The organism is Erythrobacter fulvus, from assembly GCF_028595285.1.
GTDB lineage: Bacteria > Pseudomonadota > Alphaproteobacteria > Sphingomonadales > Sphingomonadaceae > Erythrobacter > Erythrobacter fulvus.
Genome location: NZ_JAQQXQ010000012.1, coordinates 1 through 85,424, shown reverse-complemented (window position 1 = coordinate 85,424; position 85,424 = coordinate 1). Strand labels below are relative to the sequence as shown.

At 63.4% G+C, this 85,424-nt stretch carries 84 protein-coding genes and 1 pseudogene; 40 read left to right on the top strand and 45 right to left on the bottom strand.

Annotated features, from left to right (window positions below; genetic code table 11):
• The first annotated feature begins 387 nt into the window (after nucleotides 1-387).
• Nucleotides 388-1,488: pseudogene (locus tag OIK40_RS13805) on the top strand (integrase core domain-containing protein).
• A gap of 24 nt (nucleotides 1,489-1,512) precedes the next feature.
• On the opposite strand, the gene OIK40_RS13800 reads toward OIK40_RS13805, so the two are convergent.
• Entirely contained in the window at nucleotides 1,513-2,742 is a 1,230-nt protein-coding gene (locus OIK40_RS13800) for a tyrosine-type recombinase/integrase (protein WP_273678932.1), read from the bottom strand.
• 277 nt (nucleotides 2,743-3,019) lie between these two features.
• Here OIK40_RS13800 and OIK40_RS13795 point away from each other — a divergent pair, with 277 nt between their 5' ends.
• Together OIK40_RS13795 and OIK40_RS13790 are read left to right on the top strand one after the other, a co-directional pair.
• Complete coding sequence (locus OIK40_RS13795) at nucleotides 3,020-4,102, top strand: CaiB/BaiF CoA transferase family protein (protein WP_273678931.1); 1,083 nt, start codon at nucleotides 3,020-3,022, stop codon at nucleotides 4,100-4,102.
• Entirely contained in the window at nucleotides 4,102-4,551 is a 450-nt protein-coding gene (locus tag OIK40_RS13790) for a MaoC family dehydratase (protein ID WP_273678930.1), read from the top strand. The genes OIK40_RS13795 and OIK40_RS13790 overlap by 1 nt, the downstream gene beginning before the upstream one ends.
• On the opposite strand, the gene OIK40_RS13785 is transcribed toward OIK40_RS13790, so the two are convergent.
• Genes OIK40_RS13785 through OIK40_RS13770 form a run of 4 tightly spaced genes read right to left on the bottom strand, consistent with a single transcriptional unit; the run spans nucleotide 4,525 to nucleotide 8,891 of the window.
• Nucleotides 4,525-5,970: an efflux transporter outer membrane subunit gene (locus OIK40_RS13785; protein ID WP_273678929.1), complete on the bottom strand. Its 1,446-nt coding sequence runs from the start codon at nucleotides 5,968-5,970 to the stop codon at nucleotides 4,525-4,527. The two genes, OIK40_RS13790 and OIK40_RS13785, sit on opposite strands and share 27 nt — an antisense overlap.
• Nucleotides 5,971-5,973: 3 nt before the next feature.
• Nucleotides 5,974-6,966 (bottom strand): efflux RND transporter periplasmic adaptor subunit, encoded by a 993-nt coding sequence (locus tag OIK40_RS13780; protein ID WP_273678928.1) that lies wholly within the window; start codon nucleotides 6,964-6,966, stop codon nucleotides 5,974-5,976.
• A gap of 42 nt (nucleotides 6,967-7,008) precedes the next feature.
• Nucleotides 7,009-7,740: an ABC transporter ATP-binding protein gene (locus OIK40_RS13775; protein ID WP_273678927.1), complete on the bottom strand. Its 732-nt coding sequence runs from the start codon at nucleotides 7,738-7,740 to the stop codon at nucleotides 7,009-7,011.
• 14 nt (nucleotides 7,741-7,754) lie between these two features.
• Nucleotides 7,755-8,891, bottom strand: a complete 1,137-nt coding sequence (locus OIK40_RS13770; RefSeq protein ID WP_273678926.1) for an ABC transporter permease — start codon at nucleotides 8,889-8,891, stop codon at nucleotides 7,755-7,757.
• Between the two features lie 95 nt (nucleotides 8,892-8,986).
• On the opposite strand from OIK40_RS13770, the gene OIK40_RS13765 reads away from it, so the two are divergent.
• Together OIK40_RS13765 and ftsH are read left to right on the top strand one after the other, a co-directional pair.
• Entirely contained in the window at nucleotides 8,987-9,661 is a 675-nt protein-coding gene (locus tag OIK40_RS13765; RefSeq protein ID WP_273678925.1) for a TetR/AcrR family transcriptional regulator, read from the top strand.
• Between the two features lie 105 nt (nucleotides 9,662-9,766).
• The gene (gene ftsH / locus OIK40_RS13760) at nucleotides 9,767-11,725 is read left to right on the top strand and encodes an ATP-dependent zinc metalloprotease FtsH (RefSeq protein ID WP_273678924.1); all 1,959 of its coding nucleotides are present in this window, start codon (nucleotides 9,767-9,769) and stop codon (nucleotides 11,723-11,725) included.
• Between the two features lie 68 nt (nucleotides 11,726-11,793).
• Here the strand turns inward: ftsH and OIK40_RS13755 are convergent, their stop codons facing one another.
• The 4 genes from OIK40_RS13755 to OIK40_RS13740 form a co-directional block, all read right to left on the bottom strand.
• Nucleotides 11,794-12,855 (bottom strand): DUF3667 domain-containing protein, encoded by a 1,062-nt coding sequence (locus OIK40_RS13755; protein WP_273678923.1) that lies wholly within the window; start codon nucleotides 12,853-12,855, stop codon nucleotides 11,794-11,796.
• 81 nt (nucleotides 12,856-12,936) lie between these two features.
• Nucleotides 12,937-13,668 (bottom strand): ParA family protein, encoded by a 732-nt coding sequence (locus OIK40_RS13750; protein WP_273678922.1) that lies wholly within the window; start codon nucleotides 13,666-13,668, stop codon nucleotides 12,937-12,939.
• Nucleotides 13,669-13,865: 197 nt separating this feature from the next.
• Nucleotides 13,866-14,210, bottom strand: a complete 345-nt coding sequence (gene rpoZ, locus OIK40_RS13745; protein WP_273678921.1) for a DNA-directed RNA polymerase subunit omega — start codon at nucleotides 14,208-14,210, stop codon at nucleotides 13,866-13,868.
• Nucleotides 14,211-14,318: 108 nt separating this feature from the next.
• The gene (locus OIK40_RS13740; protein WP_273678920.1) at nucleotides 14,319-15,476 is read right to left on the bottom strand and encodes a GGDEF domain-containing protein; all 1,158 of its coding nucleotides are present in this window, start codon (nucleotides 15,474-15,476) and stop codon (nucleotides 14,319-14,321) included.
• A 162-nt stretch (nucleotides 15,477-15,638) separates the two neighbouring features.
• Here OIK40_RS13740 and OIK40_RS13735 point away from each other — a divergent pair, with 162 nt between their 5' ends.
• Complete coding sequence (locus tag OIK40_RS13735) at nucleotides 15,639-17,621, top strand: lipoxygenase family protein (protein ID WP_273678919.1); 1,983 nt, start codon at nucleotides 15,639-15,641, stop codon at nucleotides 17,619-17,621.
• A gap of 68 nt (nucleotides 17,622-17,689) precedes the next feature.
• The gene (locus OIK40_RS13730; RefSeq protein WP_273678918.1) at nucleotides 17,690-18,886 is read left to right on the top strand and encodes a phospholipase D-like domain-containing protein; all 1,197 of its coding nucleotides are present in this window, start codon (nucleotides 17,690-17,692) and stop codon (nucleotides 18,884-18,886) included.
• A 12-nt stretch (nucleotides 18,887-18,898) separates the two neighbouring features.
• Here the strand turns inward: OIK40_RS13730 and OIK40_RS13725 are convergent, their stop codons facing one another.
• Both OIK40_RS13725 and OIK40_RS13720 read right to left on the bottom strand, forming a co-directional pair.
• Entirely contained in the window at nucleotides 18,899-21,331 is a 2,433-nt protein-coding gene (locus tag OIK40_RS13725) for a S9 family peptidase (RefSeq protein ID WP_273678917.1), read from the bottom strand.
• A gap of 79 nt (nucleotides 21,332-21,410) precedes the next feature.
• Nucleotides 21,411-22,931, bottom strand: coding sequence for a replicative DNA helicase (locus tag OIK40_RS13720; RefSeq protein ID WP_273678916.1), 1,521 nt, complete (start codon nucleotides 22,929-22,931; stop codon nucleotides 21,411-21,413).
• A gap of 136 nt (nucleotides 22,932-23,067) precedes the next feature.
• Between OIK40_RS13720 and OIK40_RS13715 the strand changes: the two genes are divergently transcribed.
• The 3 genes from OIK40_RS13715 to OIK40_RS13705 are packed head-to-tail and all read left to right on the top strand — an operon-like array spanning nucleotide 23,068 to nucleotide 24,772.
• Nucleotides 23,068-23,601, top strand: coding sequence for a UPF0262 family protein (locus OIK40_RS13715; protein WP_273678915.1), 534 nt, complete (start codon nucleotides 23,068-23,070; stop codon nucleotides 23,599-23,601).
• A 14-nt stretch (nucleotides 23,602-23,615) separates the two neighbouring features.
• Nucleotides 23,616-24,347: a glycoside hydrolase family 25 protein gene (locus tag OIK40_RS13710; RefSeq protein ID WP_273678914.1), complete on the top strand. Its 732-nt coding sequence runs from the start codon at nucleotides 23,616-23,618 to the stop codon at nucleotides 24,345-24,347.
• Nucleotides 24,344-24,772: a cytidine deaminase gene (locus OIK40_RS13705; RefSeq protein ID WP_273678913.1), complete on the top strand. Its 429-nt coding sequence runs from the start codon at nucleotides 24,344-24,346 to the stop codon at nucleotides 24,770-24,772. Before OIK40_RS13710 ends, OIK40_RS13705 begins: the two co-directional genes overlap by 4 nt.
• On the opposite strand, the gene OIK40_RS13700 is transcribed toward OIK40_RS13705, so the two are convergent.
• The 3 genes from OIK40_RS13700 to OIK40_RS13690 all read right to left on the bottom strand — a co-directional run bounded on the left by OIK40_RS13700 (nucleotide 24,769) and on the right by OIK40_RS13690 (nucleotide 27,347).
• Nucleotides 24,769-25,494 carry a DUF4197 domain-containing protein gene (locus OIK40_RS13700; RefSeq protein ID WP_273678912.1) on the bottom strand — a complete coding sequence of 242 codons (726 nt, stop codon included), beginning with the start codon at nucleotides 25,492-25,494 and terminating at the stop codon, nucleotides 24,769-24,771. The genes OIK40_RS13705 and OIK40_RS13700 overlap by 4 nt on opposite strands.
• 81 nt (nucleotides 25,495-25,575) lie before the next feature.
• On the bottom strand, nucleotides 25,576-26,715 hold the full coding sequence (locus OIK40_RS13695) for a M14 family metallopeptidase (RefSeq protein WP_273678911.1): 1,140 nt from the start codon (nucleotides 26,713-26,715) through the stop codon (nucleotides 25,576-25,578).
• Nucleotides 26,715-27,347 (bottom strand): DUF4136 domain-containing protein, encoded by a 633-nt coding sequence (locus OIK40_RS13690; RefSeq protein ID WP_273678910.1) that lies wholly within the window; start codon nucleotides 27,345-27,347, stop codon nucleotides 26,715-26,717. The genes OIK40_RS13695 and OIK40_RS13690 overlap by 1 nt, the downstream gene beginning before the upstream one ends.
• Nucleotides 27,348-27,466: 119 nt before the next feature.
• Between OIK40_RS13690 and galE the strand changes: the two genes are divergently transcribed.
• The 3 genes from galE to OIK40_RS13675 all read left to right on the top strand — a co-directional run bounded on the left by galE (nucleotide 27,467) and on the right by OIK40_RS13675 (nucleotide 29,423).
• A complete protein-coding gene (gene galE, locus OIK40_RS13685; protein WP_273678909.1) occupies nucleotides 27,467-28,507 on the top strand; it encodes a UDP-glucose 4-epimerase GalE in 1,041 nt (346 codons plus the stop codon).
• 87 nt (nucleotides 28,508-28,594) lie between these two features.
• Complete coding sequence (gene ykgO / locus OIK40_RS13680) at nucleotides 28,595-28,720, top strand: type B 50S ribosomal protein L36 (RefSeq protein ID WP_029724010.1); 126 nt, start codon at nucleotides 28,595-28,597, stop codon at nucleotides 28,718-28,720.
• 100 nt (nucleotides 28,721-28,820) lie between these two features.
• Nucleotides 28,821-29,423 (top strand): HAD-IA family hydrolase, encoded by a 603-nt coding sequence (locus OIK40_RS13675; protein ID WP_273678908.1) that lies wholly within the window; start codon nucleotides 28,821-28,823, stop codon nucleotides 29,421-29,423.
• 280 nt (nucleotides 29,424-29,703) lie between these two features.
• On the opposite strand, the gene OIK40_RS13670 is transcribed toward OIK40_RS13675, so the two are convergent.
• A complete protein-coding gene (locus tag OIK40_RS13670; RefSeq protein ID WP_273678907.1) occupies nucleotides 29,704-30,048 on the bottom strand; it encodes a CC_3452 family protein in 345 nt (114 codons plus the stop codon).
• A gap of 207 nt (nucleotides 30,049-30,255) precedes the next feature.
• On the opposite strand from OIK40_RS13670, the gene OIK40_RS13665 reads away from it, so the two are divergent.
• Together OIK40_RS13665 and recQ are read left to right on the top strand one after the other, a co-directional pair.
• Nucleotides 30,256-30,822 (top strand): winged helix-turn-helix transcriptional regulator, encoded by a 567-nt coding sequence (locus OIK40_RS13665; RefSeq protein ID WP_273678906.1) that lies wholly within the window; start codon nucleotides 30,256-30,258, stop codon nucleotides 30,820-30,822.
• 61 nt (nucleotides 30,823-30,883) lie between these two features.
• The gene (gene recQ, locus OIK40_RS13660; protein WP_273678905.1) at nucleotides 30,884-32,674 is read left to right on the top strand and encodes a DNA helicase RecQ; all 1,791 of its coding nucleotides are present in this window, start codon (nucleotides 30,884-30,886) and stop codon (nucleotides 32,672-32,674) included.
• Here recQ and OIK40_RS13655 read toward each other — a convergent pair.
• Nucleotides 32,671-33,378, bottom strand: coding sequence for a hypothetical protein (locus OIK40_RS13655; RefSeq protein WP_273678904.1), 708 nt, complete (start codon nucleotides 33,376-33,378; stop codon nucleotides 32,671-32,673). The two genes, recQ and OIK40_RS13655, sit on opposite strands and share 4 nt — an antisense overlap.
• Nucleotides 33,379-33,549: 171 nt before the next feature.
• A complete protein-coding gene (locus OIK40_RS13650) occupies nucleotides 33,550-35,040 on the bottom strand; it encodes a YifB family Mg chelatase-like AAA ATPase (RefSeq protein WP_273678903.1) in 1,491 nt (496 codons plus the stop codon).
• A 144-nt stretch (nucleotides 35,041-35,184) separates the two neighbouring features.
• Here OIK40_RS13650 and OIK40_RS13645 point away from each other — a divergent pair, with 144 nt between their 5' ends.
• The 6 genes from OIK40_RS13645 (at nucleotide 35,185) to yihA (ending at nucleotide 39,622) form a co-directional block, all read left to right on the top strand.
• Nucleotides 35,185-36,207, top strand: a complete 1,023-nt coding sequence (locus tag OIK40_RS13645; protein ID WP_273678902.1) for a hypothetical protein — start codon at nucleotides 35,185-35,187, stop codon at nucleotides 36,205-36,207.
• Between the two features lie 74 nt (nucleotides 36,208-36,281).
• Nucleotides 36,282-36,416, top strand: a complete 135-nt coding sequence (rpmH, locus tag OIK40_RS13640) for a 50S ribosomal protein L34 (RefSeq protein WP_057884309.1) — start codon at nucleotides 36,282-36,284, stop codon at nucleotides 36,414-36,416.
• Nucleotides 36,417-36,543: 127 nt separating this feature from the next.
• Nucleotides 36,544-36,921, top strand: a complete 378-nt coding sequence (rnpA, locus tag OIK40_RS13635; RefSeq protein WP_273678901.1) for a ribonuclease P protein component — start codon at nucleotides 36,544-36,546, stop codon at nucleotides 36,919-36,921.
• Complete coding sequence (gene yidD, locus OIK40_RS13630) at nucleotides 36,918-37,127, top strand: membrane protein insertion efficiency factor YidD (protein WP_273678900.1); 210 nt, start codon at nucleotides 36,918-36,920, stop codon at nucleotides 37,125-37,127. Before rnpA ends, yidD begins: the two co-directional genes overlap by 4 nt.
• Nucleotides 37,128-37,194: 67 nt before the next feature.
• Entirely contained in the window at nucleotides 37,195-38,937 is a 1,743-nt protein-coding gene (gene yidC / locus OIK40_RS13625; protein WP_273678899.1) for a membrane protein insertase YidC, read from the top strand.
• A 4-nt stretch (nucleotides 38,938-38,941) separates the two neighbouring features.
• Nucleotides 38,942-39,622: a ribosome biogenesis GTP-binding protein YihA/YsxC gene (gene yihA, locus OIK40_RS13620; RefSeq protein ID WP_273678898.1), complete on the top strand. Its 681-nt coding sequence runs from the start codon at nucleotides 38,942-38,944 to the stop codon at nucleotides 39,620-39,622.
• On the opposite strand, the gene OIK40_RS13615 is transcribed toward yihA, so the two are convergent.
• From OIK40_RS13615 to OIK40_RS13585, 7 genes are all read right to left on the bottom strand, one after another.
• Entirely contained in the window at nucleotides 39,619-41,343 is a 1,725-nt protein-coding gene (locus tag OIK40_RS13615; protein ID WP_273678897.1) for an N-acyl-D-amino-acid deacylase family protein, read from the bottom strand. The two genes, yihA and OIK40_RS13615, sit on opposite strands and share 4 nt — an antisense overlap.
• Nucleotides 41,344-41,346: 3 nt before the next feature.
• Entirely contained in the window at nucleotides 41,347-41,748 is a 402-nt protein-coding gene (locus OIK40_RS13610; RefSeq protein ID WP_273678896.1) for an MAPEG family protein, read from the bottom strand.
• Nucleotides 41,749-41,841: 93 nt separating this feature from the next.
• Nucleotides 41,842-43,242: an alpha,alpha-trehalose-phosphate synthase (UDP-forming) gene (locus OIK40_RS13605; protein WP_273678937.1), complete on the bottom strand. Its 1,401-nt coding sequence runs from the start codon at nucleotides 43,240-43,242 to the stop codon at nucleotides 41,842-41,844.
• Nucleotides 43,239-45,032, bottom strand: coding sequence for a glycoside hydrolase family 15 protein (locus OIK40_RS13600; protein WP_273678936.1), 1,794 nt, complete (start codon nucleotides 45,030-45,032; stop codon nucleotides 43,239-43,241). Before OIK40_RS13600 ends, OIK40_RS13605 begins: the two co-directional genes overlap by 4 nt.
• Nucleotides 45,029-45,769 carry a trehalose-phosphatase gene (gene otsB / locus OIK40_RS13595; RefSeq protein ID WP_273678895.1) on the bottom strand — a complete coding sequence of 247 codons (741 nt, stop codon included), beginning with the start codon at nucleotides 45,767-45,769 and terminating at the stop codon, nucleotides 45,029-45,031. Before otsB ends, OIK40_RS13600 begins: the two co-directional genes overlap by 4 nt.
• A gap of 87 nt (nucleotides 45,770-45,856) precedes the next feature.
• Nucleotides 45,857-46,177, bottom strand: a complete 321-nt coding sequence (locus OIK40_RS13590) for a hypothetical protein (protein ID WP_273678894.1) — start codon at nucleotides 46,175-46,177, stop codon at nucleotides 45,857-45,859.
• A gap of 374 nt (nucleotides 46,178-46,551) precedes the next feature.
• Nucleotides 46,552-46,971 (bottom strand): VOC family protein, encoded by a 420-nt coding sequence (locus tag OIK40_RS13585; RefSeq protein WP_273678893.1) that lies wholly within the window; start codon nucleotides 46,969-46,971, stop codon nucleotides 46,552-46,554.
• Between the two features lie 113 nt (nucleotides 46,972-47,084).
• Here OIK40_RS13585 and OIK40_RS13580 point away from each other — a divergent pair, with 113 nt between their 5' ends.
• Entirely contained in the window at nucleotides 47,085-47,747 is a 663-nt protein-coding gene (locus OIK40_RS13580; RefSeq protein WP_273678892.1) for a glutathione S-transferase family protein, read from the top strand.
• Nucleotides 47,744-48,625 (top strand): S1/P1 nuclease, encoded by an 882-nt coding sequence (locus OIK40_RS13575; RefSeq protein ID WP_273678891.1) that lies wholly within the window; start codon nucleotides 47,744-47,746, stop codon nucleotides 48,623-48,625. Before OIK40_RS13580 ends, OIK40_RS13575 begins: the two co-directional genes overlap by 4 nt.
• Here OIK40_RS13575 and OIK40_RS13570 read toward each other — a convergent pair whose 3' ends face one another.
• Nucleotides 48,626-49,237 carry a LysE family translocator gene (locus tag OIK40_RS13570; RefSeq protein WP_273678890.1) on the bottom strand — a complete coding sequence of 204 codons (612 nt, stop codon included), beginning with the start codon at nucleotides 49,235-49,237 and terminating at the stop codon, nucleotides 48,626-48,628.
• The gene (locus OIK40_RS13565) at nucleotides 49,234-49,701 is read right to left on the bottom strand and encodes a cupin domain-containing protein (RefSeq protein ID WP_273678889.1); all 468 of its coding nucleotides are present in this window, start codon (nucleotides 49,699-49,701) and stop codon (nucleotides 49,234-49,236) included. Before OIK40_RS13565 ends, OIK40_RS13570 begins: the two co-directional genes overlap by 4 nt.
• Before the next feature lie 30 nt (nucleotides 49,702-49,731).
• Here OIK40_RS13565 and dapE point away from each other — a divergent pair, with 30 nt between their 5' ends.
• The gene (gene dapE / locus OIK40_RS13560; RefSeq protein WP_273678888.1) at nucleotides 49,732-50,877 is read left to right on the top strand and encodes a succinyl-diaminopimelate desuccinylase; all 1,146 of its coding nucleotides are present in this window, start codon (nucleotides 49,732-49,734) and stop codon (nucleotides 50,875-50,877) included.
• Nucleotides 50,878-50,881: 4 nt separating this feature from the next.
• Nucleotides 50,882-52,138: a dicarboxylate/amino acid:cation symporter gene (locus tag OIK40_RS13555; RefSeq protein WP_273678887.1), complete on the top strand. Its 1,257-nt coding sequence runs from the start codon at nucleotides 50,882-50,884 to the stop codon at nucleotides 52,136-52,138.
• 6 nt (nucleotides 52,139-52,144) lie between these two features.
• On the opposite strand, the gene OIK40_RS13550 is transcribed toward OIK40_RS13555, so the two are convergent.
• From OIK40_RS13550 to dapB, 3 genes are read right to left on the bottom strand one after another with little or no spacing between them, the layout of a single operon-like run.
• Entirely contained in the window at nucleotides 52,145-52,576 is a 432-nt protein-coding gene (locus OIK40_RS13550) for a hypothetical protein (protein ID WP_273678886.1), read from the bottom strand.
• Nucleotides 52,577-52,624: 48 nt separating this feature from the next.
• A complete protein-coding gene (nth, locus tag OIK40_RS13545; protein ID WP_273678885.1) occupies nucleotides 52,625-53,284 on the bottom strand; it encodes an endonuclease III in 660 nt (219 codons plus the stop codon).
• Nucleotides 53,285-53,295: 11 nt separating this feature from the next.
• Complete coding sequence (gene dapB, locus OIK40_RS13540) at nucleotides 53,296-54,030, bottom strand: 4-hydroxy-tetrahydrodipicolinate reductase (RefSeq protein ID WP_273678884.1); 735 nt, start codon at nucleotides 54,028-54,030, stop codon at nucleotides 53,296-53,298.
• Between the two features lie 34 nt (nucleotides 54,031-54,064).
• Between dapB and OIK40_RS13535 the strand changes: the two genes are divergently transcribed.
• Nucleotides 54,065-54,766: an NAD-dependent deacylase gene (locus OIK40_RS13535; protein WP_273678883.1), complete on the top strand. Its 702-nt coding sequence runs from the start codon at nucleotides 54,065-54,067 to the stop codon at nucleotides 54,764-54,766.
• Here OIK40_RS13535 and OIK40_RS13530 read toward each other — a convergent pair.
• From OIK40_RS13530 to mutM, 5 genes are all read right to left on the bottom strand, one after another.
• On the bottom strand, nucleotides 54,755-55,528 hold the full coding sequence (locus OIK40_RS13530) for a HesA/MoeB/ThiF family protein (RefSeq protein WP_273678882.1): 774 nt from the start codon (nucleotides 55,526-55,528) through the stop codon (nucleotides 54,755-54,757). The two genes, OIK40_RS13535 and OIK40_RS13530, sit on opposite strands and share 12 nt — an antisense overlap.
• On the bottom strand, nucleotides 55,525-55,947 hold the full coding sequence (locus OIK40_RS13525) for a DUF983 domain-containing protein (RefSeq protein ID WP_273678881.1): 423 nt from the start codon (nucleotides 55,945-55,947) through the stop codon (nucleotides 55,525-55,527). The genes OIK40_RS13530 and OIK40_RS13525 overlap by 4 nt, the downstream gene beginning before the upstream one ends.
• A 97-nt stretch (nucleotides 55,948-56,044) precedes the next feature.
• Nucleotides 56,045-57,448, bottom strand: coding sequence for a chromosomal replication initiator protein DnaA (gene dnaA, locus OIK40_RS13520; protein ID WP_273678880.1), 1,404 nt, complete (start codon nucleotides 57,446-57,448; stop codon nucleotides 56,045-56,047).
• A gap of 514 nt (nucleotides 57,449-57,962) precedes the next feature.
• Nucleotides 57,963-58,223 (bottom strand): 30S ribosomal protein S20, encoded by a 261-nt coding sequence (gene rpsT / locus OIK40_RS13515; protein WP_273678879.1) that lies wholly within the window; start codon nucleotides 58,221-58,223, stop codon nucleotides 57,963-57,965.
• 150 nt (nucleotides 58,224-58,373) lie between these two features.
• On the bottom strand, nucleotides 58,374-59,189 hold the full coding sequence (mutM, locus tag OIK40_RS13510) for a bifunctional DNA-formamidopyrimidine glycosylase/DNA-(apurinic or apyrimidinic site) lyase (RefSeq protein ID WP_273678878.1): 816 nt from the start codon (nucleotides 59,187-59,189) through the stop codon (nucleotides 58,374-58,376).
• A 57-nt stretch (nucleotides 59,190-59,246) separates the two neighbouring features.
• Between mutM and OIK40_RS13505 the strand changes: the two genes are divergently transcribed.
• The 5 genes from OIK40_RS13505 (at nucleotide 59,247) to dut (ending at nucleotide 64,926) form a co-directional block, all read left to right on the top strand.
• Nucleotides 59,247-60,002, top strand: coding sequence for a class I SAM-dependent methyltransferase (locus OIK40_RS13505; RefSeq protein ID WP_273678877.1), 756 nt, complete (start codon nucleotides 59,247-59,249; stop codon nucleotides 60,000-60,002).
• 4 nt (nucleotides 60,003-60,006) lie between these two features.
• The gene (gene ubiB, locus OIK40_RS13500; protein WP_273678876.1) at nucleotides 60,007-61,563 is read left to right on the top strand and encodes a 2-polyprenylphenol 6-hydroxylase; all 1,557 of its coding nucleotides are present in this window, start codon (nucleotides 60,007-60,009) and stop codon (nucleotides 61,561-61,563) included.
• Nucleotides 61,564-61,577: 14 nt separating this feature from the next.
• Nucleotides 61,578-62,738 (top strand): hypothetical protein, encoded by a 1,161-nt coding sequence (locus OIK40_RS13495; protein WP_273678875.1) that lies wholly within the window; start codon nucleotides 61,578-61,580, stop codon nucleotides 62,736-62,738.
• A gap of 74 nt (nucleotides 62,739-62,812) precedes the next feature.
• The gene (locus OIK40_RS13490; RefSeq protein WP_273678874.1) at nucleotides 62,813-64,477 is read left to right on the top strand and encodes a bifunctional phosphopantothenoylcysteine decarboxylase/phosphopantothenate synthase; all 1,665 of its coding nucleotides are present in this window, start codon (nucleotides 62,813-62,815) and stop codon (nucleotides 64,475-64,477) included.
• A complete protein-coding gene (gene dut, locus OIK40_RS13485) occupies nucleotides 64,474-64,926 on the top strand; it encodes a dUTP diphosphatase (RefSeq protein WP_273678873.1) in 453 nt (150 codons plus the stop codon). The genes OIK40_RS13490 and dut overlap by 4 nt, the downstream gene beginning before the upstream one ends.
• A gap of 107 nt (nucleotides 64,927-65,033) precedes the next feature.
• On the opposite strand, the gene OIK40_RS13480 is transcribed toward dut, so the two are convergent.
• The 4 genes from OIK40_RS13480 to secB form a co-directional block, all read right to left on the bottom strand.
• Nucleotides 65,034-65,702: a DUF4136 domain-containing protein gene (locus OIK40_RS13480; RefSeq protein WP_273678872.1), complete on the bottom strand. Its 669-nt coding sequence runs from the start codon at nucleotides 65,700-65,702 to the stop codon at nucleotides 65,034-65,036.
• A 133-nt stretch (nucleotides 65,703-65,835) separates the two neighbouring features.
• Nucleotides 65,836-66,852, bottom strand: a complete 1,017-nt coding sequence (gene trpS / locus OIK40_RS13475; protein ID WP_273678871.1) for a tryptophan--tRNA ligase — start codon at nucleotides 66,850-66,852, stop codon at nucleotides 65,836-65,838.
• A 21-nt stretch (nucleotides 66,853-66,873) separates the two neighbouring features.
• On the bottom strand, nucleotides 66,874-68,439 hold the full coding sequence (murJ, locus tag OIK40_RS13470) for a murein biosynthesis integral membrane protein MurJ (protein ID WP_273678870.1): 1,566 nt from the start codon (nucleotides 68,437-68,439) through the stop codon (nucleotides 66,874-66,876).
• 25 nt (nucleotides 68,440-68,464) lie between these two features.
• Nucleotides 68,465-69,010, bottom strand: coding sequence for a protein-export chaperone SecB (gene secB, locus OIK40_RS13465; protein ID WP_273678869.1), 546 nt, complete (start codon nucleotides 69,008-69,010; stop codon nucleotides 68,465-68,467).
• 282 nt (nucleotides 69,011-69,292) lie between these two features.
• Between secB and OIK40_RS13460 the strand changes: the two genes are divergently transcribed.
• The 7 genes from OIK40_RS13460 to OIK40_RS13430 all read left to right on the top strand — a co-directional run bounded on the left by OIK40_RS13460 (nucleotide 69,293) and on the right by OIK40_RS13430 (nucleotide 75,479).
• Nucleotides 69,293-69,922 (top strand): Tim44/TimA family putative adaptor protein, encoded by a 630-nt coding sequence (locus OIK40_RS13460; protein ID WP_374211817.1) that lies wholly within the window; start codon nucleotides 69,293-69,295, stop codon nucleotides 69,920-69,922.
• Between the two features lie 46 nt (nucleotides 69,923-69,968).
• Nucleotides 69,969-71,165, top strand: coding sequence for a murein transglycosylase A (mltA, locus tag OIK40_RS13455; protein WP_273678934.1), 1,197 nt, complete (start codon nucleotides 69,969-69,971; stop codon nucleotides 71,163-71,165).
• Nucleotides 71,162-71,731, top strand: a complete 570-nt coding sequence (locus OIK40_RS13450; RefSeq protein ID WP_273678868.1) for a Smr/MutS family protein — start codon at nucleotides 71,162-71,164, stop codon at nucleotides 71,729-71,731. Before mltA ends, OIK40_RS13450 begins: the two co-directional genes overlap by 4 nt.
• A 120-nt stretch (nucleotides 71,732-71,851) precedes the next feature.
• Nucleotides 71,852-72,730, top strand: coding sequence for an SH3 domain-containing protein (locus OIK40_RS13445; RefSeq protein WP_273678867.1), 879 nt, complete (start codon nucleotides 71,852-71,854; stop codon nucleotides 72,728-72,730).
• A gap of 96 nt (nucleotides 72,731-72,826) precedes the next feature.
• On the top strand, nucleotides 72,827-73,522 hold the full coding sequence (locus OIK40_RS13440; protein ID WP_273678866.1) for a response regulator transcription factor: 696 nt from the start codon (nucleotides 72,827-72,829) through the stop codon (nucleotides 73,520-73,522).
• A gap of 47 nt (nucleotides 73,523-73,569) precedes the next feature.
• A complete protein-coding gene (locus OIK40_RS13435; RefSeq protein WP_273678865.1) occupies nucleotides 73,570-74,871 on the top strand; it encodes a sensor histidine kinase in 1,302 nt (433 codons plus the stop codon).
• A 149-nt stretch (nucleotides 74,872-75,020) separates the two neighbouring features.
• Complete coding sequence (locus tag OIK40_RS13430) at nucleotides 75,021-75,479, top strand: hypothetical protein (protein ID WP_273678864.1); 459 nt, start codon at nucleotides 75,021-75,023, stop codon at nucleotides 75,477-75,479.
• Nucleotides 75,480-75,505: 26 nt separating this feature from the next.
• Here the strand turns inward: OIK40_RS13430 and OIK40_RS13425 are convergent, their stop codons facing one another.
• The 4 genes from OIK40_RS13425 to OIK40_RS13410 are packed head-to-tail and all read right to left on the bottom strand — an operon-like array spanning nucleotide 75,506 to nucleotide 78,972.
• Nucleotides 75,506-75,685, bottom strand: a complete 180-nt coding sequence (locus OIK40_RS13425; protein ID WP_273678933.1) for an EAL domain-containing protein — start codon at nucleotides 75,683-75,685, stop codon at nucleotides 75,506-75,508.
• Between the two features lie 12 nt (nucleotides 75,686-75,697).
• Entirely contained in the window at nucleotides 75,698-76,591 is an 894-nt protein-coding gene (locus OIK40_RS13420) for a DUF1295 domain-containing protein (protein WP_273678863.1), read from the bottom strand.
• 29 nt (nucleotides 76,592-76,620) lie between these two features.
• The gene (locus tag OIK40_RS13415) at nucleotides 76,621-77,751 is read right to left on the bottom strand and encodes an acyl-CoA dehydrogenase family protein (protein WP_273678862.1); all 1,131 of its coding nucleotides are present in this window, start codon (nucleotides 77,749-77,751) and stop codon (nucleotides 76,621-76,623) included.
• Nucleotides 77,752-77,778: 27 nt separating this feature from the next.
• On the bottom strand, nucleotides 77,779-78,972 hold the full coding sequence (locus OIK40_RS13410; RefSeq protein WP_273678861.1) for an acyl-CoA dehydrogenase family protein: 1,194 nt from the start codon (nucleotides 78,970-78,972) through the stop codon (nucleotides 77,779-77,781).
• Nucleotides 78,973-79,185: 213 nt separating this feature from the next.
• On the opposite strand from OIK40_RS13410, the gene OIK40_RS13405 reads away from it, so the two are divergent.
• On the top strand, nucleotides 79,186-80,715 hold the full coding sequence (locus OIK40_RS13405) for a spinster family MFS transporter (RefSeq protein ID WP_273678859.1): 1,530 nt from the start codon (nucleotides 79,186-79,188) through the stop codon (nucleotides 80,713-80,715).
• Nucleotides 80,716-81,297: 582 nt separating this feature from the next.
• Entirely contained in the window at nucleotides 81,298-82,557 is a 1,260-nt protein-coding gene (locus OIK40_RS13400; protein ID WP_273678858.1) for a tyrosine-type recombinase/integrase, read from the top strand.
• A 780-nt stretch (nucleotides 82,558-83,337) separates the two neighbouring features.
• Here OIK40_RS13400 and OIK40_RS13395 read toward each other — a convergent pair.
• The 3 genes from OIK40_RS13395 to OIK40_RS13385 form a co-directional block, all read right to left on the bottom strand.
• Nucleotides 83,338-83,775 carry a hypothetical protein gene (locus OIK40_RS13395; RefSeq protein WP_273678857.1) on the bottom strand — a complete coding sequence of 146 codons (438 nt, stop codon included), beginning with the start codon at nucleotides 83,773-83,775 and terminating at the stop codon, nucleotides 83,338-83,340.
• Between the two features lie 229 nt (nucleotides 83,776-84,004).
• A complete protein-coding gene (locus OIK40_RS13390; protein WP_273678856.1) occupies nucleotides 84,005-84,568 on the bottom strand; it encodes a hypothetical protein in 564 nt (187 codons plus the stop codon).
• Nucleotides 84,569-84,606: 38 nt separating this feature from the next.
• Nucleotides 84,607-85,236, bottom strand: coding sequence for a surface-adhesin E family protein (locus OIK40_RS13385; protein ID WP_273678855.1), 630 nt, complete (start codon nucleotides 85,234-85,236; stop codon nucleotides 84,607-84,609).
• Nucleotides 85,237-85,424 lie beyond the last annotated feature (188 nt).

Sequence of the window (85,424 nt, the reverse complement as noted above, 5' to 3'; positions counted from 1 at the left end):
TTCGGCACAACCTTGGTCGCCGGAAGGAAGCGGGTGCCGAGACCGGCAACGGGAAACACGGCTTTACGGATCGGTTTGGGAGACATTCGGCACCCTCGCTGGTTATGATCGGAAAGTCGTGGCCCTGCGCAATCCGTGCCGTGCGCGTCCGGCTAGGTCAATGATTGATCGCCCCCACGCGCCTGCGAGTTGCGCGAAAAACACATTTCGCTAAGGCGGAAAACATGGACAAACTCATCAGGGCGGTCTCGACCGGCCGACAGGTCTTTAAAGTGAATGCGTCGAATCAACACTTTGGAGACTGAACGACCATTACCAAGCGTAGTGACGTGACCCCTGATTTTCCTCCATGAGCGATTAGAGTCTGGTCTGAAGGAAGGGCAGACGATGAAGCGTAAGAGGTTTAATGAGGAGCAGATCATTGGCGTGCCGAAGGAAGCAGAGGCGGGGGCGAAGACCGCTGATCTGGCTCGTCGGCATGGTGTGTCTGAAGCGACGATCTACAACTGGAATGCCAAGTATGGCGGGCTGGAGGTATCCGAAGCCCGACGTTTGCGGGAGCTTGCTAGCGAGAACGCGAAGCTCAAGAGGCTGCTGGCCGATACGATGCTGGACAACGTAGCCTTGAAGGATCTTCTTTCAAAAAAGTGGTGACCCCACCGCTAAGCGGGAAGCTGCCGCTCATCTCCAGGCGTGCCACGCGATGAGCGAGCGGCGGGCGTGCCGTGTCATCGATGCTGATCGCAAGAGCGTGCGCTATTGTTCCATCCGGGACGATGACGCCCCGCTCCGGGAGAAGCTGCGCGATCTGGCCAACCAGCTCCGCCGGTTTGGCTATCGCCGTTTGCATATCCTGCTGCGCCGAGAGGACGTGATGATCAACCGCAAGAAGACCCAGCGGCTCTACAAGGGGGAAGGTCTGGCGGTGAGGCGACGACGCAGCCGCAGACGCGCGGTCGGCACGAGAGTGCCTGCTCCGGTGCTGGCACTTCCGAACCAGCGCTGGAGCCTCGAGTTGGGCGCAAGCGCCCTTCTTCGCTTCGCTACGAATCCGTTCACGACCAGATGGCGTCCGGCAGACGGTTCCGGGTGCTCAACGTGGTCGATGATGTGACCACAGAGTGCCTGGCAGCCGTGCCGGATACCTCGATCTCGGGGCACCGCGTCGTGCACGAGCTGACCCAGCTGATCGCCGAGCGCGGCAAGCCGCTGCAGAATGGCTACGTCGAGAGCTTTAACGGTCGCATGCGCGACGAGCTGCTCAACGAGACCCTGTTCCTCAGCATGGCCCATGCACGGGTCGAGATCGCTGCCTGGGTCGAGGATTACAACCGGGAGAGACCGCACTCGTCCCTTGGCTACATAACGCCGGCGGCCTTCGCCGCCGAACTGGATAAGCAATGGCCTGCTTCGCTACGCCCTACGGGCTCCGCTACGCAGCTCATTGCTTCAACCGCGCCGATGCGCAAAACAACCGCCCGGCTCTAATCCCAGCTGGCGGCAAGCTGGGGGTCACGTCAGATCATAGCGATTTCTTGCTATTGGAAATATCTTGTTTGCCCGCAATTGATCGAGGTAATCGCTCCACCACTGCGCCATTCGAACGCGCTCGTTCCAGTGTTGGCCGCGGCAATGGATGCCGCGGACCACGTTGCTGTCGCCATGCGCAAGCGCCCGTTCAATTGCATCGGGGTTCCAAAGGCCCGATTCGTTGAGGAATGTTGAGGCAGTGGCCCTGAGGCCATGCGCGGTCAGTTCCTCCTTCGAATAGCCCATGCGCCGGAAGGCAGCGTTGAGCGTGTTCTCGCTCACCGGACGGATGCCGCTGCGGGCCGACGGGAAGACATAGCTTTCGGTACCTAGCATGGTGGCAAGCTCGGTGAGATAGCCGACCACCTGCTTCGAGAGCGGCACAGCATGTGGCCGGCGAGCCTTCATCTTGACGGCGGGGATCTTCCAGACCCCATCCTCAAGATCGATCTCGCGCCACTCGGCATGGCGTAGCTCGCCCGGCCGCACGAAGACATGCGGCGCGATCTGGAGAGCATACTTGGTGACCAGGTAGCCCGTGTAGTCATCAATGGCGCGCAAGAGGCCGCCAAGCTCCTTGGGCTCGAGGATAGCGGCATAGTGCTGCGCCCGCGGTGTCACGAGCGCGCCCTTCAGCATGGCGGTGGGATCGGATTTGCAGCGGGTGGTTGCAACGCCGTAGCGAAACACGCGCCCGGCGAACGAGCGGCACTTCTTCGCGGTCTCGTGCTTGCCTGTCGCCTCGAGGCGCTTGAGGGGCGCCAGCACTTCAAACGGCTCGATGTCATGGATCGGGCGATTGCCGATGGAAGGCGTGAGCTGCTCGAGGAAGTAGTTCGCTTTGACGAGGGTTGCCTGGGCAAGCCCGTTCTTGACCATCATCTGCTCGATGTACTCCAGCGCCACCGCCTCGAAGGTCTGGGCCGAGAGGAACTCATCGCGGATCTTTTTCTTGCGCTTCTCGAAGGCGGGGTCGCCACCTTCGGCGACCGAATGCCTTGCGGCATCGGCGGCATTGCGCGCCTGCTTGAGATTGATCACGGGGTAGGGGCCGATCGACAGCTTTTTCTCGGTCTTGCCGACCCGGTAGCGGAATCGCCACAGCTTGCCGCCTGACGGGGTCACCTCGATATAGAGACCGCGCTGGTCGGCTACTTTGTAGGGCTTGTCTTTGCTCTTGAGCGTGCGAAGCTTGGTTTCGGTCAGAGGCATGTGGGCCTTCTCCCAATGTGGTTTTCGCATGAGCCCACATAAGGCCCGCAAAAACGTCTGGAACGCCTGGGAAATGCTGGGACGATCCGAGACCATCCAAGGGCCAATTCCCTTGGATTTCTGCGGCTTTTATACATTTTTAGCGAGAACATAAAAAGAACAATCTACCCTTGTGGGCGGGTGATCGAGTCAGCAGCCTGATGACAAGACCGAGTTGTGTTGGCACTTGCCCTTGACCAGCAGGCGCGCCACAGACGCGCAGAAAAGGGAGAGACGCATGAGCAATGCAAGCGGGCCGCTGTCCGGCCTCAGGGTTCTGGAATTCAGCGGAATCGGGCCGGGGCCGCACGTGGCGATGTTGCTGGCTGATCTCGGCGCCGAAGTGGTCCGCATCGAGCGGCCCGGCACTCAGGTAAGCAATCCGGTGGTCGAACGGGCAAGGCACCGGATGGCGCTCGATCTCAAGAGCGATGAAGGGCGCGCCCTTTGTCGCGAGGCAGCAGCCAGTGCAGACGTGCTCATCGAAGGCTTCCGTCCGGGCGTGATGGAACGGCTGGGGCTGGGGCCGGACGAATTGCTCGCGGCAAACCCGCGTCTTGTTTATGCGCGCATGACCGGCTGGGGTCAGGACGGGCCGCTGGCTCAGGCCGCAGGTCATGATATCAACTATATCGCCATCACGGGTGCGTTGTCGGCGGTCGGCAAGGCGGGAGAGACCGCCACACCGCCGCAGAACCTCGTCGGCGATTTCGGCGGAGGGTCGATGTATTGCGCCTTCGGGATCATGGCCGCGCTGTATGAGCGCGAACGTTCGGGCAAGGGGCAGGTGGTCGATGCCGCGATCGTCGACGGTGCAACCAGCCTGATGAGCTTCTTCTTCGGTGTACGCGGACGGCCCTTCATCACCACCGAGAGGGGTAAGGGGATGCTGGGCGGCGCGGCGCATTTCTACCGCTGCTTCAAGTGCGCCGACGGCAAGGAAATCTCGCTCGGTTCGATCGAGCCGCAGTTCTACGCTGAAATGCTCGCCAAGGCAGGCGCTCCGGAAGAGCTGGCACAGGGCCAGATGAACCCTGCCAACTGGGACGACTATGCCGACAAGCTGGCGGCACTGTTCCTGACCAAGACCCAAGCCGAATGGTGCGATCTGCTCGAAGGCTCGGACGCGTGCTTTGCCCCGGTGCTCGCACTCGACGAGGCGCGCGAACATCCGCACATGAAGGCGCGCGCGGCCTATGTTGAACACGAGGGCGAATGGCACACCGCCCCCGCGCCGCGCTTCAGCCGGACACCGGGCAGCGTCCGGTCGAGTCTGGACGACGGGGCAGATGTGGTCGCCCGCTGGAAGGCCGGCGTGTAATGGCCGGCAAGTTCTTCGACGAGTGGCAGGTGGGCGACCGGATCGAGCACGAAATTCGCCGCACCGTGACCGAGACCGACAACCTTCTGTTCTCGACCATGACGCACAACCCGCAGCCGCTTCATCTCGATGTCGAGGCGGCCAAGGCCAGCGGCTTCGGACAGATCCTTGTCAATTCGACCTTCACCTTCAGCCTGCTGGTCGGGCTGTCGGTAGGGGACACCACGCTGGGCACGCTGGTTGCCAATCTCGGCTTCGACAAGGTGGTGACGCCCAAGCCGGTGTTTATCGGCGATACGCTGCGCGCTTTCTCTGAGGTCAAGGAGCTGCGGGAGAGCAAGTCCCGCCCGGATGCCGGGATCGTGACCTGGGTCCACGAAATGTGGAACCAGCGCGACGAGGTGGTGTGCCGGTGTGAGCGATCAGCGCTGATCCGCCGTCGCGACTGACGGGGCGGCCGTGCCACCGAGCGCCTGCCACAAGACCACCCGCGAACGGGCCGCGCGGCCGGCTGCTGCTGCTGCCCGCTCTCCGCTGGCATCCGCAGCACGGCGGGCTTCGAGTACGTCGGAAAAGCCCGCCAAGCCTGCGCGATAACGCGAATCCGCGAGTTGCGCGGCGCGCTCCAGATCATCCCGCTCCTTGATCGTTGCACGCACTTCGGCATCGCTCGCCGCAACGAGGCCATAGGCGGCTTCGGCATCGCCCAGTGCCTGGAATACTGCGCCGCGATAGGCCGCGAAAGCAGCGCGCTTGTCAGCCGCAGCGGCGTCGATCCCTGCGCCGACACGCCCGAAATCGAGCAATGGGCCCGCGATCCCGGCGGCGAGGTTGCCGACAATCGAATCGTTGAACAGGTCGGCCGGGTCGAAGGCGAGCAGGCCGATAACGCCCGATAGCGTCAGGCGCGGAAAGCGTGCGCGCGCTGCGGCCGCAAGATCGGCATCGCTGGCCGCCAGATTGGCAGCCGCCGCGGCGACGTCGGGTCGATTGGTAAGCAGTTCGGAGGGTAGGGCGGGGGGCGGCGGAGGCAGTGTCATGGTCGGCCCCGGGGTCGCCAGCGCTGCGAAAACCTCGGCTGCGCTTTGTCCGGTCAGTGTCACAAGCCGCCCGACGATCCGTGCGCGTTCACTTTCGAGCGCCACGAGGCGCGATCGCGACGCGCTGGCCTGGGCTTCGGCGCGGACGCGATCGAAGCCCGGGGCAATTCCGGCCTGTTCGCGCGTTCCGGCCAGTTCGGCCAGCCGCAAGGCAGCCGCGGCGTCGCTTTCCAGCGCCGCCGCGCGCGCGGCAAGCACTCGCCAATCGATCACGCTTCCGGCAATCTCCGCTAGCAACGCGATACGCACGCCCCGTGCCTGAGCGCTGGCAGCATCGATCCGGGCCAGTGCCGCGCGCTCCTGCGCCTTCAGGCGCCCGAAAACGTCCGCGTCCCAGCTCGCGGTGATATTCGCTCCGTATGATGTCTGTTCGGCGGGGATAAAGCCCTGCTGCCCGGCTGCCCCGAACTGTGCGGTGTTAATGCGGTTACGGCGCACGTTGGCATCGGCCGCAATGTTGGGCAGGCGTTCGGCTCCGGCGCGGCGCGCTCCCGCCCGTGCGCTTTCGATCCGCGCTGCGGCCTCCGCCAGGCTGGGCGCATTGGCGAGCGCGGCGTCGGCCAGAGCGGCATAGGCCGGATCGTCGGGCGGAAGCAAGGCGGCGAGCCCGGCGCTCGTACCGTTTTCCGGCCGATAGAAATAGCTTTCGGGCAGATCGGGTGTCGGGGTTGCGATCTCGGGGGCAGGTTGCAATGCGCAGGCGGCAAGCGCGAGCGGCAAGAATGCCGCGGCGAGGTGCGCACGCGGGCGGTGGGTGGCGCGGATCATCGCTCAGTCATCCTTGTCCGCGGGCGCGTCGGTAGCCGGGATAAAGGCATCGACCTGCTGCCCGACGCGGAAATTGTCGGTCTTTGGCAGCGCATAGATCAGCTGAAGAACGCGCACGTCCACCCGCTCCGCAGCGCTGTTTGTAAGCGAGCGTTTCGGTACCACCTGCGGCTCGGCGCGGACGAAGGCGGCGTTGACGTGAAGTTCCGCCGCACCGCGTGGACTGACCACAGCCGGCGCGCCGAGCTTGAGCCGCGTGGCCTCGTTCTCATCAATGTCGATGCGCACGTGAAGCGGGTCGGTCTGGCCCATCTGGATAAAAGGCTGGTTCCCGCCCCCGCCCTGAGTGGCAACAAATTCGCCCGGGCGGATGTTCACCGCGAGGATTTCGCCGGCAATCGGTGCGCGCACCGTCAGGCGCTCGATTTCGGTGCGGGATGCTGCTGCGGCAGCCTGGGCCGCGGCAAGGCGTGCCTTGGCAAGACCAAGACGGCTCGTGGCGGCAGCTTCCTCGCCCTCGGCACGGATCACCTCGGATCGGCTCACCGCAGCAGGATCGGTCAGGCTACGATAGAGATCGAGCTGCTGGCGCGCGGTGGCTTGCGCGGTCATCGCCTCGGTAATGGCGGCACGCGCCTCGGCAATTGCGGCATTGGCCTGCACCAGATTGGCCCGCGCCGCGCGGGCATCGACGAGGAACAGCACCTCGCCTGCCGCCACATTGTCGCCCGGCTTCACCCGGACATCGGTCACGAGACCGGACAGCGCCGAGCCGATGTCGATCACCTCGCTTGCCGGCTCGACGATACCCGCGCCGGCAACGCGGGGCGCATCGGCGAGCTCGCCGACCGCTTTGGGTGGCTGTTCTGCGGGTTCGCTGGTGCTGCGGTCAGGCAGGCCGCCGAAAATGTAATAGGCAGCAAGGATCACACCGATCACCGCAATGACCGGCAGGATCTGACGCGAGAAACTCAGATTGCGGAGCGAGAGAGCCATGTTGTCCTCGACTGATGGGAAAGGGGAAAGGAGGCGGCGGCATCAGTGATCATCGGGCATTTCCTTGCCGTCATGGGTGATGCGCCCGTCCTCGAGCACGATGATACGGTCGGCGAGATCGAAGATGCGGTTGTCGTGGGTGACGATAATGCAGGCCCGGTCCGGGGCGACCGCCACTTCGCGCAGCAGGTCCATCACCCTTCTGCCTGATCGTGCGTCGAGCGCGGCGGTGGGTTCGTCGCACACCACCAGACGCGGCTCATGCACGAGCGCGCGGGCGATGGCGACCCGCTGTTGCTGGCCGCCCGAAAGCTGGCGCGGCAATTTGTTGGCCTGATCGCCGATATTGAGCTTGTCGAGCAGCACCATCGCCCGTTCGCGCGCTTCGTGCAGCGGTACGCCTTGCGCGATCAGCGGCACCGCAGCGTTGGCGGCGGCATCGATCGAGGGGATCAGGTTGTACTGCTGGAAAATGAAGCCGATGTTGTTGAGGCGGAAATTGACCAGCTCGGTGTCGGACAGCTTGTAGATGTCGGTGCCGAATACCTTCACCTCTCCCTCGGTGGGCCAGAGGATGCCGCACATGATCGAGATCAGCGTCGTCTTCCCCGATCCGCTTTCTCCCACGACATAGGTCATCTCCCCCGAGCGGATGTCGGTGTCGATGCCGTGGAGCACGCGGATAGTCGATTGGCCTGCTTCGAACTCGCGTATGATGCCGCGCGCGCAGATCGCCGCCTCGGGCGCGCAGCCGCCGATGGCTGTGGTGTCCATGATGTCTGCCTTGCTCACCGGAACACCGCCGCCGGCTCGGTCTTCAGGACGGAACGGATGGCAATCAGTCCAGTGATGGCAAGGATCACGATCACCGCTGCAAGGCTGATCAACGGGATCTGCCAGGGGATGTAGAAGCCTTTGAAGAAGGGGTTGGAACTGAACGCGCGAATAAAGGCGACCGTGCCAATCACACCCAGCGCATAGCCGATCATGCCCACGAGCCCCGCTTGCGAGGCGACCATGCCCATAATCTTGCGGTTGGTTACGCCGATCGCCTTGAGTGCGCCGAACTGCTTGATATTGTCGCGGATGAAGAGACTGAAAGTCAGCCCCACGATCGCCACCCCGACGACGAAACCGAGAAACACGGTGATTCCGAAATTGGTCGGGATGCCGGTATTTTCGATGATGAAGTTGATGCCCGCTTGCGCGAATTCCTCGCGGGTCTCGGCTTTCAATCCGGTCTCCTTTTCGATCCTCGCGGCGACTGCCTCGGGTGTTTCGCCCTTTCTGACACCCACCAGCACGAAACTGAGGCGGTTACGGGTGCCCGGGACGAAGTTGAGCGCATTGGAATAGCGGGTGTAGAGCACCACGGTGCTTGTGAAGCTCGGGATGGCGTCGGAAACACCGCGGATCACAGCGCGCTGGTCGTTAAGTTCGAGCCGTTCGCCAAGCGGGCTGGCCCCGTTCGAGAACAGGCGGGTGACTCCGACGTCATCGATCACCACGGTATCAGGAGCGAACAGCACCGATTTGTCGCCGTTTGCCATGCGCTTCGGCAGTCCGATCAGCGTCGCGTCGTCGACCCCGATCACCCCCACACCTTCAAGGTCGCCGTCCTTGGTCCGGACATTTGCCTGGGCACGCAGATGCGGCACCGCCCACTCGACGCCGGGAACCGATCGCACCTTGTCGAGCGCGGTCGAGGGCATGGCGTAGCTGACGTCGGTGGTGCGGCTGACCGGGTCCATCACCCAGACTTCGGCCTCGGGGGCATTGTAGACACCGCTTGCCCCGCGTTCGACCAGATTGACGAAAATCGTCATCTGCTGGGTGATGAGCAGGGTCGAAAAGGCAATGCCGAACAGCAGCCCGTAGAACTTCTGGGCATCGCCGGTAAGCATCCTGATGGCTATCCAGAGCACGCGGGGGGAAACCTTAGCGAGAGGGCAGGGTTGCGCGGAGAGACGAATCAAAGCATTATTGAACGATTGCGTTTAAATGAACGGAGTCGTTCACTTTGTCAATCGGCGGTTCATCCGCAAAATCAGCATTTTCCGGCCCGCGCCGCGCGGGCCGGCCGCTCGACTCCGCCAAACGCCGCGCGATCATCGACACCGCCGCGCGGCATTTCTTCGAACAGGGCTATGCCGCGACTTCAATCGAACAGGTCGCCGCCGATGCCGGTGTTTCCAAGGTCACGATCTACAACCAGTTCGGCGAAAAGCGCGCGCTGTTCGCCGCGGCAGTCGAATGCGAATGCGAGAAAATGCGCGGCCATTTTTCGCTCGACGCAATGCCGCAGGGCACCATCCGCGACCGTCTCACCGCGATCGGCGAGGCGATTTTCGCCTTCCTGTTCCGCCCGGAGATGATCCAGTTCGAACGCCGTATCGCCGCCGAGACCGAGGCCGAACCGGCGATCGGCGCGGCATTTCTCGAAGCCGGACCATGGCGCATGAAGCATGCCTTTGCGACGTGGTTGCGGCATGCGCATGACGCCGGCGAGCTTGTCGTGGATGATGCCCAGCTTGCAGCCGAGCAGTTTGTTTCGATGTGCAAGGGCATGGGCGATCTCGAGCGGCGGTTCGGTGCGGAAGTCACTCCGGAAAACCGTGCGCGCCGGATCCATGGGGCGGTCGACGTTTTTCTTGCAGCCTATGGCGTGCCCACAAGCGGGGCGGATCATGGATAATCCGCATCACCCTGTTCGAAAAATGGCATCATGCACGCCCATGCGCATTATCTTGCCATTCACCTTGTGCACCCTACATTATCGGGGACGAAAGGAATCCAGCCGATGAGCGAGCAGAACGATCCCCAGCAGCAGCCTGATGGCCCCAATCCGTGGGTGCGGCAGCTGATGATCTGGGGCGGGATTTTCCTGGCCCTGTTGCTGGTCGTCACGTTGTTCAGCAATGCCGGGCAGACCCCGGGCACCGCGATCCGCTATTCCGACTTCCGCGAGGCTGTGGCTCAGGGTGAAGTGCAGGATGTGCAGATGGGCGAAGAGCTCATCACCGGCAAGCTCAAGAACGGAGAGCCGTTCTCGACTGTGCCGGTTCCCAACGACATCGAAATCACCCGCCTGATGGAACAGAACGGGGTGCAGTTTACCGGCAAGCAGCGCGAGCAGCAGAGCGTGATCCTTTTCATTCTGCTGAACTCCTTGCCGTTCCTGCTGATCCTCGGGATTGCCTTCTTTGCGCTGCGCCAGATGCAGAAGGGCGGCGGCGGCGGCGCGATGGGCTTCGGAAAGTCCAAGGCCAAGCTGCTGACCGAACGTTCGGGCCGTGTGACGTTTGACGACGTCGCGGGCATTGATGAAGCGCGCGACGAATTGCAGGAGATCGTCGAGTTCCTGCGCGATCCGCAGCGGTTCTCCAAACTGGGTGGCCAGATCCCCAAGGGCGCGCTGCTGGTCGGCTCGCCCGGCACCGGCAAGACCTTGCTCGCCCGCGCGATTGCGGGTGAGGCCGGCGTGCCGTTCTTCACCATCTCGGGTTCCGACTTTGTCGAAATGTTCGTCGGCGTCGGTGCGAGCCGCGTGCGCGACATGTTCGAACAGGCAAAGAAGAACGCGCCCTGCATCGTGTTCATTGACGAAATCGACGCGGTCGGCCGCTCGCGCGGTCACGGTCTCGGCAATTCGAACGACGAGCGCGAGCAGACGCTGAACCAGCTGCTGGTCGAGATGGACGGCTTTGAGGCGAATGAGGGTATCATCATCATCGCCGCTACAAACCGCCCCGATGTGCTTGACCCGGCGCTGCTGCGTCCGGGCCGTTTCGACCGTCAAGTGGTTGTGCCGGTGCCCGACATCGACGGGCGCGAGAAGATCCTCGGCGTGCACATGAAGAAGGTGCCGCTTGCTCCCGACGTGAACCCGCGCGTGATCGCACGCGGCACTCCAGGCTTCTCGGGCGCGGACCTTGCCAACCTCGTCAACGAAGCTGCGCTGCTTGCCGCGCGCCGCAACAAGCGGCTGGTGGCGATGCAGGAGTTCGAAGACGCCAAGGACAAGGTGATGATGGGCGCCGAACGTCGCTCCATGGTGATGACCGACGACGAGAAGAAGATGACCGCCTATCACGAGGCCGGCCATGCGATCGTCTCGGTCCACGAGGCCGCGTCCGATCCGATCCACAAGGCCACCATCATTCCGCGCGGCCGCGCGCTGGGCATGGTTATGCGCCTGCCGGAGCGTGACAGCTATTCTTACCACCGCGACAAGATGCATGCGAACCTCTCGGTCGCGATGGGCGGGCGCGTTGCGGAAGAGATCATCTTTGGCCACGACAAGGTCAGTTCGGGCGCCTCGTCCGACATCCAGTATGCGACCAATCTGGCCCGCAACATGGTCACCCAGTGGGGCATGTCGGACAAGCTCGGCCCGCTCCAGTACGAAGAGCAGTCGGAAGGCTATCTCGGCATGGGTGCGGCGCAGCGGACCTTCCGTTCGGGCAAGACCAACGAGCTGATCGATACGGAGATCAAAGGGCTGGTCGAGGGCGCCCACCAGCGTGCGACCGACATCCTCAAGACCAACGAGGACCAGCTCCATCTGCTCGCTCAGGCGTTGCTGGAATACGAAACGCTGACGGGTGAGGAAATCAAGACCCTGCTCGAGACAGGCAAGATCGACCGTCCCGATGCCCCGCGCGGTCCGAGTATTCCGGCGCCGGTGCATGGTTCTGCCATTCCCAAGGCGGGCAAGCGCTTCGGCGGCAAGAGTGGCGAGGCCCCTCAGGGCGCCTGATCACCAGCAGACGCATCATAAGCAGGGGCGCCGGGAGCAATTCCGGCGCCCCTTTTGTTTGCCGATTGTCAGAACGCGCCCAGCACGAGCAGCGCCTGGAGGAACAGCAACTGGACGACAAGGATGCACCCAAGCAGTATGAAGAACCGCCAAAGCGCGGAAAAACGGGTAAGACCGTAAGCGTTCTTCAGTTGCTTGTAGAGATGGAGAGGGGCCGCAATGGCGAACAGAGCAAAAGCCCAGCCGCCGCCTCCGGGGACCGTGCCAAGGATCGAAACCGCGATGAACAGCAGCGACATGAAAGCCAGTGAATAGGTGACGAACACCGCGTGGTCATAAGCCTTGAAGCGCCGCTTCCATGCGAACAGCAGCCACACGAAAGGGATCGACAACGGGATCAGCAGCCAGCTGAACTTGTACCCGTTCGACTGTAGCTTGTAGAGCATGAGGCCCGGGTTCTTCTTCCACTTCGCGATGATGCCTTTGTCCAGCGTTTCGATGCCGGTCGCGCTGAATGTGACATCCTCGCCCTCGGTCAGAACCATCGGGTTTCCGTCCAGCACCATCTCCAGCCCCTTGAGCTCGTCGGCGATTTCCGCGCGGCGCGGGTCGGCCTTGGACAGGCGGTCGCGTTCCTGTTCAAGCGTGGTGATCTGTTCGCGGATGTTGTCGCGGAACACCGACTGATCGGCCTTGTCGCCATAGTTGGCCCAGCCCTGGGTAAGATCATCGGAGACTGAAATCCCCACCATCTGGAACACCGCAAACATCGCGAAGACGCTGAACAGGAACAACGCCATCGGGCTGACGAACTTGGCACGTTCGCCCTCGATGAAACGGCGGGTCAGTTGACCCGGTTTGAAGGCGAGCAGGGGCAGGGTGTTCCAGAGCTTGCCGTCGAGATGGAGCACGCCGTGCATGATGTCGTGCGCGATCGCGGCGAGACTGCGGTGAACATGGGCTTTCTGCCCGCATTGCCCGCAATAATGCCCGGTGACGGTAGCACCGCAATTTGCGCATTCGGATGGGGCGTGGGGCGCGCCGGATGCCTCGCCGTGCACCGGCTCGACCGCGCGCGAGAGCAAGCCGCCTTCGATCGCTGCGCCGATCCCTTCGCCGATACCGTTCATGTCTCTGCGCCCTTCAATCCCTGTGGCGCGCGCAACTATGGCGCCAAACCGTGCATGAGACCAGCGGCTTGTCGTGTGCGGTCAGCGCGAAGCAAGCTTGCGTTCGATTGCCGTCCACAACTGGGCAAAGGCGCGCGCTGCGGGCGAGCGGGGTGCAAATGCAGCCACCGGCTTCCTTTCCACCGCACATTGTTCGACCGCGCTTGCCAGAGGAATCGCGGGCCATTTGGGATTGGCCTCGCGCGCTTCGCGGTGAAGAGTCCGGCGCATGTCCACCATCGACAGGACGGGCAGGATCGGCGGATGGCCTTTGCCGCTGCCGCGCACTTCCTCGACCACGACCTCGAAAGCGCGGGAGGATAACGGTGAGGGGGGTAATGGCACGATTACCAGATCGGCTGCGCGCATAACCTGCGCACTGACTTCGTTGAGCACCGGGGGGCAATCGAAGATGATCCGGTCGTAGTGCTTCGCCAGCCCCTCTACCAGCTTGGAAAGACGCTTCTTTTTGCCCAGTCGGTCAAGCTGGCGGCCGAGGGTGCGGATGCTTTCGTCCGCCGGTAGCAGATCAAGATTGGGGTATCCGGTCGCCTGCACCAGTTTGAGCGGGTCTGCCCCGTCGGCAAACACGCTGTCGGCGCTGCGTTTTTTCTTCGGGTCGATGCCGAGCAGGAAGCCCGAACCATTCGAAGGATCGAGATCCCACAACAGCGTTTTGCGCCGCGAGATCGTCGCCGAGCACCATGCCAGGTTGACCGCCAGCGTGGTCTTTCCGACACCGCCCTTGACGCTGTAGACCGCGATCGAAGCCATCTGGTCCGGCTGCCCCTCGTGTTACGTCTTTATTACAGGGGCATGGGATAGCGCCCCCCCGCACAAGTGCAAGCGGCGCGCAAACGGGGTCAAACTGCGGTCAAATCGGGCGAGATCGCACGAAAAAGGGGCGAAATCGGCGCTTATTTGGCCGAAATCCGCCCCTAAAAATGTCTTAAGTCTTTGAATGTAACAGATTAGCCGTCGTAATCGCCGCCAATCGAAGTGGTGCGCGCAGGTGCCGAGGCGGTAATGCGCAGGGCTTCGGCCGACTGGCTCAGCGAGCCGATCTCGTCGGCCTCGTCCTCATCGTCGGGCAGGATCTTCTGCAGGCTGGTCACCAGCGCTTCGTGCAGCTCCTTGGGCTGAACGGTCTGCTCGGCAATCTCGCGCAGCGCGACGACCGGATTCTTGTCACGATCGCGGTCGATGGTCAGTTCGCTGCCGCCAGAGATTTCCCGCGCGCGCTGCGCAGCAAGCAGGACGAGGTCGAAGCGGTTGGGAACCTTGTCGACGCAATCTTCAACGGTAACGCGTGCCATGGGCGGCCTTTTTTACGATTCGCAGGGAAACGGGAAGAATGGGCAGGTAGGGATGCAAGGGGCGCCAGTCAAGATAATGCGCGCCGCGGCAGTCGTAACGACGCGGGCTCAAGCAGATAGCGAGACATAGCCCTTCGCTTCGCCCAATGGCGCGTCCGGCGCCCGCAGTTCGGCTTTGGCGCGATACAATGCGCGGTCTGCGTGGTCGAACAGATCGTCAGGCAGCTTGCCGTCGTCCGGCCACTGCGCAAGCCCGACGCTGGCTCCGACCGTTATCGGCACATCGTCGATCAGGTGCGGGCGAACTAGCGCGATCAGCAGCCTGTCGGCGACCGGCGAGGCATTGAGCGGCGATCCGGGGGGCAGCAATATGGCGAATTCGTCGCCGCCCTGACGCACCACCAGCCCATCATCCCCGACGATTTCGCGCAGCCGCTCGGCGACCGAGCATAGCAGCTTGTCGCCGAACCCGTGACCGTAGCGGTCGTTGACCGGCTTGAACCCGTCAAGATCGAGCAAGGCCAGCCTGAACGGCGATACCTCGGCGGCAGGCCGCACCAGCTCGGCAATCCGTTCGTCAAGCGCGCGGCGGTTGGCAAGGCCGGTCAAGGGATCGGTGTGGGCAAGGTCGCGGGTCTGCTGTTGCAATTGGAGCAGATCGACCAGCATCGCATGACCCTGCATAATGAAGCGCACCAGAATGACGGTGGCGAGCAGCAGACTGGTTGCCGCCGCCATTTCCGCCGGCTTGCCCGACGACAGCATCAGCGAGGAAATCGGCACAACGCCGATCACCAGATTGAGGATCGCGGCAAAGCGGATCGAGGACAGGCAATAGGCCGTGGCCAGCGATCCCATGGCGATGATCATGGCGAAGTTTGCGTGGCTGTCCGGCGGGGAGGCGAACCAGTTTATCACTGCCCAGCTGCTGCACATCACGCCGACCCAGCCGGATACGGTGCTTGTCTTCTTCACGATCAGCCGCGCCCGGCGCAGACTGAGGTGGCGCCTGCGGCTGATCCTGTTTTCGATCAGGCCGAGCACGCACAGGATCGCCAGCAGTGCCGGCATCCCGAAGCGTATCGCCCAATGCAGATCCGCTGCCCCGGCCCATGCCGCAGTCGGCGTGGTGGCCAGCAGCATGATGTACATCATGGGGGACTGCGTCTCGACGCGCTTGGCCCGCAGTATGGTGAAGTCGTCCCGGATGGCGTCCGGAATCGGCGGCATGAAGCGCTGGCGCAAGCTGGTGACGACCCCTCTCATGCCACAGCGGTTAAGGCGAGAATGTAAAATGCTCGTTAACGAAGTTCGCTTGATTAACTTACGAACTAAAATTCGTTCAAACAGCGGGTTATCGGCCGGCTGACGGATATTTAACCGGTGCGCTCTAGGCCCCCGGGTAACCACGGAACGAGGAGCGCCCTTATGAGCTTTCAGTCGTCAATTATCCCCCAGGCCGGATCGCTGGAAGCCCCTGTGCCGCCCGCTGCGCCGACACTGCCGCAGCAGGATACACCTGCACAAAAAGCCGCCCGCGCGGCGCAGATCGCACAGAGCCAAGCGGTCTATGTCTGGAACGACGATGTCGCCACTCTCCCGGGTGTGCCGCTGGCGCAGAGCGTTCCGGCCGACAATCTGCCGACGCTGGCATGGTGGGGCCTGTTGATCGGCATCAGCCTTCAAATTGTGCGCAACGCACTGGCGGTAAAACTGGGCGGGGTTGATCGCGGCGAGATCGATACCCCGCGTGCGAAATTCGAAGCGGCCCTGGCTGAATGCGACGCGATCGAAGCCTCGACCGCGAAGCTGGTCGCTCCGCCGCAACCTACGCATGAAAGCTTTCTGGGCCATCTGGTAAGCGATCTCGAAGCCGCGGTCGCCCATGCCGAGCGCGAGACGCGGATCGCCGCGCTCAAGGCGCACAAGGCGCGGCTGGAAGAACTGATGAAGATCGACGATGCTGCCGGGCTTGGCGGCACGGCGACGGCGGGCCTCGATGCCTACCGCGCATTGTTCGACACGCTGCCGCTGCCCGAGATCGCCTGGACATTCGAGGACGATGCCGAATTCGCCGCGCTGCGCGTGCAGGGCCCCAACGCGATGCTGATTGCGGCTGTCGGCGATGCGTTGCCGGCCAATTTCCCGCTTTCCGAGGCCGCCTATGCCGATATCGTCAATGGCGACACGCTCGCTGCGGCGCTGGCCGAAGGACGGCTGTTCATGCTCGACTATGCCGTGCTGGGTACGCTTGATCCGGGCAGCTGGGGCGGTTTGGCGAAATATGTGTGGCAGCCGCTCGCGCTGTTCGCGGTTCCGCCGGGCGGTTCCAGTCTTGTCCCTGTAGCGATCCAGTGTGGACAGGATCCGGAGGAATGGCCGATCTTCACGCCCACTGTGGTCGCTGCCGAGCAGTGGGGATGGGAAATGGCCAAGCTTATCGTGCAGGTGGCCGACGGCAATTATCATGAACTGGTCGCCCACCTCGCACGCACCCATCTGGTGATCGAGGGCGTGGCAATGGCAACCCACCGCCACCTCGCGACGGTGCACCCCATATGGGCGCTGCTGGTGCCGCATTTCGAAGGCACGTTGTTCATCAACGAGGCTGCCGCAACCTCGCTGATCGCACCTGATGGCCCGATCGACCACATCTTCGCGGGCACGATTCATTCGACGCAGGCGCTTGCGGTGGCGGCGCGGCTCGACTTCGACTTCACTGCCAAGATGCTGCCGCAAGATCTCGCCGCGCGCGGGGTCGGGCCGGGATCGGCGCTGGCAGAATTCCCCTATCGCGACGATGCGCTGCTGGTGTGGGAGGCGATCCATGGCTGGGTGAAGGCCTATGTCGGCCTCTATTATGCCAGCGATGCCGACGTGACCGGCGACAGCGAGCTTGCCGCGTGGGCCGCCTGTGTGGCGGGCGAGGCGAAGGTGAAGGGCTTTGGCCCGATCAACAGCGTCGCGGCGCTGGTGGATGCCTGCACCATGATCATCTTCACAGCGAGCGCGCAGCACGCCGCAGTCAATTTCCCCCAGAAGGACATCATGGCCTTTGCCCCTGCAGTCACGGGTGCGGGCTGGCAAAGCGCGCCTACCTCTCAAGGCGGGCAGGACAAGACCGGCTGGCTGGCGATGATGCCGCCGATGGCGCTGGCGCTGGAACAGCTCAATGTGCTCGAATTGCTCGGTTCGCTGCATTACCGGCCGCTGGGGGACTATCGCAGCACCAATGCGCCTTATGATGCGTGGTTCGCCGATCCGCAGGTGACCGCGCCGGAAGGTCCGCTGGCGACGTTCCAGGCACATCTGGCGAGCGTCGATGCCCAGATCGCCGCGCGCAATGCCGAACGGCGGCGACCCTATCCCTATCTTCAACCCAGCCTGATCCCGACCAGTATCAATATCTGACCGGCCGCGCGGCGGGCGGGGGCAAAGCCCTATCGCCCCCGCGTGCGCTTGGGGTTATGCTGTCCTCCATGGAAGGGCAGAAAACTGGTGCGGCCTCGCCGCAGGATCCGCAGCATTACCGCGATCCGGCGCGTTTCGTGGTTGCCGCGCAGGGACACGAATTCACCTTTCTGCCCCATGGCGAAGACCGGCTTTCCGCGCTGCTCGATCTGATCGGGAACGCCAGCGAGAGCCTGCAACTGTTTTATTATCTGTTCGACGACGACGCTTCGGGAACGCAGGTGCGCGATGCGCTGATCGCGGCGGCGCTGCGGGGCGTGGCGGTCCGGTTGATCGTCGACGATTTCGGCAATGACGCGGGCCGTGCCTTCTTCGCGCCGCTTTCCGAGGCTGGCGGCAGCTTCGCGGTGTTTTCCTCGCGCTGGAGCAGCCGCTACCTGATCCGCAACCATCAGAAGATCGCCATTGCCGACGGTACGCGCGTGATCACCGGCGGGGCCAATGTCTCGGATCACTACTTCAAGCCGCCTGCCGAAAACGGCTGGTGCGATCTGGCGGTGATGATCGAAGGGCCGGTGGTGGCGAAATTTGCCGAATGGTTCGCGCTGGTCGATCGCTGGGTAGAAAGCGAGGAAACGGGCCGTGTCGAACAGTTGCGCAGCCTGCGCGAGATTGTCAGCCGCTGGGATGGCGGCGACGGGCCGGTGCGGCTGCTGGTTGGCGGTCCGCTGGTGCGGCAGGGGCACTGGGCCTGGCATTTCCGCAAGGATCTGTCGCGCGCCCGGCGGCTGGATGCGGTGTCGGCCTATTTCTCTCCGCCGCGCAGCTTCCGTTCGCAGATCACCAAGGTCGCGCGCCGCGGCAGGGTGCGGATGATCATGGCCGGCAAGTCAGACATCGGCGCGGCGATCGACATGGCAAGGCTGCTCTACAAGAAGCTGCTCGCCGCCGGGGTGCGGATATTCGAGTTCCAGCCGTGCAAGTTGCACATGAAGCTGCTGGTTGTTGATGATGCCAGCTATGTCGGCAGCGCCAATCTCGACAAGCGGTCCTTCCGCATCAATGTCGAACTGATGGTGCGGATCGCAGACGCAGAGGTGGCGGCGCGTCTGCGCGAGATGATCGACCATCTCGAGCAAGCGAGCATCACCGTTACCCCGCAATGGTATGCGCGGCAGGCCAGCCCGCTAACCCGGCTGCGCTGGCGGCTGGCCTACTGGATGTCGCTCGCCGATTACCGCGTCAGTCGCCTCTCGGCGCGCTAGCGGCCTTTCCGCTCAATCCGCCGAAGATGCCGCCGAAGTTTCGGGGGTGGCTGCGTTCTTCACGTGCTGATCGAACCAGTCGAACATCTCGGCCAGGGTGTGCAGCACCGACTCGCGCCCGCTATAGCCGTGGTCTTCGTGCGGCAGCATTACCAGCCGCGCGATACCGCCGGTTCCCTTGACCGCCGCGAACATCCGTTCCGACTGTTCCGGGAAGGTGCCCGAATTGCTGTCGTTCTGTCCATGAATGAACAGGATCGGTTCGTTGACCTTGTCAGCGGCCATGAACGGGCTGAGGCGATAATAGGTTTCGGGCGTGTCCCAGAACACGCGCCGTTCCGACTGGAAGCCGAACGGCGTCAGCGTGCGGTTATAGGCCCCCGACCGTGCAATGCCGGCGCGGAACAGATCGCTCTGCGCGAGCAGATGAGCGGTCATGAAGGCCCCGTAGCTGTGCCCGCCCACGCCCACGCGCACCCCGTCGCCAAAGCCGCGTTCCACGGTAAAGTCGATCGCGGCCTGCGCATTGGCGACGACCTGTTCGATGAAGCTGTCGTTGACCGTTTCGGGGTCCGCACCCACGACCGGCATTGATGCACGGTCAAGCACGCCATAGCCCTGCGTCAGGAAGAACAGGTGGGAATATCCGCCAATGCGGGTGAAGCGGTATGGCGAATCCCGGTTCTGCCCCGCCGTTTCCGCATTGTTGAATTCTCGCGGATAGGCCCAGACGACCACCGGCACCTTGTCGCCTTCCTTATATTCGGGCGGCAGATACAGCGTCGCCGTCAGTTCGACCCCGTCGGCGCGCGTGTATTTCACCAGCTCGCGCTTGATCCCGGTGAGTTCGGGATGGGGATCGGGGAAGTCGGTCAGAAACCTCTCCGTCCCACCGTCGTGCAGCTTTATATTGCCCGGATTGGTGGGGCTTTCGTAATAGGTGATGAAGCTGCTGCCATCGGGCGAGATCACGTCGATCACCGATTCCAGCTGCTCGCCGGAATTGCGCCAGATTTCCCCGGTTTCCAGCGTGGCAAGGTCAAAGCTGCGCAGAAACGGACGTAGCCCTTCCGGGGTCGCGCCGGAGCCGGTCAGCAAAAGCTTGCCATTGCTCATGCGGGCCACAGACTTGCCCTGATCGGTCGTGGTCATCACCGGACTGCCGGGATCGGCATAGGCGTCCTGAATGTTGCGCAAGCTCAGCTGGCGCGGAGCGTCCGTTCCGGCCACATCGACCAGCGTCTGGCGCAGCTCGCGCGTGTCGCGGTCATATTCGTAGACGATCAGATCATCGGAATTCTCGATCCCCAGCGCTCCCGACGCACGATCTTCCAGCTTGGCGAGCAGGCGGGGCTCGCCACCGAAAGGCGCGGCAAGCGCAAACAGATTGTCGCGATTGTCGGATTTAACCCGCGGATCGCCGCCATCCTGCGCCTCGGCCCATACCAGCAGCGAATCCTCGCTCGGGTGCCATGCGATGTTGCGGCGGCCGGTCACCACGCCCTCAACCGGCAGGGCATCGGCCAGCGGTTGTTGGGCGATGGTCGCAACAAGCTTACCTCCGGTTGTGTAGACCGCCGTGGTGGTGGGGAAGCGAGACCAGGGAACCTGATAGGAAAAAGGCTCCGTCAGCCATTCCATCAGCAGGTATTTGCCATCAGGCGACGCTGCGACGCTGGTATAGATCCGGGGCTCGCCGACCTTGCGCTTGTTGGCACCATCGGCATCCATAATCACCGGCTGGCTGGTCGTCAGCCATTTGAACATCGCCTCGTCATGCGGGTTTTCAAGCAGGTCCTGATAGGTGCGCGTCTGGGCTTCCTGCCCGCCCGATGCATCCTGAATGGCCGGCCCGCGCGGCGTGAGGGATTCGACCGGCATGGCGCCCCGCCCATCCGGAATCGTCAGCACCAGCAGCGATCCGTCGGGCATCCACGAAGGGCTTTTGAAGATGGGATTGACCCCGCCCGTCATCAGCTTGCGCACCGTCGCGCTGGACGTGTCGAGCACATGCAGATCGATCGCGTCACTGCGGGTATTGGTGAACGCGATCCGCGAACCGTCGGCCGACCACGAGACATCCGAAATGTCCGCACCCACTGGCAGCGCGACGGGACGCACGGTGCCGGTGGCGACGTCCTGCAATGACAAGCCTACGATCGATCGCGGCCCGTGCCGGTCGTTGATGCTGGCATCGAGCCGCAGGCCTGCCAGCTTTTCCATCGGCTTTGCCAGATCGGCCACCGGGGGAAGCGCCTCGCGCTCCATCAGCAGCAGCATGTCGTTATCGGGCGATACGGAAACGCGGGGACTGGGCGCTCTGGTGACGATATCTGCCACATCTTGCGGCGGCGCCCTGTAGCCGTCCTGCGCTGTCGCTTGTGTCGCGGCGCCAAGCCCCAGGACGAGTGCAAGAGCGGTGGCGGCAACGATCGATGAACGCATGGTCAGTTTTCTCCCTTTCCCAAGGGCATAGACCGCCGAACATTCGACTATCAAGCTTTCAGGCGAACTTCGCCCGGCCTCATTCGTAGCCGTAGTCGGAATAATCCTTGAAATTGGGCGAAGTGAATTTGGTGATGTCGCTCTGGAAATGGAGCGGCACATTGCCGGTGGAACCATGGCGCTGCTTGGCGACGATCAGCGTCGCCTTGCCCACCATCTGTTCGAACTTCTCCTCCCACGCGCGGTATTTCTCCTGCACGTCGGGCGGGCTGCTGGCGTCGGGCGTGTCTGGCTTCACCAGCAGGTGATAGTAATCGCCGCGGAAGATGAACCACACCATGTCCGCGTCCTGCTCGATCGAGCCGGATTCGCGAAGGTCGGACAGCTGCGGGCGCTTGTCCTCGCGGCTTTCGACTGCACGCGAGAGCTGCGAAAGCGCGATCACCGGGACCTGCAGCTCCTTCGCCAACGTCTTCAGGCCGCGGCTGATTTCCGAAATCTCGTTCACGCGGTTGTCGTTGGCGCGGCCCGAGCCTTGCAGCAGTTGCAGGTAGTCGACGATGATAAGGCCGATATCGTGCCGTCGCTTCATGCGCCGCGCGCGGGTGCGCAGGGCGGCGATGGTGAGTGCCGGGGTGTCGTCGATATAGAGCGGCAGTTCGGCCAGCCGCTGGCTGGCGCGGGACAGCTGCTGGAAATCTTCCTTGGTCAGCTTGCCGCTGCGCAGCGACTCTGACGAAATCTCGGCCTGCTCGGCAAGGATACGGGTGGCGAGCTGGTCGGCGCTCATTTCCAGGCTGAAGAAGGCGACCGGCGCACCATAATTGAACTCGCCGCCGTCGCGCTGCCATTCGAGATGCTTCTCGGCGCAGTTGAAGGCGATATTGGTCGCGAGCGAGGTCTTCCCCATACCCGGACGCCCGGCGAGGATGATGAGGTCGGAATTGTGCAGGCCGGAGGTCTTGCGGTCGATGGTCTCGAGGCCCGTCGTCTTGCCCGACAAGCCGCCGCCCGAATTCATCGCGGCCTCGGCCATCTTGATCGCTGTCATCGCGGCATCGCGGAAAGTCGCTGCCTCGCGGCCGGTCGAGGCACCTTCGGCGACGCGGAACAGGTCTGCCTCGGCCTGCGCGATCCGGTCCATCGGCGAGGTGTCTTCCGAGGTGTCGAGCGCACCTTCAACCAGATCGCGGCCCACGCTCACCAATTCGCGCAGAAGTGCAAGATCATAGATCTGCTGGGCCAGTTCGCGCGGTGCAAGCAGGCCGGCGCCGCTGGCGGTGAGCTGTGCGAGATAAGAGGTGCCGCCAAGCTCCTTCAGCGCCTCGTCCGCCTCGAAATAGGGGCGCAGCGTTACGGGCGAGGCCGTCGCATTGCGGTTTATCAGCGTCAGAACGCGTTCGTAGATGCGCTGGTGAAGCGGTTCGAAGAAGTGTTCGGGGCGCACCGGGACCTGCAATTCCTCGATCACGCGATTGTCGATCAGCACCGCGCCGAGGAACGCCGCCTCCGCCTCAAGATTGGACGGCAGCTTGCGTGCAGCGGTGTCGGACGCCGGAGATGAGGCGTTGATCGGGGTCACTTTTTCGGGTTCGGCCATCGGTCCCTGATGCCCATGTCACAGCGCGCCACGCAAGGGCGAAACGCGCCAATATTTTTTCATGCGGCTGTGGATAGCGGGGAGATTTGATCGAAGTGCTTGAAGTGCGGGCCCTCCATCTGCGAAGGCAGGTGTCATGGCCGACACGCCGCCCGATTCCCTGCCGATTTCGCCCGCCGCCGGAGGCCCGGGCGCCTATCGCATTGCCCAGGTCACGCTGGACGAGGCGACGATCCTGTGGCGCAACGCCGATGTCGAACAGGAACGTCGCGTGGCGATCTATGACCTGATCGAGGAAAACACCTTTAAACCGCTGCGCGCCGCCGAACGCGGGGCCAAAGGGCCGTATCACCTCCACCTTTCGGTCAATGACGGGCGATTGGCGATGGATATCAGCGACGAGAGCGGCCAGTTGCTTGAAACGCTGCTGATCGGCATGGCCCGCTTCCGCCGTCCGATCCGCGAATATTTCGCGATCTGCGACAGCTATTATCAGGCGATTCGCAAGGCGACCCCGGCCGAGATCGAAACCATCGACATGGCGCGGCGGGGCATCCACAACAGTGCCGCCGAACTGCTACTCGAACGGCTTGAGGGCAAGGTCGAGACCGACTTCGCGACCGCACGCCGCCTGTTCACGCTGATCTGCGTGCTCCACATCAAGGGTTGAAGGCAGGAATACGCATGGCTCGCAAGCGCAGGCAACCGGCGCGCAAATCACCGCGCGGGAGCGCACGGCGCTGGATACTGCGGGTCGCGGCGCTGGCGGTGCTGGTGGCGATCGCCTTTGCCGGCTGGCTGTGGTGGGACATGCGCGAATGGCGTCCGGACGAGACGCTTTATCCCGAACAGGGCGCGGTGGCGCCAGTTGGCGGCGCAGTGAAGTTCGAAACGCTAAGGGCGATCGGCGCGCGGTTCGTCTATCTGCCTCTGGTGCTGGAACCTGCCGCCAACGCCCCCGGCGGTTTCGCTGATCGTTTCTCGCGCGCGCGCGCCGAAGGCTTGCAGGTCGGGGTGGTGCTCAATTTCGACCCCTGCGCCCCGGCCGACCTGCAGAGCGGCGTTTTCGCGCAGATGGTGCCGCGCGATCCCGATTTGCTGCCGCCCGCCATCGGCCTGATGCGACTGGCTGATAGCTGCGCTCCCGCGGTCAGCGACGCGGCAGTGGAAAGCGAGCTGATGACGCTGATCAACCAGATCGAGATGCATGCGGGCAAGCCGGTGATCCTTAAGCTGTCGCGCGGTTTCGAGCAGCGCCACAACACCGCTGCCGCGTTGCAGCGCGACCTGTGGCTGATGCGCGACCGCGCGCGCCCGGACTATGCGGGGCGCCCGTGGCTGCTATGGAGTGGCAACAGCGCTCTGGTGACCGCCGCGAGCGAGGAGCCGATCGAATGGGTGGTGGTGCAGAAATGAGCCTCGATACCGAGCAGGAAAAGGCGCTGATCGACGCAGCCTTCGCTGCCGCCGAAAACGCCTATGCCCCCTATTCGGACTATCCGGTGGGCGCGGCGCTGCTGTTTGATGACGGCGCGGTGATCACCGGCTGCAATGTCGAGAACGCCAGCTACGGCCTTGCCCTGTGCGCCGAGACGGTCGCGGTGGCCAAGGCGCTTGGCGAGGGGCGGCGCGGCGGCCTGATAGCGGTCGCGGTGGTGGGCCTCAAGGCCGGGGCCGAACCGATCACGCCGTGCGGGCGCTGCCGTCAGGTGCTCAACGAAGTCGCAGCGCTCGGAGGCAGCGATCCACTGGTGCTATGCGTCAGCCGCGACGATGTGCGGCGCGTGCCGCTCTCCACCCTGCTGCCACACGCTTTCGGGCCTGCCAATCTCGGGCTTTAATTTCCGAGCAGGTTGCCCAGCGCGCCCAGCGGGTTCTTGCGGAAACCGCGTTCTTCGCGCCCGATATAGGTGAAGATGCCGTCCAGCCCCTGATCGGTGACCGAGCGGTTGAGGGTCTCACGGTTGAGGCCCGCCTCGCGGATGAAGGCGTGTTGCTGTCCCAGCTTGTCAACCTCGCGATGGATCCCGGCATCGCCCAGCGCGCTGTCGATCAGCGGTTCGAGCCGGGAATGGAGCCGGTCATTGGCCGAGGAGCGCAGATATTGCGTGCCGCCGTCGTCCTGACGGATGATATCTGGCGCATCGTTGAACGAAAGCCCGTCGATCGCCTCGCGGAAAATCGGTTTGGCCTCTCCGGCGGCGACCCCGGCGGCATCGTTGATTCCCCGGGTCAATCCGTCGAGCAGGCCCAGTCGGCTGCCGGCACCCATGACCGTGCCGAGCAATCCGCCACGCCCGCCACCCAGCTTGCCGAGCAGCGGCAGGCCGATGCGCACGTCCTCGTCACTGAAGAACGCACCCGGTTGGGCCAGCTTGTCGAGCGCGGAGTCGGTGGCCCTGCCGAGCAAGGCAGACAGGCCGCCGCCCGCTTTCCTGCCGCCGATCCGCAGCCCGCCAAGACCCTGCGCCGCCACAGCTGAAGACCAGAGCATGGTCAGCGATACGGCCCCGATTCCCGCGAGTGCCGTCCGACGGTTCCGAAAATCACCTTGCTGTGCCATTGTGCGTCCCCTCATCCCGTTCACGCGGTCGATAGCACACCGCCTGGTTCAAGAGGAATCGCAGGGTCTGTAAGGCCAGCCTCAGGCTTCCCGCGTCTCCAGCCACTCGAGCAGGGCAGCAAGACATTCGCGGCCCAGCAGCTTGCAGCGCTCTGGCGACCAGCCTTGTTCGGGTTCGGGGAAGTCGGCCAGATCCTTGTAGGGCATCTCCAGCGTCATCGCGACCGCGCCGAAGCGTTCGGCAAGCTGGTTGGTGCTCATCGACAGATTGGCCTTGCCGGCCGCGGCTTTGGGATAGCCGAGCTTCGTCTGGAAATCGGGCGTGCGGCGGTCGAGGATCGACTGGTAGCGATAGAAACCTTCGCCCTGTGCCTGCGTCCACGACGGAATGCCTTCGAACCCGGCGAGGAACACCGCAGGGATCGCCTCGTCGGCGTGAACGTCCATGGCAAAATCGACCCCGGTTGCGTCCATCCGGTTGCGGATGGCGAGCACTTCGGGCGACCTTTCAGGCGACGGTTCGGCCCATTCTCGGTTGAGATTTGCGCCAACCGCATTGGTTCGCAAATGCCCACGGCGCGAACCATCGGGGTTGCAATTGGGCACAACATGGATGCGGCATTTCGCTCTCAGCGCGCGCGCGACCGGATCGGCCGGGTCGATCAGGCACTCCAGCGCGCCCTCCATCCACCATTCGGCCTGGGTTTCGCCCGGATGCTGGCGTGCGTAGAGCCACACCTTCACGTCGCCTTCGCCCATTTCGAGGCAGTCGATCGGCTGGCCGTCGAGCGTGGTGCCGAGCCGGACATAATCCACGCCCTCGCTTGCGGCGACGTCCGCCACCAAATCGTGATGACGCTCCATCGAAAAAGGCGCGAAGTAGGCGCACCAGAAGATGTCGGACGCGGGGAGGTAACGGATCGTCAGCGTGCCGCCATCCTCGTCCTTGTCAAAGCTGCTCTTGGCGCGGGCCCAGTATTCGCGGTCCTCCGAAACGCAGGCATCGTAATCCGGCCAGCCGCCTGGATAGGCGCTGGCATTGAGGCCGGTGATCTTGAGCACGACTTCCTCGCCCGCGCTCGCCGCGACGCGGAAGTGGAACCACTGGAAGAATTCGGAATCCTTGTCGTTCCGGATCGCAAGCCGCGCGGTGCGACCGTCGATCGACAGCACTTCGATATTGCCGCTGTCGAAAGCGGCATCCACGTAGAGAGAGGTCATCAGTTTCCTTGAAGCTTCTTGACGTTGATCGTCACGGTCTCGCCATTGCCACCCGGGAAGTCCTTGAACAACCCCGCCGCAAGCGTGCGCGCGCTGGCGTCGATCTGCGAATAAGGCGATTTGACTCCGGTGGCGATCTGGGAGCGGCCTTCCCACAGGGTTTCGCCGTCGGCGCGGGTGATGCGCACCGAAAGATCGGTCAGCACGCTGGGGCTTTCGCGCCCGCCGCCCAGGTTGATGCCCACGCCCATGCCGAGGCCCGATCCGAAGCTGCCGGTCTGCCCGCCGACACCGACGCTGACCGGGCCGCGCCCGTCCTCGATCGCGGCGATGCCGGTACGGCTGGTGCGCACGGCGGCGACCTGGATTCCGGGGCCTTCCTGCGCGACAATGGAATAGCCGAGCGCGGCAAGCTCGCGTTCGACCGCCGTCTTCATCGCAGTCCTTGCGACGGCATTGGACACCTCGTCGGGGAAATAGACGACAAGCGGCCCGGCGCCGAGCCCCGCGGGATCGGGAGCGACAAAGCGGGTGACTTCGACCGGGCCGGTGTAAGGAGTGGTTGCGCAGGCCGACAACGCCAGCGCGGCGGCACCAACGGCGGCGGGGGCAAGCAGGCGGATGGGACGCATGGCTGGGGTTCCTTTCTCGGCCTTAGTCATAGGCGGTTCGCCGTGCGATGCACAGCTTGCCGGTGATGGGCGTGAAATATTGACGTTTTGTCATCGCTTTCCTGCTACGGGCGGCTCCCATGACGTTGCATATCAAACCCCCTGTGCTGGTGACCGGCGGCGCAGGCTATATTGGCAGCCACGCCGTGCTCGCGCTTGTGGACGCGGGCTGGCCGGTGGCGGTGATCGACAACCTGTCGACCGGTTTCCGCTTCGCTGTCCCGGAGGGCGTGCCGCTGTATGAGGGCGACGTCGAGGATGCCGATCTTCTGGCGCGCATCTTCGCGGAGCAGGGCATGGGTGCCGGGCGCGGCGGGATCATGCACTTCGCCGGTTCGATCGTGGTGCCCGAAAGCGTCGCTGATCCGCTCAAGTATTATCACAACAACACGGCGAAAAGCCGCGCACTGGTTGCGGCGGCGGTTGCGGCGGGGGTGCCGCATTTCATCTTTTCCTCGACCGCGGCGACTTACGGCATCCCGAATGTCGCCGCCGTGTCGGAAAGCACCCCGCAGCGCCCGATCAATCCTTACGGCTGGTCGAAGCTGATGACCGAGCAGATGCTGGCCGACGTCGCCGCCGCTCATCCGCTCAACTATGGCGTGCTGCGCTATTTCAATGTCGCAGGGGCCGATCCGCAGGCGCGTAGCGGCCAGTCGACCGCAGGGGCGACGCATCTTATCAAGGTGGCGATCGAGGCGGCGCTGGGTATGCGCGAATCGGTGAGCGTGTTCGGCACCGATTACGCCACGCCCGACGGCACGGGGGTGCGCGATTACATCCACGTCAGCGATCTTGCCGCCGCGCATGTGCTGACGCTGGAGGCGCTGATTGCCGATCCCGCACGGTCGTTGACGATGAATTGCGGCTATGGCCGGGGGTTTTCCGTCAACGAGGTGCTCGACGCGGTCGACCGTGTGACGAATCGCAAGCTTAACCGCCGCATTGAGGGTCGCCGCGCGGGAGATCCCGATTCGCTGATTTCCGATCCCTCGCGGCTCAAGGCGACGCTTGGCTGGGTGCCTGCACACGCCGATCTCGACAGGATTATCGCCCATGCGCTGGCATGGGAGCGCAAATTGGCGGCAATACGGGGCCATCTCGACGACTCTTCGCGTTGACGAAAGTCCCGGCAGTCGCTAACGGCGCATCCAGATTTCCGCGCGTCGGACCTGCTTCCGGCGCGTTTGTCATTTGAGAGATATGAAATGAAGATCGTCAACAGCCTCAAGTCGCTGAAGGGTCGCCACCGCGACAACCGCGTGATCCGTCGCCGCGGCCGCACCTACGTGATCAACAAGACCAACCGTCGTTTCAAGGCCCGCCAGGGCTGATTGATGCGCGGGCCGGCTGCCGAGTGGTGGCGGCCAGGCAAACAGGCGGCCCGCCTCCTTAACGGAGCGCGGGCCGAAACCATTTAAGGAGCAGGCGGGCGTGAGCCAGGCGGTGGTCTTCGATATCGGGCGGGTGCTGTTCCATTGGCAGCTCTCGGCGCTGTTCGAAAAGCTGATCGAAGACCGGGAAGAGCTGGACTGGTTTCTTGCCAATGTCGTGACCGAGGAATGGCATTTCGAACATGATCGCGGCCGCGCGCTGGCCGACATGGTGCCCGAACGGATCGCGCTGTTCCCGCAATATGAAGTGCATATCCGCGCCTATGCCGCGCGCTTCAACGAAACCGTGACGGGACCGGTGGAGGGCTCGCACGAACTGGTCGAACGGCTCGCGCAGGCTGGCGTTCCGCTCTACTGTCTGACCAATTTCGGCGACGAGTTCTGGGCGGGGTTTCGTCCGAACCAGCCGATTTTCGACCACTTCGAGGATATCATTGTCTCGGGAGTGGAGAAGATCGCCAAGCCCGAACCGCGGATTTACGAAATCGTCGAGCAACGCAGCGGACACAAGGGTGCCGCGCTGTTCTTCACCGATGACAACCTCGCCAACATCGAAGCAGCAAGGGCGAGGGGCTGGACCGCGCACCTCTTCACCGACGCCGCCGGGCTCGAGGCCGCGCTGGTGGAAGCGGGATTGTTGTAACCAGCGAGCGGTAATGCACTGGTTTGGCGCCGAAGGCGCCGCAAGGCCGGAGTCGAAGCCAAAGGCGCAGACGTGCGAAGCACACCTGCATGGCCGCCCGCAGCGACGCGCCCGCAGGGCGTGTGAGCGAGGATGTCGCACGCCGGATGGCGTGCGGAACACAATAGCCCGCCAAAAAACAAACCCCCGGTCGCGCCTCGGGGAAAGCGCGCCGGGGGTTGTGGAAGTCCGTCCGGGCTGGAGAGGTGCCCGGACGGCGGGGATCAATTGTCGGCCCTGATCAGCCGTTGCACTTGGCCAGTTCTTCCGCGCCCAGCTCTTCGCCATTGGCCGAGAAAGAAGCGATTTCGCCGAACTTCCGGTTGAGGCCGCGGCACACGCGCAGCGCGCGCGCGCTGGTCTTGTTGGCGACGCAGGTGGTGCCTTCGCAGGCCCAGGCGACACCGCCGGCAACCACGCGATCTTCGCCGGCAGGAGCCGCCAGCGTGGCGCTGTAATAGGCGCTGCCCGCAGCATTCGCCGCCGGAGTCGACGTTGCGACGCCGAAGGTCATGGCGGTGTAGAGCACAGCCGAAGCGAGCACGGCAAACTTGCCGGTGCGGGGAAGGGAGAGGGTGTTGGTCATCGGGGACGTCCTTTCGTTATAGTATTTTGGGCGCGCTGCGCTTTGGGGGTTTGCCTTGCATTTTGCAACGCAACATTTCGAATCAAAACCAGTTGCTATTCGCCACCTAATCACCTAGGTTTCTGGTTGCAACTGAAAACTGAAATTTTTTTGTGACTGCCCGCAAAAGCGGTTACACATGACCCCGCAAGGGGAAGGGACTGAACGATGGGCGAATTGAGAGAACCGCTGCGCGACCTCATTGAATGCGGACTTCCGCAGGCGCTTGAGGTGATGGGTGAACGCTGGTCGTTCATGATCCTGCGTGCGAGTTTCAACGGTCTCAAGCACTTCGAGGAATTCCTGAGCGAACTCGGGATCGCCCGCAACATCCTGTCGAACCGCCTCGCCAAGCTGGTCGAGCATGGCATCCTCAAGCGCGAACCCTGCGCCGATGATCGCCGCAAGATCGAATACCGCCTGACAGAGAAGGGACTTGATCTGCTTCCTGCGATGCTCGCGCTGCGCCAATGGGGCCAGAAATACGGCACCGAACAGGTTGTTGAAGACCCGGTTCTGGTGGACGAACGGGACCGGTTGCCGATCGGTCCGGTTTCGATTCTTGCGCATGACGGCCGGATCCTCGGCCCGCAGGATCTGTGGCTGACCCGTCCGGAAAATCTCGGCAAGCGCGCGGATGGCACGATCGTCACGCCCGGCAGCGATCTGGGTACCGGCCTTGGCAGGGGTGACGTGGTTGACCTTGCCGCTGCAAAGGCTGCCGCTGCCGGATAATCCGTCGATAGCGCCCGTCCCGCGGGTGCCTTCGTGCAAATCAATCGGCTAGGGCCGCGGCATGCACGCGGCTGCCTCTCCCGACCTTCACGAAATCCTCCGGCGCACTTTCGGCTATGCCGGCTTTCGCGGTCAGCAAGAGGCCGTGATCGGGCGGGTCATGCGCGGCGAACACACGCTGGCGCTGATGCCGACTGGTGCAGGCAAGAGCCTGTGCTACCAGATCCCGGCGCTCGCCCGGGCCGGAACGGCGATTGTCATCTCGCCCTTGATTGCGCTGATGCACGACCAGATCCGTTCGGCCCATGCTGCGGGAATTCGCGCAGCGTCGATGACGTCTGCTGATGCAGACAATGCCGCCACTGCCGGGGCGTTGCGCAGTGGTGAACTCGATCTGCTTTACGTGGCTCCCGAACGCGCATCGACCGAAGGTTTCCAGAACCTGCTCGAACGCACGCGGATTGCGCTGTTCGCCATCGACGAGGCGCATTGCGTGTCCGAGTGGGGGCATGACTTCCGCCCCGATTATCGTGCCCTGCGCCCTGTGCTCGACCGGTTTCCCGACGTCCCCCGCCTCGCGCTCACGGCTACCGCCGATCAGGCAACCCGCGCCGATGTCCTGCGCCAGCTGGGCATTCCCGGCGATGGCCTGATCGTTGCCGGGTTCGATCGTCCGAACATCCGTTACGCGATCACCCTGCGCAACAACGGTTCGCGCCAGATTGCCGATCTTCTCCAACGCTTGCCCGGCGCAGGCATCGTCTACGCGCCAAGCCGCAAACAGACCGAGGATCTGGCGGCCCAGATTGCCCGAACGGGCCGCGAAGCCGGGTTCTATCATGCCGGCCTCGATCCCCAGCGCCGCGCAGCCGTTCAGGCGCAGTTCGTCGCTTCGGAAAACATGGTGATGGTCGCCACGATCGCTTTCGGCATGGGGATCGACAAGCCCGACGTGCGCTTCGTGATCCACGCCGGGCTGCCCAAGTCGATCGAGGCCTATTATCAGGAAACCGGCCGCGCCGGGCGCGACGGTGATCCTGCCGAAGCGCACCTGTTCTGGGGTGCAAGCGACTTCTCGCTCGCGCGGCAACGGTTGGGCGATGTCGAACCCGAACGCTTGGCGGGCGAGCAGACACGGCTCAACAGCCTTGCCGCACTGGTCGAGACAGCCGATTGCCGCCGTGCAATCCTGCTCCGGCATTTCGGCGAGGATCCGCCCGCGACATGCGGAAACTGCGACAATTGCCTCGATCCGCCTAAGATCGTCGAGGCAGGTGAACTGGCGCGCAAGCTGCTTTCGGCCGTCTATCGCACCGGTCAAAGCTACGGCATCGGGCATGTCGAGAAGGTGCTGACCGGGCAGAGCGACGAACGCATCACCGCGCGCGGGCACGATGCGCTGTCGGTGTTCGGCATTGTCGATACCGCCGAAGCGGCATTGTTGCGTCCGCTTGCCCGCACGCTGCTGGCCCGCGGGATGCTGGCCGCCACCGAACACGGGGGACTGATGCTGGGGCCGGAGGCTCGCCCGGTGCTCAAGGGCGAACAGACCGTCGCTCTGGTCGAACCGCCGCCCCGCGCCCGCCGCACCCGCCGTTCGCGCGGGGATACAGCACCCAATCCGGTCGGCAATCCATTGTTTGAGGCGCTGCGCGACAAGCGCAAGGCGCTGGCCAGCGAGCATGGCATTCCGGCCTATATCATCTTCCATGATTCGGTGCTGCGCGACATGGCGCACCGGTGCCCCGAAACCCTCGGTGAACTGGGGACGATACCGGGTGTGGGGGCAAAGAAGCTGGAGACTTGGGGCGCGGATTTCGTTGCGGTGGTGCGAGAGCACCTGAAGGCTTAGCGTGGCGTCCGGCTCTGGGTGTAATCGATCCTGATCCGCACCCAGGAACCGAACTGTTCGCGCCCGCCGATCCGTGCAGGCCGCACGCGGAATTGCCATGCGGCGGCCATCACCGCGCGGCCGATCTGCGACCCTTGCGGACTTTCGCCTAGCAACTCGCAATCCTCGACATAATAGCCTTCGACCGTGCGGCAGGCGATCAGGGCCGAACCCGGGCCGGTGGCCGTAGAGAGATAGCCCGCCAGTTCCTGACGGGTCGGTTCGCGATACCAACGTGCGGCATATAGCGGTTCGCCATTGGGAGCAGTGCCGACCCGTTCGCTGTCCATGCTGCTCCGCGACGGTCCGGTATCGGCTGGGCCGTAGGTGCGGTTCGGATTAATCCTTGCCGCGATGGTTGGCGACGGGCTCGGTTGCGGACGCGGCTGGGGCTCGGGCGGCGGCGGCGCTGGTGTCGGATTGGATATCAGTGGCGGCGGCTGGCGAACCGGCTCTGGTGCGGGGTTCGGTTGATCGGGCACGGGTTGCGGGTCGGGCGGAGTCGCGGCGCTTTCTTCCGGTTGTTCGGGCGGGGATTCCTCCTCCGGCTCGGCTTCGGGCGTGAAGTTGCTGGCGGCGAATTCGGTAACGACTTCATCGCCCTTGTCATCACCTGCGATCCGCGCGCCGAGCGTGAACAGCAAGGCCAGAATAAGCGCTTCCAAGGCCAGTGCGATCGCAAGGCTGACGGCACGTTGCTGCCGTCTGTCCGCCCAGCGGCGCGGACTATGCGCGTCCCGCGTCGCTGCCGTCGCTGAAGGATCGTGAGAAATCGCCACTGCGCCCTTGATCGGCAGCGCGGGGTGAGGGATGGGCGCGCCGCCTTGCGCCGCTCCTTAACCCGTCATCAGTCGATATGATAGCGCCTCGGCGATATGGGCGCGGCCCACGGTCGGTGCTTCGGCGAGGTCGGCGATCGTGCGCGCGACCCTGAGCATTCGCGTATAACCGCGTGCGGACAGCCGCAGTTTCTCTGCGGCCTGCAGCAGCAGTTTGCGGCCAGCTTCGTCCGGGGTGGCATATTGTTCAAGCCGTTCGCCTTCCAGCTCGGCATTCGAGCGCACACCTCTGGCCGTTTGATGGCTGCGGGCTGCGGCGACCCGGCGGGCGACCTCGGCACTGCCCTCGGCCGGGGGAGGCAGCGCCATATCCATTGCGCTCACCGCTGCGACATGCACATGCAGGTCGATCCGGTCGAGCAACGGGCCGGACAGCCGCCCCTGATAATCGCCGACGCAACGCTGATACTTGTTGCAGTTGCGCGCTGGATCGCCGGCATAGCCGCAGCGGCACGGGTTCATTGCTGCGACCAGCTGCACCCGCGCGGGGAAGGTGACGTGGGCATTGGCGCGGGCGACATCGACCTGTCCCGTCTCCAGCGGCTGGCGCAGCGAATCGAGCACTGGGCGCTGGAACTCGGGCAGCTCATCAAGGAACAATACGCCGAGATGCGCGAGGCTTACCTCTCCGGGGCGCACTTTCAGGCCGCCGCCGGTAAGCGCCGCCATGCTGGCCGAATGGTGCGGTGCGCGAAAGGGCCTGGCGCGGCTGATCCGCCCGGCCTCCAGCGTTCCGGCGACCGATTGCACCATCGATACCTCGAGCGCATCGGCCGGGGCCAGTTCGGGAAGGATGCCCGGCAGACACGACGCGAGCAGGCTCTTCCCCGATCCCGGGGGGCCGACCATCAGCAGGTTATGCCCGCCGGCCGCTGCAATCTCGAGCGCGCGCTTGGCGGTTTCCTGCCCCTTCACCTGTTTCAGATCATTGCCCGTCGCCGCATCGGTTACCGCGCCGCGTGGCGGCTCTTCGAGCACGAGACTGCCCTTGAGGTGCCCAAGCAGGCTGACGAGATCGCGCGGGGCGAGCACCGGCACCCCGCTCGCCCAGCGTGCTTCGGGGCCTTGCTCGGCGGGGCAGATCAGCCCTGCGCCCGCCTCACTGGCATGCAAGGCAGCGATCAGTACACCGGGGCTGGCAACAACCCGCCCATCAAGCGACAACTCGCCCACCGCGATCCAGTCACCCAGCTGCTCAGCATCGGTCACGCCCATCGCGGCGAGCAGCGCCAATGCGATCGGCAGGTCGTAATGCGATCCGTCCTTGGGCAGATCGGCGGGTGACAGATTGATCGTGATCCGCTTGGGCGGCAGCGCCAGCCCCATGGCCGCCAAAGCCGCCTGCACCCGTTCCCGGCTTTCGCTCACCGCCTTGTCGGGCAGGCCGACGATGGTGAAGCGCGGCATCCCAGGGGCGACCTGACATTGCACCTCGACGCTGCGCGCCTCCAGCCCGAGATAGGCAACCGTTCTTACCAGCGCGACCATCTGCAACCCCCTGACCCCGCCCTTCGGAATGCGATTGTGCAGGCTTAAGAGAGGCTTGTCGAGCGCCTTGGGAACGGCGCTAAGGAGTTTTTAAAGCATAAATCTTGGCAATTTCGGAAGGCGCGCGGGGCGATTATCGCCAGCATGAACCGCGCCTTTGCCCTGTTGCTTGCCGCCTTCGCGCTGTTGTTGCCCGCGGTGCCTGCTGTGGCACAGTCGGGCGCGCGGGTGGTGGCCAGCGTTAGCTGGGTGGAGGAATGGGATCCGGCGACAGGACAATGGGTGCGGGTCGAGGACAGCGCCGACACGATGCCGCCGCCCGCCTATCAGGCCGCGACCACCACCACCGTGACACGCAGCGGCGCAGTAACGATCACCGAAACCGTTGTTCAGGAGCCGGTGCGCTTCATCGCACGCACGCCGCGCGCTGTGCCAGCCCTTGCGGGGACTGCGCAATATGGTCCCTTCCGCGTGCTTGACCCGAAACGTGCGGCGCTGGTCGATTCGACCGATGCCGCCAGTCCGGCAGCTTTCGCGGCGATGCTGGCGGCCAATCCCGGGCTGGAGGTGATCGAGTTTCTCGATGCCCCCGGCACCAGCAATGACCTTGCCAATCTTGCGCTGGGCCGCGCAATCCGTGCTGCGGGGCTGGCCACGCACGTGCCGCGCGGCGGATCGGCGCGTTCCGGCGCGGTCGAATTGTTCCTTGCCGGCACCCGCCGCAGCATGGATCCGGGCGCGCTTTTCGCGGTGCATTCGTGGCGCGACGAGGCAGGCCGCGAGCCCGCCGACTTCGCCCCGGATGCGCCGGAAAACCGGCTCTATCTCGATTATTACGCCGAAATGGGGATGAACGCCGGGGAAGCACGGGAATTCTATGCGATGACCAATTCGGTGCCGCATGCCGGGGCACTGTGGCTGAGTGGTAGCGAAATGGCGCAGTGGGTCGCAGCGCAGGCCGAACCGCGCGGCCGGTCGGTGCCGGATTTGCCCATGACATTATTGCTCGCCGCAGTGCCCGCCGTTGAGGCGATTGGGGAAAGTGCGCGCTCGTCAATTGCGCTGGCATTGGCCAACATTCGGCGTGCCGCACAACCGCGGCTGGCTTATGCCGATCCCGGCGCTATGCCGCTGGCCCTGCTTGACTCGGGTCGGGCTTTCCCATAAGCGCGCCTGCCTGATCCCGGCTGCCATGCGGTAGCCGTGCGCCGGACTGCCGGCTCCAGTTTTTCGAGGATGATATGAAGCGTACCTTCCAGCCCAGCAATCTCGTGCGTGCCCGTCGCCACGGTTTCTTCGCGCGCAAGGCGACCCCCGGCGGTCGCAAGGTGCTTCGTGCCCGCCGCGCCCGCGGCCGCAAGAAGCTTTGCGCGTGATTTTTTGCGCACCCGCCTCCGCGGGTGCGACATCCTCGCTCACACGGCCTGAAGGCCGCGTCGCTGCGGGCGGCCGTTCGGCCTTGCGGGCTCCCTTTGGGAGCCCGTTTGTCGTATTCTGACAGCAATGATCTCGGTTCTTACGAAGCGCGCGGATTTTCTTGCGGCCAATTCCGGTCTGCGCAATGCCCGCACCGGGTTCGTTCTGCTAACCCGCCCGAATGACGGGCAGGGCATCCGCTACGGGATCACCGTCACCAAGAAGATCGGCAATGCGGTGGTGCGCAACCGCATGAAGCGGCGCTTTCGCGAGTTGCTGCGCGCGGCGCTCCCGACACAGGGCCTGCCCGATCACGATCACGTGCTGATTGGCCGTGCGGGCGGGGTGGAGCGCGATTATCACACCATGGCCGAGGAACTGGACAAGGCGCTCGAACGTGCCCGTGAAGGCAAGGGCGATCCGGCCGGCGGACGTCGCCCGCGCAAGGGAAACCGGCGCAGGTGAAGCACATCCTCATCCTTATCGCGCGGTTCTGGCAGATCGGTCCGTCGCGCCTGTTGCCTCCCACATGCCGCTATGCACCATCTTGCAGCGAGTACGCGATCCAGGCGATCGGAAAGTATGGCGCGCTCAAGGGTGGATGGATGGCGTTTAAGCGGCTAATGCGCTGCCACCCTTGGGGCGGGCACGGTCACGATCCGGTTCCTTAGGGTACTGGAAACGGGACCGTCGTAACCCCATAATACACTTCTCGTCGCATTTTCGCGGGGCAATATCTTGGACAATCGTAATCTTCTCCTCGCCGTCGTGCTTTCGGGCCTGCTCATTCTCGGGTGGGATCTCGGGATGCGGTTCTTCTATCCCGAAGCCTCGCTGACCGCGCCGATGGATGCGGCAGAGCCGGCCGCGCAAACCAGTGCCGCCGGCGCGCCTGACACGGTCAAGGTTGCCTCGGATCTCGGCAGCGACGCCAAGCCTGCGCAGAAGGTCGATCTTGCTGCGGCGCTCGCCAGCCCCGACCGCGTGGCGATCGACACGCCGCGCATTGCCGGTTCCATCAATCTGGTAGGCGCGCGGATCGACGATATCGTTCTCAAGGATTACCGTCAGACGGTTGCCAAGGATTCGGGCCCGGTACGCCTTTTCGCACCAGAATCGACCCCCGATCAGTATTTCGCCGAGTTCGGCTTTGTCACCGGCGGTGCGCGTCAGCCCTCGAACGCGCGGTGGCAGGCCGACGGCGCAAAGCTGACGCCCGAGACGCCCGTTACGCTGACCCGCACCGATGCAAGTGGCATCACCTATACAATCCGCTTCACGGTTGATCAGGACTACATGATCACCGCCGAGCAAAGCGCCACCAACAGCGGCACCAACGCAGCGATCATCCAGCCTTTTGCGCTGATCAAGCGTACCGACAAGAACGCCACGCCCGACCAGTTCATTGCCCATTCCGGACCTGTCGGAGTGTTCGGCGGGACGCTGTGGGATCCGCATTCCTACAAGGAAATGGCCGAAATCGGTCGCGAGACGCCGGAAGGCGCGCCCAGCTGGCTCGGATTTACCGACCAGTACTGGCTCACCGCACTGGTGCCTGCCAAGGGCAAGGCCGACAATGCAGGCTTCCGGTCGCTCGGCAATGATCTGTTCCGCTCCGATCTCATTTATGCCGCTTCGACTGTCCCCGTTGGCGGCAGCATCAGCCAAAAGACCGGCCTTTATGCTGGAGCCAAGGAAAGCCAGATCCTCGACAAGTACGAGGACAGCGGCATCACCTATTTCGGCAAGGCGATCAGCTGGGGCTGGTTCGAGATCTTCGAAAAGCCGTTCCTGTGGCTTCTGCGCATCCTGAACGGGCTGGTCGGCAATTTCGGGGTGGCGATCATCCTGCTGACGGTGATCATCCGCGGTCTGATGTTCCCGATCGCGCAGAAGCAGTTCGCCAGCATGGCGGCGATGAAGGCGCTCCAGCCGAAGATGAAATCGATCCAGGAGCGTTTCAAGGACGACAAGCAGCGCCAGCAGCAGGAGATCATGAAGCTCTACAAGGACGAGAAGGTGAATCCGCTTGCCGGATGCCTGCCCTTGGTGATCCAGATCCCTATTTTCTTTGCGCTTTACAAGGTGCTGGTGCTGGCGATCGAGATGCGCCACGAACCCTTCGTTTTCTGGATCAAGGATCTTTCCGCACCCGATCCGGCGCATGTGCTCAACCTGTTCGGCATGCTGCCTTATGACGTGCCGGGCTTCCTTGCGATCGGGCCGCTGGCGATCCTGTTGGGCATCACCATGTGGCTGACCTTCAAGCTTAACCCCAGCGCGATGGACCCGGTGCAGCAACAGATGTTCTCGATCATGCCGTGGATCCTGATGTTCGTGATGGCACCCTTCGCGGCGGGCCTGTTGCTTTACTGGGTGACCTCGAACCTGCTTACGCTGGCGCAGCAGAGCTACCTCTATTCGCGGCACCCGCAGCTGAAGGCAGCGAGCGCGGCGGCGGACAAGGCGGCCAAGGGATAGCGACATGGCCGACCCCGATGATCAGGCCGCCCGCGAGGAGATGGCATCAAAGCTGTTTTCCGGTCCGGTGGACTTCCTGCTGTCCGCGCCGCAGCTGAAGTTCTTGCCCGACCCGGCAGTGCCGGAAATTGCTTTTTGCGGGCGCTCGAATGTCGGCAAGTCCTCGCTGCTCAACGCCCTGACGGGCAGGAAGGCGATCGCGCGCGCCTCGGTGACTCCGGGGCGCACGCAGGAGCTCAATTTCTTTGATGTCGGCAGGCCCGAGGAAGAGGGCGCGCTGCCGCTGTTCCGGCTGGTCGACATGCCGGGTTACGGCTTTGCCAAAGCACCTTTGAAGGTCGTCGAGAAGTGGAAGTCGCTGGTGAACAGCTATCTGCGCGGGCGGCAGGTGCTGGCCCGCACGCTGGTGCTGGTCGACAGCCGCCACGGGCTGAAAGACGTTGATCGGGCGATGATGAAGATGCTCGACGAAGCCGCGGTAGGTTACCGGATCGTCCTGACCAAGACCGACAAGATCAAGGCGAGCGAACTTGAGGCGGTCGCCGCGAGCACCGCAGCCGAGGCCAAGAAGCACGTCGCCGCACACCCCGACCTGCACCTCACTAGCGCGGAGAAGGGCATGGGCATCGCTGCCTTGCGCGCTGCAGTGGTGGCCGACGCGCTGGGAGAGGGCTGGGCGCCCTAGGCCGCCGCCCGGTAACCGGGCCCGCGAATAAGCTGTCCCGGCCTTGCGCCAGTCGATTCATCGAAACGCCGGATCGCCTCACCCGCAACGAACGTCGCCTCGTAGCCGGTGGCGCGCTGATGCAACCGCCGTCCGCCGGCCGGGAGATCGCGCACGACTTGCGGCAGATGCAGGGTCAGGCGGTCTAGGTCGATGACATTGAGATCGGCCCTGCCGCCCACGCGCAGCGTCCCACGATCATGCAGGCCAACCGCACCCGCCGCCTTCCAGCCGAGCATGTGCACCGCCTCGGCCAGATCGAGCTTCAGGGGGCCGTCACCCTTCACGAACTGGGTCAGCAGATAGGTTGAATAGCTGGCGTCGCAGATCGCCCCGTAATGCGCTCCGCCATCGCCAAGGCCGGGGACACAATGTGGGTGGCGCAGCATCTCATGCGCGCTGTCGAGCGTCGCGTTTTCGTAATTGCCCAGCGCTGCAAGAAACAGCCCGCGCCCTTCGGTCTCCAGCAGCCGGTCATAGGCGACCTCCTGCGGCGTGCAGCCCCGCGCGGCGGCCTGACCGGCCATGCTCGTATGTGCAGGCGGCGCGTAATCGGGCGGATCGTCGAGCGGGAACAGCCACCGCCAATTGCGGGCCAACTCGTTGAAGGGATGACCGGGCGTGAAATCCTCGCTGATCAGCGCTGCGCGCAGGGCCGGATTGCGCATCGCGGCGACTTGCTCGGGAATCGGGAGGTGTGCGATTTTCTGCCAGCTCGGACACAGCACGAAGGGGTGCACCGTCAGTTCAAGCCCGGCAATGAGGCCTATCGGGCGCGGCATTACCTGAGCATTGGCTATGCCGCCTTGCGCATTGGTTCGCTCAAGCATCTCCAGCACCCGCCGCCAGCGCGGCGGTGCATCATTGCCCGATGCCAGCGTGAAGGTCGCCGGGCGTCCGCTGGCGGCGATTACGCGTTCGATCACCTGATATTCCCGGTCCCACCCGACAAAGGCGTCGAGTACCACCTGGAAGGTGCCCGCTCCCGCATCGGCCATGCCGCGGGTGATCGCTTCGAGCTCGGCAATATCGGTATCGAAGGTGGGGATCGCCTCGCCATCGGCGGTCTTGTGGATCGAGAGCCGCGAGGTGGCAAACCCGATTGCCCCGGCGCGCATCGCCTCTTCGGTCATGCGGCGCATCAGCGCCAGATCATCTTCCGTCGCAACTTCGCGCGCCGCGCCGCGTTCCCCCATTGCATAGACCCGCAAGGGAGAGTGCGGAAGATAGGCGGCAACGTCGATATCGCGTTTTCCCGCGGCGACGGTATCGAGATATTCGGGGAAGGTTTCCCAGTCCCATGGCAGGCCTTCGGTCATGACCACGCCGGGAATGTCCTCGACACCCTCCATGACGTTGATCAGCATGTCGTGATCGGCCTTGCGGCAGGGTGCGAACCCGACGCCGCAATTGCCCATTACCGCAGTTGTCACGCCGTGCGAGGATGAGGGCGAAAGTTCCTCTGCCCAGATGCACTGGCCATCATAATGCGTGTGAACGTCGATGAAGCCGGGAGTGACGATCTTGCCTTTGGCATCGATTTCGTCGGTGCCGCTTCCGTTAACCTCGCCGATTGCGGCGATCCGCCCGTCACGAATGGCGACATCGCCTTCGATCAGATCGCCGCCCGTGCCGTCGGCAATCTTGCCGCCGCGGATCACCCAGTCATATTCGGCGCCCATCGCCTATTCTCCCCCGAGCAGCTTCAGAAGCCCGCCGATCAGCGAGCCTAGCACGAAGATATAGATCGGCGGCATCGAGATATAGAGCGGGATCAGCCGCTTCTCCGCCGCCTTGTGATAGCCCAGCGCATAGAGCACGCGCATCGGTGGCCAGATGATCCCGATTGCCGCTGCCCACAGCGGACTTACGGTAAAAGCGAAGAGCCACAGACCGGGCAGGAACAGCACCAGGTGTTCGAGCGTGTTCTGGTGCGCGCGCACATAGCGTTCGTATTCCTCGGGGCCGGTATGGGCAGGCGGCGCAATCTTGAAGCGACCGCGGGCAATCCCCGCCATCAGCAGCGTGAAGTAATAGGCCAGCAGCGCCAATGCGCTGACGATTGCCACATAGAGGTATTGATCCATGCCCTCGCGCCGCTCCATTTACCCGATCGACGATGAGGCTGCCGCAGGGCAGGGCGCTGCGGCAACTGCCACTTTTGCGCCGTCAGTCCTGCGTCAATCATTGCGGGTGGCAGCAAGATCCTCGCAGAAACGCCGGGTCCAGGCCTGCACGTTATCGTCCCTGATCGTGCCGATCATCACATCATAGCGGGCCTTGCGTTCCGCCTGCGGCATGTCGAGCGCCACTCTGATCGCATGTGCGATGTCGTCCGGACTGTAGGGATTGACCAGCACCGCGCCCGCGCCTTCCGCCGCGAGCTGCTGCGCCGCCCCTGCAAAGCGCGATAGAATCAGCACACCCGGATCATCCGGGTCCTGCGCCGCGACATATTCCTTCGCGACGAGGTTCATCCCGTCGCGCAAGGGCGTGACCAACCCGATCTTGGCAGCGCGGAAAAAGCCGTAGAGTTCGGCGTGCGAATAGCCGCGGTTGACGTAGCGGATCGGCACCAGATCGACTTCGCTACGTGCCCCGTTGATCTGCCCCGTCTTCTGTTCGAGCAACATGCGGATCTGCTGGTAGCTCTGCACATCCTCGCGGCTCGGTGGCGCGATCTGGATGAAGACAAGATCGCGCACCCTGTCGGGGTGTTGATCGAAGAACCGTCCGATGCCGTCGATGCGTTCAGGCAGACCCTTCGAATAGTCGAGCCGGTCGACGCCGATCATCGCTGTGCGGTGGCGAGTGGAATCAAGCAGGCGCTGTTCCGCTGCGCGCGCCTCGTCGCTTTCGCCCTGTGACTGGAAGTGGTCCCAGTCGATCCCGATGGGATAGGCCCGCGCGATGGTGGTGCGCCCTTCGAACATGATCGCACCGCTGTCCTCCTCGACCTCGGCGCCCAGTTCCTTGCGGCAGTAATGCAGGAAGCTTTCGCGCCATTCGTCGGTCTGGAAGCCGATCAGATCATATTCCAGCATCGTGCGTACCAACCGTTCGTGGAACGGCAGTGAAACGAACAGGCGCGTCGGAGGCCATGGGATGTGGAGGAAGAACCCGATGCGGTTGGCAATGCCGCGCGCACGCAGCCGTTCGCCCAGCGGCAGCAGGTGATAATCGTGCACCCAGATCAGGTCGTCGGGTTCGATCAGAGGGGTCACGCATTCGGCGAAGCGTTCGTTGACCCTTTCGTAGCCCTTGCCGGTCTCACGCTCGTATTGCGTGAGATCGAGCCGGTAGTGGAACAGCGGCCACAGTGTCGAATTGGCATAGCCGTTGTAATATTCATCGACGTCGCGGCTCGACAGGTCGATGGTGGCGGTGGTGACGCCGTCATTGCGCTGCAGGTGGATGTTGTCAGCCGCGCTTTCGCTTTCCTGTCCCGACCAGCCGAACCAGATACCGCCATGTTGTTTGAGCGCGGCATTGAGCGCACCTGCCAGCCCGCCCTGCGCGCCCGCTACGCCGCGCGCCTTGGGCACGGCCACACGGTTCGAGATGACAACCAGCCGTTCTATCGGACCTCACTCCATGGTTTGGACAACAGTCCCGCACAATTGATGACGCCGACCAGCGAATAGGTCTGCGGGAAATTGCCCCACAATTCGCCATTATTGTAGTCCAGATCCTCGCTCAGCAAGCCCGAGCGGGTGGTGTGGCTGAGCATGGTGCAGAACAGACGCCGCGCCTCCTCGCTGCGCCCGGCCAGATGCAGCGCTTCGATCAGCCAAAAGGTGCATACGTTGAAAGCGGTCTCGGGCGCGCCGAAATCGTCCTCGGCGGCATAGCGAAGCATGAAATCGCCGCGCCTGAGCTGCTTTTCGACCGCGGAAAATGTGGAAAGGAAACGCGGGTTGTCGGGTGCGAGGAACCGCAATTCAACCATTTGCAGCAGGCTTGCATCGAGATAGTCGCTTTCGAAGCTGGCGCCGTAATGTCCGCCTTCCTCGCCGTTTTCGACCCACGCTTCGGCTTCGATCGTTGCGCGGATGGTATCGGCGCGGCTGCGCCACAGCGCGGCGCGTTCATCCTTGCCGAGCCAGTCGGCTGCCATCGCCAGCCGGTCGCACGCGGCCCAGCTCATCACCGCGGAATAGGTGTGGACTTCCTGCCGCGTGCGGAACTCCCACAGTCCGGCGTCGGGCTGGTCGTGCATTGCGAAGGCCATCTCGCCCACCTGCTCAAGGCTTTCGAAGTCGCGCTCGTCGGCGATGCGCAGCAGGCGGCGATCGATAAAGCCCTGCACCGTAGGCAGCACGATCTGGCCGTAACAGTCGTGCTGGATCTGCTTGTAGGCGGCGTTGCCGCGCCTTACCGGTCCCATCCCGCGATAGCCTGCGAGCCACGCCGCCGTGGTCTCGTCCAGCTCGCTTTCGCCCATCACCGAATAGAGCGGCTGGATCTGTCCGCCCTTGGCATTGTCGACGATGTTGCGCAGGTAGGCGAGATACTTCTCCAGCACATCGAGCGCGCCCAGACGGTTGAGCGCCTGCACAGTGTAATAGGAATCGCGGATCCAGCAGTAGCGGTAGTCCCAGTTGCGTTCGGAATGGGGCGCTTCGGGGATCGAGGTGGTGAGCGCCGCGACGATCGCGCCGGTCTCCTCGTGCTGGCACAGCTTCAGAGTGATAGCACAGCGGATCACCTCTTCCTGCCATTCGAATGGCGTGGCGAGGCTGCGCACCCAGTTCTGCCAGTACTTACGGGTGGCCTGCTCCATCCGGCGGATTTCCTCGCGCAGGTTGCCGGTGAAGGGTTCGTCCGGGCCGAGGAAGAAATGCAGATCGTCCTCGACCCGGAAGACGCGCTGTTCAAGGATGTAGCCGATCGGCGCGTCGGTGCTGAGCCGCAGGGTCTCGGGGCCGACCAGGTAGCGGATGTGATTGGTGCCGTGGGTCGTGTCGGCAACGTGCGCGCCGTAGCCGTGCAGCGGGCGCAGAACCACGCGGATGCGGGGATTGCCTGCGACCGGGCGCACGATCCGTCCGATCGCCACGGGTCGGTACATCCGCCCCTTGTGTTCGTAGCGCGGGCAGAAATCGAGCACTTCCACCGCGCTGCCGTCTTCAGCTTCGAGCCGGGTGACGAGGATCGGGGTGTTGCGAATATATTCCTGCCGTGCGCTGACCTGTCCGACCAGTTCGAACCGCCAGATGCCGGCATCGCGCTGTTCGCCATTCAGCAGCGAACAGAACACCGGATCGCCATCGACCCGCGGTACGCAGGACCATGCAATGGCGCCCTCCCGGTCGATGAGGGCGCTGACCTGGCAATTGCCGATCGGCCAGAGTTCAAGGTCGGGGGTCATAACTCCAGCCACGCGTGCACGTCCTTTACCTTGGCGAGGGAATAGCTTGCGGCGGACGAAGCACGCTCGCCCACGGCGATGCCGAAGCCGCCGAGCCGGGCGCAGGCGGCAAATCCGTCCTCGTCAGTCACATCGTCGCCGATGAACACCGGCCTTGCCCCGGCGAATGGCGGGCGTCCGGCAAGCAGATCGACTGCGCCCCCTTTGTCCGCGCCGGGCCAGACCAGTTCGATAACGCATTTGCCGCTCTTGGTGGCAAGTCCGTGTCCGGAGGCGAGGTCCGAGGCGAAGCCGTGCGCCTCTTCCTCCAGCTCGGGCCGGGCGCGGTAATGCAGTGCGCCGCCATGGGCCTTGCGCTCGTAAAGCAGGCCGTTGGTGCGAGCGAAATCGTCCAGTGCCTCGGCAACCTTGGCAGGCAGTGGTTCTGCTTCGCGCAGGACAGTGCCGCAGGGCGCGAGCACATGGCCACCATGCGATCCGGCAAGATGCAAGGGGAGCGGGCCAAGGAAGGATTGCAGGTTGTCGATGCCGCGACCGGTCACCAGCGCTGCCGCGCCCTCCAATCGCGTGGCGAGCTGCTGCAACCCGGCTCCCAACCGCTCCGACACGGCAATCGCACCCGGCCCCGCAGCGATCTCAACCAGCGTTCCATCGAAATCAAGGAACAGCGCCAGAGGTCCTTCCGCCAGCAGGCTTGCAAGCGAGGGCGGAGCAGGAAGGCTGGTGCGCGTTTCCATTGACAGAGACATAGAGCCTCGGGCGCGCAGGTCAAACCGCCTCTTCGCAGGTGCAGCACGCAAGCGGAGTTGCGGCGGTTTGCAAGGTCAGAACGACGGTATGAACAGGTCCGATGCGGCGCAGGAGCGAAGATCGATACTGGCGCGGGCTTCCCTGATGATGGTGAGGCCACGCGCGTTGCGCGCCTGGAAGATCATCGCCACGCTCGCCGTCTTCCCTTCGACACTGATGATATCGGTGACGATATGTACAAATTCACCCGCACCGACGGTTTCTGTGGTGGTGTCGACAAGCTCGCTGAAACTGCCATCGATGCTGGAGCGACAAAGGATCAGTCGTTCCCCCTGACGCGAAAGATCAGAGACCGGAAGGATGTCGTTCCGGACATCGGCGAGCGAAATCCGCACTTGCTGTTCTGCGAGCAGAGGGCGGACGGTATCCTGAGGCGATGCGTTGGACAGGCTGAGCCCAGCAACACAAATTGCGCCGGCTACTCGGATCGACTGTGCGAAAGCACGCTGGGCGCGATGTCTGCGGCGTGCAGCATTGATCGATCCGTCGACGCGACGCCTGAGGACCGTGAAAGCCCTGCAAGATCGCTGTCCAGCTGTTCCTCCACCGGATGAACGGAACGTCCGGTCATCCGCGGGAATGGAAGGGTCGAGACCACCCATGACGCATGGGATAGGCGAATATGACTAATTTCGGGTTAACCGGGCTTACTAACGGCGAAGCGGCTGCAGGCCGTCGCTTGTTCGCCGCGAGTGCTTGCGCCAAGGCTTCAACGTGCGAAGAGCTGCCCGATATCGGCAAACGCCTTGAATTCGAGCGCATTGCCGGACGGATCGCGCAGGAACATCGTCGCCTGTTCGCCCGGCTGGCCCTTGAAGCGGATAGTCGGCTCGATCACGAACTCTGTGCCTGCCGCGCGCAGCCTTTCGGCCAGCGCCTCCCATTCCTGCATCGACAGCACCAGCCCGAAATGCGGCACCGGCACGCCGTGTCCGTCGACATGGTTGCTCGCCCGGTCACCGGCCTGCCCGGCCGCGAGGTGGGCGACGATCTGGTGGCCGTGGAAATCGAAATCGATCCATTCTTCGCAAGATCGTCCCTCGGCGCAGCCCATCGCCTTACCATAGAAGGCGCGGGCGGCGGCAAGATCGTTGACCGGAAAGGCGAGGTGGAAGGGGGGCAGGCTCATCGCATGGATACTCCGCGGGAATCGTCCCGCCTTAGCTTGCTCGCGCTCGACAGCCAAAGCCTGAATGCCTAGGGCGTGGCACATCACGTCGCGCAAGGTGGAGCGGAGACGCAATGAAACTCATCATCGGCAACAAGAACTATTCGAGCTGGTCGTTGCGCGGCTGGCTCGCGGTCAAGCAGTCAGGCCTGCATTTCGACGAACTGACCGTGCCGATCATGGGCGAGGAATGGGACCGGCTGAAGCACGACATGGGCGAGGTGCAGCCCTCCAGCGGCAAGGTGCCGATCCTGTGGGACGGCGAGGCGGTGGTGTGGGACAGCCTCGCGATCATGGAATATCTCGCCGACAAGGTCGGACGTGACCGCTTCTGGCCGAAGAACGAGGCTGCGCGCGCGATGGCGCGGGCAATGGTGGCCGAAATGCATTCGGGCTATCAGTCGCTGCGCAAGGAAATGCCGATGAACATCCGCCGCCGCGTGCAACTGGCCGATGTTTCCGATCAGACGAAGCACGATATCGTGCGCATCCTAACCCTTTGGGCCGAAGCGCGTGCGCGCCATGGCAATAGCGGGCCTTACCTGTTCGGAACCTTTGGCGCGGCCGATATCTTCTATGCCCCGGTGGTAACGCGCTTCGTCACCTATGGCATCGGCGTGCCCGGATTCGCCGAGGCATATATGGACGCGATCACCGAGCATGAATGGATGCGCGAATGGACTGGTGCGGCCGAGGAAGAGCAATGGGTAATCGAACAATACGAAGTGGCCGTGTGAACCTTGCAGCGTTGCTGGCGGGCCTCGCCGCGCTGCTGCTGACGTCTTCGCCCGCGCAGGCTTGGGGCTTTTATGCACATGGCAAGACCGCCGAGATCGCCGAGGCCAATGTCTCGCCCGAAGTGCGCGCCAAGATCCGCCGCCTGCTACGCTCCGAAAAGGCGTTGGGCACGCCTGAATGTCCGCTGCGTACCTTGCAGGACGCTGCGGTGTGGCCCGATTGCGTGCGGCGCGAGGGGTGGCGCTGGGGCTACACCGCCGCATGGCATTATCGCACCGCGCCGATCTGTCAGGCGTTCAATCCGCGTGCCAATTGCGCCGGCGGCAATTGCGTCACCGCGCAGATCGAGCGCGCGCACCGCATTCTTGCCGACGAAAGCCTGCCTGATCCGGTTCGGCTGGAGGCGCTGGCCTTCATGGTTCACTTTGCAGGCGACGTGCACATGCCGCTGCATTCGGGCGACAACGAGGATCGCGGCGGCAATGACCGCGAGGCCGATTACGGCATCATCCCCAGCCTCAACCTGCACTGGATCTGGGACGGCCCGCTGGCCGAGCGTGCGATCAGCGATCCGACTGATCCGGTCGTTCGGCGCTATTCTGCGGCGGAGCGTGCCGAATTCGGCGGCGGAACAGCGGCCGACTGGGGCCGGGAAAGCTGGGAAATCGCGCGCAGCTTCGTCTATCCGTCCGCCTTCGATACCGACACGCCCTGCGATGGCGAGCTTCCGATGAAGACCGCGTTGACGCAGGAAGACATCGTGCGCGGGGTGCCGATCGCGAAGCGGCGGGTGCAGCAGGCAGGCATCCGCATCGCCGAACTGCTCGAAAGCGCTTTTGCGCCCGGGCCGCTGAAGGTCGAGGAACGGCGCCGCTAGCTAGGCAAAGGCTTTCGCCAGAAACCACGCGGCGACCCCCAGCATCGCAATTGCCAGAACGCGTCGCACTATCCGCGCGCGGCTTTCCGCCATCAATACCCCGCGCACCCGCTCTGCCCCCAGCACCAGCGCGAGGTGGATCGATGTGGCGATGATGACGCTGGTTGCCGCCATCGCCAGCCCCTGAACGAAGCTGGGCCGTCCGTCGGGAATGAACTGCGGCATCACGGTAATAAAGAATAGCGCGGCTTTGGGGTTCAGCAGATTGATGACGAACCCGGCCAGTGCATGACGCTGGCCAGACTGACGCGGCGTGGCCGCCGGCGAGCTTTCGCCAGAACCTCTCCACGCTTCCCAGGCGAGCCATGTCATCATTGCCGCGGCCAGCACCGATACGCCTTGTGCGAGACCTCCGTCCTGCGCGAGGATCAGGCTTGCCGCCAGCACGCTCAGCGCGGCGTTGGCGGCAAGGCCAAGCGCGATGCCGGTGATCGCGCCGAGACCCGCGCGCCGCCCTTCGGACAGGGTCAGAGTCACCAGCCAGGCCATGTTGGGGCCGGGCGTCAGCTCCACCAGCAGCACGGCAAGGGCAAAACCGGCGATGTCGATCACGGCAGCCGCGCGCTTTCGTAGGGGGTGCCATCCTTGCGGGCATAGCCATCGGGGCCGAAAACCATGTCGATATCGGAATATTCGCCGCTGTCGGCCTCGCGTCTGCCGGCACTGATCGCGACGAAGGTGCATGGGCTATCCGAGCGGTTATGCAGATGGTGTCCATTGGCCTCGCCCGCAGGGAAGGCGAGCACATCCCCCGCCCCGACAGGCGTTTCACCCTGATCGTCGATCAGCACCGCTTGACCGGCGATCATCACCACCAGTTCGTCCTGTACCCTGTGCCAGTGACGCTGAGAGGAGAAGGCTCCAGGCGCCAAGGTCACGTGGCTTGCCCCCATCAACGTCAGCCCCGCCGCCGGCGCGAGGCGGCGATACCAGCGGCCCTGCACGGCGGCATCGAAGGGCGGCGGATAGCCTGTCGCATTGGTCTGTGGGATCGCGTCAAGTTCGAGCTTGGGCATTCTTGCGGACTCCTGCTAGGCGATGCAGCAATGAGCCACGTTCTCGACCTTGCCAAGCGCCTGATTGCCGCGCCGAGTATCACACCGGCTACCGGCGCAGTGTTCGACGAACTGGAAGCGATGCTGACACCGCTTGGCTTTGCGGTCCACCGCTTTACCCGCGGCGAAGGGGCAGAAGGCAGCGACGAGGCCCCGGTCGAGAACCTGCTGGCGATCCGGCCCGGCCCCGAAGGTTCCCGCCATTTCGCTTTCGCCGGTCACCTCGACGTGGTGCCGCCGGGCGAGGGCTGGGCGAGCGACCCCTTCGAACCGCAAGTACGCGGCGAACTGCTTCACGGGCGCGGCGCGGTCGACATGAAGGGCGCGATCGCCGCAATGGTTGCCGCGGTGGCCGAAGTGCCTGCCGAGGCGGGGACGATCAGCTTCATCATCACCGGCGACGAGGAAGGCCCCGCGCTCCACGGCACCCGCGCACTGATCGATTACATGGCAGCCGAGGGCATCCGGCCCGACCTGTGCCTTGTCGGCGAGCCCACCAGCGTTCACCGGCTTGGCGACATGGTGAAGATCGGGCGGCGCGGATCGGTCAACATCTTCATCGACGCTGAAGGCACGCAGGGCCACGTCGCCTATCCGCATCTTGCCGATAATCCGCTGCCCCGGCTGGTGGCGATCCTTGCGGAACTGGACGCGTTGGTGCTCGACACGGGCACCGACTGGTTCCAGCCCTCGAATCTCGAGATTACCGACATCAACGTCGGCAACCGCGCGCACAATGTGATCCCGGCGCTGGGACAGGCGCGTATCTCGATCCGCTTCAACGACCTGCATAGCGGCAAGAGCCTGTCCGATCGTGTCATGGCGATTGCCGAAAAGCACGGCGGCAAGGCGCGCCCGATCATTTCGGGCGAACCCTTCCTGACCGAACCCGGTGCGTTTTCCGCGCTGGTCAGCAAGGCGGTGGAGGCCGAAACCGGTGTGACGCCCGAACTTTCCACCAGCGGCGGCACGTCCGATGCGCGGTTCCTGCGCGCCGTCTGTCCGGTGATCGAATTCGGCCTTTGCAACGCCACTATGCACAAGCGCGACGAGGCGGTGGCGATCCCCGACCTTGCCGTGCTCGCCCGTATCTACGCCCGTATCGCCCGCGCCGCACTGGCGCTGGAGGAAGGATAGTCACTTGAAGACCTGGTTCGGCATCCCCTTGTGGCAGCGCGTTATCGCTGCGCTCGTTCTCGGCATTCTGGTCGGCTATTTCTGGGGGCCGGGTGCAGCAAGCATCAAGATCATCGGCGATATTTTCATCGCCTTCATCAAGATGCTGGTGGTGCCGCTGATCTTCTTCAGCCTTGTCGCGGGCGTGGCCAGCATTGGCGATCTTAGAAAGCTCGGCAGCGTCGGCTGGCGGGCGATGCTGCTGTTCGTGGTGACCGGGCAGATGGCGGTGTGGCTCGGCCTTGCGATCGGCACTTTCGCGCAGCCGGGGGCAGGGATCGACGGCGCGAGCATGACGCTCGATCAGAGCGCGCTCGAACGCGCACAGGAACGGCAGGCGACCGCGCAAAGCTTCGAACAGATGATCCTCGAAGTGGTGCCGTCCAGCCCGGTGCAGGTGATGGCCGACGTCAACGTTCTGCCGCTGATCGTCTTTTCGCTGCTGATCGGTATCGGCATCCTCATGGCGAAGGAAGAGGGTGAGCCGGTTCTGAAAATCTTCGAAAGCGGTAGCGTGGTGATGCAGAAAGTCACCATGATCGTGATGGAGCTGACCCCCTTCGGCGTCTTTGCGCTGATGGCATGGGTGGCGGGGACGCTCGGGATCGATGCCTTGAAGGCGCTCGGCCAGCTGGTGTTCCTGAATTACCTCGGCTGCTTCCTCATCATCGCGCTGATTTATGCCGGCATGATCAAACTGATCGCCCGCCTGCCGGTGATCGATTTCTTCCGCGGGATCGTCGATGCGATGGCGGTGAGCTATTCAACCGCCAGCTCGAACGCTACCTTGCCGGTGACTTTGCGCTGCGCCGAGCGGAACCTCGGTGTGTCCAATTCGGTGGCGAGCTTCGTCATTAGCTTGGGCGCGACGATCAACATGAACGGCACGGCGATGTATCTCGGGCTGGCCACACTGTTCGGCGCGCAGGCCTTCGGCGTGGCGCTCAGCTGGGGCGATTATCTGACCATTTCGATCCTCGGCACGCTGGGCGCGATCGGCGCGGCGGGGATTCCCGGCGCGGGCCTGATCATGATGGTGCTGGTGTTCGGCGCGGTCGGCGTCCCGCTGGAGACGATTGCGCTTGTCGCCGGGATCGACCGGATCATGGACATGATGCGCACCACCACCAACATCACCGGCGATGCTGCGGTGGCGGTTACCGTGGCGAGCCTGACGGGCGAACTCGACCGCGCCGAGATGATCAGCGCGGACGACGTTTGACGAGGATCAGTCCTCCTCGTCCTTATCTCCGCGCACGTATTTGACCGGTACGAACTTGCCCAGTCCGCAGGCTGCGCCGCGCTGCGGACGGCCGCCGAAGTTCTGCAGCACGTAAATGATCTCGGGGCTGCACAACTGGTCGATGGTGGTGTTGTAGGTGATCGCGCGATCTACGCCGAGGCCCGGGCAGGGGCTGGTGAGAACATTGCGATAGACCTTGCCCCCGCGCATCTCGAAATCGATCACCTGATCGTTGCGCACCAACGTCTGGCGGATCTGGCTGCGGTTGATGCAGCTCTGCCCGTCGCCCAGAATCTCGACCGCAGGCGCGCCGAGTGTAGGGTCTGCATCCTTGTCGCGATCGACCGGCGCACAGGCGACCGTGAGCGCGAAGAGCGCGAGGCAAGGAACGGCGATAGTCGGGAAACGTGTAGGCATGGGCATGGCATCCTCTTTCGAACGACGCCAACCCACCGGCCAGCGCCGCTAGTTTTGTCTGCCCCTGCCCGGCTCTTGTAGCACCTTTTTGCGGTAGCTGCACAGGTCCTGAACTTTGCAGCGCCAGCATTCGGGTTGGCGGGCCTTGCAGACATAGCGCCCGTGCAGGATCAGCCAGTGATGCGCGTGAAGCCGGAAAGGCTGCGGAACGCGTTTTTCCAGCTTGGCCTCGACATGATCGGGGGTCTTGCCCTTGGCGAGGCCAGTGCGGTTGCCGACGCGGAAAATGTGCGTGTCGACCGCAAAGGTTTCCTGCCCGAACCAGCAGTTGAGCACGACATTGGCGGTTTTGCGCCCGACGCCGGGGAGCTTGACCAGTTCCTCGCGGCTATCCGGTACCTCGCCGCCATATTCATCGACCAGGAGCTGCGAGAGAGCGATGACGTTCTTGGCCTTGGAATTGAACAGGCCGATCGTCTTGATGTGCTCTTTCAGGCCTTCCTCGCCCAGATTGATCATCTGCTGCGGGGTTTTCACCTTGGCGAACAGCGCGCGGGTCGCCTTGTTGACGCCCACGTCGGTCGCCTGAGCCGACAGCGCGACGGCAACCACCAGCTGATAGGCATTGCCGTATTCCAGCTCGGTCTCGGGCGCGGGGTTGTCCTCGGCAAGGCGCCTGAAGAATTCGAAGATCTGATCCTTGGTCATGGAACCGCCGTTTAAAGGCCCAGCACGTCGTTCATTGTGTAACGCCCGGCCGGTTGACCGGTCAGCCATTCGGCTGCCTTCACCGCGCCGCGGGCGAAGATCATGCGGTTTTCGGCCGAATGCGAGATCGTCAGCCGTTCTTCCGGCCCTGCAAAGATCACGCTGTGTTCGCCCGCAACCGTGCCGCCGCGCAGCGTGGCAAAGCCGATCGCGCCTTCGCGGCGGGCGCCGGTCATGCCGTGGCGCCCGCTGTCCATCGCATCGGACAGCTTGATCCCGCGCGCGGCAGCGGCGGCTTCGCCCAGCAATTTGGCGGTGCCGGAAGGCGCATCCACCTTCATCCGGTGATGCATTTCCAGCACCTCTATATCCCACTCCGGCCCCAGCCGCGCGGCAGCCTCGCGAACCAGATGTGCCATCAGCGTCACGCCGAGCGAGAAATTGCCCGATTGCAGCACCGGCACCGCCTTGGCGGCTTGCGCGAGCATGACGAAATGCTCTTCGCCAAGTCCCGTGGTGCCGACCACGATCGGCTTGCCCGCCACCTTCGCCGCGCCGAGGTTGGCGGGAAGCGCGTCGGGTGCGGAGAAATCGACCAGGACATCGCACTGGCTCGCCAGGGGCCCGAGATTTCCGCCCGCGTCGACACCGATCTGCATCACATGCCCTGCCTCGGTGATCGCCTGTTCGAGCGCCTGTCCCATGCGCCCCTTGTGCCCGATCACTCCGAACTTCACCTGTGCCATTGCCACGCCTCTTGCGATCATGTTTGAAGGCGTCATGGCAGAGTTCGAACGCATCGTCATCCTTACCGGAGCCGGGATTTCCGCCGAAAGCGGGATCGACACCTTCCGCGCGGCAGGCGGGCTGTGGGAACAGCACCGGGTCGAGGATGTCGCGACGCCCGAAGGATTTGCGCGCAATCCCGACCTCGTTCTGGGCTTCTACGACATGCGGCGCGAGGCGCTGGCGAATGTCGTTCCGAACCCGGCGCATACGGCGCTGGCACGGCTTGAGCGTGAATTCCGGGGCGAGCTTTTGCTGGTGACGCAGAATGTCGATGATCTGCACGAACGCGGCGGTTCGGCAAGGGTGCTGCATATGCATGGCGAGCTGAAGTCGGCGCTATGCACTTCGTGCGAGACCCGGTCCCCGTGGCTCGCGACCATGATCGACCGTCCACCTTGCCCGGTCTGCCGCGCGCCGACATTGCGCCCTGACGTCGTGTGGTTTGGCGAGATGCCCTATCAGATGGGCCGGATCTATCAGACGCTCGAGACTTGTGACCTGTTCGTTTCCATCGGCACCTCGGGCGCGGTCTATCCGGCGGCGGGCTTCGTACAGGAGGCGAGATCAGCGGGCGCGCATTGCCTCGAACTCAACCTCGAACCCAGCGAAGGCTCGCGCTTCTTCCACGAATCGCGTCACGGCCCGGCGAGCGCGGTGGTGCCGGGCTGGGTGGAAGAGCTGCTAGGCGGCTGAACTGCAGGTCTTACAGGTCGGGTCCTTGGCGACCCGGATGGTGCGCAGACCCGGTGCCAGCCCGTCGAGGATGTGGAGGCGGCCCCACTGTGGATCGCCAAGCGCGGACGTTCCTGCAAGCAGCACCCTCACCGCCTGCAATGCGGCGAAGCTTCCGGCCCAGCCCGCCATGGCGCCCAGCATCCCGTCATCCGCACAGGTGTCGCAATCCTCGGCATCGAAGGCATCGCCCACGAAGCAGCGGTAGCAGGCCTCGTTCGGAAGATGTCCCGCGAAGGCCGCGACTTGGCCTTGAAAACGTCCGACGGCCGCGGAGAGCAGCGGGATCCTTGCCGCTACACAGGCGTCCGAGACGGCGAGGCGGGTCGCGAAATTGTCGGTGCCGTCGAGCACCAGATCGGCGCCCCCGATCAGGCGCGCGGCATTATCCGGCGTGATGCGCGTATCGGATACGTCGACGGTCAGCGAATCGTCGAAATTGGCGAGCCAGCGGCGCGCCGAAACCGCTTTGCCATAACCCACATCGCGGGTGGTGAAGATCGTCTGGCGTTGGAGATTGCTAACATCCACCACGTCATCATCGACGAGCGTGAGTTTGCCGATCCCGCTTGCCGCAAGATATTGCAGGGCCGGGCTCCCGATACCGCCCAGACCGATAATCGCGACATGGCTCTGGGCCAGCTTCATCTGCCCTGCGCCGCCGACTTCGGGCAGCACGATATGCCGGGCGAAGCGTTCCAGCCGGGAAGGCGATAGGCTCATGGCTTGCCCTCGGGCGCGCGGCGCTCCTGCCGGAATGCGCCGATGCCGTGCCACCACAGGAAGGCGATCACCGCTCCCTTGGTCGGTTGCAGCATCGCCAGCAGCATGATCACCGCGACCGGAAGAATGATCGCCAGCGTCAGCCACGCGGACATGCCGAAGGTCCCGATCATGGCGATCACTACGGGTGCAAGCAAATGGCCGACCACGAAGATGCCGATATAGGCAGGAAAATCATCGGCTTGCTGAACGGACCAGTCCTGTCTGCAATGCGCGCAACGATCGACCGGTTTGAGCCATGCCCGAAACAATGCCGCCTCGCCGCAACGCGGGCAGTAACCTCTGGCGCCGCGTAGCAGCGCGGGAATCCATGCCGCGGGCAGGTCGATCTGTTCGGGAGAAAGGCGCTGAGAAGGCATGGACAGGCTGTTTACAGCCTGTGCACTGCCTGTCGACAGGACTGTGGATCAGCCTGTCGAAAGTGCGGTGCAAAGCTTGCGGAGATTGCGCGGGAATTCAGCTTTCGAGTTGGCGCAGCAGACTGCGCACGTCGCCGTCCATGTCGGCATCGCGTTGACGCAGGTCCTCGATCAACCGGACGGCATGGATCACGGTGGAGTGATCGCGCCCGCCGAATTTGCGGCCGATTTCCGGATAGCTGCGGGGCGTGAGCACCTTGGACAGGTACATCGCCACCTGCCGCGGCCGCACCACTGCGCGTGCACGCCGCTTGGAGCTCATTTCCGCCCGGTCGATCCGGTAGAACTGGCACACGGTGCGCTGGATTTCGTCGATAGTGATCCGGCGACGGTTGGCCGAAAGAATGTCTGTCAACTGCTCTTCCGCCAGCTGGAGCGAGACTTCCTGTCCCGTCAGCTGGGCATAGGCGATCAGCTTGTTGAGCCCCCCCACCAGTTCGCGCACGTTACGGGTGATGGTGCGGGCGAGGAAATCGACGACGTCCTCCGGCACCGCCAGCGGAGCGAATCGGGCGAGCTTTGAAACGAGGATCTTCTTGCGCAGCTCGATATCGGCGGGCTGGATGTCGGCGACGAGGCCCATCGAAAGCCGCGACAGCAGGCGAGGTTCCACCCCGTCAAGCGCCTGCGGAGCGCGGTCGGCCGCGAATACCAGCCGCTTGCCCTCTGCCAGCAGCGCATCGATGGTGTAGAGCAGTTCTTCCTGCGCACTGGCCTTGCCGATGATGAACTGGATGTCGTCCACCAACAGCAGATCGAAGCTGCGCAGCCGCGCCTTGAACTCGATGGTCTGGCTTGCCTTCAGCGCCTGCACGAACTCGACCATGAAGCGTTCGGCCGAGCAGTAGAAGATCCGCGCACGCGGATGGGCCTGCAGATAGCCATGGCCGATCGCGTGCAGCAGGTGGGTCTTGCCCTGCCCCGTCGCCGCCTTGAGGTAGAGTGGCGAGAACTGCGGTTGCTCAAGCGCGGCCATGCGCTGCGCGGCGTTACAGGCGAGGATGTTCGCCTCGCCGGTGACGAAGGCAGCAAAGGTCAGCGACGGATCGAGCCCCACCGATGAGGTGAAGCCCGCATCGGACATCGTGCCTGCAGCGACGGCAATCGCGCTAGCACCGTCATTCGCAGGGCGGCGGCCGTCGTCGATGCGCAGATCGGGCAGCTGGCGGCGACCCGGATGGACCATGATGTTGACCTTGCGCACTTCGCTGCGCGCGATCTTCCACGCCAGCTGGAGCCGGTCGTGAAAGCGGTCACGCACCCAATTGGCCGAAAATTCGGTGGGCAGATAAAGATCAAGCGTGCCGGTCTCACGGTTGAGGCTGCCAAGCTGGATCGGCTTGATCCACTGGCTATGAAGCTGGTGCCCCAGGTCTTTGCGCAGGCCCTGACTGATGTCGGACCAGTCCGCAGCGAGGTTCACGGCTTCTGAGTCTTCCATCAAGTCGTCATCTGCTGCGCGACGCGGGCTCCGTGCTTTGTCAATCCTGTGCACAATCTCTTCCCCAATCCATTCGAACCTGCGAAGCATCCGCCCGCAGACACGCTCATGTTATTGCGACAGGCAAAGTCCGCCACATCTCCGGAAAGCATATTCCCGGAGAGCCCCCCTGTCGGCCAGTTTGTAAAAACCCGGGCTGTCCCGCCCCAGGTGAGAGCTGAATAAAGAACGCATTGCAGCTTTGCGCAAGCGTCGAGATTTAAAAAAACTGAAATATTCCTGTTGACTCGTCGCAACCCCGCAGGCGTGCGTTCATGTCGTTGTTTTCAAAGGAAACTAGGTCTTCTGATCGCGCGAATCGTGGAGAATCCTGACATTTGCCCGGCTTGCGCTTGTCGCAATTGTCGAAAAAGAAAACGGGCCGCGCTGCAACAGCACGGCCCGCCGGCTTTCAGGTACCCTTACAACCCGTAACCGCCCCTAAAGCAGGACTACGGATCGGGCTAAAAACGAATCAGAGCGTCGCGACTCGACGGGTCAGGCGCGACATTTTCCGCGCCACAGTGTTCTTGTGCAGAACGCCGCGTGCAACACCGCGGGCCATTTCCGGCTGTGCAGCCTTGAGTGCTGCGGCAGCCGCTTCCTTGTCACCAGCTTCGCAGGCCGATTCGACCTTCTTGATGAAGCTGCGGATGCGGCTGATGCGCGCACCGTTGATTTCGGCGCGGGCGGCATTGCGGCGGATGCGCTTTTTGGCTTGCGGCGTATTGGCCATAATTCGTGTCTGTCTCGCGTTTGGTTCAGGCCGCCGGAAGCAGCCGGGAAAGATCTATCGGGTTGCTCGAAAAGGGGCGAGCGAACACGAAGTCCGACCGCCGGAAAGCGGCGCACATAGTCGCAGACGCTTGCGAGGTCAATGATTCCCTCACTTCTGGCAGGCGGGGCAGTACCAGGTGCTGCGTCCGCCTTGCGAGATCCGGCGGATAATTCCCCCGTCGTTGCGGCGGCATGGCTCGCCTTCCCGTCCATACACATCGAAGCTGCTGGCGAAATAGCCGAGTTCCCCGTCGGGTCGGGCGTAATCGCGCAAGGTCGAGCCACCGTCGCGGATCGAGGCTTCGAGCACATCGCGGATTGCCGGAACCAGACGCTGGAGCTGCGGACCCGACACCTTCCCTGCAGGCTTGGTCGGACGAATCCCCGCGCGCCATAAAGCCTCGCATACATAGATATTCCCGAGCCCGGCGACGATTCGCTGGTCGAGCAGGCAAAGTTTGATCGACTGGACCTTACCCTTCAGCGCAGCCTTGAGATGCGCGGCGCTTAATCCCGGGCCGAGCGGTTCGGGGCCCAGAGCGGCAAACTGGGGCCATGTGTCGAGCGCGTCGGTCCTGACCAGATCGACCGAGCCGAAGCGGCGCGGATCGCACAGCGCAAAGCGATGGCTGGCGGTCTCGAGCAGCAGGTGATCATGGGTTTCGGGCACCTCGGGGTCGATCCGCCAGCGGCCGCTCATTCCCAGATGGAAAATCATGGTCGCTCCGCGGTCGAGGTGCATCAGGCCGTATTTCGCACGTCGCGACAGCGCGCTGACAGTGGCTCCGGTCATCACCTGCACGAGATCGGCGGGGAAGGGACGGCGCAGGTCGGCGCGGTTCAGCGTCACGCGCGTGATCCGCTCGCCTTCGAGAAATCGGGCGAGCCCGCGCACGGTTGTTTCGACTTCGGGGAGTTCAGGCATTTCCAGCCCCCTCTAACACTCTTTGCCTTGGCGGCAATTCTCTCTAGGGAACGGTGCATGAGCGAAACCACCGACGAAACCGTATCCTTCGGCTATCAACAGGTCACCCCGCAGGAAAAGACCCGCAAAGTCGGCGAGGTCTTCTCCAGTGTCGCCCGCAAATATGACATCATGAACGATGCCATGTCGGGGGGCATGCACCGGTTGTGGAAGGACCGCTTCGTCAAGCGGGTGAAGCCCCAGCCGGGCGAGCAGATTCTCGACATGGCGGGCGGCACCGGCGACATTGCCTTCCGGATGGTGGCGAAGGGCGCACACATCACGGTTGCCGACATTAATCAGGACATGCTTGATGTCGGTGCAGAGCGAGCTTTGGAGCGCGGCGCGGGCGAGGGGGAGGGAAGTCTCGTCTTCACCTGTCAGAACGCTGAGAGCGTCAGTTTCCCGTCGAACACCTTCGATGCCTACACCATCGCCTTCGGGATCCGGAACGTCACCCATATCGATCGCGCGCTGGGCGAGGCCTTGCGTGTGCTGAAACCGGGCGGGCGGTTCTTCTGTCTGGAATTCTCGACCGTGGAATGGTCGGGGTTGAAAGAGGCTTACGATCTCTATTCCGACCACCTGCTGCCGCGCATGGGGCAGGCGATTGCGGGAGATGCTGATTCATACCGCTATCTCGCCGAATCGATCCGCAAGTTCCCGCCAATGCCCGCATTCGAGGCGATGATCCGCGCAGCAGGCTTTGCCAATACCCGCGTCGAGCCGATCATGGGCGGGCTTGTCGCGATCCATTCGGGGTGGAAGATCTAGGCCAGTGCCCTCTTCTGCAACGCATCTCATCCGCCTGGCGCGCTGGGGCGTGACGCTTGCCCGCAGGCGCGCGCTGGTGGGGATCGAGGACGATCCCAATGCCCCTGCCACGCTGCGACGACTGGTTCGGCTGGCGCGACTGGCAACGCTGACCGGCAAGCAGGGTACGCGCGATTATGCCGGCGCCTTCCGCGCCATCGGTCCAGCGGCAATCAAGCTTGGTCAGAGCCTTGCCACCCGCCCCGATCTGGTGGGCGATGAAGCTGCCAATAATCTGCTGTCCCTGCAGGACAGCCTGCCGCCGGTGCCCTTCGCCGAGATCCGCGCCGCGATCGAATCGAGCTTTGCCCAGCCGATCGAGAAACTGTTTTCCGAAATCGACTCCGAGCCCGTGGGTGCGGCCAGCATCGCCCAGGTGCACCGGGGTGTCACCACCGACGGGCGCAAGGTTGCGATCAAGGTGCTGCGCCCCGGCATCCGCGAGAAATTCGCCCGCGACATCCAGACCTATGAATGGGCGGCTGCCCATGTCGAGGCGATGGGTGGCGAGGCATCGCGCCTGCGCCCGCGCCTGACCATCGCCAATTTCAAGCGCTGGACCAATTCCGAGCTCGATTTGCGGCGTGAAGCGGCCTCGGCCAGCGAACTTGCCGAACAGATGGCCGGCGTGCCGGGCTACCGCATTCCGGCAGTCGACTGGGACCGGACCAATGGGCGGGTTCTCACGGTTGAATGGATCGACGGGATCAAGATCAGCCGCGTGGATGAACTGCAAGCACGCGGGCATGATCTGGCGGCGATCTCGGAACGCCTTGTCGTCAGCTTTCTGACGCAGGCGATCAGCGCCGGATTTTTCCATGCCGACATGCATCAGGGCAACCTGTTCGTGGAGGATGATGGCACCATCGTCGCGATCGATTTCGGGATCATGGGCCGGATCGACAGGCGCGCGCGGCAATGGCTGGCGGAGATTCTTTACGGGCTCACCACCGGCAATTACCAGCGCGTCGCGGAAATCCATTTCGAGGCGCAATATGTGCCGAGCTACCACTCGGTCGGCGAATTCGCCACGGCACTGCGGGCGGTCGGCGAGCCGATGCGCGGCAAGCCGGTGAAGGAGCTTTCCGTGGGCCAGATGCTCGACGGCCTGTTCGCGATCACCCGCGATTTCGACATGCAGACCCAGCCGCACCTGCTGCTGCTGCAAAAGACGATGGTCATGGTTGAAGGCATCGCGACCCAGCTCAATCCAGACATCAATATGTGGGATACCGCCGCGCCCTATGTACGCAGTTGGATCCGTGATGAACTGGGGCCGGAAGCGGCGCTGGCCGACCGGCTCAAGCAGGACACCGAAACCCTGCTGCGCCTGCCCGGCCTCATACGCCGGGTTGAAGAGATGTTCCCGCCCAAAGGCGGCGCGCCAGAACCGCCGCCGCTGCCGGACATTCCGCTTATCACCGACAAGCGCGAAGGGCGCGGTTGGCTTGGATATGTCGCCGCCGGTCTCGTTGGTGCGGGCGCTGTGTGGGGCGCACTCGCAGCTGGCTTGCTCGGCTAGCGACGAGCTTGGGCATGCGCGGCACCCACCAGCGGGAGCAGCCGGGATCGAACGGCTCGGCTGTAGCGCGATTGCTGTCGCGGTGGGACAGGCTCGACCATCCGCTCAGACACCTCCCGCGCGCTGCGGCGATTTTGGTCGCGGTGTTGCTCATGGCGGCAATGGGATGGACCATCGGTGCCGCGACACCGGTGGACCAGGCCGAGAAAGACTGGGTCGCGGCGACCTCTGATGGGTCAGGCGGCGATCTTGCACTCTATCAACGCATGGCGGAGCGCGTGATAGCGGGCGAGGATTACTATCCCGCAGTCATGGAAGAGCATCGGGCGCGCGATTATCCTGTGCGGCCATTCGTTGCGGTCCGTCCGCCGACATTGGCGATGCTGCATGGGTTCATCGGGGTGGACGGCGCCCGATATGTGGCGCTGGCTTTGCTTCTGGCGTGCGGGTTTCTGGTCTATCTCCGGCTGGAGCATCGGGTCGGAATGGCCGAACGGATTGCCGCTATGGTGATGCTGGTGCTGGGGGGCGCGGCGACGTTCATGCCGCAATCGGGCCTGATCCATGAACTTTTTGCCGGCTTGCTGTTGAGTCTCGCGCTGCTGCTGTACCGGCCCGAGCGCTGGTGGCCGAGCCTGTTGCTGGCCGGTTTTGCCCTTGCGGTTCGGGAATTGTCGACCGCTTTCGTGATGCTCTGGCTGGTCTTTGCCTTGGCGGATCGGCGTTGGCGCGAAGTTGCGGCGCTGTCGGGTTCGCTGGTCCTGTTCGCAATCGGCATGATGTTGCATGCTCGGGGCATCGCCGTGCTTTTGCAGCCCGGTGACCCGCCCTCGCCCGGGTGGAGCGCAATGCAGGGTTACGGGCTGCCGGTGCTCGCATTGTTGCGCCTTTCGGGGCTTGCTCTGCTGCCGCTTGCCCTCGCGGCGCCGCTGACCCTGCTGCCCTTATTCGGGTGGATCGGTCTTGGCGGGCGGTTTGGGCTGTTCGCCACCCTGTGGTTCATCGGCCTCTTCACCATTATGGCGCTGTTCGCGCGGGTGGACAATTTCTACTGGGCGCAGATGGTGCTTCCTGCCTACGCTGCCGGCTTCGCGTTTGCGCCGCGGGCGCTGGCAGATCTGGCATATGCTGTCATTGGCAGGCGGAAAGGCGCCCTTAACCAGACTTTGCCATGATTGCCGCTTGCAGTATGAAACCGACACACGAAGAATGCCTCAACGGCACCCGGAAATGAGCTAAGCGAAAGATCATGGCGAGCACTCCTCATATCCTGCTGGTCGTCGGCGGCGGCATCGCAGCCTACAAGGCGTGCGAACTAGTGCGCCTGATCCGGAAGGGTGGAGGCAGCGTCACCTGCGTCGTCACCAAGGGCGGGCAGCAATTCGTTACCCCGATGGCGCTGGCCGCGCTGAGCGAGAATCAGGTTTATACCAACCTCTTCGATCTCAAGAACGAGGCGGAGATGGGGCATATCCAGTTGAGCCGCGAGGCCGATCTGGTGGTCGTCTGCCCCGCTACCGCCGATCTCATGGCCAAGATGGCGAACGGCATCGCCGACGATCTGGCGACCACGCTGATCCTGGCCACCGACAAGCCGGTAATGGCAGTCCCCGCGATGAACGTGCGGATGTGGGAGCATGAGGCGACCCAGCGTAATGTCGCGTTGCTCAAGGCTGCCGGGGTGACCGTGCTCGATCCCGACGAAGGCCCCATGGCCTGCGGTGAATTCGGTTATGGCCGCCTGCCCGAACCCGAGACAATCTGGCACGTCATCGCCGACCATTTCGGTATCGCGGTGCCTGAAGCCGAGCCAGCGCGGCTTACCGCGAACGAACGTCAGGCAATCCCCGTCGAGGCACTTGAGCCCGAAGACGAGGAAGCGGTCGAGGATGAAGGAGCACCGGCGGCGGTAGGCGGTCTTGGCGGCTTGCTGGCGCGGATCATCCCGCGTTCGACGGCCAAACGCACCCATGAGGACATCGAAGCGGAATATCAGGATCTGCCCGAACCTGAAGGCGAGGATATCCCCGAGGCGGAAGAGCCCGCGCCCGACTTCGCACCCGATCTTGGGGGGCCCTTGCTGGCGCGGAAGGGCAAGGCCAGCGCGGCGCCGCCGATCGATGCGGGCGCCATCAACCACGAAGTCGATCCGCGCAAATCTGCCCCCGAAACGCTTGCGCCTGCGACCCCGGAAGAGGTCGAGGCGATGCTGGGCGAGGTGCCCGAGGGCGCAGATTTCGGTCTGCCCGCCGATCACCGCCCGCTGGCAGATCGCCATGTTCTGGTGACGGCCGGTCCGACATGGGAAGCGATCGACCCGGTGCGCTATATCGCCAACCGTTCGAGCGGAAAGCAGGGCTTTGCCATTGCGGCTGCCGCCGCTGCGCTGGGTGCAAAGGTGACGCTGGTCGCAGGGCCGGTTTCGCTGCGGACGCCTGCCGGGGTCAATCGAGTCGACGTGGAGAGCGCGGAAGACATGGCCCGTGCGGTCAAGGTGGCGCTTCCCGCCGACGTGGCAGTGATGGTTGCTGCCGTCGCCGACTGGCGTCCCAAGGAATATCGCGGCGAAAAGATCAAGAAGCGCGGCTCTGCCCCGCCGGCGCTGATGCTGGCCGAAAACCCCGACATCCTCACCAATCTCGCCACCGGGGGCAACCGCCCGGAACTGGTGATCGGCTTTGCTGCCGAAACCGAAAATGTGATCGAAAACGCCAAGCAGAAGCGGAAGCGCAAGGTTGCCGACTGGATCGTGGCCAATGATGTTTCCGGCGACGTGATGGGCGGCGACCGGAACCGGGTTCATATCGTCAGCGCCGACGGTGTCGAAACGCTCGACGAAATGCCGAAGAGCGCGGTTGCCATGGCGCTGGCAGAACGTATCGCAGCCAGCCTCAAGGTCGAGGCCGCAGAGTGAGCATCCCCGTTCAGGTCAAACGTCTAGCCCATGGAGCGGGTTTGCCTTTGCCGGCCTATGCAACTTCCGGCGCGGCGGGAATGGACGCCGTCAGCGCCGAAGATGTGACGATCGTACCCGGTTCGCGTCATGCGGTGGCAACCGGCCTCGCCCTGGCGATCCCGGAAGGCTACGAGATCCAGGTGCGTCCGCGCTCGGGCCTTGCTCTCAAGCATGGCATCACGGTGCCGAACACGCCCGGCACGATCGACAGCGATTATCGCGGCGAGCTGAAGGTGATCCTGATCAATCACGGCACGGATCCCTTTGTTATCGCGCGTGGTGACCGGGTGGCCCAACTGGTGCTTGCACCGGTCGTGCAGGCGACCTGGGAAGAGGTCGAGGAGCTCGACGCGACGACACGCGGGGAGGGTGGCTTCGGTTCCACCGGAGGACACGCGAAGCTCTGAACTGGCGCGCGTTCGTTGCCAGACCCTGCGCACGAAAAAGGCGGCGCGATCCCCTGCGCCGCCTTCTCGTTCCCGTCCAAGGGTCTCTTGAGATTGCGTCTACACCATCAATTGGCTTCGCGCACGGTCTTTTCGTCATCGCGGATGGTAATCCGCAGCGTTTCGCCCGAATGGCCGGGGAAATCGGTAAAGATCGCGTCGACGAGATTGGGCACCAGCCGCGGCAGACGGTTAGAGCGCGACACCGCCTCGGCCTTGCCTTCGAAGAGGCGCTGGCCATCGGCTGTACGATCGATCTTCAATTCGATGCCGCTGGTATAGACCGTGTAGCTGCGCACATTCGGACCGGCGAGCCACGGATCATTGAAACCGAAGCCCCAACGACCGAAACCGCCACCCCACGGGCCCCAAGGTCCCCAGGGGCCACCGGCGAAGCCCACGCCCGGATCGGTGCGCACACGTTCACGCCCATTATCGATCCGATAGTCGAACCGGACCAGCATATCGGCGGTTTCAGGCGAGGCCGCCCGGGCATAGCCGAGCTGCTGCATTTCTTCAGCGACCGCATTTGCATAGGTGGCAAATTCGAGCCCGCCCGCTAGCTTCGGGTCTTCCGGCACCACGGCGAAGGTCTGGCCCTGCGGTGCGGGTAGCGGCACGGCAAAGCGCGACACATCAGCCTGAAAGGGCGTCGCGCAGGCAGAAAGACTGGCGGCAAGCGCCAACGGCAATCCGATGCGGGCGAGAGATCTGAAAAACGGCATGGCAGTCAACATGACACAACCCTTGTTCTGTCACCAGTGCGATGATGGCAATGGTGCGTGTGCGCGAGATGATAGACGATAGGCCTGAACGGGGATTGAATATTCGCCGCCGACATGCCTCGCTTCGTCGCAATGCCCAGCGGGCTTAGTGCCGCACCAGCCCCAGTGCACGATAGGCCGCATTCAGGGTCGGGACGCCGCGTTCGCGGGCCTTCGCAGCCCCGCGCGCGAGGATCGCGTCGAGCGCTTCGGCATCCTCCTTCAATTGGCGGAAGCGTGCGCCGATCGGGCCGAGTGTTTCAACCAGCAGCTCGCCCAGCGCAGGCTTGAAAGCGCCAAAGCCCTGACCGCCGAATTGGGCCAGCACGGCGGCCGGCTCCTGTCCTGCCAGTGCGGCGAAGATGCCGACAAGGTTCGCCGCCTCGGGGCGACCATCCAGTCCGGCAACCTCGGAAGGCAGCGGTTCCGGGTCGGTCTTGGCCTTCTTCACCTTCTGCATGATGGTGTCGGCATCGTCGACGAGATTGATGCGGCTCATTTCCGAAGGATCGGATTTGCTCATCTTGGCGGTCCCGTCGCGCAGGCTCATGATGCGCGCAGCCTCGCCTGGGATGATCGGTTCGGGCAGGGTGAAGACCGGTGCGTCCTCCGTGCAGAAGTCGTTGTTGAACTTCTGTGCAATGTCACGCGCCAGCTCGAGGTGTTGCTTCTGGTCTTCGCCCACGGGCACGTGCGTCGCTTGATAGAGCAGCACGTCAGCGGCCTGCAGCACCGGGTAGGTGAAAAGCGCGACCGATTGGCCTTCGCGGTTTTTTCCGGCCTTGTCCTTCCACTGGGTCATCCGGTTGAGCCAACCCATGCGGGCGGTGCCGTTGAGTAACCATTGCAGCTCGGCATGGGCAGGCACTTGCGCCTGATTGAACAGAACCGAGCGATCCGGGTCGATCCCGCAGGCCACCAGTGCGGCTGCCATTTCGAGCGTCGCGGCGCGCAGGCCGGCAGGGTCGTGCGGCTGAGAGAGCGCGTGCAGGTCCGCAAGGAAAAAGAGACACTCGCTCCCCTCTTCCATCTCGTCCTGCATCCGCACCCAGTTACGGATCGCGCCCAGATAATTGCCGAGATGGAGATTGCCGGTGGGCTGGATGCCGGAAACGACCCGCATGATGGTGAATATCCTTCGTGTTTAAGACTGGCGGCGCATTAGGCGCTGCACCGTCGCCTTGTCGAGTATTCCGAGGATGACCGCGCCGGCGCCATAAGTGGCGAGGCTGACCAGCCCGATGGCGGCAATCGCCATCAGCTTCTCGGGAGTGGTGCCGTCCAGCCACGGTGCAATCGCCTGCATGAGCGCGAACAGAGCGGCGCCCATCACTCCGGATGCGAGTGCGATGCGTGCGAGACGCCCCAGCACTCGCGCCGGCAACCGGAAGAACCCGCGCCGCGCCAGGATCGTGCCCAGCAGCAGGATATTGACCCATGCCCCGATCGCCCCTGCCAGCGCGAGGCCGACCACGCCAAGAATGGGTACCAGCGTCAGGTTCATTCCGATCGTCACGACGAGACTGGCGGCCGCCGTATAAACCGGTGTCTTCGTATCGGCGCGCGCGAAGAAGTTGGGGGTCAGCACCTTGACCAGCACGTAGGCAGGCAGACCCACCACCAACGCGGACACAACCATCCCGGTCACACGCGCATCCTCCGGCGTGAAGGCCTGCCCCTGCATGAAGACCTTTACGAAGGCCGAGCCCGAAATGAACAAGGCGACGGCGCAGGGGAGGGTCAGCAGCATCGCCAGTTCGATCGCGTTGGCTTGCAACCGGACCGCCTCTTCGTCTTCGGAACGGCTGATGTAGCGCGACAACGCGGGCAGGATCGCGGTGCCCAGCGCGATGCCGATGATGCCGAGCGGCAACTGGTTCCAGCGGTCGGCCATTGCCATATAGGTAAGGCTGCCGTCGGGTAGGCCGCGGATGAAGGCGAGGTCGATGAAGCGGCTGATCTGGTAAACCCCGGCACCGAACACCGCGGGCACGATCAGCGCGCCCATTTCTTTCACCCGGGCTGTCAGCTTCGGCCTTCCGCGCGGGATGCGGAAGCCTGCGCGGCGCATGAACCAATACAGCCAAACCAGCTGCAACACGCCGCTGACCGAGACCGCAATCGCCAGCCCGATGCCGGTCGCTGCGCGCGTGGCCTCGCCCGCGGGCTGCAACGCGCCCCATGCCAGCGCCGTCAGCAGGCAGATGTTCAGCAGGATCGGCGCGGCGGCAGCCGCGGCAAAGCGCGACAGCGAGTTGAGGATCGCTGCGACCAGCGTCGCAAGGCTCATGAACATCAGGTACGGGAACGCGATGCGCCCCATGGTCACGGCCAGATCATAGGTCGCCGCATCGCCGCGCAATTTGGCATTGGCGAAGGCCCAGAGCACCCAGGGCATCGCCAGCATCATCACCGCGCCGAACACCACGAGGATCGGCAGCAGCACTGCAAGCACCTCGCCGGCAAAGCGCTTTGCCTCGCTTTCGCCTTCGGTCATGTGGCGATTGAACAGCGGCACAAAAGCGCTCGCAAAGGCGCCCTCTGCGAACAGGCGGCGGAACAGGTTGGGCAGTTGGAACGCCAGCTGCCACGCATCCGCCACGCCGCCCGCGCCGAGTACGCGGGCAAGCATGATATCGCGGGCAAATCCGAACACCCGGCTGACCAGCGTCAGCGCGCCGATCGTCCCGACATTCTTGAGCAGGCTCATGGCTTGTGCCCGCGTCCTGTGCGGATCAGGAGTTGCCGGTCACCGGCGCGATCGGATCGCCGCCCGCGGCTTCCTCGGCACGGCGCGCCTGAAGGCGTTGCACGTACAGCCCGTTGAAGTCGATCGGATCGAGCATCAGCGGCGGGAAACCGGCGTCGCGCACGGCATCGGCCACCACGCGGCGGGCAAACGGGAACAGCAGGCGCGGCGCTTCCGCATAGAGGAAGGCATGGGCCTGTTCCTCGGGGATGTTGCGCATGCCCACCAGGCCGCAATAGGCCAGATCGACGATGTAGGCCTTGCCGCCCTGCGAGGAGGCGGTCAGGGTCATCTTCAGCGTCACTTCGTGAACGTCACTGCTCACGCTTTCCGCGCCGATATTGAACTGGATGTCGATCTGTGGCGCGTCGGGCCACTGGTAGACATCGGGCGCGTTCGGGTTCTCGACCGAAAGATCCTTCACATATTGCGTCAGCAGGCTGACCGCGGGCTGCGTATCAGCGCCGTTGGGTTTGCCTTGTCCGGCACCGGCATTGTCGAGATCGGTGAGCACGCCTTCTTCGTCGGCCATCGGTTATTTATCTTTCAATTCGGGTAACAGGAATTGCGCCGGATGCATGGCATACACCGCTCCGGAGCCACCGCGCGCGCCTAGCAGGCGGAGCGACACCTCGCAACCGCGCCCGCACGACAAAGATTCAGGACGTGCGGCAACCTATCGGACGTTGGCGAATTGTAATCAGTGCCTATTTAAGGCAGGGTACCGGCTTTACGGCGTTTGTCTGTCCGTGGGGTCGCCCGAACGCCAAACGCAGATCGGATTTGTCTAGTGCTTGAAATCGTTCTCCTCGCCATGGTTGCCGCGTTTCTCGGCCTGCGCCTGTATTCGGTGCTCGGACGCCGCGCCGAGCACGAAGAGGAATCAGTGCCGCAGCGCTTCGAGTCGGAGGACAAGCCGGCCGGGATCGTTCGTCCCGCGCAGGCAACCCCGGTCGTGCCCGCCCGTCCGGTGGAGCTGGAAGGCGTCATGCCTGCGGTTGAGCGCGGCATCCGTGAAATTGCCGCTGCCGACAGCCGCTTCAACCTTGCCCAATTCCTCGAAGGCGCACGCGGTGCTTACCAGATGGTGCTCGAAGCCTTCTGGAACGGCGACCGCGAGACCCTGCGCGAGCTGTGTGACGACGATGTCTATGCCGGCTTTGTCGCAGCAATCGAAGCGCGCGAGGCAGCGGGCGAAACGCTCGACAACACGCTGATCCGGATTGAGGAAACCCGCATCCACTCGGCCTCGCTCGACGGACGCATGGCGCGCATTGCGGTGCTGTTCGTTGCCGATATCGCAGCCGTGACCCGCGACAAGGACGGCAATGTGATCGCTGGATCGCTCGACGATGCGATCGAAAGCCGCGATGTCTGGACCTTCTCGCGCAATACCAGCGCGCGTGATCCCAACTGGCTGCTCGACGAAACCGACGAAGGGTAAGTTTGCGCGGGGCACTATGCCTCGCCTGCTGCCGAAGGAGCGCATGATGCGGCCCGTTCTGGCCCTCGCGATGCTGGTGATGCTGGCGGGCTGCGGGCGGATCATTCCGCAAGGCAGCCTTCCGTCGCCTGCTGTCACCGCTCCTGTCGCGCCAGTCGCCGCCAATGCTGTGCTGGCGGGCATTGTTCTCGGCCCCTCGCTCGCTGCACTTTCCGTGGACGATAACGACGCGGCTGCCGCGCTTGCGAGTTTTGTCGAATCCTGCCCCAAACTGCTGGCCCGTGAGGATGCGAGTGGTCTGACGCGCGCCGAGGACTGGCGCATGCCCTGCGCCGCCGCCCGCAGCTGGCCGCGTGCCCGCGCTCGCGGATTTTTCACCGAACAGTTCGCCGCGGTGCAGGTCGGAGACGGCAGTGCCTTTGCTACCGGTTATTTCGAGCCCGAGATCATGGGAAGCCGGAACCGTCGCCCCGGCTTCGAAGTGCCTGTCTATGGCCTCCCCTCCGATCTGGTCCGCGCATGGCCCGAGGATGTCCCGCCGACCGAGCGCACAGGGAGGCCTCCTTTAGGCCGTTACGACCAACAGGGCCGTTTCGTGCTGTACCATGACCGTGCGGAGATCGAGGGCGGGGCGCTTGACGGAAAGGCTCCCGTGATCGCCTACGCCGCCGATCCGGTCGAGTTTTTCTTCCTCCAGATCCAGGGATCGGGCCGGTTACGCACGCCTGAAGGCGAAGTCATCCGCATCGGCTATGCCGGGCAGAACGGGCGCGAATACACCGGTATCGGCGGTGTCATGCGCCGGCAGGGCCTGCTGGGCGAAGGGCCGGGCAAGTATCCCGGATCGATGCAGGGGATCATGGCCTATATCCGCGAAAACCCCCGCGATGGCCGCGAACTGATGCAGCTGAACAAGAGCTGGGTGTTCTTCCGCGAGCTCGACGGAGACGGACCGCTGGGCGCGCTGGGCGTGCCGGTGCGGCGCGAAAGCTCGGTCGCCGCCGACCCTGCCTTTGTCCCGCTGGGCGCACCTGTGTGGCTTGAGATGGACCGGCCCGAGGCTTCGGGAATGTGGATCGCGCAAGATACGGGCGGGGCGATCAAGGGCGCGAACCGCTTTGACACCTTCTGGGGCGCGGGCGAAGATGCGCGCAGGATTGCGGGCGGCATGAGCGCGCGTGGCCGGGCTTTCGTGCTGCTTCCGCGCGAGGCAGCCGCAAGGCTGGGCGCGAGCGCGCGATGAGGTTTCCCAGGGGCCTGACAGCAGGCGAACAGGCGGCCTGGGCCCATCTTGCCCACAGCGTCACGCCATTGCCCGGGCGCAAGCGTCCCGATCCTGTGCCGCCGGCCAAGGCCGCAAACCCATCCCCGCCGACAGCGGCCACGCCGGTTGCGGTGACCAAGCCCGCGCCTGCGCCCAAGCCGCGCCGCCTGCCGCCCGCACCGCCGCCACCCGCGATCCCCGGCGAACTCGATTCGCATTGGGAACGGCGGATGAAGGGCGGGAGGATCGTGCCTGACCTGACGCTCGACCTGCATGGCCACACGCTCGATACCGCCTATGACAGAATCATGGCCGGGCTCGATCAGGCGCGGATGATGGACGCGCGGGTGGTGCTGGTGATTGCCGGACGTGCCCGCCCGGTCGATCCCGCCGACCGGATGGAGCGGCGCGGTGCTATCCGCGCCAAGCTGCTCGACTGGCTCGCCGCAAGTCGTCACGCAGAGGCGATCGGCGCGGTCCGCAAGGCACATATCCGCCATGGCGGCGAGGGTGCGCTTTATCTGATCCTCAAACGCCGCAGCTGAAGCGCCGACAGCAAAAGCCGGACTAACGGTATTTGTCATGCACATGACAGGGCATGTGTGTGGCCTGCCCCGCGGGCATCCCGCATCGTGACGTCATCGAATTCCTAGGGGAGAATAACGATGACGAACACCGTTTCCCGCACGTTTGCGATTGCGCTGCTGGCCACTGCGACGATGATTGCGACACCGGCGCAGGCCAAGGGCGAAGAGGTTGAATTGGCCACCTGCAGCGAAAGCCTCGGCTCGATTGCGGTGGTCGACGGCGACACGCAGGGCTGGTCGGAATATGGGCTTGGATCACCGCGCGAGCTTATCAACGCGCTCGCTGCCGAATCCGGCTGCTTTACGCCGCACAGCCCCGCCAGCGGAACGCCCGCCAACTTCCTGATGAACGTCGTCGCGGGCGACAGCGAAGAGGTCGACAAGTCCATCGAGATGGCCAAATCTGCCGCGGTGGAGGGACTGGTGCGCTCAGGCGCCGCGAGCTCCATGCTGCGCAGCGTGCCCGGTGCCGGCGCTGTGCTCGGCATGTTCGGCGGCCTTGGTGGCAAGAAAAAGCGGCTGGCGGCAGGCATCAAGCTGCTCAGTCCCGCCAACGGGTTGACCATCGCCACCGGTCAGGGCGTGGTGAAGAAGAGCACGCTGACTTTCGGTGGGGGCGGGGCGGTGAGCGCCGGTGCCAACGCGGCCGGTTACGGCGGAAGCAAGGACGGCAAGATGCTGGCTGAGGCCTTCGTTCTCGCTTTCAACGACCTCGTGTCGCAGCAGGCGGCCATCGCTTCCGCGCCCAAGGTTGCGGGTGCAAGCGCTGCGGCAGATCTCGCCACTGTTGCCACGACCACTTCGATGCTCGAAACGCCTGCAGCGGGTGCGAAGGTCCTGCGTAGCCTCAGGGTCGGCACCACGCTTACCCCGACCGGCAAGCGCGAGGGTCTGTTCATCGAGGCCAAGGACAATTTCGGTACCGTCGGCTGGGTTTCGATCGAAAGCCTCAACTGACGGTAGCCTGTCGGCTGCCAGCCATTGCTTGCGCGTGCGTGCGAGCAATGGCAGCAAGCCTGCGGGAGGTGCTGCCGTTTCGTGACAATCCGAAGAATGGACACGACGCCCATGCGTATCCTCTATGTCGAGGACGATCCGCGTTCGGCCGCCGCCGTGGGAGAAATTCTCGCGCAGTCGGGCGATGTGCTGGTGTGGGAGGACAACGGAAGCGCCGCTTTGCTGCGCGCGGGGCTCGAACCCTTCGATGCTATCATACTCGACCGGATGCTTGGTGACATTGACGGGCTGACCATCACCCGCCGTATGCGAGAAGGCGGCATCGGCACGCCGATCCTGATCCTGTCGGCATTGGGACGCAGCAGCGACCGCGCCGAAGGGCTCGATACCGGCGCGGATGACTATCTTGCCAAGCCGTTCGAGCCAGAAGAGCTTGTCGCCCGTCTTCGCGCCTTGCACCGGCGATCGACCGGAAGAGAGCATAGCGCAGTCATCCTGTATGGCGCATTCGAATGCCACGTTAAGGCGCGCACAGCCTTTCGCGACAATCGTCACTTGCCGCTTAGCCCGAAGGAATTCGAGCTGTTCCGCTATTTCATGGAGAATGCCGGCGAGGTGGTGACCCGTGAGATGCTGTTGCGCCATGTGTGGAAGATGGATTTCGATCCCCAGACCAATGTCGTTGATGTCAATATCGGGCGGTTGCGGCGCAAGCTTGAGGACGGGTTTGAGCGTCAAGCGCTGGAAACCATTCTGGGGTCGGGCTACCGCCTTCTCGAAGGGCGCGCGTGACAGAGGCGCGCCGTTCCATTTTCTCCCGCCTTGTGGGGGGTGCAATCTTGCTCTCGCTGGCGCTGCTCGCTGGCCTGTGGTGGCTTACGCACCAGACTGTCAGCGCAACCCTGCAGGAAGCCGCACAGACCGAAGTCGACGTCGATCTGGCCGGCCTTGCGGACATCTACGCCACTGGCGGTCAGGAGGAGCTGGAAGTGCGCATTGCCGACAGGCTTGCATTGACCCCGATGGAAGGTAGCGCGCCCCATTATCTGTTGGCCGATGACAGCGGCAAGGTGATCGCGGGCGATCTGGCCGGCTGGCCTTCGCTTGATCCGACCGTGTCGGAAAGCGGAGTCATCGCGATCGGAGCCAGTTCAAAAGGTTACGCCCGTGCGGTGCAACTGGGCCCCGATTTGCGGCTCGTCGTGGCGCGAACCACGGATATTGAGGCACCGGTGCTGTCGGGGATCACCACGGCTTTCGCTGCCGGTGGTGCAGTATTCATCCTGCTGGTCGGCCTTCTCGGTCGTTTTGCCGCGCTCGGGCTGCAGCGCCGCATCGAGCGAATCAACCTGGCTTTCCGCGAACCGCAAGACGGATCGGGTCTGGCGGTGGCCCGGCGCAACGGCGGCGACGAGATCGACGAACTGACTGCGCATAGCGCCGCTGCGCTTGCCCGGATGGGCGATTTGATGGCGGCTTACAAGGATACGTCCGAACAGCTCGCCCACGAAATCCGTACACCGCTTTCGCATCTCGACAACCGGCTAGTAAAGGCGTTGGCCGAAAATCCCGATCGTGCGATTGCCGAACGGCTGGCCGAGGCGCGGGGAGAAATCCGGCGGATCGTCCAGACGCTGGAATCCCTGCTCGACATCGCGGCGAGCAAGGCCAAGCGCGGTGATCGCAGCGGGCTTGCGCCGGTCGATCTGAGCGCGCTGGTCACCGCAATTTGCGAGCTTTACGCCGGCAGTGCCGAGGAAGCCGCGCTGGAGCTGGACTGGACGGTTGCACCCGACGTGACGATCAATGGCGACGAAAGCCAACTGCGAAGGCTGGTAACGAACATGCTGGACAACGCCCTGAAATATGTCCCTCCGGGCGGCCGTATCGCAATTACGCTGGAACCGGGGCCGGTGCTGGCGGTGGCCGATGACGGGCCCGGCATCGACCCGCGCGATCGCGACCGGATCTTCGAACGGTTCTATCGCGGGCGCACGGCGGGCCGGGAAACTTCGGGTAGCGGCTTAGGCCTCGCGCTGGCCCATGCGATAGCCGAACGTCATGGCCTGAAAATCACCCTGGATGATCCCGTTTCGGACGGATCGGGAGGCGCGGTGTTTCGCATCGCGACGGAAGCATGATCCGCGCAGCGCGCTTTCCTGCAATCGCTTTGCTTGTGGTTGCGAGCGGATGTGCAGGCACCGAAAATACCGCGCCCGTGGCTGCTTCCGTATCGAAAGCCGCCCCTGCGGCTCCGGCAGTTGATAATGTGTCAGGAAAGGCTGCCCTTGTGGCCGAAGCGCTGATTGGGGCCGCCCGCGCCGAGTATAGTCAAGACAGCCCGGCGCTGGCGCGCGCTGCGCAGCAGCTCGAACTACTCGGTGCAAATCCCCAGACCGATGCCGACGCGGCTGCATTGCTGCGTTGGCGTGCGAGTTTGCCTGCGGATATCGCGCCCACACGCGGGCGGGCGCTGGGCCCGGCATACCGATCAGGTGCACTTGCGCCCGGGGCCGTGACCGAACTCAACCAGATGTTCCTTGGCGGGCGCAGCGCCCAGATCGTTGTGCGGGTTTCCAGAGGCCCCACGCCGCAGCTGGTGGTGAGAGACCAGTCGGACCGACGGGTGTGCCTGGCCGGGGACGATCCGGTCGAATGTCACTGGACCCCACTTTACACCCAGCGCCACCGGATCGAGATCGTCAATAGGGGCTCCGAGAAATCGGAATTCTATATTGTTTTCGATTGAGCCAGCGGCAGGGTCGTGACCGTTGTTCAGGCGGCTCTGGCTACCGGCGTTGAGACCTTTTCTGCCAAGTCCTCGGCGGTCAACGGACGGCTTATGAAATAGCCATGCGCATAATCGCACCCGATCCGCCGAAGGAATGCGAGGCAATCGGCTTCCTCAGTCCCTTCGGCCACCACTTTGAGTCCCAACTCATGGGCCAGCTGTATTGTTGAACGCGGCTACTTCGCCGGGGGTTTGGGGAACAGGACCGCGGTGGTGCGGCGATAGGCCTGCCATGCCGGATCATCGCCCCAACGCTTTTCGGCAATCGCATCGAGCAGGTTGATGCCGCTAACCTTTGTCAGCAACAGCGTGACGAACAGGGGCGAAAGCACCGCCAGCCAGCCCCATCCCGACAGCGACGGCAGGGCGATGACCAGAATGCCGGTCCATAGCGTGATCTCGCCGAAATAATTCGGGTGCTGCGACCATGCCCACAGTCCGGATGTGATGAACCTGCTACGGTTGGCCGGATCGGCCTTGAACCGGCGCTTCTGCTCGTCGGCAATCACCTCGAAAGCAAAGCCCACTGCCCACAGCGTTGCGCCCGCCCAGAAGAACGCGTCGAGCGGCCGCGGTTCGGGCGCGGTGATGATGATCAGCGCGGCCGAGGCGGTGAAGATCACCCAGCAGGCCTGCAACGTCCACGCCACGAGGAATCGCGGCGGGTTCACCTTGATCTTCTCGAAGCGAACGTCCGTTCCGCCCGCGGCATGAATGCGGGTGAACAGGAAGCTGCCCAGACGGATCGTCCAGGCCGCCACCATTCCCGCTACCGCGAGCGCAGCCGGATCGAGCTGTCCGTGCGCGTCTTGGGCCGCCGCGCAGGCCGCCACGATCACCGTGAGATAGGTGATCGCGCCGGTGGTGTCGTAGAAGCGGTCGCTGCGGAATAACGCGGCGGGCACATAGGCCAGCCAGTTTACCCCGAAGGCGAGCAGCGCGCAGGTGAAGACGGCCGGAAAACCGGCCAGCATCACGCTCCCGCTACCTGCGAACCACGCAAAGACGAGACCGATGGTGCTGGCCACCAGCACCACCAGCAGGCTGCGCGCTGCATGCTTGAACGACACGCCTTGTTTCCCCTTTCAGGCGATCCGCGTCACGCCAGCGCGACGTGACGCTTCAGGTGATGATCCACGTTGCCGAATTCGGAATCGAAGATCGTCAGCCGCTTGAAGTAGTGACCGATCGCATATTCGTCGGTCACGCCGTTGCCGCCGTGGATCTGTACCGCTTCCTGACCGATCAGACGTGCGGACTGGCCGACGCCGACCTTCGCTGCCGAAACCGCCTTCTTGCGCTCCACTTCGTCCGAGCCGAGGCGCAGCGTGGCGAGATAGGTCAAAGAAACCGAGGTTTCATAGGCGGTGTACATGTCGACCATGCGGTGCTGGAGCACCTGAAACTTGCCGATCGGCACGCCGAACTGCTTGCGCTGACGCGAATATTCCACCGTCATCGCGTGGGCGACCTTCATCGCCCCACAGGCTTCGGCGCAAAGCGCGGCGATGGCTTCGTCGGTGACAAGCTCGATCAGCGCAAGGCCTTCGCCCTCGGCACCGATCAACGCTTCGGCGGGGACCGAGACGTTCTCGAAATAAACTTCCGACGCGCGGCGACCGTCGACGGTCTCATAATCGCGGGTGGTGATCCCGGCAGTGTCCTTGGCGACAACGAACACCGAGACGCCGCTGCGGTCGCGCCGTTCGCCGCCGGTCCGGGCGGTGACGATCAGGTGGCTCGCCCAGGGCGCGCCGATCACCACCGCCTTGTGACCGTTCAGGACATAGCCCGAACCATCCTTCTTCGCGGTGGTTTCGAGGTCGGCATAGTCATATCGCCCGCGCGGTTCGGCAAAGGCGAAGGCAAACACCCGTTCACCCGACACGATCCCGCCGATATGTTCTTCCTTCTGCGCCGCAGTGCCAGCGTGCTTGAGGAAGCCGCCCGCGCAGACCACGGTGGGGACGAAAGGCTCCACCACGAGGCCCTTGCCGAATTCCTCCATGATTACCATCGCATCGACCGCGCCGCCGCCGAAGCCGCCATCGGCTTCGGAGAAGGGCATGCCGAGGATGCCGAGTTCGGCCAGCTGCGCCCAGATTTCCGGACGCCAGCCTGCCGCGCTGGCAATCGCCTTGCGCCGGGTTTCCCAGTCGTACTGTTCGCGCACCAGCCGCGAAAGGCCGTCACGAACCATGTCCTGTTCTTCGGTGAAGTTGAAGTCCACGTTATAACTCCCGTCTCTCGAGGCCGCTTAAAGGCCGAGGATCATCTTGGTGATGATGTTGCGCTGGATTTCGTTCGATCCGCCATAGATCGATGTCTTGCGCATGTTGAAATAGGTCGCTGCCGCATATTGGGAATAATCGGGGCCGACCGGATGCTCGTTCGAATTGTCGTTCGAAACCCCGCCGTGGAACGGCGCGCCATAGGTGCCGACGGCTTCCAGCGTCAGTTCGGTCAGGCGCTGCTGGATTTCGGTGCCTTTGATCTTGAGGATCGAGCTTTCGGGACCCGGGCCTTTGCCCGCCTGCTCACCCGCCAGCGTGCGCAGTTCGGTGATTTCCAACGCGGCAAGATCGATTTCGAGCTGGCTGACTTTCTTCGCGAAGTCGAAATCCTTGATCAGCGGTTCGCCATAGGCGGTCTCGTTCGCTGCGATTTCGCGCAGCTTTTCAACCCCGCGCTTGGAACGGGCGACGCCCGCGATGCCGCTGCGTTCGTGGGCGAGCAGGAACTTGGCATAGGTCCAGCCCTTGTTCTCCTCCCCGACGAGGTTCTCGACCGGCACACGCACATCGGTCAGCCAGGTCTCGTTGACCTCGTAGCCGCCGTCGAGAAGCTTGATCGGCTTCACTTCCACACCCGGCGTCTTCATGTCGATGAGGATGAAGCTGATGCCTTCCTGCTGCTTGGCGGTGGGATCGGTGCGGCAAAGGAAGAAGCCCCAGTCGGCGTGCTGGGCCAGCGTCGTCCAGGTCTTCTGGCCGTTGATGATGTAATGATCGCCGTCACGCACTGCGGTGGTCTTGAGGCTGGCGAGGTCGGAACCGGCGCCGGGTTCCGAATAGCCCTGACACCACCACACTTCGCCGCTGCGGATGCCGGGCAGATGCTTGGCTTTCTGCTCCTCGGAACCGAAGGTGTAGATCACCGGGCCGACCATCGACACGCCGAAGGGCAGCGGCATCACGGTGCTGGCGCGGGCGTTCTCTTCCGACCAGATGTAGCGCTGGGTCGGCGTCCAACCGGTGCCGCCATATTCGACGGGCCATGCCGGAACCGACCAGCCTTTCTTGCCAAGGATCTTGTGCCAGGCGAGGAAATCCTCCCGCTCCATGTCCTCGCGCATCCCGAAATCAGCCAGATGCTTGGGATAGCTTTCTGCGATGAAGGCGCGCACCTCGTCGCGGAACGCCTGTTCTTCGGGGCTGAATTCGAGATTCATGATCCTCGTCTCCTGAATGGGTCTGTGTTTGCAACGCGCCTCTTGTCACGACCTGCGCCGGACTGAAAGGGGCAATCTGAGATACGGAGGCAGTCGGCGCCTTGGCGCAGGGTTCTTTACAGCAGGGGGCTTTATTTTCGCCCGCGTTCCGCCGAATGTCGGGCAAACGAAAATCGACTGCGCGGGATGTGCGCGGCTTTGGGAAGGGATTTCATGACGCAATCGGGCGTGCCTGCGGCAGCGGGCGACAACGCGGCAGTCGAAGGGTTCGGTTCCGCAGGTTACCGAGGCTATGTGCTTGGTGCCTTGCTGGTCGTCTACATTTTCAACTTCATCGATCGCACGATCGTGAACATCCTGACCGAACCGATCAAGCTGAGTTTCGGTCTCGAAGACTGGCAGATGGGTCTGCTCGGCGGGCCGGCCTTTGCAGTGCTCTACACCTTTCTGGGCATCCCGATCGCGCGGCTGGCGGAGCGGTATAACCGGGTGCTGATTATCGCCGGTGCAGTCGCCATCTGGAGCCTGTTCACCGCGCTTTGCGGGTTTGCGGCTTCGTTTCTTGGACTGTTTCTGTTCCGCATCGGCGTGAGCATCGGCGAGGCCGGCTGCACCCCGCCGGCGCAGTCGCTGATCGCGGATTATTTCAAGCCTTCCCGCCGTGCGACTGCGGTTTCGATCTATGCCCTTGGTGTGCCGCTTGGCGGGATGCTGGCGTCGATTTTCGGCGGGCAATTGGCCGGACTGGACGGCGCCGCATTCGGTGCCTGGCTTGATGGGCTGGGACTTGGCTGGATGTTTGGCGGCATCGACTGGGCAAGTGTCGAAGGCTGGCGCGTGGCCTTCGTCGTGGTTGGCGTGCCGGGGCTGCTGTTGTCGTTGATCGTCTGGCGCACCGTGCGCGAGCCGCCGCGCGGATATACCGACCCAGTGGCGCTGCAAGGGCTGCAACGGGCGAGCCTGCGCGAGGCGCTGGGGGTGCTGCTGAAAAAGCCCGCCTACCGCCATGTCGTGATCGGAGCGACGCTGGCATCCTTCGTGGGTTACGGGATCGGGCAGTTCACGACGTCCTTCCTGATTCGCACGCACAAATTGTCGATTGCCGATGCATCGCTTTTGTTCGGGATCATCCTCGGATTGATGGCCGCGCTGGGAGTGTTTTCTTCGGGCTGGCTGTCGGACCGGCTGTCGAAGCGGTATCCGAACGCGTTGTCGTGGTTGCCGGCGATCGGGATGAGCGCGTCCGTTCCGCTCTATGCTTTCGGCTTCATGGCCGACAGTCTGTGGCTGGCAATGCCCGCGCTGATGGTCGCAGCGATGATCCATTATTTCTACCTCGGCCCGATGTATGCTGTTTCGGGCGGGGTGGTTGACAGCCGGATGCGGGCAACCGCGGTCGCGATCACGCTGTTTGTCGTCAACCTGCTCGGCTACGGGCTCGGTCCGCTGCTGATTGGCATCCTGTCGACGGTGCTGAAGTCGGCCTTCCTCGAAAGCGCAGGGCTGGGCCTGACGTTGGAGGTTTGCAAGCCGTTGATGGCGCTCGCCCCCGATGCGAGGGCGGCGCTCGATGCTTCGGCGATTGAACGGCTTGCCGCCTGCGCCGATTCGGAGGCGCGGGGTCTGCAATGGTCGATCGTGATCTTCGCCTGCGGTTACGGCTGGGCGGCACTGCATTACCTGCTGGCCGGACGCACACTCCAGACGGACATGATCGCCTATGGCGGCCAGACTGCCCGGTGACGGCAAGGGGCGCGGACCCGGAAACAGTATGCTTCCGGTCCGCGAAGTTTTTGGGGGTTCGTGTCAGGAAACTCGCGGGGTTCCCTGACCCGTGATGCCGTGCTGGCATCTCGTTTTGGGAACTCCCGCGAGCGGTGGCCGAACGATCATCGCACAGTTTCGGGCCGGAACCTTCACTTTCGGGTCAGGTTCAAAACGAAGCTGTCGCTCCCGTTCGACGAGTTTTTTCTACGCCGATTGGACAGGCGGCTTTATCGGGAATTGTCCTTAGGGATGGTTCCGGAGCGGCCAACGGGGAAGGGGGCCGGTGGCCGCAGCCTTACGGCGGGAAGACCCCGGATTTTTAGCGAGGCCGGTGGCGGAGGCGGAGTCCGCCTAACTATCTTCCGTATTGGTTCGCTAGCCGCCGTTCATCCCTACGCAAAACCATGGATTTTTACCTTTGTCCTCATCAATGCCTCCGCATTGGTTCGCTTGCGTTCCCATAAAAACGCGCGTATATTGGGGATCAGTTTAGGGAACAGAGGCCTTCGGCGGACAAGTCGTTTCGTTAGGCGGTGCCGTTCCCCGATAGGAGGGCCAATGCCGCGCAAGCTGTTTAATGCACTCACCGCTGTGAAGGTGAAGAATGCCGCCCCCGGTCGTCATGCTGACGGAATGGGCCTTCAGTTGCTCGTGAAGGAGAGCGGGGCGCGTTCCTGGGTGTATCGCTTCATGCTCAAGGGAAAGTCGCGGGATATCGGTCTAGGGCCTGCGGCTGGACCTGATGCCATCTCTCTTGCCGATGCGCGCGATCTGGCGGCTGCTCTGCGCCTCAAGGTCAAGGCAGGAATCGACCCCCTTGAAGAGCGCGAGCGTGATGCTGCGTCGGCTCTGGCCGAGGCTCAGGCTGCAAAGGTGGCAGCGGTCACCTTCAAGGCTACGGCGGAAGCTTACATCGCGGCGAACAAGGAGAGCTGGCGCAACCTCAAGCATCGTCAACAATGGGAGAATACCCTCTCGACCTATGCCTATCCAGTGCTTGGCGATCTGCCGGTTGCCGAGGTCGATACCCCGCATGTGCTCAAGGTGCTGGAGCCAATCTGGCGCGAGATTCCCGAAACGGCGAGTCGGTTGCGGGGGCGCATTGAAACCGTGCTTGATAGCGCCAAGGCGCGCGGATACCGGCAAGGCGAGAACCCCGCCCGCTGGCGCGGACACTTGGCGCAAATCCTGCCCGCCCGCACGAAGCTGTCTCGCGGCCATCACAAGGCGATGCCTTACGCTGAAGTGCCTGCGTTCATTGCGGCTCTGCGGGAGCGTGAGGCGCTTGCCGCGCTCGCGTTGGAGTTTCTCATCCTCACAGCGGCCCGTTCGGGCGAGGTAATCGGCGCGAGGTGGAGCGAAGTCGATCTTGCTAAGGCGATTTGGACCGTTCCAGCCGATCGAATGAAGGCTGGTAAGGAACACCGCGTTCCCCTGCCTCCCCGCGCTGTAGAAATATTAGAGCACGCAAGGCAGTTCGAGGGCGATTACGTCTTTGCTGCGACCAAAAAGAAGCCACTTTCCAGCATGGCCATGTCGATGCTGCTGCGGCGCATGAAGCAGGACGTGACGGTCCACGGTTTTCGGTCATCGTTTCGCGATTGGGCGGCGGAATGCACCGGCTACTCACATGAAGTTGCCGAAATGGCGCTGGCGCACACAATCGGCAACGCGGTCGAGCGGGCGTATCGTCGCGGTGATCTGTTCGAAAAGCGTCGCAAGCTCATGGAGGCGTGGGCGGAATACTGCGCTGGTCACGGTGCGGCTGGCGAAGCGGGCACTAATGTCAGGCCTATCAGGGGAGAGGTCGCGGCGTAGGTCGTCGGGTTGTCTAAGAGCTGGGTATCTTGCCGCAAAGGTCATTGGGGGTGGGCGGCAAGTCTAATCTCGCCAAGAGGGATTCCAACTCCTCCCTACTAGATATCTCCCCCGTCTCTAGATCGAAGGTGTATTCGGACCATCCTGAATAACCGCCCATGCGGTTTTTGGAATTGATCCAAAGGCAGGCGACATTGCCGCGAACCACCTTACCCCACCTCCACCGTGCCGACGGGCTATCCACTAATAGGGTGTCGAAGGCTGCCATTATACGTCTTTTCTCCGCAAGACTGACGGCCCTCGGGGGAATGGCTCGTCTGGCAATTTCGTCACAAGACAACTCTCCGTCCGCGATACGCATACGACCTTCAAGCGTTTTTTCGGTTGGGCAATCCGACCGGTCCGACGCGTTCGATGGCGTTGACCAGCTTGCCGCCGAGGCAACACGCGCCAAGTTCCTCATCGGCTATATGACGAATGCCGATGAGGATGGGGTATGTCGGCGCGTGATGATCGCGACCTGTCGGATACAGTGCGTCGTTGAAGATTAGCCAGCTTAGTTCACGAACCAGCTACTCTGGGCTAGTTCCGGCTTGACATACCGATGGCCGAGCGCGCTGGCTCACCTGTGCCGCAATGTCCGAGGTGATGCCCGCATCCATCCAGAAACTGCGGGGTTATCGAGCCACAAAAATACTCGATTACGCGGTCGAGCATACGGTCAGTTTCAGTCGGCGTCGTGATGGCCACTTTCGCTTGTTGGATGTCGGTGGGAATGCCTCACTCAAAAGCCGATGCAGGGTGACGGCCCTTGCGCCAAGTGAAATAATTGAGGCCGTCCGTTGTGGTCTCAACTTTCCATGTCTGATCTTCTTCCATCGAGATTGTATATTCAGGGTCTGAGCCGTAAGAATACGAAACGCGACCAGAGCAAATTGCAGTGGTTTCGGTTCGCTTCAACTCAATGATCTGGTCAATTTTAACGCTGCCCAGAACCAAGTTGCGGAAACCTATACCGCCCTCCAGAGGATGCACCGCGATCAAACTATCCAAGAACTCCTGTTCTTCGCAGGTCTTGGTAGTTTCAAAGAAACCCGCCACATCGACACCGCTGCTGGTGGGTTCATCGACGGCAGCATCGGCTCCACTGTTGCCGCCGTCACATGCAGCAAGCAGAACAGTGGCAGCGATCAGAAAATTCTTGGCATAATCGCGCATGTTCAATCTCCTCTATGGAAGCGCCGACATCGCGCTGCTCAACTCTGTGATCCTAGGTCAGATCCCCTGACACGCAAGGTCGATACTGGATGAGCGATAATGACCTTATTCCGTGATCGCGCCCCGCGATGATATATAATCTGAAGCTCTGCGTTTCGTAATCTATCGGTTCGATGAAAAGAAAGCGGGACCCCGCGTCAAGCCAATGGCGACGACGGGAAGAGTATTCCTAGCAAATCGCGTCATCCCGCCCAGGAGCCAGGGTCCCCTTAGCGCAACGCTCATCGAGTTTTCGAAGAAAATCCTGTTCCTTCCTTCCTACGCGCACGCCTTGTTTTGAGGCAAACATCTTCCAGTCGCGACGACCAAATGGAATGATAATGTCCCGACGAAACGGGTCTTTGTTTTCTTTCCGCAGACAGATCACAGTCATGTCTCGATCCCATTGCAGCTTGGCAAGCTGTTCAGCAGTCAAGGGTTTTTCGGCACGAAGGGCCAATCTCGCTGTTTCGACCTGAGCATCAAGATGCGCTCGCGCCATGGGCCAATCAGATTTGGCTTGTATTGAATAATCACGTGCTCGAAACGCCGCTAGTGCGCACTGAGTGATCCCTACAACCCTCCAAGCAGGCCGTCGCCCACGCATGGTCGCACCCAAAATTAGGTTCGCATCGTTAATGGTGTATGCTTGCGGATGCTTGTGCCACTGCTTGTGGAGCGCGACATAGATCGGGTGCCGTAGCTTAGTGGCCTGCAGCCACTCCTCAGGCATTTCCCCGGTTTTGATAGCCACGAGCATCACGCCTCTCGCCTCTGTGCAATGAGTGATTATTATATCTTTTTCAAGATGCTATCAACGCGTGTGTAAATTGATGGTCCCGGACTCGCGCCAAAGGCGTTTGGGCGATGTGGACCGATACCCTCGAATGGCAGCGTAGTGCTGCGGGACTGCATTAACCAAACGACCTGTGCGATTGCTAGTGGACACTCCTCGACCCGCGTCCGCCGTTTACAATGCCCGAAGGCAAGCCGCACAGCATCTGTCTTGGTGCGTTTGCTGGCAAAGGCCGTCAGGATTGTCTCGCCCACGCTGTCAGGGCGCACAAAGGTCCACTCACTACTCGTATTAATGCTGCGGGTTAAATTATCCCCTTTGAAATAAGAGGCTTGTAAATTTCTGCGCCGAAGTTCGTGACAATCAAATTCCAGATATATCTCGTACCGATCGTCACCATCATCGTCGGGTGCCAGAAGAATAGTTTGAATCCAAGCACGCTTATGACCGTTCGGCAATGTACGGATAGATTCGCGATCAACAGTGAACACAGTGTCCGAAGCGGATGTGCCAACGTAAACCCAATCTGCCGCTATCGCAGAGCTTGCGATCGTTCCGCTAATCAAAATCGCACCGAGTGCAAATTTTCGCATTCGATTTGCTAACATGCCGAGAGCGTTGGTCAAGGTTGGGGCTCCACCCCGCCGCGTATTTTCTTAATCGTATTGCCCACAAGGTCGAGAGGGCGCGCCAGTGACCGGCCCCCACTGAGTGGTCCGTGTTGATTGTTAGTGCAAGATTGCCTCCTGCGCCATGGCTGACCGGAGGTGAAGCGGAGCGGAACCGGAGGACAGCCATGGCGGCGTGGCCGTTT

Bases quoted from the DNA above. Each gene is read 5' to 3' on its own strand.
- OIK40_RS13800 (WP_273678932.1), bottom strand. From the start codon at position 2,742: ATGCCTCTGACCGAAACCAAGCTTCGCACGCTCAAGAGCAAAGACAAG.
- OIK40_RS13795 (WP_273678931.1), top strand. From the start codon at position 3,020: ATGAGCAATGCAAGCGGGCCGCTGTCCGGCCTCAGGGTTCTGGAATTC.
- OIK40_RS13790 (WP_273678930.1), top strand. From the start codon at position 4,102: ATGGCCGGCAAGTTCTTCGACGAGTGGCAGGTGGGCGACCGGATCGAG.
- OIK40_RS13785 (WP_273678929.1), bottom strand. From the start codon at position 5,970: ATGATCCGCGCCACCCACCGCCCGCGTGCGCACCTCGCCGCGGCATTC.
- OIK40_RS13780 (WP_273678928.1), bottom strand. From the start codon at position 6,966: ATGGCTCTCTCGCTCCGCAATCTGAGTTTCTCGCGTCAGATCCTGCCG.
- OIK40_RS13775 (WP_273678927.1), bottom strand. From the start codon at position 7,740: ATGGACACCACAGCCATCGGCGGCTGCGCGCCCGAGGCGGCGATCTGC.
- ftsH (WP_273678924.1), top strand. From the start codon at position 9,767: ATGAGCGAGCAGAACGATCCCCAGCAGCAGCCTGATGGCCCCAATCCG.
- OIK40_RS13755 (WP_273678923.1), bottom strand. From the start codon at position 12,855: ATGAACGGTATCGGCGAAGGGATCGGCGCAGCGATCGAAGGCGGCTTG.
- OIK40_RS13750 (WP_273678922.1), bottom strand. From the start codon at position 13,668: ATGGCTTCGATCGCGGTCTACAGCGTCAAGGGCGGTGTCGGAAAGACC.
- rpoZ (WP_273678921.1), bottom strand. From the start codon at position 14,210: ATGGCACGCGTTACCGTTGAAGATTGCGTCGACAAGGTTCCCAACCGC.
- OIK40_RS13740 (WP_273678920.1), bottom strand. From the start codon at position 15,476: ATGAGAGGGGTCGTCACCAGCTTGCGCCAGCGCTTCATGCCGCCGATT.
- OIK40_RS13735 (WP_273678919.1), top strand. From the start codon at position 15,639: ATGAGCTTTCAGTCGTCAATTATCCCCCAGGCCGGATCGCTGGAAGCC.
- OIK40_RS13730 (WP_273678918.1), top strand. From the start codon at position 17,690: ATGGAAGGGCAGAAAACTGGTGCGGCCTCGCCGCAGGATCCGCAGCAT.
- OIK40_RS13725 (WP_273678917.1), bottom strand. From the start codon at position 21,331: ATGCGTTCATCGATCGTTGCCGCCACCGCTCTTGCACTCGTCCTGGGG.
- OIK40_RS13720 (WP_273678916.1), bottom strand. From the start codon at position 22,931: ATGGCCGAACCCGAAAAAGTGACCCCGATCAACGCCTCATCTCCGGCG.
- OIK40_RS13715 (WP_273678915.1), top strand. From the start codon at position 23,068: ATGGCCGACACGCCGCCCGATTCCCTGCCGATTTCGCCCGCCGCCGGA.
- OIK40_RS13710 (WP_273678914.1), top strand. From the start codon at position 23,616: ATGGCTCGCAAGCGCAGGCAACCGGCGCGCAAATCACCGCGCGGGAGC.
- OIK40_RS13705 (WP_273678913.1), top strand. From the start codon at position 24,344: ATGAGCCTCGATACCGAGCAGGAAAAGGCGCTGATCGACGCAGCCTTC.
- OIK40_RS13700 (WP_273678912.1), bottom strand. From the start codon at position 25,494: ATGGCACAGCAAGGTGATTTTCGGAACCGTCGGACGGCACTCGCGGGA.
- OIK40_RS13695 (WP_273678911.1), bottom strand. From the start codon at position 26,715: ATGACCTCTCTCTACGTGGATGCCGCTTTCGACAGCGGCAATATCGAA.
- OIK40_RS13690 (WP_273678910.1), bottom strand. From the start codon at position 27,347: ATGCGTCCCATCCGCCTGCTTGCCCCCGCCGCCGTTGGTGCCGCCGCG.
- galE (WP_273678909.1), top strand. From the start codon at position 27,467: ATGACGTTGCATATCAAACCCCCTGTGCTGGTGACCGGCGGCGCAGGC.
- ykgO (WP_029724010.1), top strand. From the start codon at position 28,595: ATGAAGATCGTCAACAGCCTCAAGTCGCTGAAGGGTCGCCACCGCGAC.
- OIK40_RS13670 (WP_273678907.1), bottom strand. From the start codon at position 30,048: ATGACCAACACCCTCTCCCTTCCCCGCACCGGCAAGTTTGCCGTGCTC.
- OIK40_RS13665 (WP_273678906.1), top strand. From the start codon at position 30,256: ATGGGCGAATTGAGAGAACCGCTGCGCGACCTCATTGAATGCGGACTT.
- recQ (WP_273678905.1), top strand. From the start codon at position 30,884: ATGCACGCGGCTGCCTCTCCCGACCTTCACGAAATCCTCCGGCGCACT.
- OIK40_RS13650 (WP_273678903.1), bottom strand. From the start codon at position 35,040: ATGGTCGCGCTGGTAAGAACGGTTGCCTATCTCGGGCTGGAGGCGCGC.
- OIK40_RS13645 (WP_273678902.1), top strand. From the start codon at position 35,185: ATGAACCGCGCCTTTGCCCTGTTGCTTGCCGCCTTCGCGCTGTTGTTG.
- rpmH (WP_057884309.1), top strand. From the start codon at position 36,282: ATGAAGCGTACCTTCCAGCCCAGCAATCTCGTGCGTGCCCGTCGCCAC.
- rnpA (WP_273678901.1), top strand. From the start codon at position 36,544: ATGATCTCGGTTCTTACGAAGCGCGCGGATTTTCTTGCGGCCAATTCC.
- yihA (WP_273678898.1), top strand. From the start codon at position 38,942: ATGGCCGACCCCGATGATCAGGCCGCCCGCGAGGAGATGGCATCAAAG.
- OIK40_RS13615 (WP_273678897.1), bottom strand. From the start codon at position 41,343: ATGGGCGCCGAATATGACTGGGTGATCCGCGGCGGCAAGATTGCCGAC.
- OIK40_RS13610 (WP_273678896.1), bottom strand. From the start codon at position 41,748: ATGGATCAATACCTCTATGTGGCAATCGTCAGCGCATTGGCGCTGCTG.
- OIK40_RS13600 (WP_273678936.1), bottom strand. From the start codon at position 45,032: ATGACCCCCGACCTTGAACTCTGGCCGATCGGCAATTGCCAGGTCAGC.
- otsB (WP_273678895.1), bottom strand. From the start codon at position 45,769: ATGGAAACGCGCACCAGCCTTCCTGCTCCGCCCTCGCTTGCAAGCCTG.
- OIK40_RS13585 (WP_273678893.1), bottom strand. From the start codon at position 46,971: ATGAGCCTGCCCCCCTTCCACCTCGCCTTTCCGGTCAACGATCTTGCC.
- OIK40_RS13580 (WP_273678892.1), top strand. From the start codon at position 47,085: ATGAAACTCATCATCGGCAACAAGAACTATTCGAGCTGGTCGTTGCGC.
- OIK40_RS13565 (WP_273678889.1), bottom strand. From the start codon at position 49,701: ATGCCCAAGCTCGAACTTGACGCGATCCCACAGACCAATGCGACAGGC.
- dapE (WP_273678888.1), top strand. From the start codon at position 49,732: ATGAGCCACGTTCTCGACCTTGCCAAGCGCCTGATTGCCGCGCCGAGT.
- OIK40_RS13550 (WP_273678886.1), bottom strand. From the start codon at position 52,576: ATGCCTACACGTTTCCCGACTATCGCCGTTCCTTGCCTCGCGCTCTTC.
- nth (WP_273678885.1), bottom strand. From the start codon at position 53,284: ATGACCAAGGATCAGATCTTCGAATTCTTCAGGCGCCTTGCCGAGGAC.
- dapB (WP_273678884.1), bottom strand. From the start codon at position 54,030: ATGGCACAGGTGAAGTTCGGAGTGATCGGGCACAAGGGGCGCATGGGA.
- OIK40_RS13535 (WP_273678883.1), top strand. From the start codon at position 54,065: ATGGCAGAGTTCGAACGCATCGTCATCCTTACCGGAGCCGGGATTTCC.
- OIK40_RS13530 (WP_273678882.1), bottom strand. From the start codon at position 55,528: ATGAGCCTATCGCCTTCCCGGCTGGAACGCTTCGCCCGGCATATCGTG.
- OIK40_RS13525 (WP_273678881.1), bottom strand. From the start codon at position 55,947: ATGCCTTCTCAGCGCCTTTCTCCCGAACAGATCGACCTGCCCGCGGCA.
- dnaA (WP_273678880.1), bottom strand. From the start codon at position 57,448: ATGGAAGACTCAGAAGCCGTGAACCTCGCTGCGGACTGGTCCGACATC.
- rpsT (WP_273678879.1), bottom strand. From the start codon at position 58,223: ATGGCCAATACGCCGCAAGCCAAAAAGCGCATCCGCCGCAATGCCGCC.
- mutM (WP_273678878.1), bottom strand. From the start codon at position 59,189: ATGCCTGAACTCCCCGAAGTCGAAACAACCGTGCGCGGGCTCGCCCGA.
- OIK40_RS13505 (WP_273678877.1), top strand. From the start codon at position 59,247: ATGAGCGAAACCACCGACGAAACCGTATCCTTCGGCTATCAACAGGTC.
- OIK40_RS13495 (WP_273678875.1), top strand. From the start codon at position 61,578: ATGCGCGGCACCCACCAGCGGGAGCAGCCGGGATCGAACGGCTCGGCT.
- OIK40_RS13490 (WP_273678874.1), top strand. From the start codon at position 62,813: ATGGCGAGCACTCCTCATATCCTGCTGGTCGTCGGCGGCGGCATCGCA.
- OIK40_RS13480 (WP_273678872.1), bottom strand. From the start codon at position 65,702: ATGTTGACTGCCATGCCGTTTTTCAGATCTCTCGCCCGCATCGGATTG.
- trpS (WP_273678871.1), bottom strand. From the start codon at position 66,852: ATGCGGGTCGTTTCCGGCATCCAGCCCACCGGCAATCTCCATCTCGGC.
- murJ (WP_273678870.1), bottom strand. From the start codon at position 68,439: ATGAGCCTGCTCAAGAATGTCGGGACGATCGGCGCGCTGACGCTGGTC.
- secB (WP_273678869.1), bottom strand. From the start codon at position 69,010: ATGGCCGACGAAGAAGGCGTGCTCACCGATCTCGACAATGCCGGTGCC.
- OIK40_RS13460 (WP_374211817.1), top strand. From the start codon at position 69,293: ATGGTTGCCGCGTTTCTCGGCCTGCGCCTGTATTCGGTGCTCGGACGC.
- mltA (WP_273678934.1), top strand. From the start codon at position 69,969: ATGCGGCCCGTTCTGGCCCTCGCGATGCTGGTGATGCTGGCGGGCTGC.
- OIK40_RS13450 (WP_273678868.1), top strand. From the start codon at position 71,162: ATGAGGTTTCCCAGGGGCCTGACAGCAGGCGAACAGGCGGCCTGGGCC.
- OIK40_RS13445 (WP_273678867.1), top strand. From the start codon at position 71,852: ATGACGAACACCGTTTCCCGCACGTTTGCGATTGCGCTGCTGGCCACT.
- OIK40_RS13440 (WP_273678866.1), top strand. From the start codon at position 72,827: ATGGACACGACGCCCATGCGTATCCTCTATGTCGAGGACGATCCGCGT.
- OIK40_RS13410 (WP_273678861.1), bottom strand. From the start codon at position 78,972: ATGAATCTCGAATTCAGCCCCGAAGAACAGGCGTTCCGCGACGAGGTG.
- OIK40_RS13405 (WP_273678859.1), top strand. From the start codon at position 79,186: ATGACGCAATCGGGCGTGCCTGCGGCAGCGGGCGACAACGCGGCAGTC.
- OIK40_RS13400 (WP_273678858.1), top strand. From the start codon at position 81,298: ATGCCGCGCAAGCTGTTTAATGCACTCACCGCTGTGAAGGTGAAGAAT.
- OIK40_RS13395 (WP_273678857.1), bottom strand. From the start codon at position 83,775: ATGCGCGATTATGCCAAGAATTTTCTGATCGCTGCCACTGTTCTGCTT.